The 115343-nt window shown below is 55.9% G+C and carries 102 protein-coding genes and 1 riboswitch (1 of these 103 running past the window's edge); of the genes, 48 read left to right on the forward strand and 54 right to left on the reverse strand.

The window, feature by feature from the left end:
• Positions 1 to 354 precede the first annotated feature (354 nt).
• The 4 genes from metA to aceK all read left to right on the forward strand — a co-directional run bounded on the left by metA (position 355) and on the right by aceK (position 6335).
• Positions 355 to 1284 (forward strand): homoserine O-succinyltransferase, encoded by a 930-nt coding sequence (gene metA / locus EDF82_RS22455; protein ID WP_123757709.1) that lies wholly within the window; start codon positions 355 to 357, stop codon positions 1282 to 1284.
• A gap of 260 nt (positions 1285 to 1544) precedes the next feature.
• Positions 1545 to 3146, forward strand: a complete 1602-nt coding sequence (gene aceB, locus EDF82_RS22460) for a malate synthase A (protein WP_123757710.1) — start codon at positions 1545 to 1547, stop codon at positions 3144 to 3146.
• An 88-nt stretch (positions 3147 to 3234) separates the two neighbouring features.
• A complete protein-coding gene (aceA, locus tag EDF82_RS22465; RefSeq protein WP_123757965.1) occupies positions 3235 to 4539 on the forward strand; it encodes an isocitrate lyase in 1305 nt (434 codons plus the stop codon).
• A gap of 53 nt (positions 4540 to 4592) precedes the next feature.
• A complete protein-coding gene (gene aceK / locus EDF82_RS22470) occupies positions 4593 to 6335 on the forward strand; it encodes a bifunctional isocitrate dehydrogenase kinase/phosphatase (RefSeq protein ID WP_123757711.1) in 1743 nt (580 codons plus the stop codon).
• Positions 6336 to 6365: 30 nt separating this feature from the next.
• On the opposite strand, the gene EDF82_RS22475 is transcribed toward aceK, so the two are convergent.
• Both EDF82_RS22475 and iclR read right to left on the reverse strand, forming a co-directional pair.
• A complete protein-coding gene (locus EDF82_RS22475; RefSeq protein WP_123757966.1) occupies positions 6366 to 6785 on the reverse strand; it encodes an ASCH domain-containing protein in 420 nt (139 codons plus the stop codon).
• 10 nt (positions 6786 to 6795) lie between these two features.
• Positions 6796 to 7623, reverse strand: a complete 828-nt coding sequence (iclR, locus tag EDF82_RS22480; RefSeq protein WP_123757712.1) for a glyoxylate bypass operon transcriptional repressor IclR — start codon at positions 7621 to 7623, stop codon at positions 6796 to 6798.
• Between the two features lie 194 nt (positions 7624 to 7817).
• On the opposite strand from iclR, the gene metH reads away from it, so the two are divergent.
• Both metH and EDF82_RS22490 read left to right on the forward strand, forming a co-directional pair.
• Positions 7818 to 11501 carry a methionine synthase gene (gene metH, locus EDF82_RS22485; protein WP_123757713.1) on the forward strand — a complete coding sequence of 1228 codons (3684 nt, stop codon included), beginning with the start codon at positions 7818 to 7820 and terminating at the stop codon, positions 11499 to 11501.
• Between the two features lie 227 nt (positions 11502 to 11728).
• Complete coding sequence (locus EDF82_RS22490; protein ID WP_123757714.1) at positions 11729 to 13360, forward strand: Na/Pi cotransporter family protein; 1632 nt, start codon at positions 11729 to 11731, stop codon at positions 13358 to 13360.
• A 61-nt stretch (positions 13361 to 13421) separates the two neighbouring features.
• On the opposite strand, the gene pepE is transcribed toward EDF82_RS22490, so the two are convergent.
• From pepE to EDF82_RS22535, 9 genes are all read right to left on the reverse strand, one after another.
• The gene (pepE, locus tag EDF82_RS22495; RefSeq protein WP_123757715.1) at positions 13422 to 14111 is read right to left on the reverse strand and encodes a dipeptidase PepE; all 690 of its coding nucleotides are present in this window, start codon (positions 14109 to 14111) and stop codon (positions 13422 to 13424) included.
• A gap of 131 nt (positions 14112 to 14242) precedes the next feature.
• A complete protein-coding gene (locus EDF82_RS22500) occupies positions 14243 to 15055 on the reverse strand; it encodes a shikimate 5-dehydrogenase (RefSeq protein WP_123757716.1) in 813 nt (270 codons plus the stop codon).
• Positions 15048 to 16277: an L-sorbose 1-phosphate reductase gene (gene sorE, locus EDF82_RS22505; protein ID WP_123757717.1), complete on the reverse strand. Its 1230-nt coding sequence runs from the start codon at positions 16275 to 16277 to the stop codon at positions 15048 to 15050. The genes EDF82_RS22500 and sorE overlap by 8 nt, the downstream gene beginning before the upstream one ends.
• A 51-nt stretch (positions 16278 to 16328) precedes the next feature.
• Positions 16329 to 17153: a PTS system mannose/fructose/sorbose family transporter subunit IID gene (locus tag EDF82_RS22510; protein WP_123757718.1), complete on the reverse strand. Its 825-nt coding sequence runs from the start codon at positions 17151 to 17153 to the stop codon at positions 16329 to 16331.
• A gap of 11 nt (positions 17154 to 17164) precedes the next feature.
• Positions 17165 to 17962 (reverse strand): PTS mannose/fructose/sorbose transporter subunit IIC, encoded by a 798-nt coding sequence (locus EDF82_RS22515; RefSeq protein ID WP_123757719.1) that lies wholly within the window; start codon positions 17960 to 17962, stop codon positions 17165 to 17167.
• 89 nt (positions 17963 to 18051) lie between these two features.
• Positions 18052 to 18546, reverse strand: a complete 495-nt coding sequence (locus EDF82_RS22520; RefSeq protein WP_123757720.1) for a mannose/fructose/sorbose PTS transporter subunit IIB — start codon at positions 18544 to 18546, stop codon at positions 18052 to 18054.
• On the reverse strand, positions 18546 to 18965 hold the full coding sequence (locus tag EDF82_RS22525; protein ID WP_123757721.1) for a mannose/fructose/sorbose PTS transporter subunit IIA: 420 nt from the start codon (positions 18963 to 18965) through the stop codon (positions 18546 to 18548). The genes EDF82_RS22520 and EDF82_RS22525 overlap by 1 nt, the downstream gene beginning before the upstream one ends.
• A 9-nt stretch (positions 18966 to 18974) precedes the next feature.
• Positions 18975 to 19778: an SDR family oxidoreductase gene (locus EDF82_RS22530; RefSeq protein WP_123757967.1), complete on the reverse strand. Its 804-nt coding sequence runs from the start codon at positions 19776 to 19778 to the stop codon at positions 18975 to 18977.
• A 69-nt stretch (positions 19779 to 19847) separates the two neighbouring features.
• Positions 19848 to 20801, reverse strand: coding sequence for a sugar-binding transcriptional regulator (locus EDF82_RS22535; protein WP_154145171.1), 954 nt, complete (start codon positions 20799 to 20801; stop codon positions 19848 to 19850).
• A gap of 555 nt (positions 20802 to 21356) precedes the next feature.
• Here EDF82_RS22535 and rluF point away from each other — a divergent pair.
• Positions 21357 to 22232 carry a 23S rRNA pseudouridine(2604) synthase RluF gene (gene rluF, locus EDF82_RS22540; protein WP_123757722.1) on the forward strand — a complete coding sequence of 292 codons (876 nt, stop codon included), beginning with the start codon at positions 21357 to 21359 and terminating at the stop codon, positions 22230 to 22232.
• Here the strand turns inward: rluF and EDF82_RS22545 are convergent.
• The 3 genes from EDF82_RS22545 to lysC all read right to left on the reverse strand — a co-directional run bounded on the left by EDF82_RS22545 (position 22229) and on the right by lysC (position 25037).
• Positions 22229 to 22501: a DUF3811 domain-containing protein gene (locus EDF82_RS22545; RefSeq protein ID WP_123757723.1), complete on the reverse strand. Its 273-nt coding sequence runs from the start codon at positions 22499 to 22501 to the stop codon at positions 22229 to 22231. The two genes, rluF and EDF82_RS22545, sit on opposite strands and share 4 nt — an antisense overlap.
• 89 nt (positions 22502 to 22590) lie before the next feature.
• Positions 22591 to 23520: a ketopantoate/pantoate/pantothenate transporter PanS gene (panS, locus tag EDF82_RS22550; RefSeq protein WP_123757724.1), complete on the reverse strand. Its 930-nt coding sequence runs from the start codon at positions 23518 to 23520 to the stop codon at positions 22591 to 22593.
• A gap of 167 nt (positions 23521 to 23687) precedes the next feature.
• On the reverse strand, positions 23688 to 25037 hold the full coding sequence (lysC, locus tag EDF82_RS22555; RefSeq protein WP_123757725.1) for a lysine-sensitive aspartokinase 3: 1350 nt from the start codon (positions 25035 to 25037) through the stop codon (positions 23688 to 23690).
• A 172-nt stretch (positions 25038 to 25209) separates the two neighbouring features.
• Positions 25210 to 25442: riboswitch (Lysine riboswitch) on the reverse strand.
• Positions 25443 to 25916: 474 nt separating this feature from the next.
• Between lysC and pgi the strand changes: the two genes are divergently transcribed.
• Positions 25917 to 27566, forward strand: coding sequence for a glucose-6-phosphate isomerase (gene pgi / locus EDF82_RS22570; RefSeq protein WP_123757726.1), 1650 nt, complete (start codon positions 25917 to 25919; stop codon positions 27564 to 27566).
• Between the two features lie 46 nt (positions 27567 to 27612).
• Here the strand turns inward: pgi and EDF82_RS22575 are convergent, their stop codons facing one another.
• Positions 27613 to 28068 carry an acyltransferase gene (locus EDF82_RS22575; RefSeq protein ID WP_123757727.1) on the reverse strand — a complete coding sequence of 152 codons (456 nt, stop codon included), beginning with the start codon at positions 28066 to 28068 and terminating at the stop codon, positions 27613 to 27615.
• Between the two features lie 213 nt (positions 28069 to 28281).
• On the opposite strand from EDF82_RS22575, the gene psiE reads away from it, so the two are divergent.
• On the forward strand, positions 28282 to 28692 hold the full coding sequence (gene psiE, locus EDF82_RS22580; protein ID WP_123757728.1) for a phosphate-starvation-inducible protein PsiE: 411 nt from the start codon (positions 28282 to 28284) through the stop codon (positions 28690 to 28692).
• Positions 28693 to 28896: 204 nt separating this feature from the next.
• Here the strand turns inward: psiE and malG are convergent, their stop codons facing one another.
• The 3 genes from malG to malE all read right to left on the reverse strand — a co-directional run bounded on the left by malG (position 28897) and on the right by malE (position 32794).
• Positions 28897 to 29787 carry a maltose ABC transporter permease MalG gene (gene malG / locus EDF82_RS22585; RefSeq protein WP_123757729.1) on the reverse strand — a complete coding sequence of 297 codons (891 nt, stop codon included), beginning with the start codon at positions 29785 to 29787 and terminating at the stop codon, positions 28897 to 28899.
• An 85-nt stretch (positions 29788 to 29872) separates the two neighbouring features.
• On the reverse strand, positions 29873 to 31417 hold the full coding sequence (gene malF / locus EDF82_RS22590) for a maltose ABC transporter permease MalF (RefSeq protein ID WP_123757730.1): 1545 nt from the start codon (positions 31415 to 31417) through the stop codon (positions 29873 to 29875).
• Positions 31418 to 31603: 186 nt separating this feature from the next.
• A complete protein-coding gene (gene malE, locus EDF82_RS22595; RefSeq protein WP_123757731.1) occupies positions 31604 to 32794 on the reverse strand; it encodes a maltose/maltodextrin ABC transporter substrate-binding protein MalE in 1191 nt (396 codons plus the stop codon).
• 369 nt (positions 32795 to 33163) lie between these two features.
• Between malE and malK the strand changes: the two genes are divergently transcribed.
• From malK to ubiA, 5 genes are all read left to right on the forward strand, one after another.
• Positions 33164 to 34273 (forward strand): maltose/maltodextrin ABC transporter ATP-binding protein MalK, encoded by a 1110-nt coding sequence (gene malK, locus EDF82_RS22605; protein ID WP_123757732.1) that lies wholly within the window; start codon positions 33164 to 33166, stop codon positions 34271 to 34273.
• A gap of 100 nt (positions 34274 to 34373) precedes the next feature.
• Positions 34374 to 35657, forward strand: a complete 1284-nt coding sequence (locus tag EDF82_RS22610; protein ID WP_123757733.1) for a maltoporin — start codon at positions 34374 to 34376, stop codon at positions 35655 to 35657.
• Between the two features lie 107 nt (positions 35658 to 35764).
• Positions 35765 to 36721 (forward strand): maltose operon protein MalM, encoded by a 957-nt coding sequence (malM, locus tag EDF82_RS22615; RefSeq protein ID WP_123757734.1) that lies wholly within the window; start codon positions 35765 to 35767, stop codon positions 36719 to 36721.
• A gap of 189 nt (positions 36722 to 36910) precedes the next feature.
• Complete coding sequence (gene ubiC, locus EDF82_RS22620) at positions 36911 to 37408, forward strand: chorismate lyase (protein WP_123757735.1); 498 nt, start codon at positions 36911 to 36913, stop codon at positions 37406 to 37408.
• A gap of 12 nt (positions 37409 to 37420) precedes the next feature.
• Positions 37421 to 38290 (forward strand): 4-hydroxybenzoate octaprenyltransferase, encoded by an 870-nt coding sequence (gene ubiA, locus EDF82_RS22625; RefSeq protein WP_123757736.1) that lies wholly within the window; start codon positions 37421 to 37423, stop codon positions 38288 to 38290.
• A 72-nt stretch (positions 38291 to 38362) separates the two neighbouring features.
• Here the strand turns inward: ubiA and plsB are convergent, their stop codons facing one another.
• The gene (gene plsB, locus EDF82_RS22630) at positions 38363 to 40786 is read right to left on the reverse strand and encodes a glycerol-3-phosphate 1-O-acyltransferase PlsB (protein WP_123757737.1); all 2424 of its coding nucleotides are present in this window, start codon (positions 40784 to 40786) and stop codon (positions 38363 to 38365) included.
• 129 nt (positions 40787 to 40915) lie between these two features.
• Here plsB and EDF82_RS22635 point away from each other — a divergent pair, with 129 nt between their 5' ends.
• The 4 genes from EDF82_RS22635 (at position 40916) to EDF82_RS22650 (ending at position 43762) form a co-directional block, all read left to right on the forward strand.
• Positions 40916 to 41284 (forward strand): diacylglycerol kinase, encoded by a 369-nt coding sequence (locus EDF82_RS22635; RefSeq protein ID WP_123757738.1) that lies wholly within the window; start codon positions 40916 to 40918, stop codon positions 41282 to 41284.
• Between the two features lie 137 nt (positions 41285 to 41421).
• Entirely contained in the window at positions 41422 to 42030 is a 609-nt protein-coding gene (gene lexA, locus EDF82_RS22640) for a transcriptional repressor LexA (protein ID WP_004856448.1), read from the forward strand.
• A 68-nt stretch (positions 42031 to 42098) separates the two neighbouring features.
• Entirely contained in the window at positions 42099 to 43415 is a 1317-nt protein-coding gene (gene dinF / locus EDF82_RS22645) for an MATE family efflux transporter DinF (RefSeq protein WP_123757739.1), read from the forward strand.
• Positions 43416 to 43552: 137 nt separating this feature from the next.
• Positions 43553 to 43762 (forward strand): CsbD family protein, encoded by a 210-nt coding sequence (locus EDF82_RS22650; RefSeq protein ID WP_123757969.1) that lies wholly within the window; start codon positions 43553 to 43555, stop codon positions 43760 to 43762.
• 92 nt (positions 43763 to 43854) lie between these two features.
• Here EDF82_RS22650 and zur read toward each other — a convergent pair whose 3' ends face one another.
• Positions 43855 to 44370 carry a zinc uptake transcriptional repressor Zur gene (zur, locus tag EDF82_RS22655; RefSeq protein WP_123757740.1) on the reverse strand — a complete coding sequence of 172 codons (516 nt, stop codon included), beginning with the start codon at positions 44368 to 44370 and terminating at the stop codon, positions 43855 to 43857.
• 114 nt (positions 44371 to 44484) lie between these two features.
• Here zur and EDF82_RS22660 point away from each other — a divergent pair, with 114 nt between their 5' ends.
• From EDF82_RS22660 to pspG, 3 genes are all read left to right on the forward strand, one after another.
• On the forward strand, positions 44485 to 44973 hold the full coding sequence (locus EDF82_RS22660) for a cupin domain-containing protein (RefSeq protein WP_123757741.1): 489 nt from the start codon (positions 44485 to 44487) through the stop codon (positions 44971 to 44973).
• Positions 44974 to 45076: 103 nt separating this feature from the next.
• On the forward strand, positions 45077 to 46075 hold the full coding sequence (gene dusA, locus EDF82_RS22665) for a tRNA dihydrouridine(20/20a) synthase DusA (protein WP_123757742.1): 999 nt from the start codon (positions 45077 to 45079) through the stop codon (positions 46073 to 46075).
• A gap of 142 nt (positions 46076 to 46217) precedes the next feature.
• The gene (pspG, locus tag EDF82_RS22670; RefSeq protein ID WP_123757743.1) at positions 46218 to 46460 is read left to right on the forward strand and encodes an envelope stress response protein PspG; all 243 of its coding nucleotides are present in this window, start codon (positions 46218 to 46220) and stop codon (positions 46458 to 46460) included.
• 418 nt (positions 46461 to 46878) lie between these two features.
• Here pspG and EDF82_RS22680 read toward each other — a convergent pair whose 3' ends face one another.
• Positions 46879 to 47862 (reverse strand): quinone oxidoreductase, encoded by a 984-nt coding sequence (locus EDF82_RS22680; RefSeq protein WP_123757745.1) that lies wholly within the window; start codon positions 47860 to 47862, stop codon positions 46879 to 46881.
• A 66-nt stretch (positions 47863 to 47928) separates the two neighbouring features.
• Here EDF82_RS22680 and dnaB point away from each other — a divergent pair, with 66 nt between their 5' ends.
• The 5 genes from dnaB (at position 47929) to EDF82_RS22705 (ending at position 53610) form a co-directional block, all read left to right on the forward strand.
• Positions 47929 to 49344, forward strand: coding sequence for a replicative DNA helicase (dnaB, locus tag EDF82_RS22685; RefSeq protein WP_123757746.1), 1416 nt, complete (start codon positions 47929 to 47931; stop codon positions 49342 to 49344).
• Between the two features lie 145 nt (positions 49345 to 49489).
• Complete coding sequence (gene alr / locus EDF82_RS22690) at positions 49490 to 50569, forward strand: alanine racemase (protein ID WP_123757747.1); 1080 nt, start codon at positions 49490 to 49492, stop codon at positions 50567 to 50569.
• A gap of 196 nt (positions 50570 to 50765) precedes the next feature.
• On the forward strand, positions 50766 to 51959 hold the full coding sequence (tyrB, locus tag EDF82_RS22695) for an aromatic amino acid transaminase (protein ID WP_123757748.1): 1194 nt from the start codon (positions 50766 to 50768) through the stop codon (positions 51957 to 51959).
• Positions 51960 to 52237: 278 nt separating this feature from the next.
• Positions 52238 to 52951, forward strand: coding sequence for an acid phosphatase AphA (gene aphA, locus EDF82_RS22700; RefSeq protein WP_123757749.1), 714 nt, complete (start codon positions 52238 to 52240; stop codon positions 52949 to 52951).
• Positions 52952 to 53253: 302 nt separating this feature from the next.
• Positions 53254 to 53610: an MmcQ/YjbR family DNA-binding protein gene (locus tag EDF82_RS22705; protein ID WP_123757750.1), complete on the forward strand. Its 357-nt coding sequence runs from the start codon at positions 53254 to 53256 to the stop codon at positions 53608 to 53610.
• Here the strand turns inward: EDF82_RS22705 and uvrA are convergent, their stop codons facing one another.
• The gene (uvrA, locus tag EDF82_RS22710) at positions 53611 to 56436 is read right to left on the reverse strand and encodes an excinuclease ABC subunit UvrA (protein WP_123757751.1); all 2826 of its coding nucleotides are present in this window, start codon (positions 56434 to 56436) and stop codon (positions 53611 to 53613) included.
• 255 nt (positions 56437 to 56691) lie between these two features.
• Between uvrA and ssb1 the strand changes: the two genes are divergently transcribed.
• Positions 56692 to 57219, forward strand: a complete 528-nt coding sequence (ssb1, locus tag EDF82_RS22720; RefSeq protein WP_123757752.1) for a single-stranded DNA-binding protein SSB1 — start codon at positions 56692 to 56694, stop codon at positions 57217 to 57219.
• 90 nt (positions 57220 to 57309) lie between these two features.
• Here the strand turns inward: ssb1 and EDF82_RS22725 are convergent, their stop codons facing one another.
• Positions 57310 to 58878 carry a lytic transglycosylase F gene (locus EDF82_RS22725; RefSeq protein WP_123757753.1) on the reverse strand — a complete coding sequence of 523 codons (1569 nt, stop codon included), beginning with the start codon at positions 58876 to 58878 and terminating at the stop codon, positions 57310 to 57312.
• A 640-nt stretch (positions 58879 to 59518) separates the two neighbouring features.
• On the opposite strand from EDF82_RS22725, the gene EDF82_RS22730 reads away from it, so the two are divergent.
• On the forward strand, positions 59519 to 61786 hold the full coding sequence (locus EDF82_RS22730) for a TonB-dependent siderophore receptor (protein WP_123757970.1): 2268 nt from the start codon (positions 59519 to 59521) through the stop codon (positions 61784 to 61786).
• A gap of 78 nt (positions 61787 to 61864) precedes the next feature.
• Here the strand turns inward: EDF82_RS22730 and EDF82_RS22735 are convergent, their stop codons facing one another.
• Positions 61865 to 62215 (reverse strand): helix-turn-helix transcriptional regulator, encoded by a 351-nt coding sequence (locus EDF82_RS22735; protein ID WP_123757754.1) that lies wholly within the window; start codon positions 62213 to 62215, stop codon positions 61865 to 61867.
• A 598-nt stretch (positions 62216 to 62813) separates the two neighbouring features.
• Between EDF82_RS22735 and bamA the strand changes: the two genes are divergently transcribed.
• Both bamA and iraM read left to right on the forward strand, forming a co-directional pair.
• Positions 62814 to 65237: an outer membrane protein assembly factor BamA gene (bamA, locus tag EDF82_RS22740; RefSeq protein ID WP_123757971.1), complete on the forward strand. Its 2424-nt coding sequence runs from the start codon at positions 62814 to 62816 to the stop codon at positions 65235 to 65237.
• A 289-nt stretch (positions 65238 to 65526) separates the two neighbouring features.
• Entirely contained in the window at positions 65527 to 65877 is a 351-nt protein-coding gene (gene iraM / locus EDF82_RS22745; protein WP_123757972.1) for an anti-adapter protein IraM, read from the forward strand.
• 11 nt (positions 65878 to 65888) lie between these two features.
• Here iraM and EDF82_RS25535 read toward each other — a convergent pair whose 3' ends face one another.
• Positions 65889 to 66371: a hypothetical protein gene (locus EDF82_RS25535; protein ID WP_227540163.1), complete on the reverse strand. Its 483-nt coding sequence runs from the start codon at positions 66369 to 66371 to the stop codon at positions 65889 to 65891.
• A 6-nt stretch (positions 66372 to 66377) separates the two neighbouring features.
• Positions 66378 to 67229: a winged helix-turn-helix domain-containing protein gene (locus EDF82_RS22755; protein ID WP_123757755.1), complete on the reverse strand. Its 852-nt coding sequence runs from the start codon at positions 67227 to 67229 to the stop codon at positions 66378 to 66380.
• A gap of 456 nt (positions 67230 to 67685) precedes the next feature.
• Here EDF82_RS22755 and EDF82_RS22760 point away from each other — a divergent pair, with 456 nt between their 5' ends.
• The 6 genes from EDF82_RS22760 (at position 67686) to EDF82_RS22785 (ending at position 74600) form a co-directional block, all read left to right on the forward strand.
• A complete protein-coding gene (locus EDF82_RS22760; protein WP_123757756.1) occupies positions 67686 to 68261 on the forward strand; it encodes a LuxR C-terminal-related transcriptional regulator in 576 nt (191 codons plus the stop codon).
• Between the two features lie 176 nt (positions 68262 to 68437).
• Positions 68438 to 69022 carry a common pilus major fimbrillin subunit EcpA gene (locus tag EDF82_RS22765; protein WP_123757757.1) on the forward strand — a complete coding sequence of 195 codons (585 nt, stop codon included), beginning with the start codon at positions 68438 to 68440 and terminating at the stop codon, positions 69020 to 69022.
• A gap of 59 nt (positions 69023 to 69081) precedes the next feature.
• Positions 69082 to 69750: a hypothetical protein gene (locus EDF82_RS22770; protein ID WP_123757758.1), complete on the forward strand. Its 669-nt coding sequence runs from the start codon at positions 69082 to 69084 to the stop codon at positions 69748 to 69750.
• A gap of 24 nt (positions 69751 to 69774) precedes the next feature.
• Entirely contained in the window at positions 69775 to 72300 is a 2526-nt protein-coding gene (locus tag EDF82_RS22775) for a fimbrial biogenesis outer membrane usher protein (RefSeq protein ID WP_123757759.1), read from the forward strand.
• On the forward strand, positions 72290 to 73933 hold the full coding sequence (locus EDF82_RS22780; RefSeq protein ID WP_123757760.1) for a hypothetical protein: 1644 nt from the start codon (positions 72290 to 72292) through the stop codon (positions 73931 to 73933). Before EDF82_RS22775 ends, EDF82_RS22780 begins: the two co-directional genes overlap by 11 nt.
• Complete coding sequence (locus EDF82_RS22785; protein WP_123757761.1) at positions 73902 to 74600, forward strand: fimbria/pilus periplasmic chaperone; 699 nt, start codon at positions 73902 to 73904, stop codon at positions 74598 to 74600. Before EDF82_RS22780 ends, EDF82_RS22785 begins: the two co-directional genes overlap by 32 nt.
• 35 nt (positions 74601 to 74635) lie before the next feature.
• Here EDF82_RS22785 and EDF82_RS22790 read toward each other — a convergent pair whose 3' ends face one another.
• Positions 74636 to 74917, reverse strand: coding sequence for a YjcB family protein (locus tag EDF82_RS22790; protein WP_123757762.1), 282 nt, complete (start codon positions 74915 to 74917; stop codon positions 74636 to 74638).
• A 487-nt stretch (positions 74918 to 75404) separates the two neighbouring features.
• On the opposite strand from EDF82_RS22790, the gene EDF82_RS22795 reads away from it, so the two are divergent.
• Entirely contained in the window at positions 75405 to 76988 is a 1584-nt protein-coding gene (locus EDF82_RS22795; RefSeq protein ID WP_123757763.1) for an EAL domain-containing protein, read from the forward strand.
• 4 nt (positions 76989 to 76992) lie between these two features.
• Here EDF82_RS22795 and soxS read toward each other — a convergent pair whose 3' ends face one another.
• Positions 76993 to 77322, reverse strand: coding sequence for a superoxide response transcriptional regulator SoxS (gene soxS, locus EDF82_RS22800; RefSeq protein WP_123757764.1), 330 nt, complete (start codon positions 77320 to 77322; stop codon positions 76993 to 76995).
• A gap of 84 nt (positions 77323 to 77406) precedes the next feature.
• On the opposite strand from soxS, the gene soxR reads away from it, so the two are divergent.
• The 5 genes from soxR to EDF82_RS22830 all read left to right on the forward strand — a co-directional run bounded on the left by soxR (position 77407) and on the right by EDF82_RS22830 (position 83090).
• Positions 77407 to 77868, forward strand: coding sequence for a redox-sensitive transcriptional activator SoxR (gene soxR / locus EDF82_RS22805; protein ID WP_123757765.1), 462 nt, complete (start codon positions 77407 to 77409; stop codon positions 77866 to 77868).
• A gap of 258 nt (positions 77869 to 78126) precedes the next feature.
• On the forward strand, positions 78127 to 78792 hold the full coding sequence (locus EDF82_RS22810; protein WP_123757766.1) for a glutathione S-transferase family protein: 666 nt from the start codon (positions 78127 to 78129) through the stop codon (positions 78790 to 78792).
• A 455-nt stretch (positions 78793 to 79247) separates the two neighbouring features.
• Positions 79248 to 80597 (forward strand): NCS2 family permease, encoded by a 1350-nt coding sequence (locus EDF82_RS22820; RefSeq protein WP_123757975.1) that lies wholly within the window; start codon positions 79248 to 79250, stop codon positions 80595 to 80597.
• A 349-nt stretch (positions 80598 to 80946) separates the two neighbouring features.
• Entirely contained in the window at positions 80947 to 82593 is a 1647-nt protein-coding gene (locus EDF82_RS22825) for a Na+/H+ antiporter (RefSeq protein WP_123757767.1), read from the forward strand.
• A gap of 2 nt (positions 82594 to 82595) precedes the next feature.
• Complete coding sequence (locus tag EDF82_RS22830; protein WP_123757768.1) at positions 82596 to 83090, forward strand: hypothetical protein; 495 nt, start codon at positions 82596 to 82598, stop codon at positions 83088 to 83090.
• 41 nt (positions 83091 to 83131) lie between these two features.
• Here the strand turns inward: EDF82_RS22830 and EDF82_RS22835 are convergent, their stop codons facing one another.
• Complete coding sequence (locus tag EDF82_RS22835; RefSeq protein WP_123757769.1) at positions 83132 to 84013, reverse strand: LysR family transcriptional regulator; 882 nt, start codon at positions 84011 to 84013, stop codon at positions 83132 to 83134.
• A gap of 103 nt (positions 84014 to 84116) precedes the next feature.
• Here EDF82_RS22835 and EDF82_RS22840 point away from each other — a divergent pair, with 103 nt between their 5' ends.
• Together EDF82_RS22840 and EDF82_RS22845 are read left to right on the forward strand one after the other, a co-directional pair.
• On the forward strand, positions 84117 to 84527 hold the full coding sequence (locus EDF82_RS22840) for a CidA/LrgA family protein (RefSeq protein ID WP_123757770.1): 411 nt from the start codon (positions 84117 to 84119) through the stop codon (positions 84525 to 84527).
• Positions 84520 to 85209 (forward strand): LrgB family protein, encoded by a 690-nt coding sequence (locus tag EDF82_RS22845; RefSeq protein ID WP_123757771.1) that lies wholly within the window; start codon positions 84520 to 84522, stop codon positions 85207 to 85209. The genes EDF82_RS22840 and EDF82_RS22845 overlap by 8 nt, the downstream gene beginning before the upstream one ends.
• A gap of 49 nt (positions 85210 to 85258) precedes the next feature.
• On the opposite strand, the gene EDF82_RS22850 is transcribed toward EDF82_RS22845, so the two are convergent.
• On the reverse strand, positions 85259 to 86536 hold the full coding sequence (locus tag EDF82_RS22850; protein WP_123757772.1) for an ABC transporter substrate-binding protein: 1278 nt from the start codon (positions 86534 to 86536) through the stop codon (positions 85259 to 85261).
• 108 nt (positions 86537 to 86644) lie between these two features.
• Complete coding sequence (locus EDF82_RS22855; protein WP_123757773.1) at positions 86645 to 87940, reverse strand: Gfo/Idh/MocA family protein; 1296 nt, start codon at positions 87938 to 87940, stop codon at positions 86645 to 86647.
• A gap of 47 nt (positions 87941 to 87987) precedes the next feature.
• Here EDF82_RS22855 and EDF82_RS22860 point away from each other — a divergent pair, with 47 nt between their 5' ends.
• Positions 87988 to 89565 (forward strand): hypothetical protein, encoded by a 1578-nt coding sequence (locus EDF82_RS22860; RefSeq protein ID WP_123757774.1) that lies wholly within the window; start codon positions 87988 to 87990, stop codon positions 89563 to 89565.
• A 212-nt stretch (positions 89566 to 89777) separates the two neighbouring features.
• On the opposite strand, the gene actP is transcribed toward EDF82_RS22860, so the two are convergent.
• The 3 genes from actP to acs all read right to left on the reverse strand — a co-directional run bounded on the left by actP (position 89778) and on the right by acs (position 93878).
• Positions 89778 to 91427 (reverse strand): cation/acetate symporter ActP, encoded by a 1650-nt coding sequence (gene actP, locus EDF82_RS22865; protein ID WP_123757775.1) that lies wholly within the window; start codon positions 91425 to 91427, stop codon positions 89778 to 89780.
• Positions 91424 to 91738 (reverse strand): DUF485 domain-containing protein, encoded by a 315-nt coding sequence (locus EDF82_RS22870; protein WP_123757776.1) that lies wholly within the window; start codon positions 91736 to 91738, stop codon positions 91424 to 91426. The genes actP and EDF82_RS22870 overlap by 4 nt, the downstream gene beginning before the upstream one ends.
• A gap of 181 nt (positions 91739 to 91919) precedes the next feature.
• The gene (acs, locus tag EDF82_RS22880) at positions 91920 to 93878 is read right to left on the reverse strand and encodes an acetate--CoA ligase (RefSeq protein WP_123757778.1); all 1959 of its coding nucleotides are present in this window, start codon (positions 93876 to 93878) and stop codon (positions 91920 to 91922) included.
• Between the two features lie 411 nt (positions 93879 to 94289).
• Between acs and gltP the strand changes: the two genes are divergently transcribed.
• Positions 94290 to 95603 carry a glutamate/aspartate:proton symporter GltP gene (gene gltP, locus EDF82_RS22890; RefSeq protein ID WP_123757779.1) on the forward strand — a complete coding sequence of 438 codons (1314 nt, stop codon included), beginning with the start codon at positions 94290 to 94292 and terminating at the stop codon, positions 95601 to 95603.
• A 36-nt stretch (positions 95604 to 95639) separates the two neighbouring features.
• On the opposite strand, the gene EDF82_RS22895 is transcribed toward gltP, so the two are convergent.
• The 8 genes from EDF82_RS22895 to alsR all read right to left on the reverse strand — a co-directional run bounded on the left by EDF82_RS22895 (position 95640) and on the right by alsR (position 105298).
• Positions 95640 to 96323, reverse strand: coding sequence for a tetratricopeptide repeat protein (locus EDF82_RS22895; protein WP_123757780.1), 684 nt, complete (start codon positions 96321 to 96323; stop codon positions 95640 to 95642).
• 495 nt (positions 96324 to 96818) lie between these two features.
• Positions 96819 to 98966, reverse strand: coding sequence for a formate dehydrogenase subunit alpha (fdhF, locus tag EDF82_RS22900; protein ID WP_123757781.1), 2148 nt, complete (start codon positions 98964 to 98966; stop codon positions 96819 to 96821).
• A gap of 275 nt (positions 98967 to 99241) precedes the next feature.
• Positions 99242 to 100153 (reverse strand): allose kinase, encoded by a 912-nt coding sequence (alsK, locus tag EDF82_RS22905; RefSeq protein WP_123757782.1) that lies wholly within the window; start codon positions 100151 to 100153, stop codon positions 99242 to 99244.
• The gene (gene alsE / locus EDF82_RS22910; protein WP_123757783.1) at positions 100137 to 100832 is read right to left on the reverse strand and encodes a D-allulose 6-phosphate 3-epimerase; all 696 of its coding nucleotides are present in this window, start codon (positions 100830 to 100832) and stop codon (positions 100137 to 100139) included. Before alsE ends, alsK begins: the two co-directional genes overlap by 17 nt.
• Before the next feature lie 10 nt (positions 100833 to 100842).
• Positions 100843 to 101823: a D-allose ABC transporter permease gene (alsC, locus tag EDF82_RS22915; RefSeq protein WP_123757784.1), complete on the reverse strand. Its 981-nt coding sequence runs from the start codon at positions 101821 to 101823 to the stop codon at positions 100843 to 100845.
• Positions 101802 to 103334, reverse strand: a complete 1533-nt coding sequence (alsA, locus tag EDF82_RS22920; RefSeq protein WP_123757785.1) for a D-allose ABC transporter ATP-binding protein AlsA — start codon at positions 103332 to 103334, stop codon at positions 101802 to 101804. Before alsA ends, alsC begins: the two co-directional genes overlap by 22 nt.
• Positions 103335 to 103411: 77 nt before the next feature.
• The gene (gene alsB / locus EDF82_RS22925; protein WP_123757786.1) at positions 103412 to 104347 is read right to left on the reverse strand and encodes a D-allose transporter substrate-binding protein; all 936 of its coding nucleotides are present in this window, start codon (positions 104345 to 104347) and stop codon (positions 103412 to 103414) included.
• Between the two features lie 63 nt (positions 104348 to 104410).
• A complete protein-coding gene (gene alsR, locus EDF82_RS22930) occupies positions 104411 to 105298 on the reverse strand; it encodes a D-allose utilization transcriptional regulator AlsR (RefSeq protein ID WP_123757787.1) in 888 nt (295 codons plus the stop codon).
• Positions 105299 to 105662: 364 nt separating this feature from the next.
• On the opposite strand from alsR, the gene rpiB reads away from it, so the two are divergent.
• Both rpiB and yjdP read left to right on the forward strand, forming a co-directional pair.
• A complete protein-coding gene (gene rpiB, locus EDF82_RS22935; protein WP_123757788.1) occupies positions 105663 to 106112 on the forward strand; it encodes a bifunctional allose-6-phosphate isomerase/ribose-5-phosphate isomerase RpiB in 450 nt (149 codons plus the stop codon).
• A gap of 69 nt (positions 106113 to 106181) precedes the next feature.
• Positions 106182 to 106532 carry a DDRRRQL repeat protein YjdP gene (gene yjdP / locus EDF82_RS22940; protein WP_123757789.1) on the forward strand — a complete coding sequence of 117 codons (351 nt, stop codon included), beginning with the start codon at positions 106182 to 106184 and terminating at the stop codon, positions 106530 to 106532.
• A gap of 25 nt (positions 106533 to 106557) precedes the next feature.
• Here yjdP and phnP read toward each other — a convergent pair whose 3' ends face one another.
• The 12 genes from phnP to EDF82_RS23000 form a co-directional block, all read right to left on the reverse strand.
• Positions 106558 to 107316 (reverse strand): phosphonate metabolism protein PhnP, encoded by a 759-nt coding sequence (gene phnP / locus EDF82_RS22945; protein WP_123757790.1) that lies wholly within the window; start codon positions 107314 to 107316, stop codon positions 106558 to 106560.
• Between the two features lie 61 nt (positions 107317 to 107377).
• Complete coding sequence (phnN, locus tag EDF82_RS22950; protein WP_123757791.1) at positions 107378 to 107947, reverse strand: ribose 1,5-bisphosphokinase; 570 nt, start codon at positions 107945 to 107947, stop codon at positions 107378 to 107380.
• A complete protein-coding gene (phnM, locus tag EDF82_RS22955) occupies positions 107947 to 109083 on the reverse strand; it encodes an alpha-D-ribose 1-methylphosphonate 5-triphosphate diphosphatase (RefSeq protein ID WP_123757792.1) in 1137 nt (378 codons plus the stop codon). The genes phnN and phnM overlap by 1 nt, the downstream gene beginning before the upstream one ends.
• Positions 109080 to 109766, reverse strand: a complete 687-nt coding sequence (gene phnL / locus EDF82_RS22960) for a phosphonate C-P lyase system protein PhnL (RefSeq protein ID WP_123757793.1) — start codon at positions 109764 to 109766, stop codon at positions 109080 to 109082. The genes phnM and phnL overlap by 4 nt, the downstream gene beginning before the upstream one ends.
• Before the next feature lie 49 nt (positions 109767 to 109815).
• Positions 109816 to 110574, reverse strand: coding sequence for a phosphonate C-P lyase system protein PhnK (phnK, locus tag EDF82_RS22965; protein ID WP_123757794.1), 759 nt, complete (start codon positions 110572 to 110574; stop codon positions 109816 to 109818).
• Positions 110571 to 111419 carry an alpha-D-ribose 1-methylphosphonate 5-phosphate C-P-lyase PhnJ gene (locus EDF82_RS22970; RefSeq protein WP_123757976.1) on the reverse strand — a complete coding sequence of 283 codons (849 nt, stop codon included), beginning with the start codon at positions 111417 to 111419 and terminating at the stop codon, positions 110571 to 110573. The genes phnK and EDF82_RS22970 overlap by 4 nt, the downstream gene beginning before the upstream one ends.
• The gene (locus EDF82_RS22975; protein ID WP_123757795.1) at positions 111412 to 112476 is read right to left on the reverse strand and encodes a carbon-phosphorus lyase complex subunit PhnI; all 1065 of its coding nucleotides are present in this window, start codon (positions 112474 to 112476) and stop codon (positions 111412 to 111414) included. Before EDF82_RS22975 ends, EDF82_RS22970 begins: the two co-directional genes overlap by 8 nt.
• Positions 112476 to 113060 carry a phosphonate C-P lyase system protein PhnH gene (phnH, locus tag EDF82_RS22980; protein ID WP_123757796.1) on the reverse strand — a complete coding sequence of 195 codons (585 nt, stop codon included), beginning with the start codon at positions 113058 to 113060 and terminating at the stop codon, positions 112476 to 112478. The genes EDF82_RS22975 and phnH overlap by 1 nt, the downstream gene beginning before the upstream one ends.
• Positions 113057 to 113509, reverse strand: coding sequence for a phosphonate C-P lyase system protein PhnG (gene phnG / locus EDF82_RS22985; protein ID WP_123757797.1), 453 nt, complete (start codon positions 113507 to 113509; stop codon positions 113057 to 113059). Before phnG ends, phnH begins: the two co-directional genes overlap by 4 nt.
• Positions 113510 to 114235 (reverse strand): phosphonate metabolism transcriptional regulator PhnF, encoded by a 726-nt coding sequence (phnF, locus tag EDF82_RS22990; RefSeq protein WP_123757798.1) that lies wholly within the window; start codon positions 114233 to 114235, stop codon positions 113510 to 113512. It lies immediately after the preceding gene.
• A 162-nt stretch (positions 114236 to 114397) separates the two neighbouring features.
• On the reverse strand, positions 114398 to 114832 hold the full coding sequence (gene yjdN / locus EDF82_RS22995) for a VOC family metalloprotein YjdN (protein ID WP_123757799.1): 435 nt from the start codon (positions 114830 to 114832) through the stop codon (positions 114398 to 114400).
• A gap of 197 nt (positions 114833 to 115029) precedes the next feature.
• A protein-coding gene (locus tag EDF82_RS23000) for a zinc ribbon domain-containing protein YjdM (RefSeq protein WP_123757800.1) crosses the window boundary here: on the reverse strand, positions 115030 to 115343 show its 3' portion. It continues 22 nt past the right edge of the window; the window shows 314 of its 336 coding nt (coding positions 23–336); the start codon falls outside the window, past its right edge; the stop codon is at positions 115030 to 115032.

Below are 115343 nucleotides of genomic sequence, written 5' to 3' on the forward strand. Positions count from 1 at the left end.
TAGTGTGGGGTCTCCCCATGTGAGAGTAGGGAACTGCCAGGCATCAAATAAAGCAAAGGGCTCAGTCGAAAGACTGGGCCTTTTGTTTTTTCTGCGTTTTATTCCCCGTTATACTGATACATTGCCGCAGCAAAACCTCTCTCTGATCAATCAATTATTCGCCAGCATTGCTCCTTAAACGCTGAATCATCACATTCGCTATGTTTCCTTGAGATTAAGCGCTGTATTCTATCCCGGACGTGGTTGAAACTTTTTCACCTTCTACTTGCAGACTCGACATTCTCCTTATTCCTGGTTATTGTTAGCTGTCTGGATGTCTAAACGTTTATACGTATGCTATGAGGTAATAAAGTTATGCCAATTCGGGTGCAGGACGAGCTACCAGCCGTCAATTTCTTGCGTGATGAGAACGTCTTTGTGATGACGGCTTCGCGTGCGACCACTCAGGAAATTCGTCCGCTGAAGGTGCTAATCCTTAACCTGATGCCGAAAAAAATCGAGACCGAGAACCAGTTTCTGCGTCTGCTCTCGAACTCTCCGCTGCAGCTTGATATCCAGCTGCTGCGTATTGACGCGCGCGAATCCCGCAATACGCCGACCGAGCACCTCAATAATTTCTACTGTAACTTCGACGACATCTGCGACCAGAACTTTGATGGACTGATCGTCACCGGTGCCCCGTTAGGGCTGGTTGAATTTAATGACGTGGCCTACTGGCCGCAGATCAAACAGGTGCTGGAGTGGGCGAAAGATCACGTCACCTCCACGCTTTTTGTCTGTTGGGCGGTACAGGCCGCGCTCAATATTCTGTATGGCATCCCTAAACAAACCCGTTCTGAAAAAATTTCCGGCGTCTACGAGCACCATATCCTGCATCCTCACGCCTTACTGACGCGTGGTTTTGATGACTCTTTCCTGGCGCCGCACTCACGCTACGCTGATTTCCCGGCGGCATTGATTCGTGACTACACCGATTTAGAGATCCTGGCCGAAACGGAAGAGGGCGATGCCTACCTGTTTGCCAGCAAAGACAAACGCATTGCCTTCGTGACCGGACACCCTGAATACGATGCCAATACCCTGGCCAGCGAATTTTTCCGCGATGTTGAAGCCGGTCTGAGCCCGCAAATTCCCGACAACTATTTCCCACAAAACGATCCGCAAAACAAACCGCGCGCCACCTGGCGCAGTCATGGAAATCTGCTGTTTGCGAACTGGCTTAACTATTACGTTTACCAGATCACTCCATACGATCTGCGGAATATGAATCCGACTTTAGACTAATCATCCAGACAACGCGATCCTTAAGCGTTTCAGCATTTTGCCTCTGGCACCTTCGGGTGCCTTTTTTGTTTCCGAAATTCACTTCAAGATTGTAATTAACTTTAATCTTAATGTTATCAATATGTTGTGATGATATTAAATTAAAAATGGAAATTGTTTTTGATTTTGGAATTTTATTGAGTAGTCTTAGTTGTGTTGAGCGAAAAGCAGACAACGATCGTTCACTCGCGCCAGCGGGATCAACCAACAGGAGCTACACCATGACGCAACAGGCGACAATGACTGATGAACTGGCCTTTAGCCGGCCATATGGCGAGCAGGAAACGCAGATTTTAACGCCTGAGGCGGTAGAATTTCTGACGGAACTGGTGAGCCGCTTTACGCCTGAGCGCAATAAACTGCTGGCGGCACGCCTGCAGCAACAGCAGGCGATTGATAACGGAACGCTGCCTGATTTTATTTCGGAAACGGCTTCCATTAGAAATGGTAACTGGACGATCCGCGGTATTCCCGCTGATTTGCAGGATCGCCGGGTGGAAATCACCGGTCCCGTTGAGCGCAAAATGGTGATTAACGCCCTCAATGCCAACGTAAAAGTCTTTATGGCGGACTTCGAAGATTCACTGGCGCCGGACTGGAACAAAGTGATTGATGGGCAGATTAACCTGCGCGATGCGGTGAACGGTACCATCAGCTACACCAACGAAGCCGGTAAAATTTATCAGCTCAAGCCCGACCCGGCGGTGCTGGTGTGCCGCGTACGTGGCCTGCATCTGCCTGAAAAACATGTGACATGGCGCGGTGAGTCGATCCCCGGCAGCCTGTTTGATTTCGCCCTCTATTTTTTCCACAACCACCAGAACCTGCTGGCGAAAGGTAGCGGCCCTTACTTCTATCTGCCGAAAACCCAGGCCTGGCAGGAAGCGGCATGGTGGAGTGAAGTCTTTAGCTTCACTGAAGACCGGTTCAGTCTGCCGCGCGGCACCATCAAGGCCACGCTGTTAATCGAAACGCTGCCGGCAGTATTCCAGATGGATGAAATCCTGCATGCGCTGCGGGAGCACATCGTCGGTCTGAACTGTGGCCGTTGGGATTACATTTTCAGCTACATCAAAACGTTAAAAAACCATGGTGACCGCGTATTACCAGATCGCCAGGTGGTCACCATGGATAAGCCTTTCCTCAGCGCTTATTCACGTTTGCTGATTAAAACCTGCCACCGGCGTGGTGCGTTTGCGATGGGCGGCATGGCGGCATTCATCCCCAGCAAAGATGCCGACCGTAACCGCCAGGTGCTCGGCAAAGTGACCGCCGATAAAGAACTGGAAGCCAACAATGGCCACGACGGTACCTGGATCGCGCACCCAGGGCTGGCGGATACGGCGATGGCGGTTTTCAATCGCGTTCTGGGTGAACGTCCCAACCAGCTGTCCGTCAGCCGGGAAGAGGATGCGCCGATCGATGCTGAACAACTGCTGGCGCCCTGTGAGGGCGAGCGCACCGAAGTGGGGATGCGCGCCAATATCCGTGTTGCGGTGCAGTACATCGAAGCCTGGATCTCCGGTAATGGCTGCGTACCGATTTACGGTCTGATGGAAGATGCGGCGACCGCCGAAATCTCGCGAACCTCCATCTGGCAATGGATCCACCACCAGAAAACCCTCAGCGACGGCACGCCGGTCACCAAAGCCCTGTTCCGCCAGTGGCTGGCTGAAGAGCTGATGGTCATTCAGGAGGAGCTGGGCGAACACCGCTACAGCAGCGGGCGCTTCGATGATGCCGCGCGCCTGATGGAACAGATCACCACCTCTGATGAGCTAATCGACTTCCTGACGCTGCCGGGCTACCGCCTGCTGGCATAAGCATCAGCTGAATGTGTTTGTCCGTGGCCACACTGCCTTCACCGATAAAGCCTGGGAAGCCAGGAATAAAATAATGGAGCATCTGCACATGAAAACCCGTACCCAACAAATCGAAGCATTAAACAAAGAATGGACACAACCGCGTTGGGAAGGCATTACCCGCCCCTATAGCGCTGAGGATGTTGTGAAATTGCGCGGTTCCGTCAATCCGGAATGCACGCTGGCGCAGTTGGGCGCGGCCAAAATGTGGCGACTGCTGCATGGCGAAGCGAAAAAAGGGTACATCAACAGCCTCGGTGCGTTAACCGGCGGGCAGGCGTTGCAGCAGGCGAAGGCCGGCATCGAGGCGATTTACCTCTCCGGCTGGCAGGTGGCGGCGGATGCCAACCTTGCCTCCAGCATGTACCCGGATCAATCACTGTACCCGGCTAACTCCGTCCCGGCGGTGGTCGATCGGATCAACAATACCTTCCGTCGCGCGGATCAGATCCAGTGGTCGACCGGTATTGAACCGGGTGATCCGCGCTATACCGATTACTTCCTGCCGATCGTTGCCGATGCCGAAGCGGGATTTGGCGGCGTACTGAACGCTTTTGAGCTGATGAAATCGATGATTGAAGCCGGTGCAGCGGCCGTTCACTTCGAAGATCAGCTGGCGTCGGTGAAAAAGTGCGGGCACATGGGCGGGAAAGTGCTGGTACCGACCCAGGAGGCGATCCAGAAGCTGGTCGCGGCACGCCTGGCGGCGGATGTCATGGGCGTCCCTACGCTGGTGATCGCCCGAACGGATGCCGATGCCGCCGATTTGATCACCTCCGACTGCGATCCGTACGATCGTGAGTTTGTCACCGGCGATCGCACCAGCGAAGGCTTTTTCCGGACACATGCCGGCATTGAGCAGGCGATCAGCCGTGGGCTGGCCTACGCGCCCTATGCCGATCTGGTGTGGTGTGAAACCTCGAAACCGGACCTTGAGCAGGCTCGTCGCTTTGCCGAGGCCATTCACGCCCGCTTCCCAGGCAAATTGCTGGCCTATAACTGCTCGCCGTCGTTCAACTGGAAGAAAAATCTGGATGACAGCACCATCGCCCGTTTCCAGCAGGCGCTGTCCGACATGGGTTACAAATACCAGTTCATCACGCTGGCGGGCATCCACAGCATGTGGTTCAACATGTTCGACCTGGCCCATGCCTACGCGCAGGGTGAGGGGATGAAGCACTACGTCGAGAAGGTGCAGCAGCCTGAATTTGCTGCCGCTTCGCAAGGCTACACCTTCGTTTCTCACCAGCAGGAGGTGGGGACCGGCTACTTCGATAAGGTCACGACCATCATCCAGGGCGGGGCTTCCTCCGTCACGGCGCTGACCGGTTCCACGGAAGAAGAGCAGTTCTGATCGTGTTCCCCCTCTCCCTGTGGGGGAGAGGGTTTGGGGTGAGGGGGAAAGCTATGACGCGTGGCCTGGAATTACTGATTGCACAGACGATTTTGCAAGGTTTTGACGCGCAGTATGGGCGTTTCCTGGAAGTCACTTCTGGCGCGCAGCAGCGCTTTGAGGATGCTGACTGGCATGCGGTTCAGCAGGCCATGAAGCAACGTATTCACCTTTATGATCATCACGTTGGCCTGGTGGTGGAGCAGCTGCGCTGTATCACCGAAGGCAAAAGCACCGATGTGGATTTTTTGCTGCGGGTGAAAGAGCAGTACACCCGTTTGCTGCCGGACTACCCGCGTTTTGAAATTGCCGAAAGCTTTTTTAATTCTGTCCATTGTCGACTGTTCGACCACCGCTCGCTGACTCCCGAGCGGTTGTTTATTTTCAGTTCTCAGCCTGCGCGCAGCGGTCAGGCGCTTCCCCGTCCGCTGGCAAAAAGCTTTTTCCCCGATCGCGGCTGGGAGACGCTGCTCAACAAAGTTCTCACCGACCTGCCTCTGCGTTTACCGTGGCAAAACAAGGCGCGCGACATCGGCTACATTAGCGCGTCTTTGCAGGAGGCGCTGGGCAGTGAGATGCTCTCCCGCAGCCATCTGCAGGTGGCGAACGAGCTTTTTTATCGTAATAAAGCGGCCTGGCTGGTTGGGAAGCTGATCACCCCGGTCGCAACCTTGCCCTTTTTGTTGCCTGTCCATCGCAGCGATGAAGGTGAACTGTTTATTGATACCTGTCTGACTACCCATGCCGAAGCCAGTATTGTCTTTGGCTTCGCCCGCTCCTATTTCATGGTCTACGCCCCGCTACCCGGAGCGCTGGTCGAGTGGCTGCGCGATATTCTGCCCGGTAAAACGACCGCTGAGCTGTATATGGCCATTGGCTGCCAGAAGCATGCGAAGACCGAAAGCTATCGGGAATATCTCTACTACATCGGCCGCAGCAATGAGCAGTTTATTGAGGCGCCGGGGATCCGTGGGATGGTGATGCTGGTGTTTACCCTGCCGGGCTTCGATCGGGTTTTTAAAGTCATTAAAGACCGCTTTGCGCCGCAAAAGGAGATGACCGCCGCCCACGTGCGCGCCTGCTATCAGTTGGTGAAAGAGCATGACCGCGTCGGACGTATGGCCGACACCCAGGAGTTTGAAAACTTCGTGCTGGAAAAACGGCAAATTGCTCCAGCGCTGATGGCGTTATTGCAGGCCGAAGCCGGGGCGAAAATCACCGATCTTGGCGACCGGATTGCCATCAGCCATCTCTATATTGAACGCCGCATGGTGCCGCTGAACATCTGGCTGGAGCAGGTGAGCGGCCAGGCGCTGCGCGATGCGGTGGAGGAGTATGGCAACGCGATCCGCCAGCTTGCCGCGGCGAATATTTTTCCCGGCGATATGCTGTTTAAAAACTTCGGCGTGACCCGCCATGGGCGGGTGGTGTTTTACGATTACGATGAAATTTGCTACATGACCGAGGTGAATTTCCGCGAAATACCGCCGCCGCGCTACCCGGAAGACGAGCTGGCGAGCGAACCGTGGTACAGCGTTTCTGCCGGGGATGTTTTTCCGGAAGAGTTTCGCCACTGGCTGTGCGCGGACCCGCGTATCGGACCGTTGCTGGAAGAAATGCACGCCGACCTGCTGCGGGCGGATTACTGGCGGGCGCTGCAGACGCGCATTCGCAACGGCCATGTGGAAGATGTCTATGCCTATCGCCGCCGTCAGCGCTTTTGCGTGCGCTACGGCGCGATGCAGCAGGCGGGATAAAAACGTTATCGGAAGCCGCGGGTTCGCGGCTCAGGACAAGCGCACGTCGGCAACCTCGATCAGCGCGAACTCTTCATAAATCAGCTCCATCTCCGGTGACCAGGTCCCTTCACGCTCGAAGAACGCCTGATGGCCCTGCTGCCAGTAGGCCAGACTCAAATCGCCTTCACCTTCCCGCGCGGCGAGCTCCGCCGTCATCTCATTAAAGCGAATGATTCGGAGGACCAGAGTACGGATGACGCAGGCCGGTTCGCCGGCTCCGTTGAGCACAATGTGGTAGGCGCCAGGGGTGACGGGCGGGTTCTCCTGACGATAGCTGGCAAGAGAGCCGCAGGTGCCGCGTTTTTTCCCGGCGATAACCAGAGCCACCAGCTCATCGGCCAGCGCGGGGGAGTCGCCGAATGACCAGCAAAATGCATCGGGATACCGCTGTTGCCAGAGGGATTTCAGATCGTTCATGTTAGCGAACCCCACCATATGCCAGCGTCACCTCTTTGGCCGCTTTAATCACCAGCGCACCCAGTTCGGTGACCCGATCGTCAGTCATACGGGAAATCGGGCCGGAGATAGAGATGGCGGCAAACGGCTCCCGGTGTTCGTCATAAATACAGGAGGCGACGCAGCGTAAACCGAGGGCATGCTCTTCATCATCAAACGAATAGCCGCGCTTGCGCGTCTGGGCCAGATCCTCTTTCAGATGGACCGGCGAAACCAGCGTCGCGTGGGTATAGGCGTGCAGGCCTTTGCGGTGTAGCAGGCCGGTGACCTGCTCTTCGCTGAGCTGGGACAAAAACGCTTTCCCCGCCCCGGAGGCGTGCATCGGTAGCTTTCCGCCAATCGGCGCGGACATTCGCATCAGCTGCGTACACTGAACCTGGTCGATAATAATCGCCTGGTGGTCGCTTTGATCCAGGACGGCCAGGTTGACCGTTTCACCGGAATCTTCCATCAGCTGGCGCAGAATCGGGTGGACGATCGCCAGCAGGTTGCGGCTTTGCAGAAAGCTGCTGCCGACGATAAAGGCATGCGCGCCCACCGACCAGTGGCCCAGGTCACCGACCTGGCGCACGAAGCCCAGCTGCTGCATGGTCGTCAACAGGCGATGGGTCGTGGAGTTGGGCAGACCGGCCTGCTGGGCCAGCTCGGTCAATGCGACGCTGCTGTGTGATTCAGCAATCCACTCGAGGAGTTTTAATCCGCGAGTAAGCGATTGAACCTGGCCGCCAGCCTGTGGGGCGGCGGGCGTCGCGGGTTTTCTGCCGCGCTTAGCGGGAACGGGAGTAGCCATCGCTGAATCCTTTTTTCTGTATCGTGGAAATAGTTTTCATTTTATTTGCGCAATTTGCAATCACAACCAGACTGATCGGATGAGTGAAGCTGAACATGTCTCATATTGCCCGTCGCTCTCTTTTCCACATTGGTGGTTTATGCCAGTATGGTTTGTTGGCCTTTTGGCCTGGGTGAGCGTTGTCGGGAGCGAGTGTGAGCAGCAAAGTTGAACAACTGCATCAGCAGTTAAAAAAACGTATTTTGGTTCTGGATGGCGGCATGGGCACCATGATCCAGGGCTATCGTCTGAGTGAAGAAGATTTCCGTGGCGCACGCTTTGCCGACTGGCCCTGCGACCTGAAAGGCAATAACGACCTGCTGGTACTCAGCAAGCCGGAGGTGATTACCGATATCCACGACGCCTACTTTGAGGCCGGGGCGGATATCATTGAAACCAACACCTTTAACTCGACCACTATCGCGATGGCGGATTACCAGATGGAATCCCTGTCGGCGGAAATCAACTTTGCCGCAGCACAGCTGGCGCGCGCCAGCGCCGATGCGTGGACGGCCCGGACGCCGGAAAAACCGCGTTACGTCGCTGGTGTCCTCGGCCCGACCAACCGCACCGCCTCCATCTCCCCGGACGTTAACGACCCGGCCTACCGCAATATCACCTTTGATGGGCTGGTAGAAGCATACCGTGAATCCACCAAAGCGCTGGTGGAAGGCGGCGTGGACCTGATCATGATTGAGACGGTGTTCGATACCCTGAACGCCAAAGCGGCGATCTTTGCGGTGAAAGAAGAGTTCGAGGCGCTGGGGGTGGATCTGCCCATTATGATCTCCGGCACCATCACCGATGCCTCCGGGCGTACGCTCTCCGGGCAAACCACCGAAGCTTTTTATAACTCGCTGCGGCACGCCGACGCGCTGACCTTTGGTCTGAACTGCGCGCTGGGGCCGGACGAACTGCGCCAGTATGTGCAGGAACTGTCGCGCATTGCCGAATGCTACGTTACCGCGCACCCGAACGCCGGGCTGCCAAACGCCTTTGGGGAATACGATCTCGACGCCGACACCATGGCGGCCCAGATCCGCGAATGGGCGGAAGCGGGCTTCCTGAACATCGTCGGCGGCTGCTGCGGCACCACGCCGGAGCATATCGCCGCCATGTCACGCGCCGTGACGGGCCTGGCGCCGCGCGCGCTGCCGGAGATCCCGGTAGCCTGTCGCCTGGCAGGCCTGGAACCGCTCAATATCGGCGATGACAGCCTGTTTGTGAACGTCGGCGAACGTACCAACGTCACCGGTTCTGCCAAGTTCAAACGCCTGATTAAAGAAGAAAAATATAACGAAGCGCTGGACGTTGCCCGCCAGCAGGTGGAAAGCGGCGCGCAGATTATCGATATCAACATGGATGAGGGGATGCTCGACGCCGAAGCGGCGATGGTGCGTTTCCTCAACCTGATTGCCGGCGAGCCTGATATTGCCCGGGTGCCGATTATGATCGACTCCTCGAAATGGGACGTCATCGAAAAGGGCCTGAAGTGTATTCAGGGGAAAGGCATCGTCAACTCTATCTCGATGAAAGAGGGGGTTGAGGCCTTCGTCGCGCATGCGAAAAAGGTCCGTCGCTACGGCGCAGCCGTCGTGGTAATGGCCTTTGACGAAGTCGGCCAGGCCGACACCCGCGCGCGCAAAATTGAAATTTGCCGCCGGGCGTACAACATTCTGACCAAAGAGGTGGGCTTCCCACCGGAAGATATTATTTTTGACCCCAATATCTTCGCCGTCGCCACCGGTATTGAAGAGCACAACAACTACGCCCAGGACTTTATCGGTGCCTGCGAAGACATTAAACGCGAGCTGCCGCACGCGCTGATTTCTGGCGGCGTCTCTAACGTCTCGTTCTCATTCCGTGGCAACGATCCGGTGCGCGAAGCGATTCACGCGGTGTTCCTCTACTACGCCATTCGCAACGGCATGGATATGGGGATTGTTAACGCCGGGCAGCTGGCGATTTATGACGATCTCCCGGCCGAGCTGCGCGATGCCGTAGAAGACGTGATCCTCAATCGTCACGCCGAGGGCACCGATCGCCTGCTGGAGCTGGCGGAAAAATACCGCGGCAGTAAAACCGATGACTCTGCCAACGCCCAACAGGCGGAATGGCGCAGCTGGGACGTGAAAAAGCGCCTTGAATACTCGCTGGTGAAAGGGATTACCGAGTTTATCGAACTGGACACCGAAGAGGCGCGTCAGCAGTCTGCTCGCCCGATTGAGGTGATTGAAGGCCCGCTGATGGACGGCATGAACGTGGTCGGCGACCTGTTCGGCGAGGGCAAAATGTTCCTGCCGCAGGTGGTGAAATCGGCCCGCGTCATGAAACAGGCGGTCGCCTATCTGGAGCCGTATATCGAAGCCAGCAAGGAAAAAGGCTCCAGCAACGGCAAGATGGTGATTGCCACCGTCAAAGGCGACGTCCATGACATCGGTAAAAATATCGTTGGCGTGGTGCTGCAGTGTAATAACTACGAAATTATCGATCTTGGCGTGATGGTGCCGGCGGATAAAATCCTCAAAACCGCCCGCGAAGTGAATGCCGACCTGATTGGCCTCTCGGGGCTGATTACCCCGTCGCTGGATGAAATGGTCAACGTGGCGAAAGAGATGGAACGCCAGGGCTTTACCATTCCACTGCTGATTGGTGGCGCCACGACCTCGAAAGCGCATACGGCGGTCAAAATCGAGCAGAACTACAGCGGCCCGACGGTGTACGTGCAGAACGCCTCGCGCACCGTGGGGGTGGTGGCTTCGCTGCTCTCGGAGACCCAACACGATGAGTTCGTCGCGCGCACCCGTAAAGAATACGACACCGTGCGTATTCAACACGCCCGTAAAAAACCGCGCACGCCGCCGGTGACGCTGGCTGTTGCCCGGGATAACGATCTGGCCTTTGACTGGGAAAACTATACGCCGCCGGTGGTTCACCGTCTGGGCGTGCAGAGCGTAGAAGCCAGCATCGAAACCCTGCGTAACTACATCGACTGGACGCCGTTCTTTATGACCTGGTCGCTGGCCGGGAAATATCCGCGCATCCTTGAAGATGACGTGGTGGGCGAAGAGGCGCAGCGGCTGTTCAACGATGCCAACGAGATGCTGGATATGCTGAGCGCCGGGAAGCAGCTTAACCCGCGTGGCGTAGTGGGACTATTCCCGGCCAACCGCGTGGGCGACGATATCGAAATCTATCGCGATGAAACCCGCACCCACGTCCTGACGGTCAGCCACCATCTGCGTCAGCAGACGGAAAAAGTGGGCTTTGCCAACTACTGCCTCGCCGACTTTGTCGCCCCGAAACTGAGCGGTAAAGCGGACTACATCGGCGCCTTTGCGGTCACCGGCGGGCTGGAAGAAGACGCGCTGGCGGAAGCGTTTGATGCGCAGCACGATGATTACAACAAGATCATGGTGAAAGCCATTGCCGACCGTCTGGCGGAAGCCTTTGCGGAATATCTGCATGAGCGGGTGCGTAAAGTCTACTGGGGCTATGCGGCGAATGAGAACCTCAGCAATGAGGAGCTGATCCGCGAAAACTACCAGGGGATTCGCCCGGCACCGGGTTATCCGGCCTGCCCGGAACACACCGAAAAAGCCGTTATCTGGGAACTGCTGGATGTTGAAGCCCAGACCGGCATGAAGCTTACCGAGTCATTTGCCATGTGGCCAGGTGCCTCGGTTTCCGGCTGGTATTTCAGTCATCCGGACAGCAAGTACTATGCGGTGGCGCAAATTCAGCGCGATCAGGTGGAGGATTATGCCCGGCGTAAAGGGATGACCCCGGCCGAAGTTGAGCGCTGGCTGGCGCCAAACCTCGGGTACGACGCGGACTAGATCGCGGCCGGTCACAAATCTGTCATCTCACCTTACAACTTACAGGGCGCGTCAATCGCGCCCTGTCTCTTTATTGCTGCTAAACCCTTATACTGGGTATTGGTTCAGCACCTGCCGTCATCAACGGTAAGCGTTCTGGACGATATAGCCCGGTTGAGTACTGCCGGGGGAATTCCTGGCGGGCTAGCGGTATTTATCCGTCGGGTAAGTAAGGAGAATAAGAATCCGTGTTAACTCTGCTGCACCTGCTGTCTGCCGTCGCCCTACTGGTTTGGGGGACGCATATCGTTCGTACCGGCGTGATGCGCGTATTTGGTGCGCGCCTGCGCTCCGTGCTGAGTAGCAGCGTCGAGAAAAAGCCGCTCGCCTTCTGTGCGGGTATTGGCGTCACGGCGCTGGTACAGAGCAGTAACGCCACCACTATGCTGGTGACCTCGTTCGTGGCCCAGGATCTGGTGGCGCTGACGCCGGCGCTGGTGATTGTCCTCGGGGCCGATGTCGGTACCGCGCTGATGGCGAGGGTGCTGACCTTCGACCTCTCCTGGCTGTCACCGCTGCTGATTTTTATCGGGGTGATTTTCTTTCTTGGCCGCAAACAAACCCGCGCCGGGCAGCTCGGGCGAGTGGGTATCGGTCTGGGGCTGATTTTATTAGCGCTGGAACTGATCGTGCAGGCGGTTCACCCCATTACGCAGGCCAACGGCGTACAGGTGATTTTCGCCTCATTGACCGGCGATATCATGCTGGATGCGCTGATCGGCGCGATGTTTGCCATTATCAGTTACTCCAGCCTGGCGGCGGTGCTGTTAACGGCTACCCTGACCTCAACCGGCGTGATTTCGTTCCCGGTGGCGCTGTGTCTGGTGATTGGCGCCAACCTCGGTTCGGGGATTCTGGCGATGATCAACAACAGCGCCGCCAATGCCTCCGCGCGGCGCGTGGCGCTCGGTAGCCTGTTGTTTAAGCTGGTGGGCAGCCTGATTATCCTGCCGTTTGTCCATGTGCTGGCCGATGTGATGCACCGGATGCCGCTGCCGGAAGCGGAGCTGGTTATCTACTTCCACGTCTTCTACAACCTGATCCGCTGCGTGGCGATGGTACCGTTTGCTGAACCGATGGCCCGGCTGTGTAAGCGCCTGATCCACGAAGACCCTGAGCTTGACCCGCATCTTAAACCGAAGCACCTGGATACCTCGGCGCTGGATACGCCGACGCTGGCGTTAGCCAATGCCGCGCGTGAGACCCTGCGTATTGGTGATGCCATGGAGCAGATGCTGGAGGGGTTGCACAAGGTGATGCACGGTGAACCGCGAGAGGAGAAAGAGCTGCGTCGTCTGGCTGATGACATCAACGTGCTCTATACCGCGATCAAGCTGTATCTGGCGCGGATGCCGAAAGATGAGCTGGCGGAAGAGGAATCCCGGCGCTGGGCGGAAATCATCGAAATGGCGCTGAACCTCGAGCAGGCCTCCGATATCGTCGAACGCATGGGCAGCGAAATCGCCGATAAATCTCTGGCGGCGCGGCGCGCTTTTTCCGTCGAAGGGCTGAAAGAGCTGGACGGCCTGTACGATCAGCTGCTCAGCAACTTACAGCTGGCGATGTCGGTCTTTTTCTCCAGCGACGTGCCGAGCGCCCGCCGTCTGCGCCGCAACAAGCACCGTTTCCGGATCCTCAACCGCCGTTACTCGCATGCGCACGTCGATCGTCTGCACCAGCAGAACGTGCAGAGCATTGAGACCAGTTCGCTGCATTTGGGCTTACTGGGCGATATGAAACGTCTGAACTCGTTGTTCTGTTCCGTGGCGTATAGCGTGATGGAACAGCCGGATGAAGACGATGAGCGGGATGAGTATTAAGCCCGGGTTAGCGGCGGGCCTGTAGCCCGGCTGACGTGCATACGCCAGCCGGGAACCGGTCTTAAAAGCGGTGACCTGCCTCGAGCGTCACCGCCTCTTCACCGGCCCTGAACACCAGCGTAGGGTTCGGGCCGCCGAGGGTGGCGTGTCCTTGCGTCACCTGAATCCAGTTGCCTTCCGGCAAGCCGATCACCGTCAGCTCCGGCGCCACGACCAGCAGCTCACGGATCCGCTGTTCACGGGTTTCACCTTTATGGCCTTCCGGCAGCGCATTGGTAAAGTGCGGGTTAATTTGCAGCGGGAACAGCCCCAGCGCAGCAAAACCTTGCGGGTCAACGATCGGCATATCGTTGGTGGTGCGGATGGTCGGACAGGCGAGATTCGCGCCGGCGCTCCAGCCGATATACAGCGCGCCGCGCGTCACCACATCAACAATAGGGGCCAGAAGCCCGCGTTCACGGCACTCCTTCAGCAGCTGAAAGGTATTGCCGCCGCCGACAATCACCAGTTCGGCAGCGTTGATGGCGGCCACCGGGTCGGCGACGCTATGAATGCCGGTGACTTTGATACCGAGCGGGGCGAGTACCGCGGCGGTTTTGGCCGTATAGTCATCCCAGGTTTGCGTCACCCCGGCGAAGGGGATAAACACCGCCGAACGGCGTCCATTGAGCTGGCCGCTAATCACGGGCAGCGCGTGTTCCAGCCATGCTTTACCAGGTAGCGACGAGTTACTTAATAACAGCAGTTCCATCTTTTCTCCATGTAGCCAGGTGATAGCATTGGCTGCGGATCCTACCACCGCTTGCCCGTTCGCTCGCTGATATGGCTCACGATGTTGCAAGGTCGCGACAGGAATTGCGCCCTCCCTGGCGCGTCGCGTTGTTACTCCGCCCGGGCGAATGCCGCGGCTTCTCTGACGAGGTCAGCATCCGGGCGCACGCCGGTATACAGCGCAAACTGCTCCACCGCCTGCAGTGCGATCACTTCCGCTCCGCTGATGATGTGTTTATCCAGCTGCTGCGCCAGGCGAATCAGCGGCGTTTCTACGGGCAGGGCCACCACATCAAACACCACGCTGGCCTGGGCGACCATCGTCCGGCTGAACGCCAGGGCGTCGCTGTGCGCCCCGCCCGCCATGCCGAGCGGCGTGACGTTGACCAGGATATCGGTGGCGATCCCTTCCGGTTGGGGCTGCCACTGAAAACCGTACTGTCTGGCGAGCGCCAGGCCGTTGTCACGGTTGCGAGCGGCGATCACCACGTTGCGAAAACCGGCATCGCGGAAGGCGGCGATCACCGCTTTCCCCATGCCGCCGCTGCCCTGAATCATCACGGCGGCGGCGTTATCCAGCTGGTGGCTGTCGATCAGGCTTTTCACCGCAATATAGTCGGTATTAAGGCCGGTCAGCCTGCCGTTGTCGTTGACGATGGTGTTCACCGAATCAATGACCGCGGCGGAAGGATCGATGGCGTCGAGAAAGGGCATGCAGCTCTCTTTAAACGGCATCGATACCGCGCAGCCGCGAATGCCCAGCGCCCGCACGCCGGCCACCGCGGCGGCAATATCCTGCGTCGTAAAGGTCTTGTAGAGATAGTTCAGACCCAGTTTTTGATACAGATAGTTGTGAAAGCGCGTGCCGAAATTACCCGGGCGACCGGCCAGCGACATACAGAGTTGGGTATCACGATTAATCATGAGCAATGTCCGGTGCGTGGGCTAACAGGTACTGTTCCGCTTCCGCAGACCAGATCCCATGGTGGCGCTCCATAATGGCCGCCAGTTGCGGATCGGCAATCTGGCCAAGGGGCGTCAGAGGCAGCGATTTTTCGGTGTACACCAGCTTTTTACCGCCGCCGACGGCGGGTAAATCGAGGGTCGTATCACCCGCTGCATTAAGCCCAAGAATATGGGTCACCACTTTGGCGGCCTGGACTTTTTTCGCCTGCATCAGGGCGACGGCGGCCCGCATATCATCGGTATTCCCGCCGGAGGTGCCGACATAATGGGTGAAGGCGTAGTGCACATCGTAAAAGTTGATCGGCGCGCTGAACTGCTTATCCTGCGGACCGGCAAAGAAGTTCAGGCAGCCGTCAGGGGCCAGCAGCGAAGAGGCCATGGTAATCAGCTGCTCGTTGGGCACGAACACGAAAATATCGTCAAAGCCATGGCCGCCGGTCAGCGCCATCAGCGTCTCACGCCCGGCATCGTGGCCGTCAAGGTAGTGGATCAGCGTTTGCGGCTCCGACGGATAGTGCTGGCGGGCATAGCTCAGCTTCGGCTTATTGGTATCGGTCACCACCAGCAGCGACGGGTTCACCGGCCCGTGCAGTGCATAGTCGATCGCCAGCAGCCCCATTGGACCGGTACCGCCGAGGATCAGCGTGCGCCCCTGCGGCCGGATCCCCATGGTGTGGTTATAGGTGCCTTCCTGCAGATGATAGTTGGCATTGAACGCGCCGATCACGCAGGAGAGCGGCTCGACCAGCGAGCCTTCAAACCAGCTATCGCCCTCCCAGGTGAGCAGGCAATCTTGCGTCATCACCTCGTCAGGGATCACCACGTGCGTGGCTTCACCACCGATCCACGGGAAAGAGTAGCCGGGGCAATCGGGGCGATCCGGCAGCTGCAGGTTGGCCTGAATCACGTAGCGCTGACCGGCCTGAAACTTGTGCTGCCATTTTTTACCGACCGCGAGAATTTCGCCGCAGAACTCATGACCGATGATGATGGGATTGACCGCCACATCGTCCGGGACTTTCTTATGGTTTTCCCCCTGATTGGCCTCTTTCCAGGAAGAAAGGCACAGGCTGTCGGTTACCACCCGGGCGAGGATTTCGTCGTCCTGCATGGCCGGGAGTTCGAAGGTTTCCAGGCGCAGGTCGCGCTTGCCGTACAGTCGAAGAGCTGTTGTTTGCATAAACCACCTCATAGTTAGCACAGTGGCCCCGGCGTGGCCGGGGCAGAAAAATCAGGACAAGAAGCCCAGCGCGTTGCCGACAATTCCCAGCCCGAACAGGGCGAAGATCAGCCATACCGGATTCACTTTTTTGTTGAGCAGGCGCACCATCAGCAGCGTCAGACCCAGCGCCAGCAGGCCAGGGCAGAGCTGATCGAGGATGTTCTGCACGGTCATGGTGACGGTGGTGCCGTCGGCGCCCGGCGTTTTCGATACCACCAACGGCACGTTGATGGTGGTCCATTTCGTGACCAGCACCCCCATGACGAACAGGCCCAGAATCGACGCCCCTTCGGTCAGTTTTTGCAGCAGGTTACCGCCCATATCGCTGACGATATTGACCCCTTTACGGAAGCCCAGTTGCAGGCCATACCATTTCATAGCCAGGCGTACTGCGTTGAAAATAAAGAAGAACAGCAAAGGTCCCAGCAGGTTGCCGGAGAGCGCCAGCGATGCGCCGAGCGCCGCGGTAATCGGGCGTAGCGTCCCCCAGACCAGCGGATCGCCGACCCCGGCCAGCGGCCCCATCAGGCCAACTTTGATGCCGTTAATGGCCCCATCGTCGATGGCCGCCCCGTTGGCGCGTGCTTCCTCCATGGCCGCCGTCACGCCCAGCACCGGGCCACAGACGGCGGGAGTGGTGTTGAAGAACACCAGATGACGTTTCAGCGCCGCCACCTGATCCTCTTTTAGCGGATACAGGCGTTTGATCGCCGGGATCATGTCGTAGCAGAACCCGAGGCCATGAATACGTTCGAAGTTGAAGGAGGCCTGCTGCAGGTTGGAGCGCAGAAATATGCTCACCAGGTCGCCTTGTGTCAGTTTTTTCGGTTCCATTGTGGGCTCCATCAATCGTCAAGTTGGTCAAGGGCGGTGGAAGAGGTGGCAGCCTGTTGCGGCTCGGCCTTGCGCCATTGCGGGTTCAGCTGGATGTAAATCAGCGCGATGATGACCCCCACGCCGCCAAAGGCCAGCAGGCTGAAGTTGAGGTAACCTCCCGCCAGGAAACCGAGGAAAAAGAAAGGCATCAGATACTTCACGCCCATCATGCGCAGGACCATGGCGTAGCCCACCACCACAATAAAACCGCCGGCGATTTGCAGACCGCGGGTGACAAATTCCGGGATGGCGTTAAGCATGTTGCTGACCATGTCGGCGCTGACAAACATCGAGACCACCAGCGCCGGGATAGCGACGCGCAGCGCCTGTACGCCCAGCGCCGAGACGTGCAACATATCAATGGTGCGAAAGCGGGCTTCTTCTGCCGCTTTGTCCGCCGCATGCTGAAAGACGACGGTGATGGTGCGGGCGAAAACGGTTAATACCTGGCCTGCCGCCGCAACCGGCAGCGCGATGGCGATACCGGTGGCAATGCTTTGATGACCGACGATAACCAGAATGGCGGAGATAATGCTGGCCAGCGCGGAGTCCGGCGATTGTGCGGCGCCGACGTTCATCCAGCCGAGGGCGATCAGCTCCAGCGTGCCGCCGAGCATAATCCCGGTTTTTAAATCACCGAGAATTAACCCGATAACGGTACAGGCAATTAACGGGCGGTGAGTCTGGAATTCATCCAGTACGCTGCCCATGCCGGCAATACAGGAAAAAATAAATATGGCGATTATTTGTAGGGTACTAATTTCCATTATATGTCACCTTGCGGGTATATTAATCCCTGCCTGTTACGGCATTAATATGGCATCGTGCGAACGATGGTATTAATACAGGCGCTTTTTTATTCTGTAATGGACTGCTCAGTTATTTTGTCGAGAATATTGACGGATGGATCCGATGCCACCACGCGTAAATCCAGTTTAACGCCCAGTTTATCCAGTTCACGAAACGCAGTAATATCACTTTGGTCTAATGATACCGCTTTGGTTAATTGTGTTTTACCCGGCCGCCAGGCCATTCCGCCAATATTCAGGGTGGCAATATTCACGCCTTGCCTGACCATCGTTAATGCATCCTGCGGATTGGTAAAGAGATAAAAAACGGTCTCGTTTTGATATTGCGGGTTGTGATAGACGGCGACCGCCTTTTCCAGGTTCACGACGTTGACCTTCATTCCCGGCGGGGCGGCCTGGCGCAGTAAAGTGCGCCGCACTTCATCGTTATACACCTCGTCGTTGCAGATAATAATGCGCTGGGCGTTAGCCACTTTAGACCAGACGGTGGTCACCTGACCGTGGATCAGGCGGTCATCGATGCGGGCGAGCGTAATATTCATCAAAAATCCTCCTCAATGGTTTCCGGAGTGGTTTCCGGCTGCCGCCAGACCACGCAGCACTGGCTGGCGATGGCGGTCAGGTGGTCGCATAATGCTTCTGCGCTCATGCTGTGCTGGTTATCCACCAGTTCCAGCGCCAGCGGTAACGAAAGGCCGCTGATGACCCGCAGTCGCGGGTTGCTCATTGCCAGTCCGGCGGCGGCATTCCACGGGCTGCCGCACTGCAAATCAACGGCAATCAGCCACTCGCTATCGTTGTGAGTGCTCACTAACTTTTCCAGCTTTGCGGCGATATCCCCGGCGTTTTCTCCCGGGACAAATTCCACGGCGCTGACCTCAACGTCGCCATAGACCATACGGACCGAATCGAGCATGGCGCCGGCCAGCTGACCATGTGCGCAGAAAATAACATTCACCATTTCGACTCCTTAACCGCGGGTTTTTCCGCCAGCAATGTTAGTGGTTACTCCGGTGATATAGCTTGCCCGCTCTGACAGCAGATAGCAGACGTAGTCGGCAACCTCGCTCAGACGACCGGAGCGGCCAATGGGAATCGCATTCTTGCTGTAGCCCGCCCGCAGTTGCTCGACGGTGATGTTGCGCGTCCAGGCCAGCGCTTCTTCGTACTCCGGCGTGCGCAGCCCGGTCTTTTCAAGGATCCCCGGCGCCACGCCGACCACGCGGATGCCGTGTTTGCCCAGCTCTTTGGACCATGAACGGGTGAAGCTATTCAGCGCCGCTTTGGTCGCGGCATAACAGCTCTGGCCCTCCGAGCCTTCCAGCCCGCTTTCCGAAGAGACGTTAACAATCACGCCTTCACGCTGCTTCACCATCTGCCGCGCCACCGCCTGCGACATCAGAAAGACCCCTTTCTGGTTGATGTTGACCATTTTCTCAAAGGCGCTTTCGTTTAACTCATAGCGGCCTTCCGGCGCTTTTTCATCGACCAGCAGGCGCGGGAAGTTCACCCCGGCATTATTCACCAGACCATCGATGCGTCCGTATTGCTGGATAATTTGCGCGACGCTGTGGTTGACTTCGCTGGCGCTGGAAATATCCGTTGGCCAGAATGTGTAACGATCGCTGTTTTGATATTTGTCACCGCCGTGAATATCGGTCATCTGGACATTGGCGCCGAGATTTAATAATTCTTCAACGATCGCCAGGCCAATGCCTGAGGCGCCACCGGTCACAATAATGATTTTATCTTTCAGATTTAGCCAGGTTTGCATAATAGTCATCTCATTTTTCAGGTAAAGGGAACCCACGCAGCGTCAGCTGCGTTAACAGAAAACGGCTTTTTATTTCAGTAATTGCTCTGCAGTTTCTCGATTAGTCACCAGACAGTTAATATAGCCACCGCGTAATGCACCAATAATACCCGTGTATTTTTCTTCTCCGATGGCAATACCTACGGAATAACGTACCTGTTTTAATCGGGCAATATCGATGGATAACGTTTTTTCATTCATCGTGGTCTCAACGGCGTTGCCGTTGATATCGTAAAAGCGCGAACAAATATCGCCGGCGACCTGGCGCGCGTTAAGGTCATCGCTCTCTTCGCTGCCGTAAAAGGCGTGCCAGTTGGCGCCATCGCGGATCGCCGGGGAACCAATCCCGACCAGGGCCACGTCGAGGTTCTCCCAGTAGGATGAAATCGTTTTAAAGTGCTGAGACTGCATAATGCCGTTGCGGATCAGGGTGTTCTCCAGCAGCGCCGGGAAGTCAGCCAGGTGCGATTCGGCTTTCAGCCGGGCGGCGGCGCCATAGGTCAGCGTGTTCACATGGTACTGGCTTTCCAGTTTTCCCGAAGGGCCGCCGATGATCGGCACGCAGATAACCTGCCGCGACTGGCTTGCCTGAGGCAAGGTTTCCACCAGCGCCCGTACCGCTCGTCCCCAGGAAAAACCGATGATATCGCCGGGTTCAAGCAGGCGATCCACCAGCTGTGCGCCGTGCTGGCCGATGGTGCTGAGCTGGTCCTCTTCCTGTAACGAGCTGCATGAGGCTACCACGGCTTCTTTAAGACCGAATTTCTGCTTCAGCTGCTGCTCTAACCACAGGTTTTCGTTGTAGTCGTAGTTGATGGCGATGGTGACAATACCCTGCTCGCGACCACGCTTCAGCAGGCGGCTGATGGTGGTGCGGTAAATCCCCAGCTCGCGGGCAATCTGCGCCTGGGTCATGTCCTGCTCGTAATAGAGTTGGGCAACTTTTACTATTAAGCGGATATCATCGCTGTTTTCGATCGCCATCTTTGGGCTCCTGCACATTTGTGCAAACGACATTCTTGCTCTCTTGATCTGATATAACCCCATCACAGGCCGACTACAAAGAAATTTTCCACCATTTCATTAGGATGAGGCGGTGGTTTGTTTTGCACATTTGATCGTCAGCCCCTAAGGAGATGGCACGTTTGTGCGTGATGCGCTAATGGATTGATTCTGCTTATATTCACCAGGCAAAGTTGCACGGTCTGTGAATGGACACTTTTGTGTAGAAAGAGGTGGGAGATCACATTTATCGCTGCCCGATGCGGACGTGACTGTTTTTGATTGTCCGCAGGTTGAGGTATATTCCACGTTTTTACCCGCCATACTTTAAGTTGCATGTGTGTTGGCTGTCCCTACGGGGCCAGCGCAAGCGTTGTGGTCCTGCAACTCGAATTATTTAGGGTATATACATCAAAGCATTCAAGTTTTATCAAGGCGGCAAGAGAGCGCACTCCGGCAGCATAGTAATCTATGTGGAATGAGTGGGCGGAGCCAACACAGTGACAACTTGAAGGATAAAGTGTCTCAGGAGACGTTATGCTGCCCGACTCATCAACCCGACTTAATAAATACATCAGTGAAAGCGGCATCTGCTCGCGCCGTGAGGCGGATCGCTACATTGAGCAAGGCAATGTTTTCATCAATGGCAAGCGAGCGACCATCGGCGATCAGGTCAATCCTGGCGACGTCGTGAAGGTCAACGGTCAACTGATCGAACCGCGCGAGGCCGAAGATCTGGTGTTCATCGCCTTAAATAAGCCGATCGGTATTGTCAGCACGACGGAAGACAGCGAGCGCGACAACATCGTCGACTTCGTCAATCACAGCAAGCGCGTCTTTCCTATCGGCCGCCTGGACAAAGACTCCCAGGGGCTGATCTTCCTCACCAACCACGGCGATCTGGTGAATAAGATCCTGCGTGCCGGTAACGATCATGAAAAAGAGTACCTGGTAACGGTCGATAAGCCGGTCACCGACGACTTTATTCGCGGCATGGGGGCCGGCGTGCCGATCCTCGGGACGGTGACGAAGAAGTGTAAAGTCAAAAAGGAAGCGCCGTTCGTGTTCCGCATTACCCTGGTGCAGGGGCTGAACCGTCAGATTCGTCGGATGTGCGAGCACTTTGGCTATGAAGTCACGAAACTTGAGCGTACGCGCATTATGAATATCGGGCTGTCGGGACTGCCGCTGGGTGAGTGGCGTGATCTGACGGATGATGAGCTGGTGGCGCTGTTTAAGCTGATTGAGAACTCATCGTCCGAGGCGCAACCAAAGGCGAAGCCGAAAGCCAAACCGAAAACGGCCGGGATCAAACGTCCGGTGGTCAAGGCGGAGAAAAGTAACGAGAAAGGGCGCCCGGCATCAAACGGTAAACGTTTTACTCAGCCGGGGCGTAAGAAGAAAGGGCGTTAACGTCTGCCGCGGGTCGGCGTGTTCGCCGACCACGAGAACGAGGCATCGCTATCGGGTTTGTAGGCCTGCTTTTTCTTCAACTGGCGGGCCTTTTTCGCTTCAGCTTCACGCAGCACCATCAGCTTATCGATGTACTCTTTTTTGACGGCGTTGGTTTCCGCGTTAGTCAGCAGGCGACCGTGCGCAATTCTCGCCCGGTCCAGCAGCGTTTTTAGCTCACGCTGCTCGCGTTCGGTCATATCTTGTTGCGTAATGCGGGGAAGTGCCATAGTAGAACCCTCAGTCAGCCGATAATTCAGTGTACGGCAATCGCGGGCCGACGGACAGCGCGTTGATCCGTCTCCCGCGTCACCGCGACTTAGCGTTTACGCTCTGATTTAGCGGTGGGTTTTCCGGACCAGTAGCCCGCCAGCAGGGAACCGGACAGATTGTGCCAGACCGAGAACAGCGCCCCAGGCAGTGCGGCAAGCGGGCCGAAGTAGATTTTGCCCAGCGCGGCAGCCAGACCGGAGTTCTGCATCCCCACTTCAATCGCCAGCGTGCGGCAGGTTGACTCGTCAAAGCCAAACAGCCGTCCACCCCAGTAGCCGCCAAGCAGGCCGATGGCGTTATGCAGGATCACCGCCACAATCACCACCAGACCGACAGAGGCGATATGGGAAGCGGAACCGGCAACCACGGCGCTGATAATCGCCAGAATGCAGACCATCGAGAAGGCGGGCAGGAAAGGCTCAACCGCACGCACCACTTTTGGCAGCGTATGGTGAATGACCAGCCCCAGCGCAATCGGGATCACCACGATTTGCAGAATGCTCAGCAGCATCCCCATCACATCCACCTGAATATGGGCATCCACGTACAGCCGCGTTAACAGCGGAGTGGCAACCACCCCGACCAGCGTCGAGACGGACGAGATGGTAACCGACAGCGCCACATCACCTTTTGCCAGGTAGATCATCACGTTCGAAGCCGTCCCGCTGGCGACGCTGCCGACCAGCACCATGCCAGCAGAGAGTTCCGGCGGCATATGGAACAGCAGCGCCAGAGCCCAGGCCGCGAGCGGCATCACCAGATAATGCAGAAAGATCCCGGCGGCAACCGGCGCCGGACGTGACAGCACGCGCTTAAAGTCGTCGAGCTTCAGGTGTACCCCCATCCCGAACATAATGAGCATCAGCAGCGTCGTCACCCAGGGACCGATGGGCGTAAAGGTTGATGGGGTGTAATAGGCCAGAACGGAGAGCAGCAGCGCCCAGAGCGGGAACAGCCTCGTCAGAATAGCGAGCATGTTGTTTTCCTTGCGATTGACTCCTCATGCCAGGCGCGCGTCTGTGGTGCCTGCGTGGGCGCCACGTCGGCCAGCAGCCTGAACGATGAGGGATGTTGTGTTGATATAGTTATAAAAAAGCCGGGTGCGAGCCCGGCTATAGGTAATATTTATCGTGCTAAGGAATATTATTCAAACAAATTATGATGCAGCTTCTGCACGACTTTCTCGGCATCGGCGCCAGGGACCAGGAAGCAGAGGTTATGGCTGGATGCGCCGTAGCAAATCATACGGATATTGAACGGCTCGAGCACGCCAAAGACCTCTTTGCCCACGCCGCAGGCACGGGAAAGATCGTTGCCGATCAACGCCACCAGCGCCAGATCCTGCTCGACTTCCACCCGGCACAGGGAGGAGAGTTCGGTCAGCAGCGCCTGGGTTAACAGGGTATCGGTAGCGGACGTTGAGCCGGTGGTATCCATGGTCAGCGCAATGCTCACTTCAGACGTGGTGATCAGATCCACGGAGATGTTGTGGCGCGCGAGGATCCCGAACACTTCCGCGAGGAAGCCGCGAGAGTGCAGCATATTCAGGCTGTGCAGCGTCAGCAGCGTCTGGCGACGACGCAGGGCCAGCGCCCGGAACAGCGGCGGGTTTTCGGTTTTATTGCACACCAGCGTACCGCCGGCGGTGGGCTCTTTGCTGGAGCCGACAAAGACCGGAATATCGCTGCGTACCGCAGGCAACAGCGTGGCAGGGTGGAGTACTTTTGCGCCGAAGGTGGCCATCTCGGCCGCTTCGGCAAAGGCGATAACGTCAATCCGTTTGGCTGCTGGCGCAACGCGCGGGTCGGTGGTGTAGATGCCCGGGACATCGGTCCAGATATCAACGCGGCTGGCGTTCAGCGCTTCGCCCAGCAGGGCGGCGGTATAGTCGCTGCCACCGCGGCCCAGCGTCGTGGTCCGGCCTTTCGCTTCGCTCCCGATAAAGCCCTGGGTGACCACCAGGCCTTCTGCCAGACGCGGAGTCAGCTGCAGCTGGGTCAGTTCGGCGAGGGCGGCAATATCCGGCTCGGCGCGACCAAAGCGATCGTTGGTACGCATAATTTTACGCACGTCGAACCACTGCGCGGCAATTCCACGCTCGCGGAGGATTTCGACAAACAGCAGGGTAGACATCAGTTCGCCATGGCTCACCAGCTCATCGGTCAGAGCGGTGGAACTTGCCAGCGCGGCGGCTTCCGCCAGGCTGGTGATATTTTCCAGCAGGCGCTCAATCTCTTCGCGAATCACATTGGGATAGCGTAGGCGTTCCAGAATGTTGGATTGGATCTGGCGCAGGGAATCGAGCTTTTCAAAACGCGCGGTGGGTTCCAGCCCTTCAGCCAACGCTACCAGGAGATTAGTCACGCCCGCAGAGGCAGACAACACCACTACGCCCGTGTTTTCATCGAGTCGCGCAACGTCAACGCTGCGATTCATAGCATCGAAATCGGCAACGCTGGTGCCGCCGAATTTGGCTACAACTAAATCTGTCATAACAACCTCGTGTCAGGGGGCCTGACTTATTAAAACGATTCCTGAGTGGGTTTGGGCTGGACTCAAACTTACAGTAATAAAATGTCTTAATAAGCCAGGCCAAATTATTCAGCCATGGCACAAGGGAAGAGCGATAAACAGGGTGGGCGCAGAGCAAAAGACAGCTACGATGTCACCCAGAAGTGCTCCACCTTGTAGACCCGTTCCCCAACGCGTTGCGTTAGTTCCTGAGTATGAAACGCCCGACTGCGAACGTTTCTGGTGACAACCCAGGGGATTCAGCCCCTGTGGCCGGCGAGCAGCGTACCAGACGCTTTTTCACCTCGGCGTTGCTCCCCCTCACGTATTTTCCCCGGACTGGTTCCTCCAATACGGTTACCTGGGCAACGCACCTCTTCTGGCAATTACCGACGTCTTTCACTTTGCCGGGAACGCCAGTGATGGCTCCCCCCGCAATACCCTTTCGCTGTAGCGTGAAATGCGCGAGCAATACATACCTGCAATGATGCAGGCTGTGCAGCTATATAAAGGCTTCAGAGCAGGTATGTCAACGTTGTGGTTATGCGGATTTTTCATGCACCGGTGATTAACAGAAAAAAGCCTTATGATGGCTATACCCAAAATAATTCGAGTTGCTTGTAGGCGGCAAGGCCGTAAATCCCCAGGAGCTTACTCAAGTAAGTGACTGGGGTGAACGGATGCAGCCAACACCCAGGCAACTTGAAGTATGACGGGTATATACTGGTAGAGGCTTTTTACCGCAATTTAACCCTGTTCATGGCGCAGATCATCGGCATAACACAAAAATCATCACAATTTTTTGCCGCCGGCGCTACAATCGATCGCAGTCAAAATTCTCAAATCAGAAGAGTATTGCTAATGAAAAACATCAACCCAACGCAGACCGCTGCCTGGCAGGCATTACAGACCCATTTTGATGCAATGAAAGACGTCACTATCAGCGAGCTTTTCGCCCAGGATAGCGATCGTTTCTCTAAGTTTTCCGCGACGTTCGACGATTTGATGCTGGTGGATTTTTCCAAAAACCGCATCACCGAAGAGACGCTGGCGAAGCTGCAGGATCTGGCCAAAGAGACCGATCTGGCGGGCGCCATCAAATCCATGTTCTCTGGCGAGAAAATCAACCGTACCGAAGACCGTGCGGTGCTGCACGTCGCGCTGCGTAACCGTAGCAATACTCCGATCATTGTTGATGGCAAAGATGTGATGCCAGAAGTGAACGCGGTGCTGGAGAAGATGAAAACCTTCTCCGAAGCCATTATCTCCGGCAGCTGGAAAGGCTATACCGGTAAAGCGATCACCGACGTCGTGAACATCGGCATCGGCGGCTCCGACCTCGGCCCGTTCATGGTGACCGAAGCGCTGCGTCCGTACAAAAACCACCTGAACATGCACTTTGTATCCAACGTCGATGGCACCCACATTGCGGAAGTGCTGAAAGGCGTGAACCCGGAAACCACGCTGTTCCTGGTGGCTTCCAAAACCTTCACCACCCAGGAAACCATGACCAACGCCCACAGCGCGCGCGACTGGTTCCTGAGCACTGCCGGTGATGAAAAACACGTGGCGAAACACTTCGCGGCGCTGTCGACTAACGGCAAAGCGGTAGGCGAGTTCGGGATCGACACCGCCAACATGTTTGAATTCTGGGATTGGGTTGGCGGCCGCTACTCACTGTGGTCAGCGATTGGTCTGTCCATCATCCTTTCCGTGGGCTTCGATAACTTCGTTGAGCTGCTGTCCGGTGCGCACGCCATGGATAAGCACTTCTCCACCACGGCCCCGGAGAAAAACCTGCCGGTGCTGCTGGCGCTGATCGGTATCTGGTACAACAACTTCTTCGGTGCAGAGACCGAAGCGATTCTGCCGTATGACCAGTATATGCACCGCTTTGCTGCCTACTTCCAGCAGGGCAACATGGAATCCAACGGCAAATACGTTGACCGTAACGGCAACGCCGTGGATTACCAGACTGGCCCGATTATCTGGGGTGAGCCGGGTACCAACGGCCAGCACGCGTTCTACCAGCTGATCCACCAGGGCACCAAAATGGTACCGTGCGATTTCATCGCCCCGGCCATTACCCACAACCCGCTTTCCGATCACCATCCGAAGCTGCTGTCTAACTTCTTCGCGCAGACCGAAGCGCTGGCGTTCGGTAAATCCCGTGAGGTGGTTGAGCAGGAATACCGCGACCAGGGTAAAGATCCGGCGACCCTCGATCACGTGGTGCCGTTCAAAGTGTTTGAAGGCAACCGCCCGACGAACTCCATCCTGCTGCGTGAAATCACGCCGTTCAGCCTGGGCGCGTTGATTGCGCTGTATGAGCACAAGATCTTCACTCAGGGTGCGATTCTGAACATCTTCACCTTTGACCAGTGGGGCGTTGAGCTGGGTAAACAGCTGGCTAACCGTATCCTGCCAGAGCTGAAAGCAGATGACGCAATCAGCAGCCACGACAGCTCCACCAATGGCCTGATCAACCGTTACAAATCCTGGCGCGCCTAATAGCGGCAACGGATCTCCATGCCGGCCCACGTGGCCGGCATTTTTGTTATAGTTTCCGCAGCAGCTTTGCCGGATTACCCGCCCACACCCCTTTTTCGGTGATGGATTTTGTCACCACGCTCCCCGCACCTATCACCGCCCCGTCACAAATACTGACCGCCAGAATCGCCGCGCCGCTGCCGATAGCGACATCGTTGCCGATGGTAATACGCCCCCAATTTTCCCGGTTAGCGTCGGGATGCCCGTCGCGAAACATATCGTTGGCAAACATCACGCCGTGGCCGATAAAGCACCGTTCACCGATCGTCACGTACTCGCAGATAAAGGTATGGGACTGGATTTTGCTGTCGGCGCCGATGCGCGTATGGCCCTGAATTTCGACGAACGGGCCGACAAAGACGTTGTCGCCCAGTTCGCAGTCATAGAGGTTGGCGGGCTGGTAGATAGTCACGTTCTCGCCGCTGGTGACGTTGCGGATGCCGGTTTCACGAAGGGTGTGCATAGCGCCTCTCAGAGTGGTTTAGCCAGAAGATGTCAGTGCTCTGCTGGAGGGAATCGATTGTCAGCATGGTCGCGTTCCTGTGTTAACCCGCCAGTGTGACAAGTGATTGTTACATCTGGGATAACTGAGGCAAAAACTTCACGAATAATGTCGATCTCGATCACGCTTTTAAGCTATACAGGTACATAACGTTCCTGAGTAAGAGGTGTGAATATGCCGTCGGTCTATCGTCCGTTGGTGAGCTTTATTGCCACTGCCATGCAGGCGGTGCTGAATCTGGCGCTGCTGTGTCTGGGCGTCATCCTGGTGGTGTTTCTGGGGAAAGAGACCTTTCATCTGGCGCACGTGCTGTTTACCCCGGAGCCGGTCAGCAAGTACAAGCTGGTTGAAGGGCTGGTGGTCTATTTTCTCTATTTCGAGTTTATCGCGCTGATTGTGAAGTACTTTGAATCAGGCTTTCACTTTCCGCTGCGCTACTTCGTCTATATCGGCATCACCGCGATTGTGCGTTTGATTATTGTCGACCATGAGTCGCCGATGGCGGTGCTGATCTATTCCGGCGCGATCCTGATACTGGTGGTTACGCTGTGGTTGTGTAACTCCAACCGGCTGAAACGCGAATAAAAAAAAGCGGCCTCCAGGGCCGCTGACCGACAGTCACAAAATTGAATTTATGTAGGGTCCAGTTGAGGATTGCAGTGGCATTTGCCTTACTTTTTCAGGGGGAGATGGACTGCTGCACCCGGTTGGGGTCGTGTACCGCAGTCCATCCCCTCTGAAATTTGGGGCGGGTGACCCATGATTTCTCAGGGTCAATAACGATGAAACTTAACCTTTCACTCCACCCGCCGTCAGGCCATTAACCAACCAGCGCTGCGCCAGCAGGAAGACCACGGTAATCGGGATGGCGGAGAGCACCGCCGCCGCGGCAAAGTCGCCCCACAGATAGTTCTGCGGGTTGAGATACTGTTGCATACCGACCGCCAGGGTGTAGCTGTTGACGTCACGCAGCAGCAACGAGGCCACCGGCACTTCGGTAATCGCGGCGATGAACGACAGAATAAACACCACCGCCAGAATCGGTACCGACAGCGGCAGCAGCACCAGACGGAAAGCCTGCCACGGTGTCGCACCATCCAGCGCCGCCGCTTCTTCCAGCGAGCCATCGATGGTTTCGAAGTAGCCTTTAATGGTCCAGACGTGCAGTGCGATACCGCCCATATAGGCGAAGATCACGCCGCCGTGGGTATTCAGGCCGACAAACGGAATATATTGGCCGAGACGGTCAAACAACGCGTATAACGCCACCAGCGACAGAACCGCCGGGAACATCTGGAAAATCAGCATCCCTTTAAGCAGCGTGGCTTTGCCCGGGAAGCGCATACGGGCGAAGGCATAGGCGCAGGTGGTGGAGAGCGTCACGATACCGATGGCGGTAATGCCGGCCACTTTCACGGAGTTCCACAACCACAGCAGAACCGGGAACGGTGGCGGGGTGACGCGACCGTCGGCATGTTCGACGCTAAAGCCCAGCGCCAGACGCCAGTGTTCCCAGGAGATCTGTTCCGGGATCAGGCTCCCGGTGGCGAAGTTACCTTCACGCAGCGAGATGGCGATAACCATCAGCAGCGGGAACATGATCGCCGCGATAAAAATCAGTAGCAGGAGGTGCGTGGTGAACAGACGCAGCTTCTGAGATTTGGGTTGTACCATAGCCATAATATTTTCTACTCCTTAACGCCGCCCCAGACTATTTGGCTTGCCAGTGTTGGGCTGGCAAGCCCGTGACGTCTGGCTATTCCAGTTAATCAAATTTCATGCGTGTGGCTTTCAGGTTCACAATCGCCAGCACGCCCACCAGCAGGAAGATCAGCGTGGCGATAGCGGCCGCCAGACCGAAGTCCTGACCACCGCCGCCTTCAAAGGCGATGCGGTAGGTATAGCTCACCAGCAGGTCGGTATAGCCGGCCGGTGTGGTGGTGCCGAGGCGGTCCGGACCGCCGTTGGTCAACAGCTGAATCAGAACGAAGTTGTTAAAGTTAAAGGCGAAGCTGGCAATCATCAGCGGCGTAAGCGGCTTGATCAACAGCGGCAGCGTAATCTTAAAGAAGTTCTGGAACGGGCCTGCGCCGTCCATCGCCGAGGCTTCATACAGGTCGTCAGGGATCGCTTTCAGCAGGCCCATGCACAGGATCATCATGTACGGATAGCCCAGCCAGGTGTTGACGATAATGATCATCGTCCGTGCCGTGGTCGGGTCGCTGAACCAGGCCGGTTTGATGCCGAACAGCGCGCTGAGCATCATGTTGATCTCACCAAAACTCTGGTTGAACAACCCTTTGAAAATCAGAATCGAGATAAACGACGGTACGGCGTAAGGCAGAATCAGCAGCACACGGTAAATCGCTTTGCCCTTCAGTGATTCCCACTGGACGAGGCAGGCGAGGATCATGCCGACCGCCACGGTCAGAATCACGGTCAGTACCGAGAAGACCACGGTCCAGACGAAGATGGCGAAGAACGGTTTCTGGATCCCTTCATCGGTAAAGACGCGAGTGAAGTTGTCCCAGCCGATGCCGACGGTGTAGCCCGGGCTGAGTTTCTCAGCGCTCCAGCTCCCGTCTGCATTGATGGACTGATAGAAGCCGACGTCGTTATTCGGACGGTATTTGACGCCGCTCTGGTTATTGGTCAGGGTGCCGTCGTCCGCCAGGGCATACAGCGGCTGGGTACCGGAGAACTGACGCAGGGAACTCATGATCACTTTGCTGTCGTCTGGCAGCACGGCGGTCAGCTGGTTCAGGGCGGTACGGTTTTGCGTAATCACACGCAGCGTCGCACGCTCGCCTTCCGGCAGGGCATCAGCCTCTTTTAGGGCCAGTTTCTGCTCGCCGCCGAATTTAAAGGCGTCGGACAGATAGTTTTTGCCACTTTCACCGTCGGTCAGCGCCAGTTTCCACTCATCTCCCGCCGGGTAAAGCGCGAAGTTGTAGGACTTACCGGCCTGGAAGGAGCGGTCCATCAGCACCTGCTGGGCACGTTCAAAGGTCAGCTGGTTGGTGCTGCTGTAGTTGGTGAAAGCGATAGCAATGGTGCAAATCAGTGGGAACAGGACGAACAGCCCCATTCCGGCAAGGCCAGGGTAGACATAACGCCAGGCGTAGGCCTTACGGTTGGTGAAAATATACAGGCCAGCAGAGCTTAAAATCAGCGTCAGTATGGCAAACAGGTACTCCCCCTGGGCATACATCAAAACGATAAGGTAACCCACCAGCAGGCACAGCAAGCCAATCACAGACCATGTCAGCTGCGGGCTTTGCCACCAGTGTTTCTTTTTCACGACATCCATGGGGATCATCCTCTTTACACTTTATCCTTCGCGCTACCTCGTTGTTGGCTGCGGATGCGCTCCCCAGTCACTTACTCATGTAAGCTCCTGGGGATTTGCATCCTTACCGCCGCGATGTAGCGCGAAGGGTTTCGTGTAACAACGTATTCAATAAACCGTATTTCCTAAGAAATAAGGGAAACCGTATTACTTGGTGATACGAGACTGTGCATCTTTCAGCGCGGCATCGACAGTCTGACGACCGCTAGCTGCGTTGATAACGGCAGTGCGTACGGCATACCAGAAGGCGGACATCTGCGGGATGTTCGGCATGATTTCGCCTTTCTGGGCGTTCGCCATGGTGGCAGCGATACGCGGATCTTTTTCCAGTTTTTCCTGGAAGGATTTCAGTGCTACTGCGCCCAGCGGTTTGTCCTTGTTCACTTCATCCAGACCCTGGTCGGTCAGCAGGTAGTTTTCGAGGAACTCTTTCGCCAGCTCTTTGTTCGGGCTAGCGGCGTTGATACCGGCGCTCAGTACGCCAACGAACGGTTTAGACGGTTTGCCTTTGAAGGTTGGCAGCAGAGTGACACCGTAGTTAACCTTGCTCTTATCGATGTTCGACCACGCCCACGGACCGTTGATGGTCATCGCGGTATCGCCTTTGTTAAAGGCCGCTTCAGCGATGGAGTAATCGGTATCGGCGTTCATGTGTTTGTTCTTGATGAGGTCAACCAGGAAGGTCAGACCGGCTTTCGCACCTGCGCTGTCCACGCCGACGTTTTTGACGTCATATTTGCCGTTTTCAAATTTGAACGCATAACCACCGTCAGCAGCAATCAGCGGCCAGGTGAAGTACGGTTCTTGCAGGTTGAACATCAGCGCGCTCTTACCTTTCGCTTTCAGTTCTTTATCCAGAGCCGGAATTTCTTCCCAGGTTTTCGGTGGGTTCGGGACCAGATCTTTGTTGTAAATCAGCGACAGCGCTTCAACCGCGATTGGGTAAGCGATCAGTTTGCCGTTATAGCGAACGGCGTCCCAGGTGAACGGATAGAGTTTGTCCTGGAAAGCTTTGTCCGGGGAGATCTCAGCCAGCAGGCCGGATTGTGCATAGCCACCGAAGCGGTCGTGTGCCCAGAAGATGATATCCGGGCCGTCACCGGTCGCGGCAACCTGCGGGAATTTCTCTTCCAGCTTATCCGGGTGTTCGATGGAAACCTTGATGCCGGTGTCTTTCTCAAACTTCTTACCCACTTCGGCGAGACCGTTATAGCCTTTATCGCCGTTAATCCAGATAACCAGCTTACCTTCTTCAATTTTGGCGAGGGCAGAGGCGGAAAACATCATCGTCGTCAATGCAGACAATGCGAGGATGCGAGCGCCGGTTTTGATTTTCATATACCAGTCCTTTTTGGTGATGTGCTCGTGGATACACTTAGGTGGCTTAACGGTGATGAGTTTCCTTTTTTAACAACCCCTTTCCATCCTCCCTATGTCTACGCCCCACCCGCGGTTTGTGTGATCTGGCTTGCAGAAATGCCAGTAATGGGTCCTGGAGCACATAAAAACACGGCCATTTTTGCAACCTTCATCACGAAAATGACTTTGCCCGGCCCACCCTTGCCGTGAGGGGTAATCTCTCATCCTCCCGCCTCCTCCCCCATAAAAAAGGCAGGGGTGGAGGATTCACCCAATTAATGAATGCCGCATAGTCAACCCATCTTGAATATGTCGTTTAGTGACAGGTTGTAACGAAGGGAGATGGGGATGGCGAGCGTACAGCTGCGAAATATAACGAAAGCCTGGGGTGACGTGGTGGTGTCGAAAGATATCAATCTCGACATCCAGGAAGGGGAGTTCGTGGTGTTTGTCGGGCCATCGGGCTGCGGCAAATCCACTCTGCTGCGTATGATTGCCGGGCTGGAAACCATAACCAGCGGTGATTTGTTTATCGGCGATACGCGAATGAACGACATCCCGCCCGCTGAACGCGGTATCGGAATGGTGTTCCAGTCCTATGCGCTTTACCCCCATCTTTCCGTCGCGGAAAACATGTCTTTCGGCCTGAAGCTGGCCGGTGCCAAAAAAGATCTGATTAATCAACGAGTGACTCAGGTGGCGGAAGTGCTGCAGCTGGCGCATCTGCTGGAGCGTAAGCCAAAAGCGTTATCCGGTGGTCAGCGTCAGCGTGTGGCGATCGGCCGTACCCTGGTCGCCGAGCCGCGCGTATTCCTGCTCGACGAACCGCTCTCTAACCTTGATGCCGCACTGCGTGTGCAGATGCGTATCGAAATTTCCCGTCTGCACAAGCGCCTTGAGCGCACGATGATTTACGTTACCCACGATCAGGTCGAAGCGATGACCCTCGCCGACAAGATTGTGGTGCTGGATGCCGGTCGCGTCGCCCAGGTCGGGAAACCGCTGGAGCTGTATCACTACCCGGCCGATCGCTTTGTTGCGGGCTTTATTGGTTCGCCAAAGATGAACTTCCTGCCGGTGAAAGTCACCGCCACCGCCATTGAACAGGTTCAGGTAGAACTGCCGAACCGCCAGCAAGTCTGGTTACCGGTGGACAGCGCCCACGTACAGGTTGGCGCGAATATGTCCTTGGGTATCCGTCCGGAACATCTGTTGCCCAGCGATATCGCCGACGTGACCCTCGAAGGGGTGGTCCAGGTGGTTGAGCAGCTTGGTCACGAAACACAAATTCATATCCAGATCCCCGCCATCCGTCAGAACCTGGTGTACCGCCAGAATGACGTGGTGTTGGTAAAAGAGGGAGCCACATTCGCTATCGGTTTGCCACCAGAGCGCTGCCATTTATTCCGTGAGGATGGTACGGCGTGTCGTCGGTTGCATAAAGAGCCGGGCGTGTAAGGCTTCCCATTAAAAAAAAGCACGAACCCAGAACGTTGCCACCAGGCGGCATCACGATGGGCAAAGTGTTCAAAGAAAAGCAATGATCTCAGGAGATAGAATGATGATTACTCTGCGCAAACTTCCACTGGCGGTAGCCGTCGCAGCAGGCGTTATGTCTGCTCAGGCGCTGGCTGTCGATTTCCACGGTTATGCTCGTTCTGGTATCGGCTGGACCGGTAGCGGCGGCGAACAGCAGTGCTTCCAGGCAACCGGTGCTCAAAGTAAATACCGTCTGGGTAACGAATGTGAAACCTATGCGGAATTAAAACTGGGCCAGGAAGTATGGAAAGAAGGTGATAAGAGCTTCTACTTCGATACTAACGTTGCCTACTCCGTATCGCAGCAAAACGACTGGGAATCCACCAGCCCGGCATTCCGTGAAGCCAACGTGCAGGGTAAAAACCTGATCGAATGGCTGCCAGGTTCCACCATCTGGGCCGGTAAGCGCTTCTACCAGCGTCATGACGTTCACATGATCGACTTCTACTACTGGGATATCTCTGGTCCTGGTGCGGGTATCGAAAACATCGATCTGGGCTTCGGTAAACTCTCTCTGGCAGCAACCCGTTCTTCTGAATCCGGTGGCTCCGCGACCTTCGCTGACCGTGACGCGCAGGGTAACCGTATTTACGACAATATCGTCCCGAACGACGTCTTCGACGTCCGTTTAGCCGGTATGGAAATCAACCCGGGCGGTACTCTGGAGCTGGGTGTTGACTACGGTCACACCAACATTCCAGACGACTACTACCTGCAGCCGGACGCCTCGAAAGATGGCTGGATGCTGACTGCTGAACACACGCAGAGCATGCTGAAAGGCTACAACAAGTTTGTACTGCAGTACGCAACTGACGCCATGACCTCCAACGGTAAAGGCATTCCGCAGGGCGGCAGCATCGATAACGATGGCTCCATGTGGCGTGTGCTGGACCACGGTGCGATCTCCCTGGCTGACGATTGGGATCTGATGTACGTCGGTATGTATCAGGATATCGACCGCGACAACAACAACGGTACCCAGTGGTGGACCGTCGGCGTACGTCCTATGTACAAATGGACACCTATCATGAGCACCCTGATGGAAGTCGGCTACGACAACGTCAAATCTCAGCGTACCGGCGATCGTAACAGTCAGTACAAAATTACCCTGGCGCAACAGTGGCAGGCAGGCGACAGCATCTGGTCCCGTCCGGCTATCCGTCTGTTCGCAACCTACGCTAAGTGGGATGAGAAATGGGGTTATGACAACGGTGTAGCGTACAACGACACCAGCGCCAAAACCTTCAGCCGTGGCGACAGCGACGAGTGGACCTTCGGTGCCCAGATGGAAATCTGGTGGTAATCGAAACCAACCTGTAGTGACCAAAAGAGGGGCGTAAGCCCCTCTGTTTTCGGCCCAGCGGGCTATTGCCTGGCTACCGCTCGGCCATCGGAATTGAGGTGATAACAATGAAAATGAAGAAAAGTCTCGTTGCCCTCTGCCTGTCCGCCGGCCTGCTTGCCAGCGTACCCGCAGTCAGTTTTGCTGATGTCAATTTCGTGCCGCAGAACACCTCTGCAGCGCCGTCGATCCCGGCCTCCGCGTTACAGCAGTTAACCTGGACCCCGGTCGATCAATCTAAAACACAAACCACCAAGCTCGCCATTGCCGGCCAGCCGCTGAATGTCCCTGGTATTTCCGGCCCGGTTGCTGCCTATAGCGTTCCGGCGAATATCGGTGAACTGAATATTACGTTAACCAGCGAAGTGAATAAGCAAACCAGCGTGTTTGCACCGAACGTCCTGATTCTTGACCAGAATTTAACCCCATCGGCATTCTTTCCCAGCAGCTACTTCACCTATCTTGAACCGGGTGTCATGAGCTCCGACCGTCTGGAAGGCGTGATGCGCCTGACGCCGGCGCTGGGACAACAGAAAATTTATGTGCTGGTCTTTACCACCCCGCAGGACCTGCAGCAAACCACCAAATTAATCGATCCGGCGAAAGCCTACGCTAAAGGTACCGGCAATGCGGTACCGGATATTCCGGATCCGATCGCCAGACACGTCACTGACGGTACCGTCAGCCTGAAGGTGAAAACCTCCTCTGGCTCCAGCGTGCTGGTTGGCCCGCTGTTTGGTTCCTCTGGCCCAGGCCCGGTGACCGTAGGAAATACGGCGGCGCCGGTCTATAGCGCTCCGGCAGCCGCACCAGCGGTAGCGCCGGTGGTTGCGCCAGTTGCAGCACCAGCCGCGAAGAGCGAACCGATGCTGGACGACACCGAAACTTACTTTAACAACGGCATCAAACAGGCTGTTGCGAAAGGTGATATCGATAAAGCCCTCAAATTGATGAACGAAGCCGAGCGTCTTGGCTCGAAATCAGCGCGTTCCACCTTTATCAGCAGTGTAAAAGGCAAGGGGTGATCGTCTCCCCACAATGCTGATGTTTAGGCACAGCCTTTAGGTGCGCCCGCCTGGGCGCACCTTTTTTTATCGCGTAGTGGCTGCTGTTGCATGGCTGTTACGCCGATGATCGTATCTTGACGCTTTGCCCGCCCCGAATGCCCTATTCTGCGATACAATGCGGCTACGTTCTGTAACGGAGAATCAGGCATGTCACATCCTGCGCTTACGCAATTGCGTGCGTTGCGCTATTTTGCCGCTATGCCCCCGCTGGAACCGCACCTGCGCGACTGGCTGCTGCTGGAAGACTCAATGACCAAACGTTTTGAGCAGCAGGGGAAAAAAGTCAGCGTGAGCATGGTGAACGAAGGTTTCGTCGGGCGTGAGGCGCTGGTGGGTGAAGAGACGCTGCTGCCCGATGAGGCGCGCTACTGGCTGCGGGAAATTATCCTTTGTGCCGATGGCGAACCCTGGCTTGCCGGGCGGACCATTGTGCCCGAGTCGACGCTGTGCGGCCCCGAGCTGGCCTTACAGCAACTCGGCCAGACGCCGCTGGGGCGTTATTTGTTCACATCATCGACATTAACTCGTGATTTTATTGAAATTGGGCGTTATGCAGAGCTATGGGGGCGTCGTTCCCGCCTGCGTCTGAGCGGCAAACCGCTGCTGCTGACCGAGCTTTTTCTGCCGGCGTCGCCGTTGTATTAAGAGGAAGAGAAAATGGAGAGGAGTCTGACGCAGAACAAGCTGTTGGCGTTTCATCGCCTGATGCGTACTGACAAACCGATTGGCGCGCTGCTGCTGCTGTGGCCGACGCTGTGGGCCCTGTGGGTCGCCACGCCGGGGATCCCGCCCTTATGGATCCTGGCCGTTTTTGTTGCCGGCGTCTGGCTGATGCGCGCCGCTGGCTGCGTGGTAAACGACTATGCCGACCGCAAATTTGATGGCCACGTAAAGCGCACCGCCCACCGCCCGCTGCCCAGCGGCGATGTCTCGGAAAAAGAGGCCCGGATACTGTTTGCGGTGCTGGTGCTGCTGTCATTTCTGCTGGTACTGACCTTAAACACCATGACCATTCTGCTGTCGGTGGCTGGGCTGGCGCTGGCGTGGGTATATCCGTTTATGAAACGCTACACCCATCTGCCGCAGGTGGTGCTGGGGGCGGCGTTCGGCTGGTCCATTCCGATGGCCTTCTCGGCGGTCAGCGAGGCGTTGCCGCTGAGCTGCTGGCTGATGTTCCTCGCCAATATCCTGTGGGCCGTGGCTTATGACACCCAGTACGCGATGGTCGACAGGGACGATGACCTCAAAATCGGCATCAAATCGACGGCGATTCTGTTTGGTGAACATGACCGCCTGATTATCGGTATTTTGCAGATTGGCGTGCTGGTATTGATGGCCGCTGTCGGCTGGCTGAACGGGCTGCAGTGGGAGTTTTACTGGTCGCTGTTTATCGCAGCAGGGCTGTTTTTCTGGCAGCAGAAGCTGATTGCCCGGCGCGAACGCGACGGCTGCTTCAAAGCGTTTCTGAACAATAACTATGTTGGGCTGGTGCTGTTTCTTGGGCTGGCGATGAGCTATCTGGCATAGGCTGGCATAGGATATTCCCGGCTGGTGCGACGCGGTAGCGCCAGCCGGGAAGAGAACATCCACGCTTAATCGTTACGCATCATCCTGGGTAACGCTTTCAATCGTCAAACGCACGTCCGACGTGATCAGCGCTGCCAGCATCTGGTAGACCTTCAGCGTTTCTTCCGGCTCGGCATCGCCGGTATCACTGATATAGCCTTCGTCACGCAGCGTCAGCACGAGCGTACTGAATACCGCTTTATCGAAGAACTCCGGTGCGTTGATACCGTGCAGAACTGACAGACGTTGCGCTACTGTCCGGCTCTCTTTCTCCAGCGAACTGCGGTTGATCGACGGGTTCGCGCTCAGCAGCCAGAAGGTAATGGCATAACGCTGGAGCGTTTCACGCGCGCCTGCGGCCAGCAGCTGCAGGGAACGAGAATGAGACGGGTTGATACTGATCTCATCGTCTTTCAGGACAATCAGCCCCTGACGCTGCATTTCCGCCGTCAGCGCATCAAGCACGCCCGCCAGCTCGGATTTCTCCCAGCGCAGGAACAGCTCGGCCTTCAGCAGCGGATAGAACATCTCAACATGACGCAGCACTTCCGCACGGCTAATACGACGATGCTGAGTGATAATCGCCGCCAGCAGCGACGGCAGCATCAGCATATGCGCGATGTTGTTGCGGTAGTAAGTCATCAGCACCGCCTGCTCGCGCGGCAGAATGATGATGTCGCCGATGGTGTCTTTCTCGACTTCGAACTTGTTCATCTTCAGCGCGTGGTCGATAAGCTCGCTGGCGGTAGCCGCCGGCGTGGTCGCGTCCGGGGAGTACGGGACGTTACGCAGCAGATCGAGGTAGCATTCCAGCTGTTGCGTCAGCTGTTCGCGGGTCAGTGAACGCTGACGAGAGGCCAGCAACGCGGTGCAGCACAGGTTCATGGCGTTCGCCGCGCCGGCGTTGTTGATGCGTACCATCAGATCGGAGGCAATGTTGTTCACCGTCGGCGTCAGCCACGATGGGCGTACCGCCTCAATCGGGTCGATGGATTCGCGCCATTCCGGAACGTGCTGGTTCAGGTAGGTCATCAGCGGCAGCGGTTCACCGAAGTTCACATAGCCCTGACCGAGGTTACGCAGCTTGCTCAGACCACGGAGCATCTGTGGCAGACTCTCTTTTTCTTTGGTCGCGCCGCGCAGCTCTTTGGCGTAGGTTCCCACTTCCATGACGTGCTCGTAGCCGATGTAGATCGGTACCAGCGTAATCGGACGAGTCCCACCGCGCAGCATCGCCTGGATGGTCATCGACAGGGTGCCGGTTTTCGGATCCAGCAGACGGCCGGTACGGGAACGCCCGCCCTCCACGAAGTACTCAACCGAGTAACCACGGCTGAACAGCTCGCCGAGATATTCGCGGAACACCGTGGAATAGAGCTTATTGCCCTTAAAGGTACGGCGAATAAAGAAAGCGCCACCACGACGGAAAATCGGGCCTGCTGGCCAGAAGTTCAGGTTGATACCGGCGGCGATGTGCGGCGGAACCAGACCCTGGTGATACAGCACGTAGGAGAGCAGCAGGTAGTCCATATGGCTACGGTGGCACGGCACGTAGACAATTTCGTGACCTTCATGCGCCAGCTGACGCACGCGCTCGGCGTTATGGACATTGATCCCCTGATACAGGCGGTTCCAGGTAAACCCGAGCACGCGGTCGGTCAGGCGAATCATCTCGTAGGAGAAGTTAGCCGCGATCTCTTCCATCAGCGCGACGGCGTTCTGCTGCGCTTTCTCGTGGGAGATTTTCTTGCTGCGGGCTTCATCTTCCACCGCGCGGGCGATGGCTTTTGAGGCCAGCAGCTTGTTGAACAGGTCCTGACGCGCGGGCAGGCGCGGGCCGACGGCCGCCAGACGCTGACGGGCGAAGTGCATACGCGCGACACGTGCCAGTTTCTGGGCGATAATTTTATCGGTACCGTGCTCGGTAGCCATTCTGCGCAGCGACACCGGCGGGGAGAAGCGGACAAAGCTGTCACGTCCCAGCCACAGCACGGCGAAGAACTTCTGAATGCCGTTGAGCATGCGCAGCGGCGGGTTCACTTCGCCTTTCTCACGTCCTGGCGCGCGGCCGAACATCACCGACACCGGCACCATTTGCACGTCCAGGTCAGGATGGTTACGGTGCAGATCCAGGTAGTCGTGGAACAGCTTGATGGACTCTTCTTTCGGCGTGTAATAGGTGAATACACGCGGGCCGCCGTGGATGAAGACGTAGCGCGGCAGCAGAGCGCCGTCGATTTCCAGCGGTTCGAGCGGGTCAGGTAAATCATGCTCGAGGCACTGGGCACGCAGCGTCAGCAGGTCTGCCTTCGAGTTATAAGGCAGGACATACATAATAGGACGCGAGGTATCCAGCCCTAATTCCTGAGCAGGTTCTGCGGGAATAGACTTGCTTTTTACCAGCACCCGTAATGGTAAATTCAGTAATTTATAGTAAATTCGTTGCCAGCCGGACATAAACGATGTGAAGCCTCTGGTTAATCATGCAAATGCGCGGCAAGAATAACAGAAAGCGCGCAAAATTTCCGTTGCCACACGGCAAACGCGTACACTCATTGACGTCATTTACATAAAAAGGTTCTTTTGATGGCCAATAATACCACTGGGTTAACCCGAATTATTAAAGCGGCAGGTTATTCCTGGAAAGGGTTCCGTGCGGCATGGATAAATGAGGCCGCCTTTCGTCAGGAAGGCGTCGCCGCGATTATTGCCGTGGCGATCGCCTGCTGGCTGGACGTTGACGCTATCACCCGTGTGCTGCTGATAGGCTCGGTCCTGTTAGTGATGATAGTCGAAATTATTAATAGCGCGATTGAGGCGGTGGTGGACCGTATTGGCCCGGAACACCATGAACTGTCAGGGCGCGCGAAAGATATGGGGTCCGCGGCGGTACTGTTGGCTATCGCGATCGCGCTGATCACCTGGGGGCTTTTGCTGTGGGCGCATTACCATTAATTCGTCGCCAGGCGTGATGGGCGATCGGCTGCGCAAAAATGGAAAGTATCTCCTGATTTTTGTGTGAAATTTGATTCCAAAATCACCGTTAACTGTATATACTCACAGCATAACTGTATATACACCCAGGGGGCGGGATGAAAGCGTTAACGACCAGGCAGCAAGAGGTGTTTGATCTCATTCGGGATCATATCAGCCAGACGGGCATGCCGCCGACGCGTGCGGAAATTGCTCAGCGCTTGGGGTTCCGTTCTCCAAACGCGGCGGAAGAGCACCTGAAAGCGCTGGCCCGTAAAGGCGCAATCGAGATTATCTCTGGTGCCTCCCGCGGTATTCGTCTGCTGACGGAAGAAGAACCCGGTCTGCCGCTGATCGGCCGCGTGGCCGCCGGTGAGCCGCTGCTGGCTCAGCAGCATATCGAAGGCCATTTCCAGGTCGACCCGGCGATGTTCAAGCCGAATGCCGATTTCCTGCTGCGCGTTAGCGGTATGTCGATGAAAGACATCGGTATCCTCGACGGCGATCTGCTGGCAGTGCATAAAACGCAGGATGTGCGTAACGGCCAGGTTGTCGTGGCGCGTATCGACGAAGAAGTGACGGTTAAACGCCTTAAAAAACAGGGCAACATCGTCGAACTCCTGCCAGAAAACAGCGAGTTTTCACCGATCGTGGTGAACCTGCGCGAACAAAATTTCACTATTGAAGGGCTGGCCGTTGGCGTGATCCGCAACGGAGAGTGGCTGTAACACCTTCACCACGCAGCATCGTCTGATGGATGATGCTGCGCTGTCTTCTCTCAGTCAGGCTCTTTCTTATGCTCTTTCACGCCGCTGATAAAGCCCTGTGGCGCCTGGCGCTACCCATGATTTTCTCCAATATCACCGTCCCGCTGCTGGGGCTGGTTGATACCGCCGTTATCGGCCACCTCGACAGCCCGGTTTATCTCGGCGGCGTCGCGGTGGGTGCCACGGCCACCAGTTTCCTTTTCATGCTGCTGCTTTTCCTGCGGATGAGCACCACCGGGCTGACGGCTCAGGCCTTTGGCGCAAAAGACCCCCTCCGTCTGGCGCGGGCGCTGGTGCAGCCATTGGGGCTGGCCTTAGGGGCCGGCCTGCTGATCGTCCTGTTCCGGGCACCGCTGATCGACCTGGCGTTGCATATCGTGGGCGGCAATCAGGCGGTGCTGGAACAGGCACAGCGCTTTCTGGATATTCGCTGGCTGAGCGCGCCGGCCTCGCTGGCAAACCTGGTGCTGCTTGGCTGGCTGCTGGGCGTGCAGTATGCCCGTGCGCCGGTGATCCTGCTGGTGGTCGGCAACCTGCTGAATATTGTCCTTGACCTGTGGCTGGTGATGGGCCTGCACATGAACGTGCAGGGGGCCGCGCTGGCGACGGTGGTCGCCGAATACGCCACCTTTATCATCGGGCTATTGATGGCAAGGCACGTGCTGGTGCTGCGTGGCGTGTCCTTCAGCATACTGAAGAACGCCTGGCGCGGGGATGTACGACGGCTGCTGGCATTAAACCGCGATATCATGCTGCGCTCCTTACTGCTGCAGCTGTGCTTCGGGGCGGTGACCGTTTTCGGGGCTCGTCTCGGGGGCGATATCGTCGCCGTTAACGCCCTCCTGATGACCATGCTGACCTTCACCGCCTATGCGCTGGATGGGTTTGCCTACGCCGTCGAAGCCCATTCCGGGCAGGCCTATGGCGCGCGCGATGGCAGCCAGCTGCTTGAGGTCTGGCGGGCAGCCTGCCGTCAGTCGGGGATGGTGGCGCTGATATTTGCGGCGATCTACGCCGTGGCGGGGCCGTACATTATCGCGCTGTTAACCTCGATCCCCTCGCTGCAGCAGCTGGCCGACCGCTATCTGATCTGGCAGGTAATTCTGCCGGTAATTGGCGTGTGGTGCTATTTGCTGGATGGCATGTTTATCGGGGCGACCCGGGGAGCTGAGATGCGTAACAGCATGGCGGTGGCGGCGGCAGGGTTTGCCCTGACGCTGTTGACGCTACCGGTTCTCGGTAACCACGGACTGTGGCTGGCGCTGGCGGTCTTCCTTGCGCTGCGCGGCCTGTCGTTGGCGCTGATCTGGCGGCGACACTGGCAGCGCGGCACCTGGTTTTCATAATGGTTTTGTCGCGGTTTTTGTCGTGTAGATGGTTAAAGATTCCGAATAATAAATTAAACCCAGAATTCTTAACTATAGTTAACATTATGTCCGGCACGCAGCGGGCTGTTAACCCACCGAACGATGAGGACTGAATGATGAACAAAGACGAAATCGGCGGTAACTGGAAACAGTTGAAAGGTAAAGCGAAAGAACAATGGGGTAAGCTCACCGATGATGACATGACGGTCATTGAAGGTAAGCGTGACCAGCTGGTAGGTAAAATCCAGGAACGTTATGGATTTGCCAAAGATCAGGCCGAGAAAGAAGTGTCTGACTGGGAACGTAAAAACGGCCACCGCTGGTAGCGGGGCGCATCAGTGTTCTGACCCTTTGTTATTGCCTGCCCGTGCGGTACACGGAGGTACCGACAACCCTGATTCCCGCTCTGGCGCAAGCCTCAGCGGGCTTTCTTTTTAATCAGAATCGTGTGGTCATGCTGGCAGTGCCCCGGCGTACTACAGGCTTCGACTTCGACGCAGCCGGCACACAGACCATGTGCTTCAATCACGTTATGACGCAGCGCGAAGCCCATTCTGGCAGCCAGGGTATGCATAATATCTTCCAGCCCTTCGGCACACTCTTCTTTCACCACGCCGCAGCGATCGCAGATAAACATCGCGGAGGTATGGGTCGGCTGATCGATCAGATGGCACAGCACGTAACTGTTGGTTGATTCCACCTTATGCACGAATCCCTGCTCAAGCAGAAACTCCAGCGCACGATACACCGTAGGCGGTTTAGCCTGCGGCTCTTTATCGCGGAGCAGGTCGAGCAGATCGTAGGCGCTAATCGCCCCTTGCTGCAGGCTCATCAGGCGCAATACTTCCAGGCGCTGGGGAGTCAGGCGCACGCCGCGCTGTGCACAGAGCTTTTCAGCATGCGCTAACAATTCTTGCGAAGTGGTCTTATTCATGAGCATCCTCTGGCCGCCCGAGTGTGAAGTTGTTACTTTATCACGATCCAGGCAAAACGCCGAGAACCGGTAGCTTGTGCTATACCTGATGCATCTCATTTTCGGGAGAAAACGATGAAACGACCTGATTGCATTCGACATTGGCATGAACTCGAAGGGCCCGATGACGCCACTTATCCCAATAACCCAGAACGTTTTTCCATTGGTGCGCCGCTGGCGCGTGGGTTACGGCTGAACCGGCTGGGGATCCATCATGAGCGTTTACCGCCAGGCCGTCGGACTTCTTATCCCCACGCAGAAAGTGATGAAGAAGAGTTTATCTACGTGCTGGAGGGATATCCTGAAGTCTGGATTAACGGCTATCTGTGGAAGCTGGAGCCTGGGGACAGTGTCGGGTTTCCTGCCGGCACCGGCGTATGCCATACCTTCCTGAATAACACCGAACAGGAGGTACGCCTGTTGGTGGTGGGCGAGGCGAACAAAAAATTCAATCGCATCTATTACCCGCTTAACCCGGAGTATGCCGCGACGCGTCAGGATCGTTGGGTCGATCATCCGCCGCAATTTTTCGGCCCTCACGACGGCAAACCGCGCAGGAGATAGCCCGTGTCTCAGGTGCAAAGCGCCCGCGGTGGCGCTATGCGCCTGTGCTGTATCTTTGTGCTATAGTAGCGCCCCTTTTTACCCGGATGCCTGTTTATTCGCCATGATGCCAGAATCAACTTCTCACGTTTTTGCCGCCCACCGTTTTTCCATTGCGCCGATGCTCGACTGGACAGACAGGCACTGCCGTTACTTCCTGCGTCTGCTGTCGCGGCAAACGCTGCTGTATACCGAAATGGTCACCACCGGGGCGATTATTCACGGCAAAGGCGACTATCTGGCCTATAGCGAAGAAGAGCATCCACTGGCACTGCAGCTGGGCGGTAGCGATCCGGCGGCGCTGGCGCAGTGCGCAAAACTGGCACAAGCCCGCGGCTACGATGAGATCAACCTGAACGTTGGCTGCCCGTCCGACCGCGTGCAGAACGGCATGTTTGGCGCCTGCCTGATGGGTAATGCCCAACTGGTAGCCGACTGTATTAAAGCGATGCGTGATGTGGTGTCGATTCCGGTGACGGTAAAAACCCGTATCGGCATCGATGACCAGGACAGCTATGAATTCCTGTGTGATTTCATCGATACCGTCTCCGGGAAGGGCGAGTGCGAGATGTTCATCATCCACGCTCGTAAAGCCTGGCTCTCTGGCCTGAGCCCGAAAGAAAACCGTGAGATCCCACCGCTGGATTACCCGCGCGTGTATCAGCTGAAGCGCGACTTCCCGCATCTGACCATGGCGATCAACGGTGGTATTAAATCGCTGGAAGAGGCGAAACAGCATCTGGCGCATATGGATGGCGTGATGGTAGGGCGTGAGGCTTATCAGAACCCGGGGATCCTGGCGTCAGTCGATCGCGAAATCTTTGGCGGTGATGGCGCCGATGCCGATCCGGTCGCGGTGGTGCGCGCGATGTACCCGTACATCGAACGTGAGCTGAGCAACGGGACCTACCTGGGCCATATTACCCGCCATATGTTGGGCCTGTTCCAGGGGATCCCGGGTGCACGCCAGTGGCGTCGCTACCTGAGCGAGAATGCGCACAAAGCCGGCGCCGATATCAATGTGCTGGAACACGCGCTGAAACTGGTTGCCGATAAGCGTTAAGTTTTCACTAAAACCTGGTCAAATTCACCATGCCCTGCATAAACCATGCGGGGCATTTTTCTTTATATTCAATGTGTTATGTTTGGCATGATTTTTGTAATACCCAAAGAAGTTGCATAGACATTTCTTTGGGGAGAAGACGATGCTGGAACTCTTATTCGTTATAGGCTTTTTTGTCATGTTGTTGGTCACCGGCGTGTCGTTACTGGGGATTATCGCCGCCATCGTGGTCGCGACCGCGCTGATGTTCGTGGGTGGGCTGTTTGCATTAATGATTAAACTGCTGCCGTGGCTACTGCTGGCGGTTGTCGTGGTATGGGTGATTCGGGCGATAAAATCGCCTGCTGACAACCGTTATCGCGGGAATAACCGTTGGCGTTACTAAGGTATTGAGCGGTGTATCACAACCTGAAGATTTTTGCATAAAACAGCGTAGGCTTTGCCTATTAAATCTGTCACTATTAGCGCGTTAATGAATTCATCGCGCTGTACCCTACATACAGCCGAACAAAAAAAAGTAAGGGCTTCCCAGGTGGAAGCCCTAAACTTTTGTCCCTCTCCCGTCATACTTCAGACTACAGGGGCGTTGGCTGCCTCGTTATTCGGCTCATCCATGAGCCTCACCCTTATCAGGGCCGCTGCTCGCAGCGTTCAAATCTGTTCCAGACAGATTTGTCACCCCAGTCGCTGACTGTTGTCAGCTCCCGGGGATTCGTTCTCTTGCCGCCTGCCTGTAGCCCGAATGATTTAGGGAGAGTCTCCCGTCGTTCGCCTTCAAACGACAAACTACTGAAGTGAAGGACTTACGGCAGCAGCAGGCTTGAGCCTTCGGTCACTCGGCTTTCCAGCACCTCATGCGCGCGTCGGGCATCGGTCAGGGCATATTTCTGGCTGTCCGCCACGTCAACGTTAATCGCGCCGCTGGCAATCAGTGAAAACAGCTCGCGGCTGGCTTGCTCCAGCTCTTCACGATTGGTGATATAGCCTTGCAGAGAAGGGCGGGTTACGAACAGCGAACCTTTCTGGTTGAGGATCCCCAGGTTTACCCCGGTGACCGGGCCAGATGAGTTGCCAAAGCTGACCATCAGCCCCCGGCGCTGCAGACAATCAAGAGACGCTTCCCAGGTATCTTTGCCCACGGAATCGTAGACCACATGGACTTTTTTCCCTTCGGTTATCTCCTTCAGGCGCTCAACGATATTCTCTTCACGATAGTTAATCACCTGCCAGGCCCCGGCCTGCTTCGCCCGCTGCGCTTTTTGCGCGCTGCCGACGGTACCAATCAGTTTTGCGCCCAGCGCCTTCGCCCACTGGCAGGCAATCAGCCCGACGCCGCCGGCGGCAGCGTGGAACAGGAACGGCTCTCCGGGTTTGATATCGTAGGTTTTACGCAGCAGATAATAGACGGTCAGCCCTTTCAAAAACGAGGCGGCGGCCTGCTCAAAGGAGATCGCGTCCGGTAACAGGGCCGCTTTGTCCGCCGGGACGTTATGCACGGAACTGTAGGCGCCGAGGGCCGATTGCGCGTAGACCACGCGGTCGCCCTGCCGGATATGGGTCACGGCGCGGCCCACTTTGGTCACCACGCCTGCGGCTTCGGTGCCCAGTCCGCTCGGCAGGGACGGCGGCGGATAGAGACCGCTGCGAATATAGGTGTCGATATAGTTAATACCGATGGCTTTGTTTTCTACCTGGATTTCGTTTTCACCAGGCTCTGCGGGGGTAAACTCCACCGCGTTAAGCACTTCCGGGCCACCATGTTTGTGGAATTCAATGCGCGTTGCCATGCTCCCTCCGTAAGAAAAATATGGTAATCTTTCGACCCACTCTTTATCTCGGTAACTCCATTCACTATGGCAGGAAATAAACCCTTCAACAAACCACAGACTGAACCCCGTGAGCGCGATTATCAGGTCGCCGGGTTGAAAGTACCGCCGCACTCGATTGAAGCGGAACAGTCGGTGTTGGGCGGTTTAATGCTGGACAACGAGCGCTGGGACGACGTTGCCGAGCGTGTGGTGGCGGAAGATTTCTACACCCGTCCGCACCGCCATATCTTTATTGAGATGGCGCGCCTGCAGGAAACGGGCAGCCCGATTGACCTGATTACGCTGGCGGAATCGCTGGAGCGTCAGGGTCAACTGGACAGCGTCGGGGGCTTTGCCTATCTGGCTGAGCTGTCGAAAAACACGCCAAGTGCGGCGAACATCAGCGCTTATGCGGATATCGTACGCGAACGTGCAGTTGTCCGTGAGATGATCTCGGTCGCCAATGAAATCGCTGAAGCGGGCTTCGATCCGCAGGGCCGCACCAGTGAAGACCTGCTTGATCTGGCGGAGTCCCGGGTATTCAAAATTGCGGAAAGCCGCGCCAACAAAGACGAAGGCCCGAAAAATATCGCCGATGTCCTTGATGCGACCGTAGCGCGTATCGAGCAGCTGTTCCAGCAGCCGCATGACGGCGTCACCGGGGTGAATACCGGCTATGACGATCTGAACAAAAAGACCGCCGGCCTGCAGCCGTCGGATCTGATTATCGTCGCTGCCCGTCCTTCAATGGGTAAGACGACATTTGCGATGAACCTCGTTGAAAATGCGGCGATGTTGCAGGATAAACCGGTACTCATTTTCAGTCTTGAGATGCCATCAGAGCAGATCATGATGCGTTCTCTGGCGTCGCTGTCGCGGGTCGATCAGACCCGTATTCGTACCGGCCAGCTGGATGATGAAGACTGGGCACGTATCTCCGGCACGCTGGGCATTCTGCTGGAAAAACGCAATATCTATATCGATGACTCCTCCGGCCTGACGCCGACGGAAGTGCGCTCCCGTGCGCGACGTATCGCCCGTGAACACGGCGGTATTGGGCTTATCATGATCGACTACCTGCAGCTGATGCGCGTGCCGTCGCTCTCCGATAACCGTACCCTGGAAATCGCGGAAATTTCCCGTTCACTGAAGGCGCTGGCGAAAGAGCTTCAGGTGCCGGTGGTGGCGCTGTCGCAGCTTAACCGATCGCTGGAGCAACGTGCTGATAAACGCCCGGTAAACTCCGATTTGCGTGAATCAGGTTCCATCGAGCAGGATGCCGACTTAATCATGTTTATCTACCGTGATGAGGTCTATCACGAGAACAGCGACTTGAAAGGCATCGCGGAAATTATTATTGGTAAACAGCGTAACGGCCCCATCGGGACAGTACGTCTGACGTTTAATGGTCAGTGGTCGCGCTTCGACAACTATGCTGGGCCACAATACGACGACGAATAAATCTCCGTCATCCTTCATGCCGCAGATGCGTTGACTACGCCTGTTCACCCCGGTCACCTAGTTTACTAAGCTCCCGGGAATTCTCAGGCTTGTCGCCTTCCTGCAACACGAATGATTTAGGAGATTCTTTTATTAAGGAATTCAAATGCAAGCGGCAACTGTAGTCATTAACCGCCGCGCTCTGCGACACAACCTGCAACGTCTACGTGAGCTGGCGCCCGCCAGCAAGCTGGTTGCAGTCGTGAAAGCGAACGCTTACGGACACGGTCTTCTTGAGACCGCGCGAACGCTCCCTGATGCCGATGCTTTTGGCGTCGCCCGTCTCGAAGAGGCTCTGCGCCTGCGCGCCGGTGGCATCACCCAGCCGGTCCTGCTGCTGGAAGGTTTTTTTGATGCCGCCGATCTGCCGGTGATTTCCGCACAACAGCTACAAACCGCAGTACACAGCCTGGAACAACTGGAAGCGCTGGAGCAGGCCGAACTGCCTGAGCCGGTCACCGTCTGGATGAAGCTGGATACCGGGATGCATCGCCTGGGCGTATTGCCGGAACAAGCACAAGCGTTCTGGCAGCGTCTGAGCCAATGCAAAAACGTGCGCCAGCCGGTCAATGTGGTCAGCCACTTTGCGCGCGCCGACGAACCTGAGTGCGGCGCCACCGAACGGCAGCTGGATATTTTCACCACCTTCACCGAAGGCAAGCCTGGCCTGCGCTCCATTGCGGCGTCGGGCGGGATCCTGCTGTGGCCGCAGTCGCATTTCGACTGGGTGCGCCCGGGCATTATTTTATACGGCGTCTCGCCGCTGGATAGCCCGTCTACCGGCGCGGATTTTGGCTGTCAGCCGGTGATGTCGCTGACCTCAAGCCTGATTGCCGTGCGCGACCATAAAGCGGGTGAGCCGGTAGGTTACGGCGGCACCTGGGTCAGCGAACGTGACACGCGTCTTGGCGTGGTGGCGATGGGTTACGGCGACGGTTACCCGCGGGCGGCGGCCTCCGGCACACCGGTGCTGGTAAACGGTCGCGAAGTGCCGATTGTCGGGCGTGTAGCGATGGACATGATTTGCGTCGACCTGGGCCCAGAGGCACAGGACAAATCCGGCGATCCGGTGGTGCTGTGGGGCGAAGGCCTGCCGGTTGAACGCATCGCCGCGCTTACGAAAGTGAGTGCTTACGAACTTATTACGCGCCTGACCTCCAGAGTCTCGATGAAGTTCGTAGATTAATTAGGGATTAATGGCCCCAAGGTGGGCGATCCGATAGCCCGGCTCAGGCGTTGACGCCGCAAGCCGGGGAAACTGACCGCCCGCACCGCGCTCGCACACGCTCGTCGTCGACTATCGACCAACATCCTCTCGATCTTCTGTTGCTTCCGGTTTATTGTGTTATTTCCTGCCTCTCGTAAACCCGGAGAAACATCGCGTGTTTCAACAAGTTGACGCCTACGCTGGCGACCCTATTCTCTCCTTAATGGAGCGTTTCAAAGAAGATCCACGTAGTGACAAAGTAAACCTGAGCATCGGCCTGTATTACAACGAAGACGGGATTATCCCGCAGCTCCAGGCGGTTGCTGAAGCGGAAGCGCGCCTTAACGCACAGCCGCACGGCGCCTCGTTGTACCTGCCGATGGAAGGGCTGAATGCCTATCGCAATGCCATCGCTCCGCTGCTGTTTGGCGCGGAACATCCGGTACTGCAACAGCAGCGCGTCGCTGCCATCCAGACGCTGGGCGGCTCCGGCGCATTGAAAGTCGGCGCCGATTTCCTGAAACGCTACTTCCCGGGCTCCCGCGTATGGGTCAGTGACCCGACCTGGGAAAACCACATTGCCATATTTGAAGGGGCTGGCTTCGAAGTAAGTACTTACCCTTGGTTTGATAGCGAAACCAACGGCGTGCGTTTTGACGCGCTGCTGGAAAAACTGCAAACGTTGCCAGAACGTGACATCGTGCTGCTGCATCCGTGCTGTCATAACCCGACCGGCGCCGATTTGAACCATGCTCAGTGGGATCAGATCGCGGACGTACTGAAAGCGCGCAACCTGATTCCGTTCCTCGATATCGCCTATCAGGGCTTTGGCGCGGGCATGGACGATGATGCCTACGCGATCCGCACGATTGCCAGCACCGGCATGCCGATGCTGGTCAGCAACTCCTTCTCGAAAATTTTCTCGCTGTACGGCGAGCGCGTTGGCGGGCTGTCGGTGGTCTGCGAAGACTCAGATACCGCTAACCGCGTGCTGGGGCAGCTGAAGGCGACCGTGCGTCGCAACTACTCCAGCCCGCCGAACTTTGGCGCCCAGGTGGTTGCGATGGTGCTGAATGACGCCGAGCTGAAAGCCAGCTGGCTGGCCGAAGTCGAAGCGATGCGCACCCGTATTCTGGCGATGCGTCAGGAGCTGGTGAACGTCCTGAAAGAGGCGGTGCCGGATGTGAGTTTCGACTACCTGCTGAAGCAGCGCGGCATGTTCAGCTATACCGGCCTGAGCGCAGCACAGGTTGACCGTCTGCGCGAAGAGTTTGGCGTGTATCTGATTTCCAGCGGCCGCATGTGCGTCGCGGGTCTCAATTCACGCAACGTGCAGCGCGTGGCGAAAGCGTTCTCCGCCGTGATTTAACGCCCCGCCAGTTCATTGCCCTTTCCGGCCTGATGGAAGGGGCAATGCCCTTCATGAAGTGTGATCATTCTCTTTTTCTATGACATATAAGCAGATAATCCTTTGCATCAATAGATGTCGGGGTTAAGGTCATAGCATATTGCTAAGCAGCCACATGATTGAAAACTATAACGATTAGGTTGTTTTGACACACACAATCATTCAAGTCATGCCGTAATGCGAGCCCGGTGAACTGCGTGGCAGTCGCTTGAAGGATGACGCCTGAAGGGATAATAAATATGCGCAAGATGACGCTGGCCTTGTCGGCCATTTGCTTACTGTTCACGCTAAACGGCAGCGTTATGGCTCAAGCCTCAACGCCCCAGCCGCTGTCAACCGGCACTAACGTCGCTAAACTCGCTGAACAAGCCCCCATCCACTGGGTCTCCGTGGCGCAAATTGAAAACAGCCTGTTAGGCCGTGAGCCGTTTGCCGTCGGGTTTGATATTGACGATACCGTCCTCTTTTCCAGCCCGGGCTTCTGGCGCGGGCAGAAAACCTTTTCCCCCGGTAACGATGATTACCTGAAAAACCCTGAGTTCTGGGAAAAAATGAACAATGGCTGGGATGAGTTCAGTATGCCGAAAGAAGTGGCGCGCCATCTCATTGCCATGCATGTGAAACGCGGCGATCGCATTTACTTCGTCACCGGCCGCAGCCAGACCAAAACCGAAACCGTCTCAAAAACGCTGCAGGATGATTTCCTGATCCCGGCGGCCAACATGAACCCGGTGATCTTTGCCGGCGACAAGCCGGGCCAGAATACCAAAACGCAATGGCTGAAAGAGAAGAACATCAAGGTCTTCTACGGCGATTCCGATAATGATATCTCCGCCGCGCGTGAGGCGGGTGCCCGCGGCATTCGCGTACTGCGCGCGTCAAACTCTTCGTATAAACCGTTGCCGATGGCCGGGGCGCTGGGCGAAGAAGTGGTGGTCAATTCTGAGTACTGACGGTCGGATTCGGTAACAGCAGATCGCACAGAACACGGCAGCGCATAAGCTGCCGTTTTTTTGTACAAAAAAGCGGGTGGGGAGGTTTTACCTTTTCGCTTATTGCTGCACACTTAGAAGGACTCATTCGCGACAGGAATCATTGGGGTCGCATCCGTCAATGCTGACGTCAGGCTCAACATCTCCACGCGTCACCTGACACACTGCCTCTGCTGCGCCAGCACGCCATTGCCAGACCAGGGGAACATCGTATTCACGGCGCTTAGCGGCAGAATGTCGCGACGCCAACGGGGGAATCACAGATGACAATTTCGGATTTATTGCTGTACTGCATGGCGAAACCGGGCGCGGAGCAAAGCGTGCACAGCGACTGGAAGGCCACGCAGATTAAGGTGTCGGACGTGCTGTTTGCGCTGGTGAAAGAGGTGGAAGATAAGCGACCGGCGGTCTCGCTGAAAGCCAGCCCTGAACTTGCCGAACTGTTGCGGGAGCAGCACGTTGATATCCGCCCCAGCAGACATCTGAATAAAGCCCACTGGAGTACGGTATTTCTCGACGGCGCGCTGCCGGACTCACAAATCTACTATCTGGTCGATGCCTCATATCAGCAGGCAGTCCGGCTGCTGTCGGAACCGACCCGACAGCAGCTTTCACGCTGATTAACCCAGTAAAGGTTTAAGGAAGCGCGCCGTGTGTGATGTCTCGCACCCGGCCACGGTCTCTGGCGTGCCGGAGACGAGGATTTCACCGCCGCCGCTACCACCTTCGGGACCGAGGTCAACGATCCAGTCAGCGGTTTTGATGACATCCAGGTTGTGCTCAATCACCACGATGGTGTTGCCCTGATCGCGCAGCTGATGCAGTACGTCCAGCAGCTGTTGGATATCCGCAAAGTGCAGGCCGGTGGTGGGCTCATCGAGAATATACAGCGTCTGACCCGTACCGCGTTTGGACAGCTCGCGCGCCAGCTTCACACGCTGGGCTTCGCCACCGGAGAGCGTGGTGGCCGACTGGCCTAGGCGGATATAGGTCAGGCCGACGTCCATCAGCGTTTGCAGCTTACGCGCCAGCGCCGGTACGGCATCGAAGAACTCGCGTGCTTCTTCAATGGTCATATCCAGCACTTCATGGATGGTCTTGCCTTTGTATTTAATCTCCAGCGTTTCACGGTTATAGCGTTTGCCTTTGCACTGGTCGCACGGCACGTAAATGTCCGGCAGGAAGTGCATTTCGACTTTAATCACGCCATCGCCCTGGCAGGCTTCGCAGCGCCCGCCGCGAACGTTAAAGCTGAAGCGCCCAGGCGTGTAGCCACGTGAACGTGATTCCGGCACGCCGGCAAACAGCTCACGAACCGGCGTGAAGACCCCGGTGTAGGTGGCCGGGTTCGAACGCGGCGTCCGGCCAATCGGGCTTTGGTCGATATCGATAACTTTATCGAAGTGTTCCAGGCCCTGCACATCGCGATAGGGCGCAGGTTCAACGATGGTCGCGCCGTTAAGCTGGCGCTGGGCAATCGGGAACAGGGTGTCGTTGATCAGCGTCGATTTACCCGAGCCGGAGACCCCGGTAATACAGGTAAACAGCCCTACCGGCAGCGTCAGGGTCACGTCTTTCAGGTTGTTGCCGCGGGCGCCGGTGAGTTTCAGCACTTTTTCCGGGTCGGCCGGCACGCGCTGCTTCGGCACTTCAATTTTGCGTTTGCCGCTCATGTACTGGCCGGTCAGGGATTCCGGGACCGCCATGATCGCCTCCAGCGTCCCTTCCGCCACCACCTGACCGCCGTGAACCCCGGCGCCAGGGCCGATATCGATCACGTGGTCCGCGGCGCGGATGGCGTCTTCGTCATGCTCGACGACAATCACCGTATTCCCGAGATTACGCAGATGAACCAGCGTCCCGAGCAGGCGCTCGTTATCACGCTGATGCAGGCCGATGGAGGGCTCATCCAGTACGTACATCACCCCCACCAGACCGGCGCCAATCTGGCTGGCCAGGCGAATACGCTGGGCTTCACCGCCGGAGAGCGTTTCAGCCGAACGGGAGAGCGTCAGGTAGTTCAGGCCGACGTTGACGAGGAACTTCAGGCGGTCGCCGATCTCTTTCAGCACTTTTTCGGCGATTTGCGCCCGCTGGCCGGAGAGCTTCAGGTTAGTGAAGAAATCCATCGCATGACCAATGCTCATATCGGAAATGGTCGGCAGCGGCGTGTTTTCGACGAACACATGACGGGCTTCGCGACGCAGACGGGTACCGTTACAGCTGGTGCACGGACGATTGCTGATAAACTTCGCCAGCTCTTCACGCACCGCGCTGGATTCCGTCTCTTTGTAGCGGCGCTCCATATTATGCAGCACGCCTTCGAACGGATGGCGGCGTACCGAGGTGTCGCCCCGGTCGTTCATGTATTTAAACTCGATATTCTCTTTGCCTGAGCCATACAAAATGACTTTTTGCACGTCGGCACCGAGGGTTCCCCAGGGGGCTTCGATATCGAATTTATAGTGTTCTGCCAGCGATTTCAGCATCTGGAAGTAGTAAAAGTTACGCCGATCCCAGCCGCGGATCGCGCCGCCGGCCAGCGACAGTTCGACGTTCTGAATTACGCGCTCAGGATCGAAGTACTGCTGGACGCCCAGGCCGTCGCAGGTCGGGCAGGCCCCCGCCGGGTTGTTGAATGAAAACAGGCGCGGTTCCAGTTCACGCATGCTGTAGCCGCAAATCGGACAGGCGAAGTTGGCGGAAAACAGCAGCTCTTCCGCTTTGGCGTCGTCCATATTGGCGACAATCGCGGTGCCGCCGGAGAGATCGAGGGCGGTTTCGAAAGATTCGGCCAGACGTTGCGAAAGGTCGTCACGCACTTTAAAGCGGTCGATAACCACTTCGATGGTGTGTTTCTTTTGCAGCTCCAGCTTAGGCGGATCCGAGAGATCGCAGACTTCGCCGTCGATCCTCGCTCGGATATAGCCCTGACTGGCGAGGTTTTCCAGCGTTTTGGTGTGCTCACCTTTACGCTCTTTAATAATCGGCGCCAGCAGCATCAGGCGTTGGCCTTCCGGCTGAGAGAGCACGTTATCGACCATCTGGCTGACGGTTTGCGCCGCCAGAGGGACATCGTGATCCGGGCAGCGCGGCTCACCGACGCGCGCGTAAAGCAGACGCAGATAGTCGTGAATTTCGGTGATGGTGCCGACCGTGGAGCGCGGGTTATGGGACGTTGATTTCTGTTCGATGGAAATCGCAGGCGACAGCCCTTCAATATGATCGACGTCCGGTTTCTCCATCAGCGACAGAAACTGGCGCGCATAGGCAGAAAGCGATTCAACGTAACGGCGCTGTCCTTCGGCATACAGCGTGTCGAAAGCCAGTGATGATTTGCCTGATCCTGACAGCCCGGTAACGACAATCAGCTTGTCGCGTGGGATGACGAGGTTGATGTTTTTGAGATTATGGGTGCGGGCGCCCCGAACTTCGATCTTATCCATTCACCTTTCCCGGTAGGTAGATACACGGACTGCCTGGTTTGCATAAAGAACAAACGGCGGAAACGGCTAATTATGGCACAATCAGACCTGTTTTAATATACAGTATTGGAACGGTAGTTGGTCTACGCAATGAAAAATTGCAGGTCGATGAGATGTTTAGTGGATTCCGCCGCGCAGCTATCAAAATGCCCCTTTGTAGTGTTAGAATTACCGGTTTACACTTATTAAGAAACAACCCATTCAGGAGATTCGATCATGGCCAGCAGAGGCGTAAACAAGGTGATTCTCGTCGGTAATCTGGGGCAGGACCCGGAAGTACGCTACATGCCAAGTGGCGGCGCAGTCGCCAACGTCACGCTGGCGACTTCCGAATCCTGGCGCGATAAGCAGACCGGTGAAATGAAAGAGCAGACTGAATGGCACCGTGTGGTGCTGTTCGGCAAACTGGCTGAAGTCGCTGGTGAATACCTGCGTAAAGGCTCGCAGGTTTACATTGAAGGTCAGCTGCGTACCCGTAAATGGACCGATCAGTCCGGTGCAGAGAAGTACACCACAGAGGTTGTGGTCAACGTCGGTGGCACCATGCAGATGCTGGGCGGCCGTCAGGGCGGTGGCGCTCCGGCAGCGGGTGGCCAGCAGCAGGGCGGTTGGGGTCAGCCTCAGCAGCCGCAGGGTGGCAGCAACCAGTTCAGCGGCGGCGCGCAGTCTCGTCCGCAGCAGCAGGCTCCGGCCGCACCGTCTAACGAACCGCCGATGGATTTCGATGACGACATCCCGTTCTGAGGCCAGCCTTAGTCGCGGTTGTTAGCAAATGATAAAAAGCCCCGTTTTTCGGGGCTTTTTTATGCCTGTCGATCGCTCATCTGTCCCGACTTACTGCGTGGCAGGCGTAGCAGGCGTAGCAGGCGTGGCCTTGGCCTTCGCGTCTGCGTCCACAGGGCTGGCTTTCGCGGTGGCCTGCTGCTTACGTGCCATCTCATCGATGATCAGCCGGTAGGCAATGTAGTACTTATAGATATTGCTGACGTAGGTCACGGTCTCGGAACCGATCTTTTCCGCGGCCAGATACTCGACGTTGCCAAACCAGATATTAGGGTCAAAACCGCGTTTTTGGGTCTCGGTTCGTAAGCGGGCGATCCGCGCCGGGCCGGCGTTATAAGAGGCGAACGAAAAGAGCGCCTTATCGAGTTTTGTCATCGGCTCGTCGCCATAATAACGATCGATCATCCAGCGCATATATTTCACCCCGGCATGGATATTGGGATCCAGCTTATTGATATCCCCGACCTTGAGCTCTTTGCCGGTCCGCGGCATCACCTGCATCACTCCGATGGCGCCGACGTGGCTGCGCACCGACTGATTCAGGCGTGACTCCTGATAGCCCTGTGCCGCCATTAACAGCCAGTCAACGTCATACTCATCGCCATATTTACGGAAGATCTCCACCATGGCTAAAAATTTACGTCGCTCCTTCTGGGCGGCGGCGTTTTTGACATATTTCGCGTCTTTCAGGTAGCGCAGCAGAATGGTATTGCCCAGCCTGCTGCCCTGACCGTTCGCTTTGATAAAGCTATTCAGCGAGGCGAGAAGCTGAGGGCTGTTCTTACGTACCGCCCAACCGATGTTGGCATTGTCGCGCAGCACAATATCCTTGTGGACCTGAATGTTGGGGAAAACCTGCTGCCAGAACAACGCGATATGGCGGTCAACGACGGTCAGCGGAATCAGGCCGGCGTTGAGCATTTCAATCAGATCCTCATCCTCGAGCGATTCCGGAACGGTTTCGATAATCACCGGAGGCTGCGAAGCTTTGGCAAAGCGCGCGTTGAGGGCCACCAGGCTCTGGTAATAGCTGGAGGACTGGCGCACATAGACCTTCTTACCGGAAAGCTGATCGAGGCTACTCACCGCCGGGGTTCCCGGGGCGCTCAGCAGCAGCTCCTGGACGTTGGAGTAAACCGGCGCGGTGAAGTCCGCCAGCTGTTTGCGCTCATCGGTCATGGTGAGATTGGTGGCGATAATATCGCCCTTGCCGGCTTCGAGCTCGCTGAAAAGCCGGTCACGGGCCACGGGAACAAAGACAATGCGCACTTTCAGATGGCGATGCTTGAGCTTCTGCTCTTTCATCAATTGTTGATTAAGGCTGCGCTCGTACTCGATAAAAATATCGTGCGTTGCCCCGCGCTGGGTGCCTTTGTCGATAAAGAAAAAGGTTTTGCTGTAGGTGGTTAATACCCGGATCACCCGCCGGTCGAGCATGCCGGGTAAATCGCCTTTCCAGGGCTTCAGCATCTCTTCCGTATGGACTTCCAGCGTCTCTCGTTCCTCATCGGACGGTGGTTTCTTTTCCGCAGGCGCCGCATAAACCACGGCGGTGAACAGCAGGGTCGCAAGGCAGGTAAAGCAGACGCTAGCGTATCGGGAAAACGAGAGGATGTTCATGGAGTGACGCTCCGCAGATGCATCCTTTTATTTTAGCCAACTCTGCGCCGTTAGCCTGTTCCTTTACCCGATAAAATGTAGGGGATCTGCGTACTGTCCCTGACATATATCCCGCTGCGCTGGGATATATTTTCGACCAACAATATACGATGCTTATGGTGATTAAATAAGGGATAAGCGTATTAAGAGCTATTAATCATTGTGAAGACAATATGAGTAAATAATGTTGATATTGTGAGGGTGTTATTCATTTTATTAATTTAATAACTCTGTGGGTTATTTTTATCGTTTTCTATCCTGTTGTTTTACCGCATTAATCTAAAAATGGCAGGGTTATTTAATATTATCAACTTGATAATGAATCTCATTTTTAATAACGTGATAAAGCACAATAATCATATTCAGGGCTGATCGGAAAACGCTATCTAAGAATAGTGCGGAACGCGTATTTCTTCATTTTTGATAAGGCGAAAATTTATATTCTGGCCGCAGGCTATTGCTATCCCGTTCATTGACCGGGAGGGGCTGCGCTACGCCGGAACCAGGCAGTCAGTGCTACGCATGGAAATGATGACCGTTGTTTATCTGAATGATGGAAGCGCCGCGCCCCGGCAGCAACAAAGAAAACAGGGCATATTTCATGAAACAATACTCAAACTACTCGTTGGCCGTGCTCATTCACGCGGCTATCTGGGGAGTGGTGTTACCTGCGCAGGCCGCCGATAGCAGCACCTCAAAAGAGACGAAGACCGCCAGTACCTCCACCGCTGCGCCAGAGAACGAAGAGACCATGGTGGTCACCGCCGCCAAACAGACCTTACAGGCTCCTGGCGTATCAACGCTGACCGCCGATGAGATCCGTAAACACCCGCCAGCCCGCGATATTTCAGAACTTATTCGCACCCTGCCAGGGGTGAACCTCACCGGTAACTCAACCAGCGGCCAGCGTGGCAACAACCGACAAATCGATATTCGCGGCATGGGGCCTGAAAATACCTTAATCCTGATCGACGGTAAGCCGGTCACCAGCCGCAACTCGGTGCGCTATGGCTGGCGTGGCGATCGGGATACTCGCGGCGATACCGGCTGGGTGCCGGCGGAGATGATCGATCACATTGACGTGGTGCGCGGCCCGGCGGCGGCACGCTATGGCAACGGCGCCATGGGGGGGGTAGTGAATATCATCACCAAACCGGTGAATAACGAATGGCATGGTTCCTGGAACACCTACATGAATGCGCCTCAGCATCGCAAAGAGGGGTCGACCAAACGCACCAACTTCAGCCTTGAAGGACCGATGTCGGACAGCGTCAGTTTTAATTTATGGGGCAACCTGAGTAAGACTCAGGCCGACGCCCAGGACATTAACTCGGGTCATGAGGCCGATCGTACCGGCACCTACGCCGGCTCTTACCCGGCCGGGCGCGAAGGGGTGGTTAATAAGGATATCCACGGCAAGGTGCGCTGGGAGTTTGCGCCGATGCAGGCGCTGGAGTTCGAAACCGGCTACAGCCGTCAGGGCAACCTCTATGCGGGGGATACGCAGAACACCAACACTAGTACGCTGGTGAAAAGCATGTACGGCAAAGAGACCAACCGGATTTACCGGCAGACCTACGGCATCACCTGGACCGGCGGCTGGGATAACGGCGTGACCAGTAACAGCTATGCGCAGTACGAACATACGCGCAACTCGCGGATGAATGAAGGGCTGGCGGGGGGCACCGAAGGGATCTTCTCCAGCAATGAATTCTCGGATATCGATCTCGCGGATGTGTTGTTGCACAGCGAGGTCAACATACCGTTTACGCTGGGGTTCGAGCAGAACCTGACGCTGGGCACCGAATGGAACCAGCAGCGGATGAAAGATGGCACCTCGACGTCGCAGTCGCTCTCTTACGGTTCAATCGACGGCATTTCGACGTCCGGGCGTACGCCTTACAGCAGCGCTGAAATTTTCTCGCTGTTTACCGAAGACAATATCGCGCTGACCGACAGCACCATGCTGACGCCGGCCCTGCGCTTCGACCACCACAGCATCGTCGGGAATAACTGGAGCCCATCGCTGAACTTGTCCCAGGGGCTGAGCGATGACTGGACTCTGAAACTCGGCATTGCACGCGCCTATAAAGCGCCGAACCTCTATCAGCTCAACCCCAACTACATTCTGTACAGCAACGGCCAGGGGTGCTACGCCAGCAGCTCTGCCTGCTATCTGATGGGTAACAGCGACCTGAAGGCCGAGACCAGCGTCAACAAAGAGATTGGCATTGAGTACAAGCACGAAGGCTATCAGGCCGGGATCACCTGGTTCCGTAACGACTACCACAATAAAATTGAGTCCGGGTATTCGGCCGTCGGCACGGCCAGCAACGGGACCACCAATATCTACCAGTGGGAGAACGTTCCTAAAGCGCTGGTAGAGGGGCTGGAAGGGTCGTTAAATGTGCCGGTAGGCGACACGGTCAACTGGAGCAACAACCTGACCTGGATGCTGCAAAGCAAGAACAAAACCACCGGTGACCGACTGTCGGTGATCCCGGAGTTTACCCTTAACTCGACGCTGAGCTGGCAGGTTCGCGAGGACTTCTCGCTGCAAAGCACCTTTACCTGGTACGGACGCCAGAAACCAAAACGCTTCAATTACAAAGGCGAGCCGGTGTCGGGTAGCGAGCTGAACGAGCTGAGCCCGTACAGCATCGTCGGGATGAGCGCGACCTGGGATGTGAACAAAAACCTCAGCCTGACCAGCGGCATCGATAACCTCTTTGATATTCGCCACTATCGTGCCGGGAATGCGCAAACCACCGGGAACGCCACCACCGGAGCCTATTTATACGGTGCCGGGGCTGAAACCTATAATGAGTCCGGACGGACGTTCTATGTCAGCGTAAATACCCATTTCTAATCGTTGACCGCCAGGCCGGGAAGGTGACAGCTCCCGGCCTGTTATTTCCATCCCCGAACGTGTCATCTGCAGATGACATCAGGATTGCAAACAAATATGCCGGCGAAATTGTGTCGGGGTCACCGAATAATATTTCTTAAATGTCCGGTTAAATGCACTGAGGTCTTCGTATCCGGCCATAATGCAAATATCCACAATGCGAAATTCGGGTTGTCTTTGTAATAAATCACGGCATAACAACATCCGCTGCTGTCGAATATACTCCATCGGTGACATGTTAAAATGATGGCGAAACAGACGGAAAAGGTGCCACTCTGAGTACCCGGAAAATACGCTTAGCGCGTTCACGGTGAGTTTTTTCTCGAGGTTGTTTTTTATCCAGCGCACCAGCTCGTTCAGGACGGACTGCTGGATCTCATTTTTACGCATGATGCATGCTCATTCGGGACTGCGGCCCCTGCGCCACAGGGTAAGCGGCGGCGGGTAGCCTGGTAAATGCCTCACCTTCCATGGTAAGGCGCCACTACTTTTCTATTAGATACAACAATTGGCTTGCTGTGATGCTCCCATTAGCCTCTGACACTTTATTCTGTGAATTTGAGGAAAATATGAAGGATTCATACAAATTATCTCTTTGATATAGTGTGGGAATGACCGTGACTTCTGCATAATTTATTCAAGATCTCTTCATTTTAATTTCGGTTTTTCAGGGTAAATTGCCCCTGTTCCTGGTTTATTCCAGAGGGCATCATTCCTAACAAGATCATTTCCCCCTTTCATCCCATTTAGAAAGGGGGCTTTTTGTTTTATAAATTACAAAAGTCATAGTGATATTTATTCTGTCCGTAAGGTGTTGCTCTGACTGCGGCGGCAGAACGAAGTTCCGTTAATTTTTTATTTTTTCACCATTCTCTAACATCCATTTTTTCTCCATTGTTTCACCATAATGACGTGTAATTCTGCGCCGTACTTACGCAAATCCCAGCAGAATTCTGCTATCGCCAAATATCTCTTAGACAAAACGTCCATGCTAAAGAAAACTAATATTATTGTCGGGCTATTACTTTCGCCATTTACGCTTTACGCATCAACCACCTATACCGTTGATGATATTCGTTTTGAGGGGTTGCAGCGCGTTACCGTCGGGGCAGCGCTCTTAAGCATGCCGATCCATACCGGAGAACCGGTTTCTAATGATGATATTAGCGAATCGGTGCGTGCGTTATATGCCAGCGGTAACTTTGAGAATGTGCAGATCCTGCGCGATGGCAGCACGCTGGTGGTGCAGGTGAAGGAGCGGCCGACGATTGCGAAGCTCAGCTTTTCAGGCAACAAATCAGTTAAGGATGATGCCCTGAAAGATAACCTGGCAGCCAGCGGGATCACCGAGGGAAGCGCGCTGGACCGCAACGCGATCAGTGAGATAGAAAAAGGGCTGCAGGATTTCTACTACAGCGTCGGGAAATACAGTGCCCAGGTTCATGCGGTCGTCACGCCGCTGCCGCGTAATCGCGTCGATTTAAAATTTGTGTTTCAGGAAGGGATCTCCGCAACGATTGCCCAGATTAATATCATTGGCAACCACGCGTTTTCTGAGGAGACGCTGCTGGACCAGCTGCAGTTGCGGGACCATATTCCGTGGTGGAACGTGGTCGGCGACAAAAAATACCAGAAGCAAAAAATGGAAGCCGACCTTGAGGCTCTGCGCAGCTATTATCTCGATCGTGGCTATGCACGCTTTACCATTAATTCCAGCCAGGTCAGCATCACCCCGGATAAAAAATCACTGTACCTCACGGTCAATATTTCCGAAGGCGAACGCTATAAGGTCACTCGTACCATCGTCAGTGGTGAAATGGCCACCCATGGCCAGGAAATAGAAGCGTTAGCGCAGCCTTTGTCCGGCACATGGTATAGCGGGGCAGGTATTACCGGCGTTGAAAATAGTATCAAAAAGCGCTTTGGCAAATACGGCTATGCCTGGCCACAGGTGACGACGAGTCCGGAAATCGATGATGCCCAAAAGAGCGTGATCCTGCACATTAACGTTGATGCCGGGCGTCGTTATTCCGTACGCCAGATCCGTTTCACCGGGAATGACACCTCGCGTGATGCCGTCCTGCGTCGTGAGATGCGGCAAATGGAAGGCGCGTGGCTCAACGACGAGAAAGTCCAGCAGGGCAAAGAGCGGCTGGATCGCACCGGTTATTTTGAGACGGTGGATAAAAGTATCGTACCGGTATCCGGCAGTCCGGATCAGGTCGATGTAGTCTATAAAGTGAAGGAGCGTAATACCGGGTCGTTTAACGTCGGTCTGGGTTACGGTACCGACAGCGGTATCAGCTATCAGCTTGGCGTGACTCAGGATAACTGGTTGGGCACCGGCAACAGCGTCACGTTTAACGGGACGCGCAGCAGCTATCAGTCCTACCTTGAGCTGGGCATGACCGACCCCTATTTTACCGTGGATGGCGTAAGCCTCGGCGGCAAAATTTTCTATAACAGCTATGACGCCTCCGACGCGGATACCGGGAGTTATAACCAGCAAAGCTACGGGCTGGGCAGCAGCCTTGGTTTCCCCATTAGCGAAAATAACTCGCTGAGCCTCGGCCTGGATTATGTCCATAACAAGCTGACTAATATGGAACCGGAGCTGACAACGTGGAATTACCTGAATTCACGCGGTATTTATCCGAATGTGGTCACAGAAGACGGCAACAGCGGGGCTGAATTTAGCGCCAACGACTTCTTTGTCAGTCTGGGGTGGGGCTACAATAACCTCGACCGTGGGTTTTTCCCCCGCGCCGGGAATAAAAGCAGCCTGAGCGGAAAAGTCACCGTACCGGGTTCCGATAACAGCTATTACAAAATCACTCTCGATACCACGCAGTATGTACCGCTTGATGAGGGGAAAAACTGGGTCTGGATGGAGCATCTGAAAGCGGGCTATGCCGGCGGCCTGAACGGCAATACGGTACCGTTTTACGACAGCTTCTACGCCGGAGGCTCAACTTCGGTGCGTGGCTTCTCTTCCAACACCATTGGCCCGAAAGCGGCTTATTATAACTGCAGTGGCTCTGAAAGCAGCTATAGCAGCTGCCCGTTGGACAGCTCTACCGATGCAGTGGGCGGCAATGCCGTGGTCGTACTCAACAGTGAATTCATTATTCCGACACCGTTTATCAACGATAAATATGCCGACAGTTTACGCACTTCGCTGTTTGTCGATGCGGGCACGGTCTGGAGTACGACCTGGAAAAATACCGCCCAGACAGAGGCGGCCGGGCTCCTGGATTATAGCGATCCGATGCATATCCGGATGTCGGCGGGGATTGCGGTACAGTGGATGTCACCATTAGGCCCGCTGGTATTCTCGTGGGCTGAACCCTTCAAAAAATACAGCGGTGATGAGACCGAGCAATTCCAGTTTAATATCGGGAAAACCTGGTAAAGGGCTACCGGCGACACGGTGGGCCAGGGAAGGCCCGTCGTCTACGCTCATGAGCACCGGGTGCTGACAGGATCTTATTTGTAAATATATACCTGGCACTTTTTCTTATTATGTCTATATCCCTTTCACCTCTACGTATTTTATATTAGAACGCTTACCCCGCATTGAGTAGGTTAGTTTTATGGTCACTTGTCCTGCATCACAATAATGCTCCGTGAACTTGCGGTTAAATATCATGTTTGCTATCACTATGGTGATGCTGTTTAAAATGGCAACCAAAGGATGCAATATGAAATGGACGGTTCAGAACACCATCATCTGCCCACATTCAGGGGTGGCATTTTCGAGTATCTCTGGCTTACGTTTTTTAAAATTCATCATATGGTATGAGGCTGATATTTTATTGCTACCGGGTGAATCCATGAAACTGTATTCATCGAAGGTATTAGTTAATGATAAATATCACTATATCAACATTTATAATATCTCAACCTATAGCCATGCGCAGTGGGAGACGTTGCGAGAGCGGCCATCTTGCCCCTATGAATTTGGGGCGACGATGCGTGATGGGTGTTGCTATCAGCCACATTGTGCGGTCAAACGATGCCCTGGCAGTTTACACTATCAGCCCCAGAGCTAACGGCAAAAGCATTAGCTGTTCGGGGTCTCACAGATAAAATAGGGCGTATTGGTTGACATAAACAGCCATGATCCATGTTTTATTTTAATAATCCGGATGATAAACGCATCTTCATTTTTCATTCCGGTAAAGAACGGCGGCAAGATCTCATCGAATTTATGATCGGTTAAGGGTATTTGCGAACGGATATCTTCACCACTATTTTTAAAAATGTAGATATCATTTTTATCCTTGGTGTAAGAGATATGCTTCCTGATGCTGATGTTATCTACGACATCACCATTTTTCCCGGTGAAGGTCATCAGGCCATCTCCCTTGCTGGCAAAGAAGGTGACCGAGAAAGCGTATTTCTCATTGCCATTGATAATGGACAGCGCCGATGTACAGTTAATGGTGTCATCATCATCGGGCGAGTACAGATAATAGCAGGCAATACTTATTGCCACGATGAGAACGCTGCTACTGATAATTTTTATTATTTTTCGTGTTTTCATAGTCTGTTATTTTAAGTAGTAGTCAGAGATACAGTACGATTTTTTATTAGATGCGATGGGGTATCGACAGGAGATCACCGAGGTCCTGCTCGAAGGATAGTGATTGGTCATATAAAAAACCCGGCCATCTGAGCACGTAATGTGATGTGCTTTAAGAAAATCGAGATAGAACGTATCAAACCGCAAATCTTCATTGCGGTAGATTTTACAGTTATTCGCCGCGCTGATCAGGGTATACGCGGTGAAAGGCGCATCGCCGGTGGTGTGTTGATCGAAGTCGATATGTAATAGCACAATCAGCAACGATATTATCCCAGCCAGGGCCCAGCGAGCTTTTTTATTCATCAGCGATGTGTTGAGAACCGCGAGCATCGCGACAGGTTTGACATTGTCATTCGCGGGCGCTGGCGCTGGCGCAGGAGTGGATGCTGGCGCGATCTCTTCGTGACTATTGTGTACGGTTATCAGCGCCTGCGTGTCCTGCGATGTATCGCTATCAGTTTCACCACTACTTACTTCTTGCTGAATCAAAATACTGGTCTCATCAGCAATCATAAATCCCCGCTTGGGAATGGTTTGAATCAGCGTGCCATTCACCTCCAGGCGATTTAACGATTTACGCAGCAAAGAGATATTTTGATGTAGGGTATTTGGTGTGACGTTCATCCCCCTTTCTCCCCAGGCATTTTGTAGTAGCTCGGCCTGAGTGACAATTCTACCCTTGTTTTTAATTAATAAATAAAAGCAAAGGCTTGCAGGTATTGCCAGAGTGATATTTTTATCGGTCTTTATCGCGTGAAGAGTATGTGTTGCTGGATTGAATTTCAGCACGTTGTCGATAACGTAGATAGTATCCATATATATTTTCTTATTGTGAGAATAGTTACCACTGTGTCATTTATCTGGTGTTTGATGCCAGCGATACTAGCACCAAAGCGTAGATCTGACATTCGTCCATGACTAAGAATAATCTTAATCCAGCAATAGGTATGTTATAAAGATGCTTTTAAATGTTAAATTTCATGGTATTTATTCAGTATAATCAATTGGTTATGATTTTACAAAAATCCAACAGATGTGAATTTTATGCACTTCATGATTTTATGAGTAATAAAAATTAAGCGTTGCGTTTACTATTTGTGTATCAGAACTAACGGCCTTACCGTACCAAAAATAACGGTGATGTTTTGTCACTGTTTATAAAAGAAAAGTAAAAATACTGGCATGAGCATTTGCTCTCTTGGGTGAATGGTTCTCAGACGAATTGTTCAACGGATTATTTACTGTACTCGAAGGAATAGAGGCACTGTCATCATGGCTGCATTGATCGTAACCGATAACTATTTCTATTTACAGGGACTGTTGAATATTGCCAATGATGACTGTTTTGTTGACTGGATCGACAATGTTGATAGCGAGTTTGCACGCTTCCAGTGTAAAAGACTGAGTGCGGAAGACTATGTGATTATCCATTTTTCGCAGATAGATAAAATGCTCTGTGCGTATCGCTTCTATTTATCGAATAGCCCGGCGAAGGTCATCGTGGCACCCGATGCGAAATTTGTCAGTGATGTTTCTGACATCAATAACATCTGTTTTTTATCGGCAAATGCGAGCGTTAAAACGGTTGAGAGCATCCTTAATCTTAATAAGTTTAAAGTCAGGAAACGGAATCTCACCGAGCGTGAAGAAAAAATAATGGCACTGATGCTCACCGGAAATGTGACTCATGACGTTTCTGAAATCCTCGGGCTGAGTATCAAAACGGTGAGCTTACATAAAAGTAATACCAGTAATAAGGTCGGGTTGTTAAATAATAACACAGTGACGATATTGAAATTAATGCGTTTTATATTGCCAGCATCAGGGCGCAACATCGCTTTTATTTGAATGTCACCAGGCGGGTGCTGAGGTCATTGTATTTCCTTCCCGCCGGCCAACGCATATTTAGAATTAATTGAACCTCTGTACTTAAAAACCTCAGGTTTTTAAGCGGACATACTCCATAAAGTGCTATGGAACAGTACGGGCGATAAAACGCCTTTTATTATTATCAGGTGATGAATATGAAATTGAAAATGTTAGCAGCAGCGCTGGTTACTACTTTTTGTGTGGGCGCGGTTCAGGCAGCAGATGTGACGGCTCAGGCCATGGCAACCTGGTCGGCAACGGCGAAGAAAGATACCACCAGCAAGCTGGTTGTCACTCCTCTTGGCAGCCTGGCTTTCCAGTATGCCGAAGGGATCAAAGGCTTTAACTCGCAGAAAGGGCTGTTTGATGTCGCAATCGAAGGCGATGCCACAGCGACGGCATTTAAACTGACTTCTCGTCTGATTACCAACACCCTGACCCAGCTGGATACCTCCGGTTCTACGCTGAACGTCGGCGTTGATTACAACGGTACTGCCGTTGAGAAATCTGGCGATACCATCATGATTGACACCGCCAACGGTGTACTGGGTGGCAACCTCAGCGCGCTGGCTAACGGTTACAACCAGGCTGGCCGTGCGACTGCTCAGGATGGTTTTAACTTCTCCATCATCAGCGGCACCACCGATGGTACCACTGCCGTCACCGATTACAGCACGCTGCCGGAAGGGATCTGGAGCGGGGACGTCAGCGTTCAGTTCGACGCGACCTGGACCAGCTGATTCCTCTGTCACACCGGGCAGGGGGTTTTCCCCCTGCTTATTTCACGGACTGAATTCCTATGAAAAACCGCATTCTGGCTATCAGCCTCTATTTTTGCGCCATCATGCCGGCTCTGGCGCTGGATGTCGGCGATATCTCCTCCTTTATGAACAGCGGCAGCAGTGTCCTCAGCAAAGAGATCAAAAACACCACCGAGAGCGGGCGTCTCATCAATATTCATATTGAACGTCTCTCCTCGCCGCTTGAAGGGGCCAGCGTGATCCCGATGGAGGTGCAGGGTGAAGTGTTGCTCACCCCGGCCAGCCTGCTGTTGCCCGCACAGAGCAGCGATGCCATCCGCTTTTTCTACAAGGGACCGGCAGACGATAAAGAGCGCTACTACCGCATCGTCTGGTTCGATCAGGCGTTAAGCGATGCGCAGCGTGACAGTACCACCCGCAGCGCGGTCGCCACGGCCTCTGCGCGTATCGGGACCATCCTGGTCGTCGCGCCGCGAAAAGTGAATTTTCAGCATCAGTATGCCAATGGAAAGCTGGTGAACACCGGCAATGCCACGTTGCGCATCCTGGCGTATGGCCCCTGCCTGAAGCCGGCAGATGGCAAAGAATGCAAAGAAAACTATTTCCTCATGCCCGGTAAAGAGCGCCGTTTCACCCGCGTGAATGTTGCCGATAAAAAAGGACGGGTTGCACTCTGGCAAGGCGAGCAGTTTGTTCCTGTAAAATAACAATTGTGCTGGCGGGATAAGGTTATGCCTTTACGACGGATTTCCCCTGAGCTGAAAATGCTCGTTGCCTATGGTATGGCCATTCTTGTTGTTCCGTTTAGCGTGAATGCTGCCCCTCAGCAGGTGCAGCAAATCGGTGGCGTGGTGATCCCACAGGCATTCCGTCAGGCGTTACAGGACGGGATGAGCATCCCGCTGTTTCTGCACCTGGAAGGCAGTCAGGGGACCCAGAACGATCAGCGACTCGGTAGCGCGTTTATCTGGCTGGACAACGGCGCGCTGCGCATTCGTCATATTCAACTGGAAGAGCGCGAAGACAACGCCAGCGTCAACGAATCCACCCGGAAAATGTTGACCACCCTGGCGAATGAATCCTTCGACGGCGACCTGCATATTACGCTTACGGCAGATGCTCAGCTGCAGCTCAGCCTGCGCCAGCTGCTGCTGCAACTGGTGGTGAAACGCGCCGCGCTGGGAACCGTACTCCAGTCGCGTAGCGAAGACATCGGCCAGTCCAGCGTCAACCATATCAGCAGCAGCCTGACCTATAACCTCGGCGTCTATAACAATCAGATGCGCAACGGCGACAACAGCACCTCCAGCTATCTGTCATTGAATAACGTGAGCTCACTGCGCGAACACCATATCGTGCTGGATGGCTCGCTGTACGGCGCCGGCACCAGCAGTCAGGATAGCGAAATTTATAAAGCCATGTATGAGCGCGATTTCGCCGGGCATCGTTTTGCCGGCGGGATGCTGGATACGTGGAATTTACAATCCCTGGGGCCGATGACCGCCATTTCCGCCGGCAAAATCTATGGTGCCTCGTGGGGAAACCAGGCCAGCTCCACGGTGTTTGATAACTCCCAGTCGGCCACGCCGATCGTCGCGTTCTTACCGGCGGCGGGTGAAGTGCATTTGTCGCGCGAAGGGCGCCTGTTGAGCGTGCAGAACTTTATGATGGGCAACCACGAAGTGGATACCCGGGGACTGCCCTACGGCATTTATGATGTTGACGTTGAAGTGATCGTCAATGGCCGGGTGGTAGGGAAACGCACGCAGCGGGTGAACAAGTTATTTAGCCGCGGACGCGGGGCGGGAGCCCCTCTGGCCTGGCAGCTGTGGGGCGGCAGTTTTCATATGGATCGCTGGTCAGAGAGCGGGAAAAAGACCAAACCCGCGAAAGAGAGCTGGCTGGCGGGGGCGTCCACTTCCGGTGCTGTCGGGACCTTCAGCTGGGCGGCAACCGGCTATGGCTACGATAACAACGCGGTCGCCGAGACGCGCCTGACGATGCCGCTGACGGAATCGATCAACGTTAACCTGCAAAATATGCTGGCCAGCGATAGCTCCTGGAGCAGCATCGGTAGCATTAGCGCCTCGTTGCCGGGTGGATTTAGCACGATCTGGGTGAACCAGGAAAAGACCGTTATCGGCGATAAACTGCGCCGCAGCGATGCCGATAACCGGGCCATTGGCGGGACGCTTAACCTGAACCCGTTATGGTCGAAGCTGGGGACGTTTAGCCTCAGCTACAACGATGACCGCCGCTACCGCAGCCATTACTACACCGCCGATTATTACCAGACCCTCTTTAGCGGTGCTTTCGGCTCGCTGGGCCTGCGTGCGGGTATTCAGCGCTTTAACAACGGTAACAGCAGTAGCAGTACCGGAAAATATGTCGCGCTCGATTTCTCACTGCCGCTGGGCAACTGGTTCAGCGCCGGCATGACTCACCAGAACGGCTACACCATGGCCAACCTCGCCGCGCGAAAACAGTTTGATGAGGGGGTTGTGCGCACCCTCGGCGCCAATATTTCCCGGGCGATTTCCGGTGATACCGGCGATGACAAAACCTTGAGCGGCGGCGCCTATGCCCAGTTTGATACGCGCTATGCCAACGGTACGCTGAATATTAACAGCGGTGCCGACGGTTATGTAAACACCAACCTTACCGCCAACGGCAGCGTCGGCTGGCAGGGGCGCAATATCGCCGCCAGCGGGCGTACCGACGGCAACGCGGGGGTAATTTTCAACACCGGCCTTGATGACGACGGCAAGCTGAGCGCGAAGGTCAACGGGCGGGTTTATCAGCTGAGCGGCAAGCGCAACTATCTGCCGCTTTCCCCTTACAGCCGCTACGACGTTGAACTGCAGAACAGTAAAAACTCGCTCGACAGCTACGACATCGTCAGCAACCGCAAGAGCCGCCTGACGCTCTATCCGGGCAACGTGGCGGTGATCGAGCCGGAAGTGAAGCAGATGGTGACCGTTTCCGGACGCATTCGCGCCGAAGACGGCACGCTGCTGGCGAATGCGCATATCAATAACCACATTGGCCGTACGCGCACCGATAGCAGCGGCGGATTTGTAATGGATGTGGATAAAAAATTTCCGACGATAGATTTCACCTACGGCAACAACCAGAGCTGTGAAGTCGGACTGAACATCAGCCAGGCGCGCGGTGCGGTTTGGGTTGGCGATGTGGTGTGCGCTGGCCTGAAAACTTACGCCAGCACGCAGCAGGCAGGAGAAGGACATGAAAGTTAAAGGATTTGCGTTGATAGGCCTGGGGCTGGTGGCGCTATATGCCTCGCGAGCCGGGGCTGCAGTAACGAAAACAACCTGGGCGGATGCAGCGGCAGTGCAGTATGTGTTCGTAGAAAATAACTCGGATGATAACTTTTTCGTCACGCCGGGCGGCGTGCTGGACCCGCGTATGACCGGTGCCAGCCGCTGGACCGGGCTGAAATATACCGGCAGCGGCACCATCTATCAGCAGAGCCTGGGCTATATCGACAATGGCTATAATACCGGCCTTGTCGCCAACTGGCAGTTCGATATGTGGCTGGAAAACGCCCCGGTATCGTATCCCCTGAGCGGACTGCGCTGTATTAACTGGTATGCCGGCTGCGATATGGGTACCAGCCTGATTTTGCCGCAGGTCACCGATGCTAACGGTTTTTATGGCGCGAAAGTCACCTCCGGCGGGCAAAAATGGATGCACGGCATGATGTCGGACTCGTTCTATCAGTATCTCCAGCAGATGCCGGTGGGCGGTAGCATGTCGATGACCATCAATGCCTGTCAGACCTCCGTCGCCTACGATGCCACCAGCGGCGCACGTTGTAAGGACCAGGCATCCGGTGCCTGGTATGTGCGTAAAGTCACCCACACCAAAGCGGCAAGCTTAAAGCTCATCAATACGCACTCCTTGACCGAAGTGTTTATCAACAGCGATGGGATCCCGACGCTGGGGGAAGGAAATAGTAACTGTCAGGAGCAGACCATTGGCACCCGCAGCGGACTGAGCTGCAAGATGGTCGACTACGCGTTGCAGCATAACGGGCTGAGCAATACCTCGATCCATATCTTCCCGGCAATTAGCAACTCCTCGCTGGCCTCGGCGGTGGGTAGTTACGATATGCAGTTCAGCCTCAACGGCAACAGCTGGAAGCCGGTCAGCGGCACCGCTTACTACTATACCTTTAACGAAATGAAAGCCTCGGATTCGGTCTACATCTTCTTTTCCAGCAACTTCTTTAAGCAGATGGTGGCGCAGGGGATCAGCGATATCAACACCCAGGATCTGTTTAACTTTCGTTTCCAGAACACCACCTCGCCGGAGTCCGGTTGGTATGAGTTTTCCACCTCTAACTCGCTGATTATCAAACCGCGTGATTTCAGCATCAGCATTATTTCGGATGAGTACACCAGTTCGCCATCGCGAGAAGGCAATGTCGGGGCCGGGGAGCCAGCGCTTGATTTTGGCTACATTGTGACCACCAGCGGCAGGACCGCCGCCGATGAGGTCCTGATTAAAGTGGACGGCCCGACGCAGTCCATTGCCGGTCGTTCGTACTGTCTTTTTAGCTCGGCAGATGGCACGGCAAAGGTGCCTTTCCCGGCGCAGCTCTCGCTGACCACCCAAAGCGGCGCGATCAAAACCTACGATGCCGGCTGCGATAGTCACTGGAACGATATGACGGATGCGCTGTGGCTGACGACGCCGTGGACCGATGCGTCCGGCGATGTTGGCGTGATGAATAAGACAACGGTTAAATTTTCCATCCCGATGAACGATGCGATCTCATTAAGAACCATTAATGACGAGGGCTGGTTTGGCGAAGTAAGTGCTTCAGGAGAGATTCATGTTCAGGCGACGTGGCGCAATATTAATTAAGCGGTTCAGAGTCGCCGGGTGGTTACTGTTGCTGGGGCTGCCGATGGTGAGCCAGGCGATTTCCGTCGGCAATCTGACCTTTTCGCTGGGGGCTGAGGAGCAATTTGTTGCTAAACGGGTCCTGAATAACAATAAGAGCGCGCGGCTGTATCAGGTCTCCGTGGTTGGCATCGACCGTCCTGGCGGCAATGAAGTGCGCTCCCGTCCTGCGGATGGCGAACTACTGTTTGCCCCGCGCCAGCTGACGTTACAGGCCGGGCAGGGCGAGTATTTTAAATTTTATTATCATGGCCCACAGGATAACCGCGAACGTTATTACCGGGTGTCGTTTCGTGAAATCCCAACGCGCAATCGCGTCGCGCGTAATGCGGCGGGAGGAATGGTCGGTATCGACCCGGTCGTGGTGATGGAGACGATCCTGGTGGTGCGTCCGCGGCAGGTGCAGTTTCGCTGGGCCTTCGATCCCAAAGCGGGGAGTCTCAGCAACAGCGGCAATACCTGGTTTAAGCTGTTGATTAAACCCGGGTGCGACTCAACGGAAGAAGAGGGAGAGGCCTGGTATTTGCGGCCTGGAGATGTGCTTCGCCAGGCGGCACTGCGCCAGCCTGGCAATAAATATATTATCTACAACGATAAATTTATTAAGATATCAAAGGATTGCGAATAGACGGCGTCAGCACTTTTCGCTAGATGGTCTGGCAATCAGGTCATGACCATCGGCCATTGCGGCGGCGTCTGACTCATGACGTCAATCATCACGTCTTTGATATTGCCCCAGATTTTAGCGACGTCCAGCAGTGTGATACCCAGCAGGCCGGTGGCGAACCAGCAGGCCGCAGCCAGGCCAAGACAGCTGCAAATGACCGCTAAACCGGCATAGTCACTTTTACGTAGCTGAATGTTCATCGAGCTGGCCAAAAACATCAAAACCGCGCTCACTAGCGGCCAGCGCAACAGTATGACACTGGTAGTAATGGAAGCCATCAACCTCATCCTCAAAAAGATCGGGTGCCTTTGACAACCTGGCGAGACTGACGATGACGTGGCGCTCTGGCTATCTTTAGGCAATCAGGGGAGTAATGAAACAGTGTTCTTGTTTCACTAAGTTGTGTGAACTATATCACATTTGCTGTTTTATTCACCAGTCCAAAATGCGCGTTTTTTTATCTGTTTTTAAACCATATTATTGATATGGTTATTGGCGCGGTATCTGACTTATTATTTATGAACGTTATCTACGGTTTTAATGATTTATTCTCGGCAATGATACGGATAAACCGAATTACTGAGTGGTCGGGCTCGCATAATGCCGAGAAAGTTTCTCGATTGCCCGCGAACTTAGTATTATTCATCATTATTGACGATGGGGTTTTTACACCAACTGGCTGATTGCTAAAAATAGTCACTGCTGTAAACAATGGGTGTGATCTTTTACCGTGATTAAGGCATATCGCATGGATAAACAACGGAAATGAATCGTCGCACGCTGCGCAAGCCCTTGCGTATATTGGGCCTTGCCCTGGTGGTCTTACTGCCCATCGTTCTGGCGCTGTGGTTTGCCCAGCTGAGAGCGAAAGCGGAAACCGGCGATCGCCTCCGTTCGTTCTCGCAGCTGGCGTTGCAAAAAACGGAGCTGGTGGTTGATGAGGTCGAGCTGGCACGTAAAAAGGCCTTGCAATATAAAGGGGTAATCTGTTCTCCCGAGCACCAGCAATATATGCTGGGGATCGTGCGCAGTCTGCTTTACGTCGATGATTTAATTTACGCTGACGGGACGCAGTTTGATTGTTCCACCTCGGTTCACCCGAAGACCCCGTGGCGAACGCCGGCGGCAAATTATACAAAAGCGCCCGATGTCGCTATTTACTATTATCGGGATACGCCTTTCTATCCTGGTTTTGCCATGACCTATATGCAAAAAGGGCACTACGTCGCGGTTATTAATCCTCTGTCCTACAGCTCCTTAATATCCAGCGATAAAGATTTAGCCTATGGCTTGTTCGATACCAAAACTAACCTCTTTTTCTCTACCAGCAAAAATGCTGATGCCGGGTTGCTGCACAGCCTGGTAGGACACGACAGCGCCTTATTCCGCCAGGATAACCGGGTCTATACCGTGGCTCGCTCCACCATTCGCCCCATCGCGGTGATCATGTCCACGTCGTACGCCAGCTATTATCAGGTCTTTTTCGATCAGCTCACCGTCACGCTGCCGCTGGGCTTTATTTGCAGCCTCCTGATTTTACTGGTCTGGTCGCGAACCCGTAAGCAATACGATTCCCCGCGCAATATGCTGCAGCGGGCGCTAAACCACCGCCAGTTGCGCCTGCACTACCAGCCCATTATCGATATTCAACATAACCGCTGCGTGGGGGCCGAAGCGCTGCTGCGCTGGCCGGGATGTGAGGGGCCGGTGATGAGCCCGGCGGAGTTTATTCCGCTGGCGGAAAGCGAAGGGATGATCGCCCAGATTACCGACTATGTGGTGGATGAACTGTTTGCTGAACTGGGGGAGTTTCTCTCCCGCCATCCTCATCTGTATATCGCCATTAACCTGTCGGCCACGGATTTTTACTCATCAAGGCTGATCGCCAGAATCAGTGAAAAGGCCAGCAGCTACGCGGTAAGTATCGACCAGATTAAAATTGAAGTGACCGAGCGCGGGTTTATCGACGTGCACAAATCCATGCCGGTGATCCAGGCCTTCCGTGAAGCCGGGTATGAAATTGCCATTGATGATTTTGGCACCGGCTATTCAAACCTGCACAATCTCCACCTGCTGAACGTGGATATCCTCAAGATCGATAAGTCGTTTATCGATACGCTGACGACCAACAGCACCAGCTACATGATCGTCGAGCATATTATTGAAATGGCGCGCAGCCTGCATTTAAAGACCGTTGCCGAAGGGGTGGAAACGATAGAGCAGGTGAACTGGCTACGACAGCGTGGCGTGCAGTATTGCCAGGGCTGGCACTTTGCCAAAGCGATGCCGCCGCAGGAGTTCAGGCTGTGGCTGGCGAACGCGCCCAGGCTGCTCAGCCCCAGCGCCTGAAAGGTCAGGCAGAAATCTGATGGCGGTAGTCGCTAGGGGTACGATCGAACTCCCGGCGGAACACCCGTGAGAAGGTCTGCTGCGACACGTACCCCAGATCCATCGCAATATCAAAGATCGGTCGCTGCGTCGTTCTGAGCGCTTCCGCGGCCATCAGCAGCCGGCGCTGGCGGATGTAATCACCCAGCGTTTGATGCATCACGGCACGGAACATCCGCTGAAGATACCATTTCGAGTAACCCGATTTTCTGGCGACTACATCAATGTTAAGTGGTTGATCGATATGTTCATCAATCCATTCAATAAGCGTTTGGATAATATCCTGATGGGACATAAAGCGGCCTCTCTCAATTCTCGATTCGTCGTTTTGTCTGTGGGCGAGTATAATTCCTCAAGTTAACTTGAGGTAAAGCGCTTTATGGAAAAGAAATCGACCCGCATTAAAATGCTGCTGACCCCAGGCGAGGTGGCAAAACGTACCGGTGTTGCCGTCTCGGCTCTGCATTTCTACGAGAGCAAAGGGCTGATTCACAGCCAGCGCAATACCGGCAATCAGCGGCGCTATCGACGTGACGTGCTGCGCGCGGTGGCGATTATTAAAATTGCCCAGCGTATCGGTATCCCGCTGGCGACCATCGGCGATGCGTTTGGCGTATTGCCGGAGGGGCATAACCTGAGCGCCAAAGAGTGGAAGCAGCTCTCGTCGCAGTGGCGGGAAGAGCTGGACCGCCGCATCCATACCCTCACCGCGCTGCGCGATCAACTGGACGGCTGTATTGGTTGCGGTTGCCTGTCACGGCGCGACTGCCCGTTGCGTAACCCGGGAGATAAACTGGGCGAAGAGGGGACAGGGGCGCGACTGCTGGAAGATGACGTATAAAAACTAAAGCGCCACAACAGGGCGCTTTAGTTGTTTTCCGGTCTTTGTCTTTTACTCTATCCTACTGGTTCGCAGGAGGGTTTCCCCCGACGTCGACTCCCCTCAGTATTGCGCAAGATGTTGATGGAGGTTCCGGATTGCGTCGACAATTTAATTGTGGCACAGCCCCGTCATTTCACCGGTTTATTTCGCCGAAATTTTTCCGCCAATCGCCGTCAGTTCCTATAGTTAATTCGAACAACTGACGGGAGAATCTCCATGCTGACGGTGCATCACCTCAATCAATCGCGATCGCAGCGCGTGCTGTGGGCGCTTGAAGAACTCCAGCTGCCCTATCGCGTGGTCAGCTACCCGCGGCAAAAGAACATGCTGGCGCCCCCGGAACTGAAAAAGATCCATCCGCTTGGCAAATCGCCGGTGGTGGAAGATAACGGATACGTGCTGGCGGAGTCGGGCGCGATTCTGGAGTATTTGCAGGAAACCTACGATAGCGAACAGCAGTTCAGGCCGCAGGGGACCGCCGACAAGCTGCAATATCGCTTCTGGCTGCATTATGCCGAGGGGTCGCTGATGCCGCTGCTGTTGATGAAGCTGGTTTTTTCCAGCCTCGGCAAACCGCCGATCCCTCTCGGCATGCGAACGCTGGGTAACGTGCTGGGCAAGGGCGTGCAGAAAGCCTGGCTGGATCGACAAATTGCCACTCACGCCCACTATATAGAAGAGCATCTTGCCAGCCAGCCGTGGTTTGCGGGTGCCACGCTGAGCATGGCCGATATCCAGCTCAGTTTTCCGGTGATGGCGCTGCTGGCGCGCGGCGGTATTGCCGATTTGCCGCACATCCGGCGCTGGGTGCAGCAGGTGGAACAGCGTCCGGCCTGGCAACGAGCGATTGAACGCGGCGGTCCATTCACCCTGCCGGAGTGAAGTAGTGATTTTTGTGATGACCGCCAGGAATTGCTATCAGCGCAATGCAAAAATGTTACCGGATTGCGCATGGACGACAACGTTTGCGCATCGGCTGGTTATTTCGTGAGCGTCATAAGCAAAATTTAGCGAATTAGCGTAAACATCAGTTGAAAAGGCCCATCTAAAGGCTGGATAATCGTTTGCTTTTTTATTTTGCTCGCTATTTATCCCAGAAATAATTCGAGTTGCAGGACAACAATGCGCAGGCAACTTGAAGGATGACGGGTATATCCTCCTTTGCGGGGAGGTGGGTAAATTTATTCTGACCACCGTATTGTATGCGTGGAGTTAAACGTTTGCTTTTTGCAGCCCCCCTGGCGTTGCAAGCAGCACAAGGAGATCGCGTTTAACTGGCAGTGGATGGTCCATCACGTATGCAGACAAACGATAAAAATTTTCAGGGGACGTTTTCTATGTCTACGCCTTCAGCGCGTACCGGCGGTTCACTAGACGCCTGGTTTAAAATTTCAGCTCGTGGCAGCTCCGTTCGTCAGGAGATTGTCGCCGGTTTAACCACTTTTCTGGCGATGGTGTACTCGGTCATTGTTGTCCCAGGCATGCTGGGGAAAGCCGGGTTCCCTCCGGCCGCGGTGTTTGTTTCCACCTGTCTGGTCGCAGGCGTCGGCTCTCTGGTGATGGGCCTGTGGGCGAACCTGCCGCTGGCGATCGGTTGTGCTATCTCGCTGACCGCGTTTACCGCCTTCAGCCTGGTTCTGGGGCAGCACATCAGTATCCCGGTAGCGCTGGGTGCTGTATTCCTGATGGGTGTGCTGTTTACGGTGATCTCTGCCACCGGCATTCGTAGCTGGATCCTGCGCAATTTACCGCAGGGCGTTGCGCACGGTACCGGGATTGGTATCGGCCTGTTTCTGCTGCTGATCGCCGCTAACGGCGTGGGCCTGGTCATTAAAAACCCGCTGGACGGCCTGCCGGTCGCGCTGGGTAACTTCGACAGCTTCCCGGTGATCATGTCCCTGATTGGCCTGGCGGTGATTATTGGCCTGGAAAAAATGAAAGTCCCGGGCGGTATTCTGCTGACGATTATCGGCGTTTCTATTGTCGGCCTGATTTTTGACCCGAACGTCCACTTCTCCGGCATTTTCGCAATGCCTTCGCTGAGCGATGACAAAGGCAACTCGTTGATTGGCAGCCTGGACATTATGGGTGCGCTGAATCCGGTGGTACTGCCTAGCGTACTGGCGTTGGTGATGACCGCGGTGTTTGATGCGACCGGCACCATTCGTGCGGTGGCGGGTCAGGCCAACCTGCTGGATAAAGACGGGCAGATTATTAACGGCGGCAAAGCGCTGACCACCGACTCCCTGAGCAGCGTCTTCTCCGGCGTGGTTGGGGCAGCACCGGCGGCCGTATATATCGAATCAGCGGCAGGTACTGCGGCAGGCGGCAAAACCGGCCTCACCGCGGTGACCGTTGGCGTGCTGTTCCTGCTGATCCTGTTCCTCTCTCCGCTCTCTTATCTGGTCCCGGCGTATGCCACGGCTCCGGCGCTGATGTATGTCGGCCTGCTGATGCTGAGCAACGTTGCCAAAATCGACTTTAATGATTTCGTCGATGCGATGGCGGGTCTGATCACCGCGGTCTTTATCGTGCTGACCTGTAACATCGTGACCGGCATTATGATCGGTTTTGCCACCCTGGTGATTGGTCGTCTGGTCTCTGGTGAATGGCGTAAGCTGAACCTGGGCACCGTTATCATCGCCGCGGCGCTGGTGATCTTCTACGCCGGCGGGTGGGCTATTTAAGCTTTTCTTGCGGTCAACGGGCGGCTCAGGCCGCCTGTTTTATTTTTAAGCCACATCCGGTTTCCTTTTGCGTTAATCTGAGTAGCGTATCATCCAAAGACATGACGTCTCAGGTGTATATCCGTCATACTTCAAGTTGCATGAGCGTTGGCTGGTCCCGTTATTCGGCTCATCCATGAGCCTCACCCTTATCAGGGCCGCTGCTCGCAGCGTTCAAATCTGTTCCAGACAGATTTGTCACCCCAGTCACTTACTTCAGTAAGCTCCTGGGGATCCCCTGCGTCGCCGCCTGCCTGCAACTCGAATTATTTAGGGTATAAAATAATAAAATGTAGCGAACAGGGAACACATGGAAATATTCTTCACCATACTTATCATGACCCTCGTGGTCTCACTTTCCGGGGTGGTTACACGCGTACTGCCCTTCCAGGTTCCACTCCCATTAATGCAAATCGCCATTGGTGCGATGCTGGCGTGGCCGACCTTTGGTCTGCACGTTGAATTTGACCCCGAGCTCTTCCTGGTTCTGTTTATCCCGCCGCTGCTGTTTGCCGACGGCTGGAAGACGCCGACCCGCGAGTTTATTGAGCACGGCCGGGAAATCCTCGGGCTGGCGCTGGCGCTGGTGCTGGTAACAGTGGTGGGCATCGGCTTCCTGATTTACTGGATCGTTCCAGGTATTCCGCTGATTCCGGCATTTGCGCTGGCGGCGGTGCTGTCGCCGACCGATGCCGTTGCGCTGTCGGGCATTGTGGGTGAGGGACGCATCCCGAAAAAAATTATGGGGATCTTGCAGGGCGAGGCGTTGATGAACGATGCCTCCGGCCTGGTCTCGCTGAAATTTGCCGTCGCCGTGGCGATGGGGACGATGGTCTTTACCGTCGGCGGCGCGACAGTCGAATTCCTCAAGGTGGCGATCGGCGGCATCCTGGCCGGTTTTGTGGTCAGCTGGCTGTACGGGCGCTCGATGCGTTTCCTCAGCCGCTGGGGCGGCGACGAGCCTGCCACGCAGATCGTCCTGCTGTTCCTGCTGCCGTTTGCCTCCTACCTGATCGCCGAACATATTGGCGTCTCCGGGATCCTGGCGGCGGTCGCGGCGGGGATGACCATTACCCGTTCCGGGGTGATGCGCACGGCACCGCTGGCGATGCGCCTGCGTGCGAACAGCACCTGGGCGATGCTGGAGTTCGTGTTTAACGGCATGGTGTTCCTGCTGTTGGGCCTGCAGCTGCCGGATATTCTGTCGACCTCGCTGGTGGCGGCCGAAGCTGACCCTAACGTTGAAACCTGGATGCTGTTTACCGACATTATCCTGATCTACGCGGCGCTGATGCTGGTGCGTTTTGGCTGGCTGTGGACGATGCGTAAATTAAGCCAACGCTTCCTGAAAAAGAAACCGATGGAGTTTGGTTCATGGACTACCCGTGAGCTGCTGATCTCCTCCGTCGCCGGGGTGCGCGGGGCGATTACGCTGGCCGGTGTCCTGTCGATTCCGCTGCTGTTGCCGGACGGCAACGTCTTCCCGGCACGTTATGAGCTGGTCTTTTTGGCGGCAGGGGTGATCCTGTTTTCGCTGTTTGTCGGCGTGATTGCGCTGCCGATTTTGCTGCGCCATATCGAGTCGAGCGACCACGTCCAGCAGCGTAAAGAGGAGCGACTGGCCCGCGCGGCGACCGCCGATGTCGCCATTGTCGCGATTCAGAAAATGGAGGAGCGACTGGCGGCGGATACCAAAGAGAATATCGATAACCAGCTGCTGACCGAGGTCAGCTCCAGGGTGATCGGTAACCTGCGCCGCCGCGTTGACGGGCGCAACGACGTCGAAACCTCAATCCTCGAAGAGCAGCTTGAACGGCGGTTCCGTCTGGCGGCGCTGCGTTCGGAACGCGGGGAGCTGTATCACCTGCGTGCGACCCGGCAGATCAGCAATGAGACGCTGCAGAAGCTGCTGCACGATCTGGACCTGCTGGAAGCGCTGTTAATCGAAGATCAGTAACGTTGTACCTGTTCCCCGGTGGCGCTGCGCTGACCGGGCTACAGGACGGTGCGGGTGGGGCGTCTGATGGTGCGCCCACCCATCCCGGTGGCGCTGCGCTGACCGGGCTACGGGTCTGTGCGGGTGGGGCGTCTGATGGTGCGCCCACCCATCCCGGTGGCGCTGCGCTGACCGGGCTACAGGGCGGTGCGGGTGGGGTGTCTGATGGTGCACCCCCCCATCCCGGTGGCGCTGCGCTGACCGGGCTACAGGACGGTGCGGGTGGGGGGCCTGATGGTGCGCCCACCCATCCCGGTGGCGCTGCGCTGACCGGGCTACGGGTCTGTGCGGGTGGGGCGTCTGATGGTGCAGCCACCCATCCCGGTGGCGCTGCGCTGACCGGGCTACAGGACGGTGCGGGTGGGGTGTCTGATGGTGCACCCATCCATCCCGGCGGCGCTGCGCTGACCGGGCTACGGGTCTGTTCACCTGCCCCGGTGGTGCTACGGGGCGGTTGATTGGGTAGCCCGGACAGGCGCAACGCGCCGCCTCCGGGGCCTTATTCCAGCCAGAAGGCCTTACTACATTCCAGCCACGCCTGGGCGCTGTGCGACAGATAAACCCCTTCCCGCCAGATCATCCCCAGCTCCCAGTGCAGCTCACTCTGCAACGGTATCCAGCAAAAATCCTGCGCATCGAGGCGTTCACAGATTGGCTGCGGCAGGATCGCCACGCCGATGCCCGCCTGCACCATCGCCGCCAGGAAATCCCACTGGCCGCTGCGCACCGCGATACGGGGCTTCACATCATGGTAGGTAAACAGCGCCATCAGCTGGCGGCTGAGGGCGAAATCTTCGTTATAAATCACCAGCGGATGGGCCGCGAGCGCCTCCGGTGACAGCGATTTAACCTGCGCCCATTGCTCTGTCCTTGGGGTCAGCACGCACAGCGGGTGGTTGAACAGCGGCAGGGTGCTCAGGCCGCTGTTCTCATCAACCGGCAGCGCCGTCATCGCAAGGTCCAGCTCACCGTTGCTCACCGCTTGCTGCACCGTCAGGCCGCCAAACTCCGAAATCTTCAGCTCGACGCCCGGGTAGCGCTGGCGAAACTGGCTGATAGGCTCGGCCATCAGCATCCCCACCATCGGCGGGATCCCCAGTCTCAGGATGCCTTTGTGGAGATGGTTAATATCGCTCAGCTCCGATTCCAGCTGATGAAACTCACCCAGAATCGCTTGTCCGCGTTCGAAAACCACCCGGCCGGTATCGGTCAGCAGGAGCTTGCGGCCATCGCGAATCAACAGGGTGCAGTTCAGCTCATCTTCCAGATTTTTGAGCATCTTGCTGATCGTGGGTTGCGTCACAAACAGTTTTTCCGCAGCGCGCGTAAAACTCTGCTGGCGCACCACCTCGACAAAATAGCGCAGCGTTCGGATATCCATAATTATTCCCAGAGACTATACCTGTGATGATTTTAATTCATTTCTGTCCGTTCCGGCGGCTCTCTATACTGCACACCTCGCTTCTTTTTCAGGAATTTCGCTCATGGCCTTCGCGCCAGCTCGTGTGACCCCCCTCGTTGTACAACGCCTTCAGGTACCCGTTCAGGTGCTTATTTATGCCGGATTGTTTGTCTGCGCTGACTATCTGGTGAACTGGCTGCATCTGCCCCTGCCGGCGAATCTGGTCGGCATGTTGCTGCTGCTGGCGTTAATCGTCTGCCGGGTGATCCCGTTAAACTGGGTGCGGGCAGGCTCCCGCTGGCTGCTGGCCGAGATGCTGCTGTTCTTTGTTCCGGCGGTGGTGGCGGTGGTGAATTACAGCCAGTTGCTGATGGTGGACGGCTGGCGAATCTTCCTGGTGATTGCCCTGAGTACCATGATGGTGCTGGGGGCCACCGCATGGGTGGTGGATAAGGTCTATCGCTATGAAATCAGCAGGATGAAGCATGAGTAATTTTCAACTGAGCCTGCTGTGTCTGATCGTTACGCTGGTACTCTATTTCGCCAATAAGCGCCTGTATCGCCGTTTTCACAAGCTGCCGCTGATGCCGCTGGTGTTTACCCCGTTGCTGCTGGTGCTGATCCTGGTCTTTGGCCACATTTCCTATCAAAACTACATGGGCGAAGCCCACTGGCTGTTATGGCTGCTGGGGCCGGCGACCATCGCGTTTGCGGTCCCGGTGTATGACAACCTGGCGGTGATTAAACGTCACTGGATGTCGCTGAGCGCCGGGGTGACCACCGCGGTGGTCGTGGCGGTAACCAGCTCGGTCTGGCTGGCCCGGCTGTTAACCCTGCCGGACGAGATCCAGCGCAGCCTGGCGGTGCGGTCGATCACCACGCCGTTTGCACTGGCGGCAGCCAAACCGATCGGCGGCCAGCCGGAGCTGGTGGCGCTGTTTGTGGTGATTACCGGCGTGTTTGGCATGGCGGTGGGGGATGTGCTGTTTATGCGGCTCGCCATTCGCGGCGGGATGGCAAAAGGGGCCGGTTTTGGCGCCGCATCTCACGGCGCGGGTACCGCGCGTTCGTATGAGCTAGGGCCACAGGAAGGGGTCGTCGCCAGCCTGGTGATGATGTTGTCCGGCGTGGTGACGGTGCTGGCAGCACCGTTGGTCGGCTGGTTGATGTTCTGAGTGGCCGATCGGGTCTACAGCGGTTACGGCGCTGCAGGCCCGATCAGAATTAACGATTCAGACGGCGAACAATACGTTCAACCTGCTGGCGAAAATCGCTGACAACCTGGGCTACCGGCTGGCCCTGATCGAGCTTTTCGCGGGCGGACATAAACTGGTCGATCACCTGCAAATCTTCAATGTATGGCGTCGCGACAGCGGTGGTCGGCAGCGATTGTGCTTGCCTCAAACCGGCGACGACCGGATCGTTCGGGTCAATTACCCCTTTCTCCGTTAACAGCGTCTCGGCGGTTTTACTCAAGGGAATGCCGCGCTCAAGGCCAAGCGCCTCAATGGCCCGCGGGTCGTTGAGCAGGAAATTGACCAGCATCGCCGCTTCTTTAGGATGTCGGGTAGACTTCGCCACGGAGAACATCTGCGCGGTCTTGAAGTACACGCCTGACTCGGTCACGCCGGGCTGCATCACGTAATCGCCCAGCACCAGTTTGGCCGGTGGCGTGAGGTTGTTGATATACATGCGAATCGAAATATTCCAGGTAAAGGTCCCGCCCCATTCGCCATTGATCCACGGCTTCATTTCGTACAAATTGCCTTTGCCGTAAGAGGAGAGCGTTTTCGGCGACGGTACCACGTGGTCATCGCTGAGACGCTTCACAAAGCTGAACGCCTCCTCCCACTGCGCATCGCTCCAGGTAAATTTGCCGCGACTATCGAACATTGGCTTCTGGTATTTCTGCATCATGTAGGTGTTGAGCAGCAGGATGACGTCCTGATCGACCATGCTGTAGGGATAATAGTGATTGCCCAGCTTCTGCTGGAAACTTTTCCCGGCGGCAAAAAGCGCGTCCCAGGTTTTCGGGTAGGTCAGGCCGGCCTTGTTCCAGGTGACGTCGTTGTAGTAGAACACGGGCGCGTTGACCGAGATTGGCAGGCCGTTGAGCTTGCCTTTGATGGTGGTGGACTGCAAATCTTTGGCCTGATACTGGTCCAGATTCAGCGCATTTTTGAGCGTGTTCAGATCGTAATACCCCTCGCCATTTTTGGAAAAAATAATCAGCCACGGCCAGTTGGTTTGCATCACGTCCGGCTCGGTGCCGCTGGCCATCTGGGTTGTCAGACGCGAAAGATGCCCGTCCCAGCCGGTATATTCAGCCTTCACTTTGATCTCGGGGTTCGCTTTCTCAAAGGCTTCAAGCGCCTTCAGGGTCGCCTGGTGGCGGCTGTTGCCTCCCCACCATGACATACGTAATTCAACGGGCTGCTGTGCCCAGGCAGAGGTACAGGACAGTAACAGCGATGCGATAACACCTGACGCAAGTTTATTCATTACTTGTCTCCGGGAAGAGGCAAAAATATTGTTATTAAACAGGTGAGTAACAACTTAATACTGACTATTATTTCCGGCGCAGCTTCCTGCCGCGCCGAAAAGCGGGGCTTAGCGTTTCGCCAGGCGGGAAACCAGTTCGAACTCCTTAAAATTCACCGGGCGCTGTTGCTGCATAGAGATATTGCCCGCAATGCCGGTGAGAATAGACATCGCGCCTGCGCGGTGGTCGGCGGCACGCTGCAAGGGGTCGTGGCCCGGCTCGCCGAACAGATCCGCCAGCATGGCGTTGTCGCCGCCGCCGTGGCCGCCTTCACCGAGGGTGAAGTGTGCTTTCCACGGTTCGGCAAACATCGGGAAGACGGTGATGTCGCATTGCTCCAGACTGCCCTCATTTTCGCGTTTCCCGCCGGCGTTGACGTAGGGCTTCTCGACGATTTTCATCTCCAGACGGCCTTCGGTGCCGTTAAATACCACGTTCAATCCTTCCCACGGCAGATAGGCGTTAAGCGAGTAGGTGAGCTGGACCTGGTTTTGGTACTTCACCAGCACCGACATGGTGTCTTCGATGGTGATACCGTCGCTAAACACGCTCTGATCGCGGAAATAGTTGTCCTCATGCTCGGCGTCGAGGTACAGCGCTTTTAGCTGTTCGTTGTCTGCCATATTCAGCGCGAACGGGTCGTCTTTGGCTTCGGCAAAACCGTGGGTGCGCGGGTAGAACTGCGAGACTCCGCGTTGCTCTGCATTCTCTTTGCCGTAGAACTGCAGGCTGCCCTCGGCGTAAACGCGCTCCGGATAGCTGGCCAGCCAGAAGTTCATCAGGTCGAAGTGGTGAGTGGATTTGTGCACCAGCAGGCCGCCGCTGTTGCGTTTTTCACGATGCCAGCGGCGGAAGTAATCTGCGCCGTGCTCGGTGTTGAGCAGCCACTCAAAGTGGACGGAGGTCACGTTGCCAATCACGCCCTGCATCAGCAGCTCACGCACTTTGCTGTGATGCGGCGCGTAGCGATAGTTAAAGGCCACGCGCACGGTATGGCCGGTTGCTTCAATGGCGTCGAGAATACGCAGCGCGCGTTTTTCGTCGATGGTCATCGGTTTTTCAGTGATGACGTCGCAGCCCGCATGCAGCGCCCGGACGATATAGTCATCGTGGGTGCGATCCATGGTGGTGACGATGATGATATCCGGGCGCGTTTCACGGATCATCTCTTCGAACTGCGCCGCTTTCCAGGTCGATACCGGCTCTGCGCCTTCGTGCTGCAGCAGTTTATTGGCATAGTTCATGCGGGTCTGGTTGGTATCGCAGAAAGCGACCATTCTGGCATTATCCCGCCAGCTTCCAGCAATGGCGGAAATATATAAACCTGCACGACCTCCAGTACCGACCAGAGCATATGTTTTCATGGCATCCTCGCTTAAAATAAAAATTTGAATGTCAGCAAGGCGACGCCATGAAACGTATTCCGCATCAATTGATGGAGCTGAACAGCACTTTTATTTGGCACTGGCCCTGGTTTGTTCAGGGCGTTAAAAGCGCGAAACAGCACGGTTTCACCGGCATCATCCTGCACCAACAGGAACTGCTTTCTTTTCTTGCGACGCCCTCGCCGTTGAGTCAAAAGCTCAATGTCGAGAACCTGATTCATCAACAAAATTACGCGCTGCAATATTTAAAACGCGTCGACCAATATCTGGCGGAAAATAATTTATCCTTTTGGTTGCAGGGTGAAGCCGCGCCAAACGACGATATTATTAAGCGTAAATTTCCCGAACTGACTTTCGACGAAAAAAGCGCGCCGGATTTCTGGCAGCATTTCTATGCGGCGATATTGCATCCGCTACTTCACACTCTGCCGCATCTCAGCGGGCTGATTCTGAGCCTGACCACGCCGGACTTTCAGACCGCCCGTTGGCAACAAAGCCTGCGCGATGTCTGGAGCCTGCTGCGCGCCCAGGGCAAAAAACTGGTGCTGCGCGACTATATCGATGACAGCTGGCCCCGGCAGCAGCTCGCCAACATGCTGGCGACGCTTCCCGACGACGTTCGCGCCTCGGTCAAAGCCACGGAGCTGGACTATCACCCCGGTTTTGCTAACCACCCGCACATTGCCACGCTGCCGGGGCATAAAAAGTGGATCGAATACGATCTCTTTGGCACCGGCTACGGCTGGACCGCGCTGCCGTGCTATCTGGCCGATGAGATCAGCGGCCGTTTAAGCTGGGCGCTGAGCGCCGCCGAAAACGAAATTGAAGCCATCACGTCACGCGTCAGCTGGCAATGGTTGCCCGACAGCCGGGTGATGGACTCCGCCAACGCGGTGAATCTGTTTGGCCTTTCGGCGGCTAACCAGACCGCAGATGCGTCCCAGCCCTCTGCGTTTGAGCGCTGGGCCGATCATCAACAGCTCGGCTTTCGCTCAATGCAGGACAAATGCCAGCTGGCGGCCATCGTTCACGCCAGCTACGACTGGCTGTGTAAAACGCCGAACTTCCTGGGCCGCCGCCTGCACTACCAAAGCCAGATCCCGGAAAGCGTGGCGCAGGCACAACAGCTTTTGCACATGGACACCCGCAGCGCTAACTGGATGCATGCCTGGCAACCGCTGATGCCCACCGACGCCCCGGGACTCGCTAAAGAGCAGCGCGAGCTGGTGGCGCTGGAAAAAGAGGCCGCCTGCTTTTTGGCCTCGCGCACGGTACAAAACCTGCGTGAGCTGATGCCGCGTATTACCTGCCCAAACGATTCGCTGGAGATCCTGCTGGCCGCCTGGTGCAGCGCGGAAATCTACAGCCAGATGTTCTCCCGCGTGGCCGCCGCGATGACCGATGTCCTGTGGATCGATCGCTACGGTCAGCAAAGCCTGCCGGCGGATGTCCTACCAAAGCACCAGCAACGGCTGCTTCGCTACACCGACACGATGGATCGCTGGCTGGCTAACCCACCGGCTAGCGGCCCGCTGTTTCTGCCGCTGCTGTTAAGTCCGGCGCGGTTAGCTCGTTTTGCCAGCAGCCTGAGCCGTTCGCTGTGAAGTAAGCATAAAAACTGTGGCGGGTGTTGTCTGCAACTGGCGTAGAGGGAAAACCGGGGATGGGCGTGAAAAGCGGAAAAGCGTGATAGCCTTCGCGAATCGCAGATAAAGCCTGTGATACGCGTTGGCTTTTTTCATTTAAATGACGTGATAAACATCACCTGAAGCGGAAAAAAATGTGATCCCCGGCCATGCGGCCGGGGAGGGTCAGGTTAGTGCGCCTGGCCGCGTTCGATGCCGATCCCGGTCTGCGAACGGATAAACTGCGCGCGGAACTGCTCGCGCTCGCGCATCCCTTCGGCAGAGTTGTCGGTGGCAGAGAAGAACCAGATACCCACGAAGGCGATGGCGATAGAGAACAGCGCCGGATATTCATACGGGAATATCGCCTTTTCATGCCCGAGGATCTGCACCCAAATTGTCGGGCCGAGGATCATCAGGATCACCGCCGTCAGCAGCCCCAACCAGCCGCCGATCATCGCGCCGCGAGTGGTGAGTTTCGACCAGTACATCGACAGCAGAATGATCGGGAAGTTACAGCTGGCAGCAATCGAGAAGGCCAGACCCACCATGAAGGCGATGTTCTGGTTTTCGAACAGAATCCCCAGCAGGATCGCCACCACCCCCAGCAACAGCACGGTGATTTTTGACACCCGCAGTTCATCGCGCTCGCTGGCACCTTTGCGGAAGACGTTGGCGTACAGGTCGTGAGAGACCGCCGACGCGCCTGCCAGGGTTAAGCCCGCGACCACCGCCAGAATTGTGGCGAAGGCGACGGCGGAAATAAAGCCGAGGAACAGGTTACCGCCCACCGCATCAGCCAGGTGAACCGCCGCCATGTTATTGCCGCCAATCAGCACGCCCGCCGAGTCTTTGAACGCCGGGTTTGCCCCGACCAGCATGATCGCGCCGAAGCCGATGATAAAGGTCAGAATATAGAAATAGCCCATAAAGCCGGTGGCGTAGAACACGCTTTTCCGCGCCTCACGCGCATCGCTCACGGTGAAGAAGCGCATCAGAATATGCGGCAGACCGGCGGTACCAAACATCAGACCGAGGCCAAGGGACAGCGCGGATATCGGGTCTTTCACTAGTCCGCCAGGGCTCATAATGGCCGCCCCTTTCGGGTGAACCGCCATGGCTTCGCTGAACAGATTATTGAAGCTGAAACCAACGTGTTTCATGACCATAAAGGCCATAAAGCTGGCGCCGCACAGCAGCAGAACCGCTTTGATAATCTGCACCCATGTGGTGGCAAGCATGCCGCCGAACAGGACGTAGAGCACCATCAGCACGCCGACCAGCACCACCGCCACGTGATAGTTCAGGCCGAACAGCAGCTGAATCAGCTTGCCCGCACCGACCATCTGCGCAATCAGATACAGCGCCACCACCACCAGCGAGCCGCAGGCGGAAAGGGTACGAATCGGCCCCTGTTTCAGGCGATACGAGGCGACGTCGGCGAAGGTGTAGCGCCCGAGGTTACGCAGACGCTCGGCAATCAGGAACAGAATAATCGGCCAGCCGACCAGGAAGCCAAGGGAGTAAATCAGCCCGTCGTAGCCGGAGGTATAGACCAGCGCAGAAATACCGAGGAAGGAGGCCGCCGACATAAAGTCGCCGGCAATCGCCAGCCCGTTCTGGAAACCGGTGATATTACCGCCCGCAGTGTAATAGTCGTTGCGCGAGCGCACCCGTTTTGAGGCCCAGTAAGTGATATACAGCGTGAGGGCGACAAAAATCAGGAACATCACAATCGCCTGCCAGTTTGTCGGCTGGCGCTGCACCGCACCGGAAATAGCGTCAGCGGCGCTCACGGAAAAAGGGAGTGTGGCGGCAATCGCCGTCAAAACTTTTTTCATGATGCGTGCACCTCGTTAATCACACTTTTCGTCAGGCGATCAAACTCACCGTTTGCCCGCCAGACATAGATCCCGGTCAGTACAAAAGAGACAACGATAACGCCGATGCCAATGGGAATGCCTCGGGTGACGCTGGTGCCGGCATGCAGCGGCGTGCCGAGCCAGCCCGGGGCGAAGGCGATGAGCAAAATAAAGCCCACGTAGATAACCAACATAATCAGTGACAAGATGGCGGCAAACCTTTGCCGGGTAGCAACTAACTCCCTGAAATGCGCACTATCTTCTATCCGCTGACAAATTTGTTCATTCATTACAGCGTCTCCAGAGGTATCCCTTTTGTCATCCACGCGCCATTCATCGGCAGCACTTATCCGCCCGGCAGCGTGCTGTCGGGAAGAGGAGGGCTTGCGCTGTCCTGCTACGTGGAATCCTTAGGGGCTATTATTTATGTCCTCTCCCCTGAAGGGGAGAGGGTGTAGGGAATGCGTTGGTTTATGACGGCATGGCAATGGCCTGCTTCTCTTCGAGCAGTTTTTCCACTACGCCCGGATCCGCCAGGGTTGAGGTATCGCCGAGGTTGCTGGTATCGCCCGCGGCGATTTTGCGCAGAATACGGCGCATGATTTTACCGGAGCGGGTTTTCGGTAACGAATCGGTCCAGTGCAGCACATCCGGCGTGGCCAGCGGACCAATCTCTTTACGTACCCAGTTGCGCACTTCGGCATACAGTTCCGGCGTCGGTTCTTCACCGTGATTCAGCGTCACGTAAGCGTAAATCGCCTGGCCTTTAATGTTATGCGGAATGCCGACCACCGCCGCTTCGGCAATTTTCGGGTGCGAAACCAGCGCCGATTCGATTTCCGCGGTGCCCAGGCGGTGGCCGGAGACGTTCAGCACGTCATCCACGCGTCCGGTGATCCAGAAATAACCGTCTTCATCACGACGCGCGCCGTCGCCGCTGAAATACATATTCTTGAAGGTGGAGAAGTAGGTCTGTTCAAAGCGCTCGTGGTCGCCAAACAGCGTGCGCGCCTGACCCGGCCAGGAGTCAGCGATCGCCAGGTTGCCTTCTGTTGCGCCTTCCAGCGGGGTGCCTTCGTTATCGACCAGCACTGGCTGCACGCCGAAGAAAGGCCGCGTGGCGGAACCGGCTTTCAGCTCAATAGCCCCCGGCAGCGGCGTAATCATGAAGCCGCCGGTTTCGGTTTGCCACCAGGTGTCCATTACCGGGCATTTTTCGTTGCCGATCTTCTTCCAGTACCACTCCCAGGCTTCCGGGTTAATCGGTTCGCCGACGGAGCCCAGAATGCGCAGGGAAGAGCGGTCAGTGCCTTCGATAGCCTTATCGCCTTCCGCCATCAGCGCGCGGATCGCCGTCGGCGCGGTGTAGAGAATATTGACCTTATGCTTATCGACCACCTGGCACATGCGCGCCGGGGTCGGCCAGTTTGGCACGCCTTCGAACATCAGCGTGGTGGCGCCGCAGGCCAGCGGGCCGTACAGCAGATAGCTGTGACCGGTGACCCAGCCCACATCGGCGGTGCACCAGTAGATCTCGCCAGGATGGTAGTCGAAGACGTATTTAAAGGTAGTGGCCGCATAGACCAGATAGCCGCCGGTGGTGTGCAGCACCCCTTTCGGCTTGCCGGTGGAACCGGAGGTATAGAGGATGAACAGCGGGTCTTCGGCATTCATCTCGGCCGGCTGATGCTGGTCGCTGGCTTTTTCCAGCAGGTCGCTCCACCACAGGTCGCGATTTTCCTGCCAGTCGATTTTGCCGCCGGTGCGTTTGAGGACCACCACGTGTTCGATGGTGGTGACGTTCGGGTTTTTCAGCGCGTCATCGACGTTTTTCTTCAGCGGGATGGCACGACCGGCACGCAGGCCTTCGTCAGCGGTGATCACCAGGCGAGAGCTGGAGTCGATGATGCGCCCGGCAACCGCTTCAGGGGAGAAGCCACCGAAGATCACCGAATGGATAGCGCCGATACGGGCGCAGGCCAGCATAGCCACGGCCGCTTCGGGCACCATTGGCATATAGATGGCGACAACATCGCCTTTTTTAATCCCGAGATTGAGCAGGACGTTCGCAAAACGGCACACGTCGCGATGCAGTTCGCGATAGGTAATGTGCTTGCTTTGGCTGGCGTCGTCGCCCTCCCAGATAATCGCGGTCTGGTCGCCGCGTTCGGCGAGGTGGCGATCGAGGCAGTTCGCTGCGAGGTTCAGGGTGCCGTCTTCATACCATTTGATAGAGACGTTACCGGGCGCGAACGAGGTGTTCTTCACGCGGGTGTAGGGCTGCATCCAGTCAAGGATTTTGCCCTGCTCACCCCAGAAACTCTCGGGGTCAGTAATCGATTGTTGATAGTTTGCCTTGTACTGTTCCGGGTTAATCAGGCAGCTGTCCGCAATGTTAGCGGGAATAGAGTGTTTATGTATTTGGCTCATGGCTTTTTTTCTCCTTTAGATTGTTAAATATATGTCAAGTAAACGTTAATTGTAGGGGCTTTAGCGGCTTTGTTTGCTATTTGGGGGGCAGATCACGCATTAATTCAACTGAATGAAAATCAATCAAATGAAACTTTGAAGTGGAATAATTTCGGAGATGTATTTATAGAAATTGAATTTATGAAAATTTTTTTATAACAAATACTTATGCAATATAAGTGGGGAAAGTTCGTGAATTTATGCACAAAACCAGCGGAAAGCCCTGTTCTTAAACGCTTGCGTAGCATGCCGTGCAAATGATACTGATACCGCGCGTTAAAAAACCCCATAAAGCAACGCAACACAATTCATACCCCTTTCAGTGGGCATCATTACCTCTGGGAATGCTGCCTTTCATTGAGGAAGTCTGTAGTGAAGAAAAAAACAAACGTCAGTCTGGCCTGGCAAATTTTGCTGGCCCTGGTGCTGGGTATCCTATTGGGTAGCTACCTGCACTATCACGCCGAAAGTCGCGAATGGATCATTTCGAATTTCCTGACGCCGGCGGGCGATATCTTTATCCATCTGATCAAGATGATCGTCGTACCGATTGTTATTTCGACGCTGATCGTCGGGATTGCGGGTGTGGGCGATGCCAAGCAACTGGGCCGTATCGGCGCCAAAACCATTATCTATTTTGAAGTGATCACCACGGTGGCGATTGTGCTGGGGATTACCCTGGCGAACGTGTTCCAGCCGGGAAGCGGCATTGATATGTCGCAGCTGGCGGCGGTGGATATTTCGAAATATCAGAGCACCACGGCGGAAGTACAAAACCATGCTCATGGTCTGATGGGGACGATCCTGTCTCTGGTGCCGACCAATATCGTCGCCTCCATGGCGAAAGGCGAAATGCTGCCGATTATCTTCTTCTCGGTGCTGTTCGGGCTGGGGCTCTCTTCGCTGCCAGCGACGCATCGCGAACCGCTGGTCACCGTTTTCCGTTCCATCTCCGAAACCATGTTTAAAGTGACCCACATGGTGATGCGCTATGCGCCGGTCGGGGTGTTCGCGCTGATTTCCGTCACCGTGGCGACCTTCGGTTTCGCCTCGCTGTGGCCGTTGGCGAAGCTGGTGATTCTGGTTTACTTCGCGATTCTGTTCTTCGCGCTGGTGGTGCTGGGGACCGTGGCGCGGTTATGCGGGCTGAGCATCTGGATCCTGATCCGCATCCTGAAAGATGAGCTGATTCTGGCGTACTCAACCGCCAGTTCTGAGAGCGTACTGCCGCGAATTATTGAGAAGATGGAGGCCTATGGCGCCCCGGCTTCAATTACCAGCTTCGTGGTGCCGACCGGTTACTCCTTTAACCTCGACGGCTCGACGCTGTATCAGAGCATCGCGGCTATCTTCATCGCGCAGCTGTACGGCATTGACCTCTCTTTGTGGCAGGAAATTACCCTGGTGCTGACGCTGATGGTGACTTCGAAAGGGATTGCTGGCGTGCCGGGCGTCTCCTTCGTGGTGCTGCTGGCGACGCTGGGCAGCGTGGGGATCCCGCTGGAAGGCCTGGCCTTTATTGCCGGCGTTGACCGTATCCTCGATATGGCGCGTACCGCGCTGAACGTGGTGGGCAATGCTCTGGCGGTGCTGGTGATTGCTCGTTGGGAACACAAGTTTGACCGCAAAAAAGCGCTGGCGTATGAACGCGAGGTGCTGGGCAAATTTGATAAGACGGCCCAATAACATAACAGGCCCGGTGCTATCGCACCGGGCCTGTTCTTATCCTTTGCTTATTCTGTCGAACTCTTCACACCCGGTATCAAACCCTTCCAGACAACTGACGTTCAGCCAGTGCAGTGCTTTCTGGTGATTCGGCTCGATAAACCCTTTCTCTCCCTGCAGGAACATCATCCCGGCCCAGTATTCGGCATACCCGGTGCGCGACAGCGAGGAGCTGCGTTTAAAATAGTCCGTCGCCATTGCATCATCTTCCGCCGCCTGCACGCCGCTGGCGTAAATTAATCCCAGTAGCATTTGGGCATCAACGGCAGAGTCATTTTCCGGGTCCTGCGCGGCATCCTGCAGCAGCGAGATCGCGTGGGAATAATCCGTCTGGCCGGCCTGATGGTTGACCAGCACCCGGGCAAGGACGATCTCTCCGGCCTTACTGCCGGTCTGTACCGATTTCTCGGCCAGCTGCCGGGCCAGTTTGTAATCGGCCTGCTGCGGATTGCGTATTTTTAGCTGAGCCAGCAGCGCCAGGGCGTCACCGTCGCCGTTATCGGCCGACTTTTGCGCCCAGTATTCAGCCTGCGGATAATCGCCGGAACTGACATAGGTATCAGCAAGATAATATTGCGCACGCGGATTGCCAGCTTCCGCCTGCTGTTTGTACTGGCTTCCGGGTTCCATGGCGCCAGCGGTGAGTGAAAATAATGCCAGAAGTAAATAGAGGTATTTCATTTTTTATTATCAGTCAGGGACACAGCGAGCAGTATAAAGGGAGGCGAAAAAGAAGAAAATGGCAGCAACTGGCAGGTTTGGTGAAACCCGGGGGCGGCGCTAACGCGCCTTGCCCGGGCTACGGGTTGTACAGTCCGGTAACCCGGACAGGTGCGCAGCACCGCCTCCGGGGAGGCGGAGGGCTTTCAGCTTGCCGTGCTCGTCAGTCACCGACAGTTCGGCGATGTTCCCGGGGGCGGCGCTAACGCACCTTGCCCGGGCTACGGGTGTGCAGTCTGGTAGCCCGGACAGGTGCGCAGCACCGCCTCCGGGGAGGCAGCCTGGTTAACCCATCGCGCTTTCGCGCTGGCGGGCTTTCAGCTTGCCGTATTCGTCAATCACCGACTGCCCGGCGATGTTCCCGGGGGCGACACTGACGTGCCTTGCCCGGGCTACGGGCGTGCAGTCCGGTAGCCCGGACAGGTGCGCAGCACCGCCTCCGGGGAGGCGGTGTTGTTAACCCATCGCGCTTTCGCGCAGGCGGGCTTTCAGCTTGCTGTACTCGTCAATCACATACTGCTCGGCGGCGCGTTGATCGGCGATGCGCTCAACGTTCACGGCGCAGTACTTGTACTCCGGCGTCTTGGTTATCGGGCTCAGGTTCTCGGTCACCAGCTCGTTACAGGCGCCAATCCACCACTGGTAGGTCATATAGACCGCCCCTTTGTTCGGCCGGTCGCTGACCTGGGCACGGGTGATGATCCGCCCTTTGCGCGAATTGACCCACACCAGCGCTTCATCTTCAATCCCCAGACGCGCGGCGTCGGCGGTGTTGATTTGCGCATAGCCCGGTTCATCCGCCAGTGCGGCCAGCGCCGCACAGTTGCCGGTCATCGAACGACACGAATAGTGGCCCACTTCACGCACCGTGGAGAGCACCATCGGGTACTCGTCGGTCAGCTTGTCAATCGGCGCAACCCAGTCGCAGGTATAGAACTGCGCCAGGCCGTTCGGGGTATCAAACTTCTCTTTAAACAGATAAGAGGTCCCCTGATCGGCATCGGACTCGTCGCGACACGGCCACATGATGTAACCCAGTTCGCCCATTTTCTCGTAGGTGGCACCGTAGAAATCCGGGCACAGATGCCGCAACTCGTCCCAGATCTCCTGGGTGTTGTTGTAGTGCATCGGGTAGCCCATCCGGGTGGCGATTTCACTGATGATCTGCCAGTCGGTTTTCAGGTCCCACTTCGGCTCTACCGCTTTAAAGAAGCGCTGGAAGCCACGGTCGGCGGCGGTATAGACGCCTTCATGCTCGCCCCACGACGTTGACGGTAAAATCACATCCGCCGCCGACGCGGTTTTGGTCATAAAGATGTCCTGGACGATAACCAGTTCCAGCTCTTCAAACGCTTTACGCACGGCGGACAGCTCGGCGTCGGTCTGGAGCGGATCTTCCCCCATGATGTACGCCGCCCGCACTTCGCCATGTGCCGCGCGGTGCGGCAGCTCGCTGATGCGGTAGCCGGTGTGTTCCGGCAGGCTGTCGACGCCCCAGGCCCTGGCGAACTTCTCGCGGTTTTCCGGGAACTTCACATACTGGTAGCCCGGATAGGTATCCGGCAGCGCGCCCATATCGCAGGCACCCTGGACGTTGTTCTGCCCGCGCACCGGGTTGACGCCGACGCTCGGTTTACCGAGGTTGCCGGTCATGATCGCCAGGCTGGTCAGCGAGCGGACGGTTTCCACCCCCTGATAGAACTGGGTGACGCCCATGCCCCACAGGATCGCGGCGGATTTGGCGCTGGCGTACATCCGGGCGCATTCGCGGATTTGCTGCGCGCTGACGCCGGTGATCGCTTCCACCGACTCCGGCGTGTAGCCTTCGACGATTTTGCGATACTCCTCGAAGCCCTCGGAACGGCTGGCCACGAAGGATTTATCGTAGAGATCTTCCTCGATGATGACATGCCCGATGGCGTTGAGCAGCGCGATGTTCGAGCCGTTTTTCAACGCGATGTGCATATCGGCAATGCGCGCGGTTTCAATTTTGCGCGGATCGCAGACGATAATTTTCGCCCCATTACGTTTGGCGTTAATCACGTGATTCGCCACGATGGGGTGTGAATCTGCCGGGTTGTACCCGAAGATAAACACGAGATCGGTGTTATCAATCTCTGTGATGGCATTACTCATGGCGCCATTACCGACCGACTGGTGCAGACCTGCAACCGAAGGGCCGTGTCAGACGCGCGCGCAACAGTCGACGTTATTGGTACCAATAACGGCGCGTGCGAATTTTTGCATCACATAGTTGGTTTCATTGCCGGTCCCGCGGGATGAGCCGGTGGTCTGGATAGCATCCGGGCCGTACTTGGCTTTAATCTCGCTGAGGCGGGTGGCGACGTAGTCGAGAGCCTCGTCCCAGGAGACGGATTCCAGTTTGCCGCCACGCTGACGGCGGATCATCGGGGTTTTCAGACGCGGGGTGAGGATCTGGGTATCGTTAATAAAGTCCCAGCCATAGTAGCCTTTCAGGCACAGGGTTCCCTGGTTGGTTTTCCCCTGTGCCGCCTCAGCCCGGACGATTTTGCCGTTATCGACCACCAGATTGATTTTGCAACCTGATGCGCAATACGGGCAAACCGTGACGACTTTTTTCATCGGTCTTGCTCCAGTTAATCAATGGGCGCATACGCGCTATCTCGCCCTCAATATGCATCTTCTATGCCATGTTTTCATTGTGTGTATTCACTGATAATACGTCGATTTTTTGGTCTGAATGCTGACGAAAAGCAGGCAATCGTCAGTTTTGACGTGTCGAAGTGAAGGGATGTGACGTGGGGAAGGGGCGTACCGGGTAGCCCGGACAGGTGCGCAGCACCGCCTCCGGGGATTCAGGATCGGAGACGTTACTGCACTTATCGGTATAACCGGGTCTAGGTTAAATAACGGCTACGTGCGAGCGTTGCTGCGCCCTGAGCGCCGTTAAACGCTGAGGACGAGGCGGTAACAAAGCGTACGACCTGGTAAGGCAGCGGACGGCGAACGTAGGTTTTAACCATGACGATTAGCGCGTCGCGCGGGAAGGCGGGCATATCCATCACGCCGCCGCCGAGGATCACCGCGTCCGGGTCAAACAGGTTGATGCTGGTGGCGATAGCGCGGGCTGCGTGGTTCAGCATCGCCTGCACAAACGGCTCCTGTGCAGCGTGGACAAACAGCTCGCCTAGCTCATACGTGCGCGGCTGTTGTTCATACCAGCGCTTTAACGCGATACCGGAACAGACGGTTTCCAGGCACGCAGGGTTGCCGCAGGCGCAGGTGAGAGCGCCATCACCTTGAGGAATATGCCCCAACTCGCCCGCAACGCCGTGCGCACCGGTCCACGGCCCGCCGTTCAGCCAGACGGCGAAGCCCATGCCGGTGCCGAGATAGGCCGCCAGCACCTCCTGCTCCTCGAGATCGTTTTCCTGAACGTCAAAAGAGAGCTGTAGATTTACATCGCGAGAAAACTCAACCGGGCAGCCAAGCGCCGCTTCCAGCCGGTCAGCCAGGTTATACAGGTCGTCAGCGGCCAGAGGCAGGTTAGGCGTTGAGATAATCGTCCGTTTGTCTTTTGCCACCAGTGCCGGGAACCCCATCACCAACCCGCTACAATGGGCTGCATAATGGCTAAGATGCTGCTGCAACAGGTTTTTAATGCCGTTGACCAGGCCATTAGGGGTTATCACATCAGCAGTACGCAGCTTTTCGCAGTGCAGCGCTTCGCCCTGCGATGTTTGCAGACAAAAACGGATATGGGTCGCCCCCATATCCACGCCCGCGACGACGTTACGCTGTTTTTGCATGAGGCAGTACCTCGTTTTTCGCCGCCAGGATCTGCTGTTCCATGATTTGCCACGCGTCATCAATCTGGTCGGCATGGTTAAAGAGACCGGAAGTGCCGACGATAAAGACATCTGCGCCCGCCGCCATCAGCTTTTTATAGGTGGCTTTGTTACAGGAACCGTCGATTTCAATTTCGTAGCTCAGACCGTCGCGCTCGCGCCAGGCTTTCAGTTCGGCAATTTTCTCCAGCATCTCCGGGATAAACGGCTGTCCGGCGAAGCCCGGATCGACGGTCATTACCGTGATTTTGTCGGCTTTATGAATGTAGTACTTCATGGCCTCAACCGGCGTTTCCGGATTCAGGATCAGCCCGACTTTCATGCCGTGGCGGTGAATCTCCTCAATCAGGCGGAAGGCCTGGCCGTTGATGGTTTCCGGGTGCAGGGTGATAAAGTCTGCGCCTGCCTGCGCCAGTTGGCTAATGTAATCCTGCGGACGAGTGACCATCAGATGGCAGTCCAGCGGCTTACTGGCCAGCTTTTTCACCTGGCTGACGAAAAACGGTGACAAAGTGAGGTTCGGCACAAAGTGACCGTCCATGATGTCGATGTGAAAATAGTCTGCATGCTGGTCGATAAACTCGATCTGTTCTTTAAATTTCAGAAGATCCATACACATTAACGAGGGAGCAATTTTCATCATAAATTCCTTACTTACTGATAAGACGGTCGAGGGCGACAGCCGCGATAATTAATCCACCCATCACCACCAGCTGGTAGTAGGTTTGTACCTGCAGAATATTCAATCCGTTGTTGATGGTGCCGATGATCAGACCACCTATCACCACTGAGAAAATACGTCCCTTACCACCGAAGAAGCTGGTACCGCCGATAATGGCACTGGCAATGGCGTATGTTTCAAAGCCCATCCCGGCCAGTGGTTCCGCTGCCCCCAGTCGCGCAGTGGAGACCACGCCAGCCAACCCGGCACAGACGCCAGAGATGATAAAGACCAGCAGCATGTGGAACTTGACGTCGATACCGGAGTAGAAGGCTGAGTTTTTGTTACCACCAAGGGCATAGATGTTGCGACCCAGTCGCGTACGGGTAGTCAGGAACCACAGGATCACCGCCACAATCAGTGAGAAGATAACCGGAACCGGGATCCCAAGCGGCGTAGCGGCAAAGAAGTTAACGAAGTCAAACGAGAAGCCGTACACCGAGTTGGCATCAGAGATAACCAGCGTAATACCGCGGAAAATAGCGTTAGTGCCGAGCGTAATAATGAACGGATGCAGGCCGGTCCAGTTGACCAGACAGCCGTTGATAGCACCTAGCGCACCACCTACCAGCACGCCGCCGATCAGCGCGGCGAGGAACGGATCGACGCCCGCGAGCATCAGCTTAGCGGTGACCATCCCGGAGAGTGCGAGAATCGCTCCGACCGACAGGTCGATCCCGGCGACGAGGATCGCGAAGAACTCGCCCATGCCGATCAGTACGGTGACGGAACTCTGAACGAAGATCTGCGTAATGTTGTTGGTCGTCAGGAAGTACTCTGACGATAGGGTGCCGAAAATCGCCACGATAATGGCGAGGATAAAAAAGGTGCCGTATTTATCCCAGAACAGCGCGAAGTTAAACGGCTTTTTTTCACCGGTTTCGCCTTTTACTCTTGAGGCAGTGCCCATACCATAATCTCCTCTTCGCTCATGTCGTCACGATTGGTCAGAATTTGCGTCATTTGCCCTTCGCAGAACACGGCGATGCGGTCGCAGACGGCGATAATTTCAGGAAGTTCAGACGACACCATCAAAATGACCTTTCCGTTATCGGCCAGTTGGCGCATCACTTTATAAATTTCAGCTTTCGCCCCGACGTCGATACCGCGCGTGGGCTCATCAAAAATAATGACGTCAGGGTTGCAGCATAACCATTTAGAAATCAGTACCTTTTGCTGGTTTCCACCGGAAAGTTCGGTAATGTTCTGATCGACGGAATGGCACTTCAGGGCCAACAGCTTGCGTTGTTCCTCCGCTGTTTTGCGTTCTTCTCCTTCATGAAACAACCCCATTGCACCTTTATAACCACCGCGTTTCAGGCTCTGACTCACCGCCATGTTCTGTGCAATAGTGAAATTACCGAAGAAACCATTCTCACGGCGGCTTTCCGTGATGTAGCCCATGCCTTTCTTTAAGGCATCCAATGGTGAGCGAGGAGAAATCTCCTTGCCGTTGAGGTGAATTTCGCCGCAGCTGCGCTTATCGACGCCGAACAGGCAGTCCATTAATTCAGTACGTCCGGAGCCAACCAGTCCGGCAAAACCGAGAATTTCGCCGCGATTAACGCTAAAGGAGATACCCCGGACCTTTTTCTTGTCATGGCTGGTGACGTTTTTCACTTCGAACACCGTCTCGCGAGCGATATTGCCGCTGCTCTCTTTCATAGCATTGAAGCGGTTTTGCAGCTCGCGACCGACCATCAGGCGCACGATGTCGTCATTGTTAACCTCGCTGACCATCCCGCTGCATACGCTACTGCCGTCTTTCATCACCGTGTAGCGATCGCATATGCGGCGGATTTCCGCCAGCTTGTGCGAGATATACACGATAGCGGTGCCCTCTTTACGCAGCTGGTTCATGATCAGGAACAGATAATCCACCTCTTTATTAGTCAGCGAGGAGGTGGGTTCATCCATGATCAGCACTTTGGCGTCCAGCATCAGCGTCTTGGCTATCTCCAGCATCTGCTTATGGCTGATAGAGAGATTCGCCACCTTTTCTTCTAAATCGACCTTCAGCCCGACGCGTAGCAGCATCATTGCCGCCCGTACGCGCATCTCTTTCCAGTCGATAACGTTGATGCCGCAGACTTTTTTTGTCAGGTGCCGACCAATATATAAATTTTCCAGCACCGTCAATTCATCAATAACGCTGAGTTCCTGATAAATAATACCGATGCCAAGCTGGGCCGCTAATTTATGGTCAAGCTTGTCGTAGTTGACGTTATTAATGGTAATGGTGCCTTTGGTCGGTTCATATATTCCCGACAAAACTTTCATCAGCGTTGATTTACCGGCACCATTCTCCCCTAATAACGCATGTATTTCGTGGGGGTAAACAGTTAAATCAACCGACTTTAATGCGTGAACCGGACCAAAGGATTTGCCGATCCCCGCCATTGAAATATATGGCGTGAGCATAGAGATTCCTTATGTTTTCACCCCCACCCGGTGGTGAGAGGACCGGGGTGAGGGCAACCGACCGGACAAGGCCTGAATTATTTCGTCACCAGAATGGAATCCACCAGCTTAAATTCCGGGGTTTTATCCAGCGCGATGACTTTGCCGCTCTTCTCTGCATCAACCATTAGCTTCAGACCGGTTGCACCAATATCCGCTGGGTTCTGCGCGATAGTGGCGGTCATCTGTCCGGCTTCGACCATTTTGCGTGCCTCAGGAATACCGTCGGTACCGACAACCAGAATTTTGCCGGTTTTGCCGGCATTGGCGACGGCCTGGGCAACGCCCATTGCCATCGTGTCGTTAGCGCAGTAAATCGCTTTGACGTTTGGGTTACGCTGCAGCACGTTAGTGGCAACGTCCAGTGCTTTGATACGGTCCCAGTCGGCTGGCTGACTAGCAACCAGCTTGATCTGGCTTGCTTTTTTGAAGGCTTCGCTAGCGCCGTTGCGGCGAGCTTCGCCGGAGGCGTTACCGGCTTTGCCTTCAATAATAGCGACTTCACCACCTTCAGCGCCCAGCCTGTCAACGATAAACTCCGCCCCTTTTGCCCCTACCGCCACGTTATCGGTAGTCACAAAGCCTTCCACGTTGCCGCCGGCCTTCTTCAGGTTATCCATATCGATTTTTTCATCGAGGTTGACCAGATAGATGCCCTTTTTCCATGCTTTAGCCACCGGCATTACCAGGTTTACGGAGGAGAGCGGTGCAAAGGCGATACCTTTGTAGTTTTTGTTGCTCAGATCTTCAAACAGCTGCAGCTGCGACTGAAAATCGCCTTCAGAAGGGGAAGCAAAAATATCGACGCTGACGCCCAACGCTTTAGCTTCATCTTCAATGCCTTTTTTCATATCAACCCAAAATGGGTTCGATAAGGTTTTCAATACGACAGCGTAATCGGCGGCGGCAAAGGCGCTGGTGGATAACATTACGCCCATGAGCGTGCCGCTGAAAATTTTCAGATATTTATTCATGGCAGTATTCTCGATGTAGGATACAGTTATATTGATCCCACTAGTGTGGGATCGGTTTTTTATTTACTTAAGCGCGCCGGGTGAAAATAAATTAACAATCGCGCCCGTTTTTTGCATGTTTAAATTCGCTTGTTCAATATCGAGTTGTGCAACGGAAACAAAAAAAGCATCTAATAACGTTAGTTGTAATATACGCGCGGAGGCGTTTCGTCCTAATAAAGGCGTCTCTGGTGCTGGCGAACAAATAATAAAATCAGCTAATTTAGCAATCGGTGAATGATAGCTGTGGGTGATGCAGATAATTTTGGCCCCGTTCTTTTTAGCCAATTCTACTGCCGATTTAATATCGCTGGTGCGCCCCGAGTGCGACACAACCAGCACTACGTCCCCTTCTTTCAGCAATGAGGCGGACATCATCATGATATGCGCGTCTGGATAAGTCTGGCAGCGCACGCCGATGCGTAAAAACTTGTGCTGCACGTCAGCACAAATGGCGTTAGATCCGCCCGCACCGTACAGGTCGCGTTGGTTAGCCTGGGCAAAGAAGCGCGCCGCGCGGTGAATTTCGTCAACGTTGACGATCGACTGACCTTCCATAATGGTGCGTAGGGTGATGTTAAACACCTTATTCACCACATCCTGCGGTGCCTCATCAAAGGAAAGCTCAGCCGGAAGCACCTGCTCTGACTGCGAAAAATAGTCCTCCAGCGCGCTGCGCAGATTACGAAAACCGCTAAAACCCAACAGCTTGGAAACCTTGACGATCATGGCCTCGGATACGGATAGCGCTTCCGCGACGTCTTTGATTGCCGGTGCATCGCTGAGATTGCCGGGAGTAAGTACCCATTCGACGATGCGGCTTTCGTTTTCGGTCATGCCTTCCTGCTTCATACGTAGCCAGGGCGCAAGGCCGATACCGTTGGGGAGCGAACTGGGTTCTGACTGATTCATCGCTTTCTCTATGTCCATAAAATGAAGACGTCACTATATCACCACAGGCGAATCGGAAAAGATACAATCAACTTCACAAAAAATGTATTTTTATAAAGTTATGTATTTTGTGAAGTTTTCTTGATCGCTTAGGTAATGTGTTTTTAATTTAAATTCATTAAAATCAAAATGTTGCATTGAATTAATTAGCATTATAAAAATAACAGGTATTTGGTATAAATGGTTTTTCACACTTGATTTGTGAAATGTCGCCGTGTAGAACAAGCGCACATCATGGTAGATTTGATGTTTAAATCGGCAAAGAGTGCCGTTTAAATCACAAGGAAACCTAAGTTCGTAAAGTTAACTACAGGCGAGGCTAAGTATGAAAAGGATTGCAATTGGCTGCGATCATGTCGGGTTTATCCTGAAAGACGATATTCTGATGCACCTGTGTCAGCGCGGTATTGAGGTGGTAGATAAAGGCGCATGGTCCACGGAACGCACCGATTATCCGCGTTACGCCAGCGCAGTCGCGCAGGCAGTTGCCGCCGGTGAGGTTGACGGCGGGATCCTGATCTGCGGCACCGGCGTGGGTATTTCTATCGCTGCCAACAAGCACCCTGGTATTCGAGCGGTTGTCTGTAGTGAACCTTATTCTGCGCAGCTTTCACGCCAGCATAATGACACCAATATTCTGGCCTTTGGCGCCCGGGTAATCGGCCTTGAGTTGGCAAAAATGATCGTCGATGCCTGGCTGGCTGCCGAATTCGAGGGCGGTCGCCATCAGGGGCGGATTGATGCCATCGGCGCGATAGAACAGCAGCGGATTTGAGATTCCTCCGCTACTCGCCGTGAGGGCCGTTGATTAACGTAGGGCCAGCCCCCCGAAGAGACTGGCCCTATGAAACCACGTTACGCTACCGCTTTGATCTTCTGCACCCTGGTGCTGAACAGTCCGCTGGCGCGCGCCGATATTATCGACGACGCCATCGGCAATATTCAGCAGGCGATTAATGATGCTTACAACCCCAGCAGCAGCCGCGCGGACGACGATGACGATCGCGACGATCGTTATGATGACGGGCGCTACCAGGACAGCCGACAGCAAAGCAGCGATCGCCAGCGGCAGTATGACGACCGGCAGCGCCAGCTCGACGATCGCCGGCGTCAGCTTGACGATCGTCAGCGGCAGTTGGATCAGGATCGTCGCCAGTTAGAGAGCGATCGACGCCGGCTGGAAGACGACTATTGATGATCTCCTGATGCCAGGGCCGGGCTTAATCCAGCACGATCTCCAGGCCGTCGTAACCCGCTTCGAACCCCGACGGTAGCGCGTTCTCCATCATCCACAGATCAAACTGGTGGCTGATATGGGTAAGAATGACCCGCGGGCAGCCAATCACCAGGTTGAGAGCCCGCACCGTATTCAAATCGCAATGGTTACGCGGGGTCTGCGGACGTGGTTCGTGGCTGCAGTCGATAACGATCACCTGCGGCTGGTTGTTCAGCAGAAACTTGAGGGTCTTGTCCGGCAGTCCGGCGGTATCCGACAGCCAGGCCACCCGGCTGTGGGCTGATTCCAGCAGATAACCGAACGTCAGCTTCGAGTGGTTCAGCGGCAGCGGCGTGACCCGCAATCCCTGCAATTCAAACACCACAAACGGCTCGACGGTATGGCTGAAATCCAGCAGACCGGGATGGGTAAACAGGTCGTCGCAGCCCACGGTGTCCGGTGGGCCAAACACCGGAATGGTCGCTCCTACGCCCCAGCGCAGCGGAAAGAGTCCCTGTACATGGTCCATATGGTAATGGGTCAGTAAAAACTGCTGAAACTGGCCGGCGGACCACTGCTCCATCAGGTCGGGTAGCCCGGCATCCAGCAGGGTGACGGCCTCATTGAACTTCACCACCGCGCTACAGGGGCGGCGGCGATGGGCGTCATGGTCACGTGCGCGCTGGCAGGCCGCGCAGTGGCAGCCGAAGACCGGGACCAGCTGCGCGCCGCCGGTGCCGGTTAAGCGGATAGTCAGGCTCATGGCCCCTCCTCACCGCGTTTTTTTAAAACGCAGGTGGCTGTGGGTATACCCTTCGCGGAGTTCACTGGCAGGCATACTGATCCTCTTGTTGGGCATACTGGCGACGCAACAGCGTGAAGAACTGCTCGACCGATTGCCCCAGGCTGCCGTTGTTGTTGAGGGTCAGGCAGTCGGTGGGGGTATAGCGCGCCGCGCGCTCCAGCCGTTGGGCGATGTCGCTCTCGCACTCCCGTCCGCGCTGCTCCAGACGCTGGCGCAGCACCTCCGGCGTGACCTGCAGACAAATGGGCAGCAGGGCGTCGGCGTAGCGCGCCCGCGCCTGCGGCAGATGGGCGCGGGAGCCGTTCGCCACCACGTCAAAACCGGCATGCAGCCACAGATCTATCTCGATACCCACCCCGTAATAATTGTTGTTGGCATGCCAGCTGAGGGCAAAAAGCTGGCGCTCGGCGCGGTTAAAAAACTCTGACTTGCTGAGGGCGATATGGTTTTCACTGCCGGCGTTGAACGGGCGCGTGATATAGCGGTGCGCTACCAGCAACTGGGGATGTTCGCGCTGGCGTAACGCGGCCAGCAGACTGTCTTTTCCGGAGCCGGAGGCTCCCATCAGCCAGATCAATTTTCCCGTCATCAGAAGACCCTCTTTCCTTGACGCCAGACGTGGTCAATATGGACGTGATCGCCGCGCCGGTGCGCCAGCACCATGTCGGCCCGTTTGCCTTCCGCAATCACGCCGCGGTCGCGTAGTCCCAGGGCCCTGGCAGGGTTGGCGCTGACCAGCCGGATGGCCTGCGGCAGGGTGAAGCTGTTGCGCTCGTCATCGGCGATGCGGAATGCCGCATCCAGCAGGCTGGCGGGGTAGTAGTCCGACGACAGAATATCGAGCAGGTTGTCGGCCGCCAGGGCGTGGGCGGCGACGTTGCCGGAGTGCGAACCGCCGCGCACGATATTGGGGGCGCCCATCAGCACGTTCATGCCGTGATGACGCGATGCGGAAGCGGCGGCTAAAGTCGTGGGAAATTCGGCGATCACGCTGCCAAGTTGATGCGATTCCAGCACATGTTCCGGGGTGGCATCATCGTGGCTCGCGAGGGCGATGTTACGCTCGCGGCAGATCGCGGCAATGGTCTGACGGTTCGGCTGTGACCAGGTTGCCGCCAGCGCCATCTGCTCCTCTTCGAAGCGGTCCATCTCTTCGTTGGTCAGATGATATTTGCCCTGATAGTAGTCACGGTACTTGCTGCGGTCGGCGTACTGGCGCTGTCCCGGCGAGTGATCCATCAGCGAGACCATGCTCACCGGCTCGCGGCCCACCAGTTTCTCAAACAACGGCAGGGTGGTGTGGTGCGGCAGCTCGCAGCGCAGATGCAGACGGTGCTCGGCGCGGTTGATCCCGCGCTTCTGCGTCTCTTCGATGGCGTTGATCATCTTTTCCAGATTTTCCAGCCGATCGCCGCCGTCACGCACGTCGCCGATGGCCACCGCGTCCAGCACGGTGGTGATCCCGCTGGCGACCATCAGCGCATCGTGGCTGCTCATCGCCGAGTGGGCCGGCCAGTCGACCTTCGGTCGCGGGGTGAAGAATTTATCCAGATTATCGGTATGCAGTTCAATCAGGCCGGGCAGCAGCCAGCCGCCTTCGCCGTCGAGCGCTTGTGGCAGCTGGCTTTGGCTCTCTGCGAAGGCGTAAATCGTGCCGTCCTGAACCTCCAGAGAACCCTGCACCACCTCATCTTCGAGCACCAGTTTTACATTGTTGATAATCATGCTGTGATTCCCATCGGATGCAGCCGGTCAGCGACCTGGTTGCGCACCGTTTCATCATGGAAAATGCCGACGATAGCCGCGCCGCGCGCTTTGGCTTCGTGAATTAACGCCACCACCGCGGCGCTGTTTTTGGCGTCCAGCGAGGCGGTGGGTTCATCAAGGAGCAAAATCGGGTAATCCACCGCGAAACCACGGGCGATATTGACGCGCTGCTGTTCACCGCCGGAAAAGGTCGATGGCGCCAGATGCCACAGATGTTCCGGGACGTTCAGGCGCGTCAGCAGGCTGGCGGCCCGGGAGGCGCAGGTATCGCGCGCAACGCCGAGGTCGAGCAGCGGCTGCATCACCACGTCGAGGGCCGAAATGCGCGGGATCACCCGCAGAAACTGGCTGACCCAGCCGATGGTGCGCTTGCGGACTTCCAGCACCTTACGTGGTGAGGCGCTGACCAGATCCACCCATTCGTCGCCGTGGCGGATGTGGATATGGCCGGTATCCGGGAGGTAATTGGCATAGAGCGAACGCAGCAGGGTGGATTTTCCGCTGCCGGAATGCCCGTGCAGCACCACGCATTCTCCGGCGTCGACGGTTAAAGAGGCGTCGGCAAGGACCGGCAGACGAATGCCATGCTGCTGATGCAGAACAAAGGTTTTGTGTACATTTTCGACGCGGATCGCGTTCATTTTTTGCCTCTTTTGCATTTGTGCCTTCCCGGCGGCATGACGCCGGGGGTTAGTTCTGCAACACTGATGACACCAGCAGTTGGGTATAGGGGTGATGCGGGTCGTCCAGCACCCGGTCGGTTAGCCCACTTTCCACCACCTGACCCTGCTTCATGACCAGCAGTCGGTTGGCCAGCAGGCGCGCGACGCCCAGATCGTGGGTGACAATCACCACCGCCAGGTTCAGCTCCACCACCAGACCGCGCAGCAGGTCGAGCAGACGTGCCTGTACCGACACGTCCAGACCGCCGGTTGGCTCATCCATAAACACCAGCTTTGGTTGGGAGACGAGGTTGCGGGCAATTTGCAGGCGCTGCTGCATCCCGCCGGAAAACGTGGTGGGCAGGTCATCGATGCGCGACGGCGGAATTTCCACATCATTCAGCCACTGTTCGGCGGTCGCGCGAATACTGCCGTAGTGGCGCGCGCCGGTCGCCATCAGACGCTCGCCGATGTTGCCTCCTGCCGACACCTGACGGCGCAGGCCATCCATCGGATGTTGATGCACCACGCCCCACTCGGTGCGCAGCAGATGCCGACGTTCCGCTTCGCTCATGCCATACAGCGAGCGGTTGTCGTAGCGCACTTCGCCCTGCTGCGGCGCCAGTCGTGCGGAGATAGCTTTCAGCAGGGTAGTTTTCCCTGAGCCGGATTCGCCGACGATGCCCAGCACTTCGCCGGGCCATAGCTCGAAAGAGACGTCGCTGAAGCCCTTGCCCGGCGCATAGAGATGGGTCAGTTGATTGACCGCGAGTAACGGATGGCTCATTTGTTCAGCGCCTCGCTCTGTTGGCGGCAATAGTCGGTATCGGAGCAGACAAACATCCGTTTGCCACTGTCATCCAGCACCACTTCATCAAGATAGCTGTGGCGGGAGCCGCAGATGGCGCAGGGCTCATCCCACTCCTGCACGGTAAACGGGTGGTCGTCGAAATCGAGACTTTCCACCGGGGTATACGGCGGCACCGCGTAGATGCGCTTTTCGCGCCCGGCACCAAACAGCTGCAGCGCGGGCATCATGTGCATCTTCGGGTTATCGAATTTTGGAATGGGCGACGGGTCCATCACGTAGCGGCCGTTCACCTTGACCGGGTAGGCGTAGGTGGTGGCGATGTGGCCGAAACGGGCAATATCTTCATACAGCTTCACCTGCATCACGCCGTATTCTTCTAACGCATGCATGGTGCGGGTTTCGGTTTCGCGCGGCTCGATAAAGCGTAATGGCTCGGGGATCGGCACCTGGAAGATCAGGATCTGATCTTCGGTTAGCGGCGTCTCCGGGATCCGGTGGCGGGTCTGGATCAGCGTGGCATCGCAGGTCGCCTCGGTGGTGGCAACGCCGGTGACGCGCTGAAAGAACTGGCGAATCGACACCGCGTTGGTGGTGTCGTCGGCGCCCTGATCGATCACCTTCAGGACGTCATGCTCGCCGATAACGCTGGCGGTCAGCTGGATCCCGCCGGTTCCCCAGCCGTAGGGCATCGGCATTTCACGACCGCCGAACGGGACCTGGTAGCCAGGGATCGCCACCGCTTTGAGGATCGCCCGGCGGATCATGCGCTTGGTCTGCTCATCAAGATAAGCAAAGTTGTAGCCAGTGAGGGAATTAGCCACGTTCATTCTCCCGTTGCAGGCGTTTCAGCAGCGCCAGTTCGGCCTGGAAATCGACATAGTGGGGCAGCTTGAGATGCGAGACAAAACCGGCCGCCTCGACGTTATCCGCATGGGCGAGGACAAACTCTTCATCCTGCGCCGGGCCGGCAATCTCCTCGCCGTAGTCCGGCGCCTGCAGCGCGCGGTCTACCAGCGCCATCGCCATCGCTTTACGTTCGCTCATGCCGAAGGTCAGGCCGTAGCCGCGGGTAAAGTGCGGTGGCTCCTGCTCAGGGGCGACAAAGCCGTTGACCATTTCACACTCGGTCATCAGCAATTCGCCGATGCTGACGGCAAAACCCAGCTCTTCCGGCACGATCTCCACGCTGACGTAGCCGCTGCGGATCTCACCGGCAAAGGGGTGGTTGCGGCCATAGCCGCGTTGGGTGGAATAGGCCAGCGCCAGCAGATAACCCTCATCGGCGCGTACCAGCTGCTGCAGGCGTGATGAACGGGAGCCCGGGTAGACCGGTGGGTTGCGGGTGATGTCGTCCGGCGGGGTGTGGCTATCCTGCTCTGCTTTTGCCAGCCCCTCCTGCACCAGCAGGTTGAACACATGCGGCGTGGATCCCTGCGGCGACGCGGCGGTGCGTAGCGGCGGCGTTTCACCCTGTGCCAGCAGCGTGAAATCCAGCAGGCGGTGGGTGTAATCGTAGGTGGGGCCGAGCATCTGGCCGCCAGGAATGTCTTTGTAAACCGCCGAAATACGCCGCTCCAGGCGCATGCTGGCGGTGTCGATCGGTTCACCGATCGCCAGTCGGGGCACGGTGGTGCGCCAGGCACGCAGTAAAAAAATCGCCTCGACGTTGTCGCCGCTGGCCTGCTTCAGCGCCAGCGCCGCCAGTTCGCGATCGGCGATGCCGCCTTCGGTCATCACGCGGTCGACGGCCAGGTGAAACTGCTCGGCAATCTGCTCAACGCTCAGTTCCGTAAGCCCGCCATCGCCCCGGCGTTTATGCTCCTGTAAGGCGTGAGCGGCGACGATCGCCTTTTCCCCGCCTTTGACGGCAACATACATTAGCAAACCTCCACGTGGGTGGTGCGAGGGATCGCCAGCAGCCGCTCACCGCAGGTCAGGATCAGGTCAATACCGAGCGGGAACGGGTGCGGGCGTTCGGTCAGTTCATCAATAATGCAGTCCGGCAGCTGCGGGGCGATCATCCGCTCTTCGGCGATACCGGCGCCGGTGAGGCGCAGCATGCGCCCGCCGCTGAGGCTGGCGAGCTGGACGATCAGGGTGACGCCGGTCTCCGGGGCGGCAACGGTGCCGGCGGAGAGGACGTTAAGCTGCTCGCTGCTGATGCGATCGTCGGTGACGGCAAACACCGCCTGCTGCGGCAGCTCCACCAGCGGAGCGCCGGTATGAAAACGCAAATTCTGGCCGACCAGGTCGTTATGCAGCGCCGACGAGAACCACACCGGCGTGTCGTGGTCCGCCAGGGTCAGCAGCAGGCTGGTGGAGGCGATGCTCAGGGGCTGCCAGCCGTGCTGGAGCTGCTGCAGGGCGACAATCACGCCTGGCTCGCTCATGGCTTTCAGCAGACGACGAAAACTGTGTTGGGCATCCTGCACCGGTAGGGTAAAAGCGGTTTGTAAGGTCATGCGTTATCTCCGCGAACCAGAGTAAAGAAGTCGACCCGGCTGGCGTTGACTTCGGCGCGTCGGGCTTCAATGCGCGCGCTTCGTTGTGCTTCCAGCGGGGTAATCAGGGTTTCCATCAGGGTGTGAAAATGGTGGGGCGATTGCATCAGCGCGTCGACGGTTGCGCAGCGCTCGGCGTGGGGACGATCGCGCCCCAGGATCCAGCTGTAGCCGATGGTGCCGTCGGCCAGGCGAACCGCCGCGCGGGTTAAGGTGGCATCGCCGGCGAAAAAGCGGTCGCCGATCCCGCCCATGCGGGCCTGCAGCTGAACCAGGCCGGTTTCCGGCGTGCGAATCAGCTCATACGACGGCGCCAGCTTGAGGGTCTGCATCCGCGCTTCAAGTTCTTGTGGTTCACTGTGGGCCAGCACGGACATCCAGCGCTGGCGGGTGGCGGTATCAAAGTGCATTCAGTGCTCCATGGTGAATTCAATCATGTCCGCCCGGGTCAGGCTGACGGAGTACTCCGTGGCCTGCTGCTCGCCGGCCCGGTGGTTGAGAGTTCTTACGCACAGCAGCGGCGCCATGTTGGGGATCCCGAGAATGTTGCTCTCTTTGGCCTGGGCGCGGCGGGCGCTGATTTTGGTTCGCGTGCGGGTCAGTTCGACATCCAGCTGCTGGTGCAGGAAATCGTGCAGCGAACCCTGGGTAAAGGTTTGCAGCGCGGGCCAGAAGCGCAGGTCGGCGAAGTAGTGATCGATCAGGCACAGCGCGACGCCGTTGACGCGGCGCAGGGTGCGCAGGTGGATAACGTTATCCCCTTCGTGAATGCCAAAGGCCTCGGCGACGTGGCTGCTGGCCGGGCGCAGCACCGACAGCAGCTTTTCGCTGGTCGGGTGGCTGCCCTGTTCGAGCAGGTTCTGGCTAAAGCGGGCCTGGGCGTTGAGCGGGTAATCGATAGGGCGCATCAGCACCAGCACCCCGACGCCCTGGCGGCGCTGGACCCAGCCGCGATCGACCAGCTGGTCGATCGCCCGACGCAGGGTGTGGCGGTTGACGTCAAAGCGCGTCGCCAGCTGTTGTTCGGCGGGCAGGTAGTCACCGCAGCGATAGTGGTGACGCAGCTCCTGCTCAAGTTTGGCGGCTATTTCCTGATACCGGGTCGGATAACTGGTCGGATGTCTGGATAAGTGCATGTCAATCGAGCCTCACTGAGCAGAAGAAGGGATTTCCTTCTGAGAGTGGCCCGATCCTGACGCGTTTTTGTTACATTTCGGTTAACGCATAATGACCGATGGATGAAGAGTGAGTGCCGGCAGAGTGACAGGGCGGGAGACCCCGCCCGAAGTGGACTGCGGTTAAGATTGTTTGACGACGTTGACCATCCACGGCACGCCAAAGCGATCGATGGCCCGGCCAAATCCATGGGCCCAGAACGTTTCCTGCCAGGCCATTTCGACCCGCCCGCCGTCGGCGAGGTTGTCAAACCAGCGTTTCCCTTCGTCCAGGTCCTGGGTGTCGAGCACCAGGTTAAATCCGTTATAACGGCCGCTATCTTCGCCGGGACTGTCGCCGAGCATCAGTTCGCTGCCCGCGACGCGCAGGCTGGCGTGGGCGATGCAATCCGGGGAGATTTGCAGGCCGGAAGGGCAGCCGTCCTGGGCATCCTGACTGTTCTGCGGCATTTCGCCGTAGGTAATTTTGTGGACCAGCTCGGCGCCCAGCGCATCCTGGTAAAACGCTATCGCCTCCGCGCAGTTGCCACTGTAGGAGAGGTAGGGACTCAGGGGCATGATGATGACCTCAGATAACGAAAGACCCTTTAAGCATAGAGGAAGACAGGCACTTCAGGCCAGGCGGTAAAAACCTGGTGTCGGCACGGCGTTACAGCGGAAATAAGTGGACGGTACTGCACTATGATATTCGTTAATTTAATCCGTCATCTTTTTCCGCCGCAGGGAAATAACGCCGCTGGGGGTAGGGAATAAGATTAATTCTTTTTCACGAATTCTGATTTCAGCTTCATCGGGCCAAAACCATCAATTTTGCAGTCGATGTTATGATCGCCTTCGACCAGACGGATATTCTTCACTTTGGTGCCAATTTTCAGCATCGAAGAGCTGCCTTTGACCTTCAGATCTTTAATCACGGTGATGCTATCGCCATCGGCGAGTAAATTGCCGTTCGCATCTTTTACCACCAGTGCGTCATTATCTTCAGATGGCTCGGCATTGTTCCATTCATGGGCGCATTCCGGGCAGATAAACATGCCGTTATCTTCGTAGGTGTATTCAGATTGGCATT

The sequence above is a fragment of the Klebsiella sp. BIGb0399 genome, assembly GCF_003752615.1.
In the GTDB taxonomy this organism is placed as follows: domain Bacteria; phylum Pseudomonadota; class Gammaproteobacteria; order Enterobacterales; family Enterobacteriaceae; genus Klebsiella; species Klebsiella lignicola.

Coding starts and splice junctions, on each gene's coding strand:
- metA (WP_123757709.1), top strand. CDS start 355: ATGCCAATTCGGGTGCAGGACGAGCTACCAGCCGTCAATTTCTTGCGT.
- aceB (WP_123757710.1), top strand. CDS start 1,545: ATGACGCAACAGGCGACAATGACTGATGAACTGGCCTTTAGCCGGCCA.
- aceA (WP_123757965.1), top strand. CDS start 3,235: ATGAAAACCCGTACCCAACAAATCGAAGCATTAAACAAAGAATGGACA.
- aceK (WP_123757711.1), top strand. CDS start 4,593: ATGACGCGTGGCCTGGAATTACTGATTGCACAGACGATTTTGCAAGGT.
- iclR (WP_123757712.1), bottom strand. CDS start 7,623: ATGGCTACTCCCGTTCCCGCTAAGCGCGGCAGAAAACCCGCGACGCCC.
- pepE (WP_123757715.1), bottom strand. CDS start 14,111: ATGGAACTGCTGTTATTAAGTAACTCGTCGCTACCTGGTAAAGCATGG.
- EDF82_RS22500 (WP_123757716.1), bottom strand. CDS start 15,055: ATGATTAATCGTGATACCCAACTCTGTATGTCGCTGGCCGGTCGCCCG.
- sorE (WP_123757717.1), bottom strand. CDS start 16,277: ATGCAAACAACAGCTCTTCGACTGTACGGCAAGCGCGACCTGCGCCTG.
- EDF82_RS22510 (WP_123757718.1), bottom strand. CDS start 17,153: ATGGAACCGAAAAAACTGACACAAGGCGACCTGGTGAGCATATTTCTG.
- EDF82_RS22515 (WP_123757719.1), bottom strand. CDS start 17,962: ATGGAAATTAGTACCCTACAAATAATCGCCATATTTATTTTTTCCTGT.
- EDF82_RS22520 (WP_123757720.1), bottom strand. CDS start 18,546: ATGAATATTACGCTCGCCCGCATCGATGACCGCCTGATCCACGGTCAG.
- EDF82_RS22525 (WP_123757721.1), bottom strand. CDS start 18,965: ATGGTGAATGTTATTTTCTGCGCACATGGTCAGCTGGCCGGCGCCATG.
- EDF82_RS22530 (WP_123757967.1), bottom strand. CDS start 19,778: ATGCAAACCTGGCTAAATCTGAAAGATAAAATCATTATTGTGACCGGT.
- EDF82_RS22535 (WP_154145171.1), bottom strand. CDS start 20,801: ATGGCGATCGAAAACAGCGATGATATCCGCTTAATAGTAAAAGTTGCC.
- rluF (WP_123757722.1), top strand. CDS start 21,357: ATGCTGCCCGACTCATCAACCCGACTTAATAAATACATCAGTGAAAGC.
- EDF82_RS22545 (WP_123757723.1), bottom strand. CDS start 22,501: ATGGCACTTCCCCGCATTACGCAACAAGATATGACCGAACGCGAGCAG.
- panS (WP_123757724.1), bottom strand. CDS start 23,520: ATGCTCGCTATTCTGACGAGGCTGTTCCCGCTCTGGGCGCTGCTGCTC.
- lysC (WP_123757725.1), bottom strand. CDS start 25,037: ATGACAGATTTAGTTGTAGCCAAATTCGGCGGCACCAGCGTTGCCGAT.
- pgi (WP_123757726.1), top strand. CDS start 25,917: ATGAAAAACATCAACCCAACGCAGACCGCTGCCTGGCAGGCATTACAG.
- EDF82_RS22575 (WP_123757727.1), bottom strand. CDS start 28,068: ATGCACACCCTTCGTGAAACCGGCATCCGCAACGTCACCAGCGGCGAG.
- psiE (WP_123757728.1), top strand. CDS start 28,282: ATGCCGTCGGTCTATCGTCCGTTGGTGAGCTTTATTGCCACTGCCATG.
- malG (WP_123757729.1), bottom strand. CDS start 29,787: ATGGCTATGGTACAACCCAAATCTCAGAAGCTGCGTCTGTTCACCACG.
- malF (WP_123757730.1), bottom strand. CDS start 31,417: ATGGATGTCGTGAAAAAGAAACACTGGTGGCAAAGCCCGCAGCTGACA.
- malE (WP_123757731.1), bottom strand. CDS start 32,794: ATGAAAATCAAAACCGGCGCTCGCATCCTCGCATTGTCTGCATTGACG.
- malK (WP_123757732.1), top strand. CDS start 33,164: ATGGCGAGCGTACAGCTGCGAAATATAACGAAAGCCTGGGGTGACGTG.
- EDF82_RS22610 (WP_123757733.1), top strand. CDS start 34,374: ATGATGATTACTCTGCGCAAACTTCCACTGGCGGTAGCCGTCGCAGCA.
- malM (WP_123757734.1), top strand. CDS start 35,765: ATGAAAATGAAGAAAAGTCTCGTTGCCCTCTGCCTGTCCGCCGGCCTG.
- ubiC (WP_123757735.1), top strand. CDS start 36,911: ATGTCACATCCTGCGCTTACGCAATTGCGTGCGTTGCGCTATTTTGCC.
- ubiA (WP_123757736.1), top strand. CDS start 37,421: ATGGAGAGGAGTCTGACGCAGAACAAGCTGTTGGCGTTTCATCGCCTG.
- plsB (WP_123757737.1), bottom strand. CDS start 40,786: ATGTCCGGCTGGCAACGAATTTACTATAAATTACTGAATTTACCATTA.
- EDF82_RS22635 (WP_123757738.1), top strand. CDS start 40,916: ATGGCCAATAATACCACTGGGTTAACCCGAATTATTAAAGCGGCAGGT.
- lexA (WP_004856448.1), top strand. CDS start 41,422: ATGAAAGCGTTAACGACCAGGCAGCAAGAGGTGTTTGATCTCATTCGG.
- dinF (WP_123757739.1), top strand. CDS start 42,099: ATGCTCTTTCACGCCGCTGATAAAGCCCTGTGGCGCCTGGCGCTACCC.
- EDF82_RS22650 (WP_123757969.1), top strand. CDS start 43,553: ATGAACAAAGACGAAATCGGCGGTAACTGGAAACAGTTGAAAGGTAAA.
- zur (WP_123757740.1), bottom strand. CDS start 44,370: ATGAATAAGACCACTTCGCAAGAATTGTTAGCGCATGCTGAAAAGCTC.
- EDF82_RS22660 (WP_123757741.1), top strand. CDS start 44,485: ATGAAACGACCTGATTGCATTCGACATTGGCATGAACTCGAAGGGCCC.
- dusA (WP_123757742.1), top strand. CDS start 45,077: ATGATGCCAGAATCAACTTCTCACGTTTTTGCCGCCCACCGTTTTTCC.
- pspG (WP_123757743.1), top strand. CDS start 46,218: ATGCTGGAACTCTTATTCGTTATAGGCTTTTTTGTCATGTTGTTGGTC.
- EDF82_RS22680 (WP_123757745.1), bottom strand. CDS start 47,862: ATGGCAACGCGCATTGAATTCCACAAACATGGTGGCCCGGAAGTGCTT.
- dnaB (WP_123757746.1), top strand. CDS start 47,929: ATGGCAGGAAATAAACCCTTCAACAAACCACAGACTGAACCCCGTGAG.
- alr (WP_123757747.1), top strand. CDS start 49,490: ATGCAAGCGGCAACTGTAGTCATTAACCGCCGCGCTCTGCGACACAAC.
- aphA (WP_123757749.1), top strand. CDS start 52,238: ATGCGCAAGATGACGCTGGCCTTGTCGGCCATTTGCTTACTGTTCACG.
- EDF82_RS22705 (WP_123757750.1), top strand. CDS start 53,254: ATGACAATTTCGGATTTATTGCTGTACTGCATGGCGAAACCGGGCGCG.
- uvrA (WP_123757751.1), bottom strand. CDS start 56,436: ATGGATAAGATCGAAGTTCGGGGCGCCCGCACCCATAATCTCAAAAAC.
- ssb1 (WP_123757752.1), top strand. CDS start 56,692: ATGGCCAGCAGAGGCGTAAACAAGGTGATTCTCGTCGGTAATCTGGGG.
- EDF82_RS22725 (WP_123757753.1), bottom strand. CDS start 58,878: ATGAACATCCTCTCGTTTTCCCGATACGCTAGCGTCTGCTTTACCTGC.
- EDF82_RS22730 (WP_123757970.1), top strand. CDS start 59,519: ATGAAACAATACTCAAACTACTCGTTGGCCGTGCTCATTCACGCGGCT.
- EDF82_RS22735 (WP_123757754.1), bottom strand. CDS start 62,215: ATGCGTAAAAATGAGATCCAGCAGTCCGTCCTGAACGAGCTGGTGCGC.
- bamA (WP_123757971.1), top strand. CDS start 62,814: ATGCTAAAGAAAACTAATATTATTGTCGGGCTATTACTTTCGCCATTT.
- iraM (WP_123757972.1), top strand. CDS start 65,527: ATGAAATGGACGGTTCAGAACACCATCATCTGCCCACATTCAGGGGTG.
- EDF82_RS25535 (WP_227540163.1), bottom strand. CDS start 66,371: ATGAAAACACGAAAAATAATAAAAATTATCAGTAGCAGCGTTCTCATC.
- EDF82_RS22755 (WP_123757755.1), bottom strand. CDS start 67,229: ATGGATACTATCTACGTTATCGACAACGTGCTGAAATTCAATCCAGCA.
- EDF82_RS22760 (WP_123757756.1), top strand. CDS start 67,686: ATGGCTGCATTGATCGTAACCGATAACTATTTCTATTTACAGGGACTG.
- EDF82_RS22765 (WP_123757757.1), top strand. CDS start 68,438: ATGAAATTGAAAATGTTAGCAGCAGCGCTGGTTACTACTTTTTGTGTG.
- EDF82_RS22770 (WP_123757758.1), top strand. CDS start 69,082: ATGAAAAACCGCATTCTGGCTATCAGCCTCTATTTTTGCGCCATCATG.
- EDF82_RS22775 (WP_123757759.1), top strand. CDS start 69,775: ATGCCTTTACGACGGATTTCCCCTGAGCTGAAAATGCTCGTTGCCTAT.
- EDF82_RS22780 (WP_123757760.1), top strand. CDS start 72,290: ATGAAAGTTAAAGGATTTGCGTTGATAGGCCTGGGGCTGGTGGCGCTA.
- EDF82_RS22785 (WP_123757761.1), top strand. CDS start 73,902: ATGTTCAGGCGACGTGGCGCAATATTAATTAAGCGGTTCAGAGTCGCC.
- EDF82_RS22790 (WP_123757762.1), bottom strand. CDS start 74,917: ATGGCTTCCATTACTACCAGTGTCATACTGTTGCGCTGGCCGCTAGTG.
- EDF82_RS22795 (WP_123757763.1), top strand. CDS start 75,405: ATGAATCGTCGCACGCTGCGCAAGCCCTTGCGTATATTGGGCCTTGCC.
- soxS (WP_123757764.1), bottom strand. CDS start 77,322: ATGTCCCATCAGGATATTATCCAAACGCTTATTGAATGGATTGATGAA.
- soxR (WP_123757765.1), top strand. CDS start 77,407: ATGGAAAAGAAATCGACCCGCATTAAAATGCTGCTGACCCCAGGCGAG.
- EDF82_RS22810 (WP_123757766.1), top strand. CDS start 78,127: ATGCTGACGGTGCATCACCTCAATCAATCGCGATCGCAGCGCGTGCTG.
- EDF82_RS22820 (WP_123757975.1), top strand. CDS start 79,248: ATGTCTACGCCTTCAGCGCGTACCGGCGGTTCACTAGACGCCTGGTTT.
- EDF82_RS22825 (WP_123757767.1), top strand. CDS start 80,947: ATGGAAATATTCTTCACCATACTTATCATGACCCTCGTGGTCTCACTT.
- EDF82_RS22835 (WP_123757769.1), bottom strand. CDS start 84,013: ATGGATATCCGAACGCTGCGCTATTTTGTCGAGGTGGTGCGCCAGCAG.
- EDF82_RS22840 (WP_123757770.1), top strand. CDS start 84,117: ATGGCCTTCGCGCCAGCTCGTGTGACCCCCCTCGTTGTACAACGCCTT.
- EDF82_RS22845 (WP_123757771.1), top strand. CDS start 84,520: ATGAGTAATTTTCAACTGAGCCTGCTGTGTCTGATCGTTACGCTGGTA.
- EDF82_RS22850 (WP_123757772.1), bottom strand. CDS start 86,536: ATGAATAAACTTGCGTCAGGTGTTATCGCATCGCTGTTACTGTCCTGT.
- EDF82_RS22855 (WP_123757773.1), bottom strand. CDS start 87,940: ATGAAAACATATGCTCTGGTCGGTACTGGAGGTCGTGCAGGTTTATAT.
- EDF82_RS22860 (WP_123757774.1), top strand. CDS start 87,988: ATGAAACGTATTCCGCATCAATTGATGGAGCTGAACAGCACTTTTATT.
- actP (WP_123757775.1), bottom strand. CDS start 91,427: ATGAAAAAAGTTTTGACGGCGATTGCCGCCACACTCCCTTTTTCCGTG.
- EDF82_RS22870 (WP_123757776.1), bottom strand. CDS start 91,738: ATGAATGAACAAATTTGTCAGCGGATAGAAGATAGTGCGCATTTCAGG.
- acs (WP_123757778.1), bottom strand. CDS start 93,878: ATGAGCCAAATACATAAACACTCTATTCCCGCTAACATTGCGGACAGC.
- EDF82_RS22895 (WP_123757780.1), bottom strand. CDS start 96,323: ATGAAATACCTCTATTTACTTCTGGCATTATTTTCACTCACCGCTGGC.
- alsK (WP_123757782.1), bottom strand. CDS start 100,153: ATGCAAAAACAGCGTAACGTCGTCGCGGGCGTGGATATGGGGGCGACC.
- alsE (WP_123757783.1), bottom strand. CDS start 100,832: ATGAAAATTGCTCCCTCGTTAATGTGTATGGATCTTCTGAAATTTAAA.
- alsC (WP_123757784.1), bottom strand. CDS start 101,823: ATGGGCACTGCCTCAAGAGTAAAAGGCGAAACCGGTGAAAAAAAGCCG.
- alsA (WP_123757785.1), bottom strand. CDS start 103,334: ATGCTCACGCCATATATTTCAATGGCGGGGATCGGCAAATCCTTTGGT.
- alsB (WP_123757786.1), bottom strand. CDS start 104,347: ATGAATAAATATCTGAAAATTTTCAGCGGCACGCTCATGGGCGTAATG.
- alsR (WP_123757787.1), bottom strand. CDS start 105,298: ATGAATCAGTCAGAACCCAGTTCGCTCCCCAACGGTATCGGCCTTGCG.
- rpiB (WP_123757788.1), top strand. CDS start 105,663: ATGAAAAGGATTGCAATTGGCTGCGATCATGTCGGGTTTATCCTGAAA.
- yjdP (WP_123757789.1), top strand. CDS start 106,182: ATGAAACCACGTTACGCTACCGCTTTGATCTTCTGCACCCTGGTGCTG.
- phnP (WP_123757790.1), bottom strand. CDS start 107,316: ATGAGCCTGACTATCCGCTTAACCGGCACCGGCGGCGCGCAGCTGGTC.
- phnN (WP_123757791.1), bottom strand. CDS start 107,947: ATGACGGGAAAATTGATCTGGCTGATGGGAGCCTCCGGCTCCGGAAAA.
- phnM (WP_123757792.1), bottom strand. CDS start 109,083: ATGATTATCAACAATGTAAAACTGGTGCTCGAAGATGAGGTGGTGCAG.
- phnL (WP_123757793.1), bottom strand. CDS start 109,766: ATGAACGCGATCCGCGTCGAAAATGTACACAAAACCTTTGTTCTGCAT.
- phnK (WP_123757794.1), bottom strand. CDS start 110,574: ATGAGCCATCCGTTACTCGCGGTCAATCAACTGACCCATCTCTATGCG.
- EDF82_RS22975 (WP_123757795.1), bottom strand. CDS start 112,476: ATGTATGTTGCCGTCAAAGGCGGGGAAAAGGCGATCGTCGCCGCTCAC.
- phnH (WP_123757796.1), bottom strand. CDS start 113,060: ATGACCTTACAAACCGCTTTTACCCTACCGGTGCAGGATGCCCAACAC.
- phnG (WP_123757797.1), bottom strand. CDS start 113,509: ATGCACTTTGATACCGCCACCCGCCAGCGCTGGATGTCCGTGCTGGCC.
- phnF (WP_123757798.1), bottom strand. CDS start 114,235: ATGCACTTATCCAGACATCCGACCAGTTATCCGACCCGGTATCAGGAA.
- yjdN (WP_123757799.1), bottom strand. CDS start 114,832: ATGCCCCTGAGTCCCTACCTCTCCTACAGTGGCAACTGCGCGGAGGCG.